Genomic DNA, 114,102 nt, shown 5'->3' with positions numbered 1-114,102 from the left:
ATGCGGCAGGTCCGTCGGGAGCTGCTGCCCCTGCTCGACTGGACGGTCGAGGCCGGCGGACCGATGCTGCTGGTAGAGCCGAGCGCCGGTGGCGGCCGTTCCCTCGCCTCGCGGGTCGAGCACCTCGGGCCCTACCTCGACGCGGTGGACCGGCATCCGATGCTCGGCGTCTGCTTCGACACCTGCCACGCCTGGGCGGCGGGGCATGATCTGGCCGCCGAGGGCGGCATGACCGCGACCCTCGACACGCTGGTGGCCACCGTGGGAGCCGACCGGCTGCGGCTGGTGCACGCCAACGATTCCAAGGATCTGTGCGGTTCCACCCGGGACCGGCACGAGAACATCGGCAAGGGCACCATCGGCGAGCCGGCGTTCGCCGAGCTGATGGTCCATCCGGCCACCGTCGGCGTCCCCGTGGTGGTGGAGACCCCGAGCGAGAAGCAGCTGGGCCACGCCGCCGACATCGCCATCCTCAGCCGCCTGGCCGGTCATCCTTCCTGAGGTTCACCCACGGGTACGGCCGGTCGCCCTCACCGACGCGCCGGTGTGGAGAGGGCGAAGAACTCGTCGATGAGCCGGGCCGTCTGCACGTCCTGGTTGGTCCTGCCCAGCACGGCAGGCGCTTTGGCCGGCCCTGGGATGGTGTGCCCGCCACCGCGCACGGTGTAGAGCGCCACCGACGGGTGCCCGGGCTGCCGGTACTCGGTGCGTTCGATCGAGGTCGCGGCGTTCGCGGCCGGCAGTTTCGTGCTGGTGGGTTGTGCGGTGATGCCGTTATGGGCGGCGAAATAGGCTGCGGACTCGGGCGCGGACAGGTTGCGGCCGCCGACCTTGAAGGCCAAGCGCGCCCACCAGCTGTACGCACCACCGGCGTACGGGACGATCCGGTCCTTCGTGCCGTTGATCAGCAGGACCGGCATGGGCGCGGGTGACGCGTCGCCGAGCAGGAAGTTCTCGGGTGCCGGCATGGTCGCGGCGATCACCGCCGCACCGGCGATCAGCACCGGAGTTTCGTGGGCCAGGCGGATCACCATCTGCCCGCCGTTGGAGTAGCCGATCGCGTACACCCGCGCCGGGTCGATGTCGTGGCTGAGGGCCACCTTCTCGATCAGCGCCCGAACAAAACCGACGTCGTCGCTGTTGTCGGTGCGGGCCGGGAAGGAGCTCTCCCGCCGGGCGTCGTTCCAGTTGCCCTTGTGGCCGTCGAGGTAGATCACCACCGCCGCGCCGGTCTCGGCGAGCGCGTCGTAGGCCCGGCCGATGAACTTCCGGTGCTTGGCCCCGGTCTGTTTCGATCCGTGGAAGACGAGCACGAGACTGCGTCCGGGGTTGCCGTCCGCGGACCCGATGATCTCGTACGTCCGCCGGGTGCCGTTCACCGTGATGCTGTCGCGCATGCGGAGCCCCCTGAAGTGGATGGGTCATCCGCTCCAACGTAGCATAAGCGGATTAGTTATCCGTTACGCTCGTGACGGTCGGTGAGACTCCGGACCTCTCGATCACGGCCTCAGGCTGCTGCCAGGATGCGGGGTAGGGCCCGCAGCGCGCGGTCCAGGCCCTCGTCGTCCAGGCCCAGGTGGGTGACCAGGCGAGCGGTCCGGGGGCCGAGCACCGAGATCAGTACGCCCTCCTGGCGCGCGGCGGCGGCCAGGGCGCGGGCGTCCAGCGCGTGCTTGGTCAGGTCCAGCGGAACGAGGTTGGTGCGGACCGTGGTGGCGAGCAGCCCGAACGGCGCGACCGCCTCGGCGAGCCGGGCCGCCCTCGCGTGGTCCTCGGCGAGCCGGTCGACGTGGTGCGCGAGCGCGTACCGGCCGGCGGCGGCGAGGATGCCGGCCTGACGCATGCCGCCACCCATCCGCTTGCGGATCGTCCGGGCCCGAGCGATCTTCTCCGCGCTGCCCACCACCAGCGAGCCGACCGGCGCGCCGAGCCCCTTGGAAAGGCAGACGGACAGCGTGTCGAACAGCCCGCCGTACTCGCTCAGCGACACCCCGTCGGCGACGTGCGCGTGCCAGATCCGGGCGCCGTCGCAGTGCAGCGCCACCCCCGCGTCGTCGGCGACGCCGCGCAGCTCTCGCAGGGTGTCCAGCGGGATCACTCCGCCGCCACCCCGGTTGTGGGTCTGCTCGACGGCGATCGCACGGGTGGGCACGGCGAAGAAGCCGTCCGGACGGATCATCCGGGCGACCACCTCCGGGTCGATGTCCGCGCCGACGGTCGGCCAGGTCCGCGAGGAGATTCCGCCGTACGCGGCGGCGGCCCCGATCTCGTACGTGACGACGTGCGCGTCCGCGTCGCACAACAGCTCCTCGCCGGGCGGCACGAGCAGTTGCAGGGCGATCTGGTTGGCCATCGTCCCGCTCGGCGCAAACAGCGCCGCCTCGTGGCCGAACAGCGCGGCGACCTCCGCCTCCAGCGCGTTGACGGTGGGGTCCTCGCCGTAGACGTCGTCACCGACCTCGGCGGCGGCCATCGCCTCGCGCATCCCGGCGGTCGGCCGGGTCACCGTGTCGGAACGCAGGTCAACAAGCTCAGCCACAGTCATCCTTTCGGCGGCCGGTCGCGGGTCGCGCGCACCTGGCCACGGTCATTCCTGTTCGACAGAGAGCGGCGGCCTCGGAGCCGGCCTTTCGGCTGCCGACCGCGGGGCTCGCGGCCTCAGCCTCGGAGCATCTCCGCCACGAGGAAGGCCAGCTCCAGCGACTGCTGGGTGTTCAGCCGCGGGTCGCAGGCGGTCTCGTACCGGTCGGGCAGGTCGAGGTCCTCGATGCCCTGCGCGCCGCCGAGGCACTCGGTGACGTCCTCACCGGTCAACTCGACGTGGATGCCACCGGGGTGGGTGTCCAGGCTCCGGTGCACCTCGAAGTAGCCGAGCACCTCGTCGACGATCCGGTCGAAGTGCCGGGTCTTGTAGCCGTTGGACGACTCGTGGGTGTTGCCGTGCATCGGGTCGCACTGCCAGACCACCTTGGCGCCGGAGGCGGTGACCTTGGACACGATCGGCGGCAGGGCGTCGCGGACCCGGTGGTTGCCCATCCGGCTGATCAGCGTGAGCCGGCCGGGGACATTGTCCGGGTTGAGCTTCTCGCACAGCTCGATCGCCTCGTCCGGCGAGGTCGTCGGGCCGAGCTTGACGCCGATCGGGTTGGCGATCCGGGAGATGAAGTCGATGTGCGCGCCGGTGATCTGCCGGGTGCGTTCGCCGACCCAGAGGAAGTGCCCGGACAGCCCGTACGCCCGGCGGTCGGAGACCCGGGTGAGCGCCCGGTCGTACTCCAGGGCCAGGGCCTCGTGGGAGCAGTAGAGGGTGACGGTCCGCAGCGCTTCGTCGTCGGTCATCCCGCAGGCCCGGATGAAGGCCAACGCCCGGTCGATCTCCCGGGCGATCGCCTCGTAGCGCTCCCCCGCCGGGGAGGTCCGGACGAAGCCCTTGTTCCAGTCGTGCACGGCGTGCAGGTCGGCGAGCCCACCGGCGAGGTACGCCCGCAGCATGTTCATCGCGGCGGCCGAGTTGGCGTACGCCCGGATCATGCGCTGCGGGTCGGCCACGCGGGCGGCCGGATCGGCCTCCAGCGAGTTGATCATGTCGCCGCGGTACGCGGGCAGACCCCGCGCGTCGGTCGGAAGTGAGCGGGGCTTGGTGTACTGGCCGGCGACCCGGGCGACCTTGACCACCGGCAGCGACGCGCCGTAGGTGAGCACGATCGCCATCTGCAACAGGGTGCGGGCGTTGGCCAGCAGGTGGCTCTCGGTGTTGTCGGCGAAGGTCTCGGCGCAGTCACCGCCCTGGAGCAGGAACGCCTTGCCCTCGCAGACCAGCGCCAGCTTCTGCCGGAGCTGGTCCACCTCGTAGGGCGCGACGACCGACGGCACGGTGTCGAGCACCTTGCAGACCTCGGCGACGGCGGCCGGGTCGGACCACGGTGGGACCTGCTCGCGGGGCAGCTCCCGCCAGCGGTCCAGGCCGAGGGCGGCGTCCTCGGCGGAGTCGACGGTCGGACGGCTGGTCTGCAGGCCCGGGCTACCCACAGCGGGATGGCTCAGCTGATGCCACTCATGGCGCATGAGAGAAAGCGTACGGCGACCGTGCGTGTGACCGGGCGGCGAGGGTGACGGTTCCGGCAAGTGGGAGGTCGATCCCACCCACCTCGGTCAGGACGCGGGTGAGGGAGACGCGGGTGAAGGGCTGGTGGCCGGGTTGCCGCCCGGCGCCTCACTCGCGATGCACCAGTCGCCGCCGTCCCGCGTGACGGTGAACACCAGCGGGCGGGTGACCTTGCTCTTGCCGGCGGTGACCGAGACCGAGACGCTGACCTCCTGGCCGCGCTGACCGGACCGGACGTCGGTGATGGTCGCCTGGGGCACCTTGAAGTGGTCGGCGAAGTCGCCGTTGGGACCCGTGGCCGCGGCGTCGAACCCGGCCTGCAACACCGCGCAGAGCTGGCTGCGGCCGGCGGCGACGTCCTTGGCGGTCATCGCGTCGAGGTACGCCTGCACGCGCTCGCGGGACCGGTTGGCGGCCTCCTCGGCGGGCGCCCGCTGGGGCGCGGCGGTCTGCTTGTCGGCGTCGTCGCCGCCGCTCCCGCAGCCGGCAAGGGCGGCCGGGAGCAGCACGAACGCGGCGGCGGTCATCGCCAGCCCACGGTGGGTCGCGCGCATGACCACCTCCGTCGAACGGGAAATCGGGACCTGCCGAGCCGCGAGTCTGCCATATCGGACCCGACCCGCCCAAGGCCGGCGGCCCGGCCGACGCGTGGCGTCGACCGGGCCGCTACGGCACGGGCGGGAAGGGGCGGTGCGGGCCCCTTCCCGCCGTGTGGGTGGTGCGTCGGCCCTCGGCTCAGCCGAGACCGCCCTTGATGGCGCCGATGAGCTCACCGTTGCTGGTGTCGCCGGAGAGTTCCCAGAAGAACGCGCCACCGAGGCCCTGGTTCTTCGCGTACGTCATCTTGCCGTTGATGGTCGACGGGGTGTCGTAGCTCCACCAGTTGCTGCCGCACTTGGCGTACGCGGTGCCGGCGATCGTGCCGGTAGCCGGGCAGGTGTTCTTGAGGACCTTGTAGTCCTCGATGCCCGCCTCGTAGGTGCCCGGCGCGGCACCGGTGGCGCTGCCGCCCGGCGCGGCCTGGGTGACGCCCGTCCAGCCCCGGCCATAGAAGCCGATGCCGAGCAGCAGCTTGTTGGACGGGACGCCCTTGCTCTTGAGCTTCTGGATGGCCGCGTCGGAGTTGAAGCCCTGCTGCGGGATCCCGGTGTACGACGTCAGCGGCGAGTGCGGGGCGGTGGGGCCCTGGGCGTTGAACGCGCCGAAGTAGTCGTACGTCATCGGCATGAGCCAGTTGAGGTTGCCGATCGCGCCGGCGTAGTCGGTGGCGTCGATCTTGCCGCCGTTGCTGCCGTCCGCGGTGATGGCGGCCGTGACCAGGGCGTTGGACCCAAACTTCGACCGCAGCGCGCCGATCACGTTCTTGAACGCGTTCGGACCGCTGGTGTCACAGCTCAGACCGCAGGCGTTGGGGTACTCCCAGTCCACGTCGATGCCGTCGAACACGTCCGCCCAGCGCGGGTCCTCGACCAGGTTGTAGCAGCTCTCGGCGAACGCGGCCGGGTTCTGCGCGGCCTGGGTGAAGCCGCCGGACCACGTCCAGCCACCGAACGACCAGATCACCTTGAGGTGCGGGTTGAGCGCCTTGAGCTTGCGCAGCTGGTTGAAGCTGCCACGCAGCGGCTGGTCCCAGGTGTCGGCGACGCCGTCCACGCTCTCCGCCGCCGTGTACGCCTTGTCATAGTCGGCGTACGGGTCGCCGATGGTGCAGCGACCGCCGGTGGTGTTGCCGAAGGCGTACAGGATGTGGGTCAGCTTGGCGGCCGAGCCGCTGGTCTGGATGTTCTTGACGTGGTAGTTGCGCCCGTAGACGCCCCACTCGGCGAAGTAGCCGACGACCTTCTTACCGCCCGTGTTGGGCGGCGGGGTGGTGGTCGGCGGCGCGGTGGTCGGCGGCGCCGTGGTGGGCGGCGCGGTGGTCGGCGGCGCCGTGGTCGGCGGCGCGGTCGTGGTCGGCGGGGTCGTCGGGGTGCCGCCGCCGCAGGGAGCGCCGTTGACGGTGCAGTTCAGTGGCGCCTTGTACGCGCCGGTGCCGTTGTAGCCCCAACTGAACGAGGCGCCGGGCGCGAGCCCGCCGGCCCAGCTCTTCTTGACCGCGACGTAGTGGTTGCCGCTGCTGGTGACGTCGGCGTCCCACGCGCTGCTGATTGTGGTGCCCGACGGCAGGTCGAACTCGATGCGCCAGGTGGCGACCGTGGCGCTGGTGCCGTTGGTCACGGTCACCTTCGTCTCGTGACCGGTCCCCCAGTCCTGCGCCTTGGCGAACGTGGTGGTGACCGTGCCGGCGCCGAACGCGGTCGTCATCGGCACCGCCGCGACGGTCACGGCGACCACGGCGCCGGCCCAGAGGGCCCGGCGGAGCGATCTTTTCATGAGGCGTCTCCCGCACTGTTAGGAAACTTTCCAAAAGAGATGGTGAGACGGTACTCACACCGTCATCACTCCGTCAAGATGTCCATGTTTCGATTTCCCCTGGTGCGCGGAACGGGCCGGCCACGCCCTACCCGGGCGACCCCACACCCGGCGCGTAGCCTCGGGCCATGACCGTCTTCGACATCCCGATCGGCGCCCTCAACGGCGGCCCCGCGGACCTCGCCCGCTACCGCGGAAAGGCGCTGCTGGTCGTCAACGTCGCCTCCCGCTGCGGCCTCACCCCGCAGTACGCCGACCTCCAGCGCCTCGCCGACACGTACGCCGAGCGCGGCCTCGTCGTGCTGGGCGTGCCGTGCAACCAGTTCGCCGGGCAGGAGCCGGGCAGCGCCGCCGAGATCAGCGACTTCTGCCAGGTCAACTACGGCGTGACGTTCCCGCTCACCGAGAAGGTCGACGTCAACGGGCCCGACCGGCACCCGCTCTACGCGGCGCTGGTGGACACCCCGGACGCCGACGGGCACAGCGGGGACGTCCGCTGGAACTTCGAGAAGTTCCTGGTGGCACCGGACGGCACGGTCGCCGGCCGCTTCGCCCCGACGGTCGAGCCCGACGACCTCCGCACCCCCATCGAAAAGATCCTCCCCGCCTAAGGGCTTGCTCCCACCCGGATCCCACCCGGCTCCCGCCCGGATCCCGCCCGGGTCCGGCCCGGTCCCGCCCGGGTCCCGCCCGGTCCCACCCGGGTCCCGCCCGGGTCCCGCCCCGGTGATCAAGAGGTTCGCGTCAGGAATCGGCCGATCGGTGACGCGAACCTCTTGATCACCGAGGCAGCGCGGCCACCCGGGGCAGCGCGGCCACCGAGGCGGCGCGGCCACGGGGCAGCGCGGCTACCGAGGCAGCGCGGCCACCGGAGGGTGGTACGTGGGTGGGAGCCGATCGGGCGACGACCGTCCGCAGTACGTTGTGCCGTAACCGGGATAACTCCGCGCATCGGCCGGAATGCGTCGTGGGTGGACGGAGTTGGGAAGAAACATGACAACTGTGGGACTGATCGGCAGTGGCAATATCGGCGGCACCGTGGCCCGGCTGGCCGTGGCCGCCGGCTACGACGTGGTGCTGAGCAACTCGCGCGGGCCGGAGACGCTCACCGATCTGGTCGACGAGCTGGGCGAGCGGGCCAGCGCCGGCACGTCGCAGGACGCGGCGCAGATCGCCGACCTGGTGGTGGTCACGGTGCCGCTCAAGGCGTACCGGGCGGTACCCGTCCAGCCGCTGGCCGGCAAGGTCGTCATCGACACCAACAACTATTACCCGCAGCGGGACGGGAACTTCCCTGAGCTGGACTCGGGCGAGACCACCAGCAGCGAACTCCTGCAGCGGCACCTGCCGGAGTCGCGGGTGGTCAAGGTCTTCAACAACATCTACTTCACGGGCCTGGCCGCGCTCGCCCGGCCGTCCGGGGCCGCCGACCGCAGCGCTCTCGCCATCGCCGGCGACGACGCTGCCGCGAAGGCCGAGGTCACGGCCTTCCTCGACCGGATCGGGTACGACGCGGTCGACGTCGGCCCGCTCGCGGAGGGCTGGCGCTACCAGCCGGACACCCCGGCGTACGGCACGCTCTACTCCGCCACCCCCACCGACTGGGAGCACCCGGCGCCGGGCGACGCCGAGAAGCTGCGCACGGCCTTGGCCGCCGCCACCCGCTGAGCACCCGTCGCCCTCCGGTGACCGCCTACCGGGTGGCCCTCCGGAGGGCGACGGCCAGTTCGTCGTCGTAACTGGCGACCGGCTGACCGTCGACGTCGTACGCCACCAGCCGACCCTGCGCCATGCTGGCCGACCGGAACGAGAACGTCCGGGTACCGGGGTAGGCCGCCAGCAGGGGGATGCTGCGGGGTGCGCCGCCCGGGGCGGAGTAGTACTCCAGTCGGGCCACCCGAGGGGAGACCACGCCGTTGACCCGTACCTTGGTCTTCTCCGCCCGGGTGCCGAACGTGACCGGCGCGTCGGTGGCGTAGGCCGCACACTCGGCCGGACCCCGGCAGACGAAGAAGTATCGCGGGTTAGCCACGTCGTCGAGGGCGTACGCCTTGAATGTCGGGTCCGCCCCGGCGGGCAGCGGTTGTACGGCGAAGAAGGCGAGAGCCACGCCGGTCGTGACGCCCACCCGCAGCCAGGCCCGCCGTGCGGCGGGGCGACGGCTGCCCCGGGCGGCGGCGACCGCGACACCGCCGAAGCCGGCCAGGCACAGCAGGCACGTGCCGACGGTGCGGGCGTTCTCGAACAGGAACTGCACGCCCGGACGCGCCGACACCGGTCCGAGAACCGCCCCCAGCGAGACGACCATGGCGGCGAGCAGCGCCGCGCCGGCCACCCGCTGGGTGATGCCGGACGCGCCGACCAGCAGCATCGCGGCGAGCACCGGCCACACCTGGTGGTGGGTCCAGGACACCGGGGACGCGGCCACCGTGGCGCAGCCCACGAGCACGGCGGCGTGGCCAGGGCGGGCCCCCGCCGCCAACTGGCGGGCGCGAAGGAGCGCCACCCCGCAGATCACCGCGACCAGAGCGGCCCACAGCACGGGCAGGGTCGCCTCGTCTACCCCGAGGCGTAACAGCATCCCGTGCACCGACTGGTTGCCCAGCGAGGCCAGGTTGCCGATCCGTGAGGTCTGCCGGACGGCCTCGGTCCAGTAGATCCAACTCTCGCCGGGCAGCACGAGCGCCGCCAGCCCGGCGCATGCCACGAAGGTCGCCGCGGCACGCCCGGCGTCGCGGTAGCGCCCGGTGGCGAGGAAGTAGACGACGAACAGCAGCGGCGTCAGCTTGATCGCCGCCGCCACCCCGACGAGCACTCCCCGCAGCCGTGGCGGAACGACGCCCATGCCGTCCAGCAGCGCCAACAGCACGACGAAGATGCTGACCTGCCCGAACCGCAGGTTGCTCTGCACCGGCGCCGAGAGCATCAAAACCGTGGCGGCCACCGCGACGACCAACGGGCGGCGGGACCGATCGGCGCTCAGCGCGACACCGACCATCGCGGCGACGGCGACGACCGCCGCGCACGTCGCGACCAGCCAGATCCCCTGGAGTACGCCCTCACCCACGAGAGTGATCGGCCCCAGCACGAGAGCGGCGAACGGCGGGTAGGTGAACGGCCCGCCGTTGGTGGCGCGGTACTCGTACAGCGGCCGGCCGGCGTGCAGATCGGACAGTGCGCCGTAGTAGATGTGCAGGTCGGAGAGTCGGTCATCGCGGGTCGACACGAGCACACAGGACACCGTCGCGACGACGACGAACGCCGCCCACACCAACGCCACGCGTCGATCCCGCATCGCCCGAGAATAGGCGGACGCGAGACGAGCGACGACCCCGCCGACCCAGACGCTGACGAGCACGGACCCGATCGGCGGGCGAAGGCACTACTTCTGAAAGAGCACAGACGCAACGTCCGCCACGATCTCGAGAGCCCAATCCAACTGCGGACAATCGTGATGCCCTGACACTCCAGGCAGCCGCCCGGCTGCCAGGGTCGATCTGGCCCTCGGCCCCAGTGAGCGTCGAGGACCCGCTTTGCCATAAAGAGTTCGGTCGCCCTGGACACCGGCTCGTCGATCGCCATCGTCCGCACCTTTCCAAGGTCACGAGCTGCACACCCTGGAGGGCGGAGGCCATGCGTCGCGCCCTCCAGGGTGGGTGGATCGAAAACCTCGGGGTGCTGAAGTCCAGAAGCATCCGACCGCTGTCTCACTGTATCCACTGTCTCAGTGTAGTCAAGTTCTCACTGTGTTCAGTCGAGTCGCGTCGTCACTTGTCCTGCCCCGGTCCCGACTGGAAGCATGATCTGCGCTGAAGTCCAGGAGAGCCGATCATGCCTACCAGGCCACCGCACTACCTCCGCGTCGCCGACGACATCGCGCGCAGAATCAAGTCCGGGGAGTACCCGCCCGGCCATCAACTGCCGTCGGTCTCGGACCTCGGCGAGATCTACAACGTGGCACGGTCGACCGCCTACCGAGCCGTGCGCGAACTGCACCAGCGGAACCTGGTCTACGGCCAACAGGGACAGGGCGTTTTCGTCGCCGAATCGGAGTAGCCTGCCGCGAAGCTCGGCCGCTTCTGCCCTCGGAAGATCTGGGGCCGCGCGGCAGACCCTCGTCCATAGCATCGGCGGATGGGAGCGACGAGCACACCGGCGTACGACACTCACGCGGAGTGGTACGAGGACTTCATCTCCGGCGGCCGTGACTATCGCCAGCGGGTGCACGCCAGCGTGGCGGACCTGCTCGGCCCGGGCGACGGACCCTGCCTCGACATCTGCTGTGGCACCGGCGCGCACGCGTCCGTGCCCGCCGCCCTGGGTTGGACGCCACTGGGTGTGGACCTGTCCGGTGGGCAGTTGCGGCACGCGCGCGACAGGTTGCCGGCAGCCCGGGGCGACGCAACCGCACTGCCGATCGCCGACGCGTCGCTGCCGGCGGCGATGTGCGTCCTGGCCAGCACCGATGTGCCCGACTACTCGCTCGTGCTGCGCGAGGTCGCGCGCGTGCTGCGGCCGGGCGGGCGGTTCGTGCACGTGGGTGTGCACCCCTGCTTCGTGGGCGCGTTCGCCGACCGGGGTGGGCACCCGGCCGTCGTGGTGGACGAGCGCTACGCGGATCGGGCCCGCAGCTTCGACAGTTGGAACACCAGCGGCGTCCGGGCGCGGGTCGGGGCGTGGCACGTTCCGCTCGCCGATCTCCTCAACGCGACCCTGTCCGCCGGCCTCCGACCGGTTCGATTCGCGGAGTCGGGTCCCGGCGGCGTACCGGACCTGTTCGGCTTCCTAGCGGTGCGCTAGCAGCACCCGCCTCGCTCGCAGACCCCTCGCCGAGCGGCAAGATCGCGCTCGATCATGGATCCAGTGGCATCCTCCCGACGCCGGGGCCACTACATCCTGGATCGAGCACGATCTTGCGGCCCACAGCACGGCCCGCAGCACGGGCAGCATCCGGCACGGGCCGCAGCCGACGACGCGGCGGGGAGAAACATCGCGTGTACAACTTGCGCGCGAGTCTCACGCACGGGACTCTGTCGGTGGGTTGCCGCCCGCTCACCGAACGTGCCTCGGAGGCGACATGCACACGCTTCGTACCGCGTCCCGCCGGCTGCTGGCCGGTGCCGGCGCGCTCCTGCTCGGCACCTCCCTCGCTGCCGCGATCCCGGCGTCGGCCGGCGCGGCCAGCGTCGGGTACGTCCGACTGGCCCACCTCTCCCCCGACACACCGGCGGTGGACGTCTACCTCGCCGCCCCCGACGCCGCGAAGCCGAGGGTCTTTCCCGGCGTCGGCTACGGCGTGGTCTCCGACTATCTCCAGTTGCCTCCGGGCCGGTACGCGGTGGCGATGCGCGAGGCCGGCACGCCCGCCAGCGAGCCGCCGGTGCTCACCACCGAGGTCGCGGTGCAAAGTGGCGGCGCGTACACGGTGGCCGGTGTCGGGCGGCACGCCGACCTGGGGCTGCGGGTGCTCACCGACGACCTGAGCGCTCCCACGCAGGGCCGGGCCAAGGTGCGCGTCGTGCAGGCGTCGGTGCGCACGCCCGTCCTCGACGTGGCCGACCCCGACGGCCCGAGGATCGCCGACGGCGTGCAGTTCGCCACCACCACCGACTACCAACAGGTCGAGCCGGGCACCTGGAAGCTGCGGCTGACCGGCGCGGGCGGTCCGAGCACCGACACCGAGGTACGGCTCGCCGGCGGCGCGGTCTACTCGCTGCTGGTCCTCGACGACAAGCAGGGTGGGCTCAGCGCCGAACTGCGTCAGGACGCCGAGGGCGGCACCGTCGTACCGGCGGGTGGAGTGGAGACCGGCGCGGGTGGCACGGCCGGGCGCGGGCTCGGGGCGTACCCCCTGATGGCCGGCGCGGTGGCCGCGGCGGCCGTGGTGGCGAGCCTGCTGCTCTGGCGTCGGCGGCGGCGCACCACCTGGTGAGCATCGGGCCCGCCATCCGACGGCACCGCGACCGTCGGGCGCCGCTGGCCGCGCTGGTCGCGGCCGGCGCGGCGGTCTGCCTGGCCGCCGGCAGCGGCGTCGGGCTCGCGACGACCGGGCCGCCGCCGGTCGCGACCTGGCACCCCGGCTGCGCCGACGGCTGCCCGTCGGTGGCCGCGTCGCCGCGACCACAGGGTCCACCCACCCGGGTACGGGTGCCGCGCATCGGCGTCGACTCCGCTCTCACGGTGCTGGGCCTGGACCGCGCCGGCGCGCTCGTCCCGCCGGCCGACTTCGACACGGCCGGCTGGTACGGGGGCGGCCCCGCCCCCGGCGACACCGGTCCGGCCGTGCTCGCCGGGCACCTGGACTCGCGCCGCGGCCCGGCGGTCTTCGCCCGGCTCGACGAGCTGCGCTCCGGCGACCGCGTTCAGGTGTGGCGCGACGGGCAGTGGCTGTCGTTCCGGGTGACCGGGTCGCTGCGCACCCGCAAGGACCGGTTCCCGACGGCCACGGTCTACGGTCCGACACCCGGGCCCGAGCTGCGCCTCGTCACCTGCGGGGGCGACTTCGACCGGCGGCGTGGGCACTACCGGGACAACGTGGTGGTGTTCGCGGTCCTCGACGGGTGACCAGCCCGGTCAGAGCGGAAGACGGCCGGCTCAGAGCGGGCAACGGCCAGCTCGGAGCGGACGACGGCCCGGTCAGAGCGGGCGACGGCCGGCGAAGCCGCACTCGGCGCGGTGGTACCACCGCACATCGGAGTCGCCCTCCAGCCAGCACCAGAGCACGGCGCGGCCCTCGCGCTCGCCCGGGAAGTCGAGCAGCACCGGCGCGATGCCCTTGACCTGGATCTCGTGCTGGTGCAGCTCGTCGACGATGCCGTGCAGCCGGGCCTCCAGCCCCTTGACCTCGGCCAGCCCACCGAGCGCGCTGACCCCGTGGTCGGCCAGGTCGACGCGCAGCTCGGCCAGGTCGGCGCGGACACGGATCAGCTCGTCGACACGCGGCTGCAGGGTGGCCACCAGGTGCCGGGCCTGGGCGAGAGTGAACACGCCGCCAGTATGCGCCACGGCGGCCCCGTCGAGCTGCCCGTGGTTCGACCATCAGTTGGACGGCGTATCGCCGACCGATCGACCATGATCACGTCCCAGAGATCACGCCGGCCGATGTCCGTCCTACGCACTGCGCAAGTCAGCCTGTTCGGCCCGGACCCGATCATGGCGACGGTGGGAAAAGTGGGCATCCGCATGGAATCGTGGGCGACTGGCAGCCGGAGGCGTACAGTCCCTTGGCGTACCGATGATTCGCTCGTCGGGTTGATCGACGGGAGTCAAAGAGCCCTCCGGGCAACCAGCCTTCAGCGTTCGTTAACGCTCAGATCCCGTCCCGACATGTATATGCGGGCATTACCCTCTGCGCGGGCTCGCTGGTTTACCGTGGCCACTCCGGCGTTGCGCGCTGCCGGCACAAGCTGCTCGTCCAGGAGCCGCTTGAGCTCGTCCGCCAAACCAGGATCAGCGGCGAGCAACCGTCGCAGACGCCCCCTCCACTCTCCGGCCAACTCTTCCTCGACAGTCGGACCATCTGACCGTCGGCCCGCCAGGAGCGCGGCGCGCGCATCGTCGAGCTCACCGGAGATCACCTCGACCCGCTGTGGGTGAGCAACACCCCAGAGCGACACCATGGCCGACTTTGCCGTCTGCCACACGTCGGTCGCCAGCAGGGTGACTACGGCGTTACCCGCAGTTGTTGCCAATTCGAACAACTGCTCGTCCATTCACTCTCCCCGATCATGTACGTCCGCTGAGGCCGCGTCCAGATCATTGCGCTTCAGCGCATGCAAGCTCGGACGCCCCGACGGCTCTCGGCTGTCATCCGGCGCATCACCTCAGCCGACCTGCCGTAAGGTTGCATCACTTCAAGAGCGTCGGCGGCCTGGCGGGCCGGCATCGCCTCCGCCACGACCGCCGCAAGGTCAAGCGAGATCCGCGACAGGACCCGCGATGCTTTCCGGATCGGCATCCGACCAACAGCGGTGCCGAGAAGATCCACCGGCAGGCTGCCCAACACATCACAGACGAGGGTGATGGGCAGATGGGTCACAGTCTCGATCACCATTTCGTCGGACATGGCGTCGAGGGCCCGCGAGACTGTCGCGGCCGGAAGCTCTGCCAGCACCCCAGCGGCGGTCTCGCCCGACAACACCGCGGTCGCCTGAATCAGCGAACTCTTTGGCAGCCGGGTCACCATCTCCACAGCGCGTGCCACCGGTGATAGCGGTGCCACCTCGATAACTTGCGCCTCGCTCAGGAGCGACATCACTCGCTGAATCGGCAACGGCGCCAGGAGTTCAGCGCAGCGCCGACCCGGCAGAGCGGCCAGCAACGAACGCACCGTGGAGTCCGGCAGCACGGAAAAGATGGCGACTGCGCGATCAGGGCGAAGTCGGCCGAGGACAGCGACGAGCATGCTGTTCGGCACAATTGCCGTCAGGCCAACGAGTGCACCGACGTCGCCCACGGACTCCAGGATCTGGGCTGCGTGGTGTGCCGGAAGCGCAGTCAGCATTGCGGCTGCGGTCTCACCGGGCACGGCCAGCAACAGATCTGCGGCCCGTGACACGGGCAGAATCGCCAACACGGCAGAGGAGTTAGCCGCCGGTAAGGCGGTGAACTGAGCCGCCGCCAGCCGCAACGGCATCGCCGTGACCAGCATCGCCAGGTGGGACTGGGGGATCTCGGCGAGCATGCCGCCGACGTGCGTGGCGGGGATGCAGGCGAGCACAGACGCTCCGTGGTCGACGGACAATTTGGAAAGCCGCCTAGCGGAGAGCCGCTCGTCCATCGACACCAGCAGACGGGCGGCCCGGGCGGCGGGCAGCAACTCAAGGCGACGCACTGCCGCCGACTCATCCATCTCGGCGACGATCGCTGCCGCCTCGGCGTCGTCCATGGCCAAGAGCGCCTCTGCTGCCGCCTGCGCCGGCATTCCCATCAGCGCCTGCGCCTCGGTCCGATCCTTGCCGAAGGTGACGTAGGCATCACGGAAAGCTTGCACCACCTGGGCAGAGCCGCTGGCTTCGACGCTCATATGGACAGGGCCGCCAGACCTGAGACCGACGTCGTCCGCTAGTGGCTGGCCGGGTACCGCCGGCGACCCGCCGTCAAGCCCTGGGCGGGGCAGCAGCAGCCCATCCCCAACTTGATTTGCCTGCTCTTCGCTCGTCACTGAGGTCTCCATTAGCTGGAAGATTCAGATTCAACGCCGCCATCGAAGCCATTCTCGGAGACACAATGCCGCCTCCGTGGCCGGCTTCTCTTGAGGTCGACTGAGGTTCGGCCTTCACAGAAGGTCGATCCATCATTTTGCCTGCTTGCCCACACGTGTGAGTCGCTCATGTCTGTCGGTGACGCGACACTTGGCCCCGCAGGGCAGTCGGTGATGGCGAAACTGCCCAGATGGAGCGATGGGAGTACGGCAAGCTGCTCACGGTTTATCCGCAGTTTTTCGGCGGGGAGAGGATAGATCCTGTCTGCGTTTTCCAAACCCGTTTGGGAGACCGCGTCATGCAGGGTTCTGGACTTGCCACGTTCGACGAGCTCGGCTCAGAAGGGTGGATCCTCGACCCGCCCGGACCTCTCATGGCAAATCCGCCAGGCTGGCTGACGGAAATGGCGTATACCGCAGCGGATCGAGTGCGCAGCGCCCAGTGGACCGTCCAACACTCGCGTCGGCGGGTCGGCTAGTGAGACACGGACGGGGCGCGTCAGGACTTGGGGGTCAACTTCGTCACTCCGAGAAATCCTGCCCGAGCGCAAGGGCCATTTCGTCGGGCATGGAGTGAACGGAAGCTCAGCTACGCTCCGACTGGGCGGCCAGCTCGCGGGCGCGGTCCCGGGCCGCCTCCAGCGCGGCGAGCAGCGCCGCGCGGACCCCGTGCTTCTCCAGCTCACGGATCGCCGAGATGGTGGTGCCGGCGGGCGAGGTGACCGCCTCACGCAGCTTGACCGGGTGCTCGCCGGAGTCGCGCAGCATCACGGCGGACCCGATGGCGGTCTGCACGATCAGCTCGTGCGCCACCTGGCGCGGCAGACCGAGCAGGATCCCGGCGTCGATCATGGCTTCCACCAGCAGGTAGAAGTAGGCCGGTCCGGAGCCGGAGAGCGCGGTGACCGCGTCCTGCTGCGACTCGGGCACCCGGATGGTCTGACCCAGAGGCTTGAACATCTCCTCGGCGAGGCTCAGATGCGCCCCGGTGGCGTACGCGCCGGCGGAGATGGCCGTCATCGCCTGGTCGACCAGCGCCGGCGTGTTGGTCATGACCCGGACCACGGGGGTGCCGTCGGGCAGCCGACGGTTGAAGAAGCTGGTGGGCAGCCCGGCGCAGAGCGAGATGACCAGCTTGTCGGCGGGCACCTTCGGGCCGATCTCGTCCAGCAGCGCTGCGGCGTCCTGGGGCTTGACCGAGACGGCGAGCACGTCGGCCTCTTCCACCGCGGTGAGGTTGTCCACCACCCGGACGCCGTAGCGGTCGGACAGCTCCTGCGCGCGGTCCGGTCGGCGCGCCGTGGCGAGCAGCCGCTCCACCGGCCATCCGGAGCGCAGCAGCCCGGAGAGCATCAGCTCGCCGATCTTGCCCGCGCCGATCACCGCAACCGTGTGCCCGCTCACCACGCCTCCTCGTCGGTCGACTGCTAGGGGTCGACTGTTAGCAAGGGCCCCCTGCTATACGCCACGCGTTAAGAGGGGGCCCTTCCTTACACCTCAGCTGCCGAAGAAGACCTCGGCCTCCTGGTACCGCTCCAGCGGCACGGTCTTCAGCTCGCGGGTGGCCTCGGCGAGGGGCACCCGGACGATGTCGGTGCTCTGCATCGCGACCATCTTGCCCCAGTCGCCGTCGTTGGCGGCGTCGATGGCCTGCAGGCCGAGGCGGGTGGCGAGGACCCGGTCGAAGGCGGTCGGGGTGCCACCGCGCTGGATGTGACCCAGCACCACGGTGCGGGCCTCCTTGCCGGTCTTGGCCTCCAGCTGCTCGGCGAGCCACTGGCCGATGCCGCCGAGGCGGACGTGGCCGAACGAGTCGAGCTCCTGGTTGGCGAGCACCATCTGGCCGTCGAGCGGCTGGGCGCCCTCGGCGACCACGACGATCGGGGCGTACTGGTGCTGGAAGCGCTTCTCGACGTAGCCGGCCACCTGGTCGACGTCGAACTGCCGCTCGGGCAGCAGGATCACGTTGGCGCCACCGGCCAGGCCGGCGTGCAGGGCGATCCAGCCGGCGTGCCGGCCCATGACCTCGACGACCAGGGTGCGGTGGTGGCTCTCCGCGGTGGTGTGCAGGCGGTCGATGGCCTCCATCGCGATGTTGACCGCGGTGTCGAAGCCGAAGGTGTAGTCGGTGGCGCCGAGGTCGTTGTCGATCGTCTTCGGCACGCCGATGACGTTCACGCCCAGCTCGTGCAGCTTGGTGGCCACGCCGAGGGTGTCCTCGCCGCCGATCGCGATCAGCGCGTCCACGCCCTGCTCGGCGAGGTTGTCCTTGATCCGCTCGACGCCGTTCTCGATCTTGAACGGGTTGGTCCGGGACGAGCCGAGGATGGTGCCGCCCCGGGGCAGGATGCCGCGCACGTCGGCGATGCCCAGTGGGCGGGACAGACCCTCCAGCGGGCCCTTCCAGCCGTCCCGGAAGCCCACGAACTCGTGACTGTAAGTGGCGACGCCCTTGCGGACCACCGCCCGGATGACCGCGTTGAGACCCGGGCAGTCGCCGCCGCCGGTGAGCACGCCGATACGCATGATCCGCTCATCCTCCTGGAGCATCAGGTAAAGCCCGATATGCCCCAGGGTATGTGTCAGGTCAGACCATCGGCGCCGTTGCCGGCCCGGGGCGGGCCGTCACTGCGCACTGTAGTCGGCCTGCGCGCGCGACGACAGCGCGCCCCGGGGGCGGCGGCTCAGTAGGTCACCTCACGGTTCTCGCCGGGTGACGGCGGACGGCCGGTGACGGCGGCCTTGGCGAAGCCGAGAAGGTTGACCACGGTGCTGCTCGGCGAGTCCCAGTACTCGGCGGAGCTGGCGTGCACCTTGATCAGGGTCAGGCCGGGAGTGTCCAGCCCGTCCGGGAACCAGGTCTTGAGCAGCGGGTTCCAGAGCCGCTTCGCGCGCTCGGTGTCGGAACTCTCACTGGCCGTCCCCGAGACCGAGACCCAGGAGTTGTGCCTCTGGTCGGAGAAGGCGACGTTGACCTCCGGATTCACCCTGATCTGGCGCAGTTTGGCCGAGTCGGTGTAGGCGAAGAACCAGAGGTCCCCGTCGAACTCGGCCTCCTGCAGCCCCATCGGCCGGCTCACCTGCCGCCCGTCCAGCGCGATGGTGGTGAGCATGCAGATCCGTGCGGCGCGGATCAGTTCGGTGACCCGCGCCCGGGCGTCGGCGACGCTGGTCGGATCGTTGCTCATGGCAATCTCCCTCGGCTCGGCTGACGAACCGTTGCCCGGGACAGAACCGGTCAAACCTACAGACGTATGACCATCGCTCAGCGCGCCGTCATCGCCCGCCAGCGGGCCAGGTTGTGCCGGGCGTCGACCAGGGCGTCGTGCCGGGCCGCGTCCGCGTCCGGCAGCGCCGGCCGGCCCCGGTCGTCCCAGAGCTGCCGCAGATCCTTCGTGAACCGGGGAATCTCCCGGGGCAGCGCCGGCATCGCACCCCAGAGCTGGGCGAGGACCACATGGTCGTACGCCGCGTACCAGGCCCACAGCTCCAACTGCTCGGCCGGCCGGTCCCGGACGGGCTCCATGAGGAAGTCGTACAGGTCGTCGCGGATGCGCTCCCGCGAGCGCCAGGCCCGGTCGGCCGGCGACGGCAGCCGGTCCAGCACGTTACGTCGGACCCAGGGCACGGCTCGGGAGTCGTCGAACTCGGTGGAGACCGCGTAGAACTCGCGGCCGTTCTCGTCGACGACACCGATCGAGACGAGGTCGACGATCCGGCCGTCCTCGATGAACTCGCAGTCGTAGAAGTAGCGGTAGACCATTCCGGACATCCTCACCCACCGCCGTCCGTCGGCGCGCGGCGGGGCCGGGTCCGAGCCCGGCCGGCCCGCCGTGGGCCGGCCGCGACCCGGGCCGCCGACGCCGCTCCGGCGACGCCCCAGGGGGTACGCCGCAGCTCGCGACGGTCACGGAAGTGCTTCGAGGGGTGTACAGCAAGCGACCGGACCGTCATGATCTGATGTGTACCGCTACCGGATGCCGAACCGGTGTCAGTTCACCTCGTCAGGGCCATCAGGTTCACCCGGTGAGCGATTGTGTGGTCCATGACCGGGGAGGGGTTGGGCCGTGGAGATGCGCCTGCCGGAGCCGGGTGACGCGCTCACGGGTGTCGAGATGTTCGCTGGCCTGGAGCCCGAGGTGCGGCAGCGGGTCATCGCGGCCGCCGTTCCGCGCACCTACCGCAAGGGTCAGCTGCTGTTCGTCGAGAACGACCCGGGCGAGTCGCTCATCGTGCTGCGCCGGGGCGCGGTCGCCGTGTTCCGCACCGCGCCGACCGGCGAGCGGGCGGTGCTGTCGGTGATCCGTCCGCCGGACGTGCTGGGCGAGGTCTCCCTGCTGGACGCCTCCACGCGCTCCGCGTCGGCCGAGGCCATCGAGGACTGCGCGGCGCTCGCGCTCTCCCGGGGCGCGTTCATGGAGCTGGTGCACTCCAACCCACGCATCCTGGACGCGGTGATGCGGTCGCTGGGCGGGTTGATCCGCCGACTCACCGAGCAGAACGCCGACCACGTCTTCCTCGACCTGCCGGGTCGGGTCGCCAAGACACTGGTCCGGTTGGCCGGCGAGAGCCAGGCCCCGATGATCACCATCGAGTTGAACCAGAGCCAGTTGGCCGAGATGGCCGGCGGTTCCCGGCAGAGCGTCAACCAGGCCATCGGTTCCTTCGCCAGCCGCGGCTGGCTGCGGACCGAGGGGCGCCGGATCGTCGTCACCGACGTCGCCGCGCTGCGCCGCCGGGCGGGCATGAACGACCGCTGAGCTGCCCCACCGCCCCCGAACGCGGGGTCGTACATCCGCAACGGCCGGGCCGCCCGTGGGCGGCCCGGCCGTTGCGCTGTGTCACCGAAGGGCGGTTCAGACTCCGGGGCTGCCCGGGCCGGCCCACTTGTTCGGGCCCTTGCTGTCGCCGCCCGAGCCGGTGGACTGCTCGCTGACGATCCCCTCGGCCTGCAGCGTGGCGAGCGTGGCGGCGTCGACGTCCACGGACTCGCCCGCCGAGTGACTGACGCCCTTGCCGTCGGTCCAGTCACTCTCCAGCTTTACGTACACCATTGACCTGTCCCCCTCTGGTCGCTGATCGAAGATGTGGCGGACTGAATGTAGTCGCTCAAGCCGTTGGTGGACTGTCCACAAACCAACAGGCCGGTACCCGACAGCCCTTTCGGCAGCGATACTCCTTGCGGGCGGCGGCGCTGGGGGCGTGGCCGGTATCGCCAGTGGAGGGTGTGTCATCGCCGCGCAGTGTGGGCGCTGTGGACGCACGGCCGCCGACGGTGACCGCTTCTGCGGTGGCTGCGGCGCCGAGCTGGGTGCTGTCTGCCCGCACTGCCTTCGTCCGCTCGCCTCGGACGTCGCGTTCTGCACCTCGTGCGGGTCGCCCCGGCCGGGCACCGACCGGACCGCCACGGTCACCCCGCAGGAGGACCGCCGGCGGGTGAGCGTGCTCTTCGTCGACCTCATCGACTTCACCCCGTACGTCGAGCGCGCCGATCCGGAGCAGGTCCGCGGCATGCAGACGGGCTTCTTCTCGGCGGCCCGCCGGGTGGTCGGCCAGTACGGCGGGGTGGTGGAGAAGTACATCGGCGACGCCGTGATGGCGCTCTTCGGCGCGCCGATCGCCACCGAGACCGACGCGCTGCGCTGCGTACGGGCGGGGCTGGAGCTGCAACGGGTGCTCACCCGGTTCGCGCCGACGGGCAGCACCGAGATGCGCTTCCGGGTGGGGGTGGCCACCGGTGAGGCCCTCGTCGACGTGGCCGCCGCCCGCGACGGTGGGCAGGCCATCGTGGCCGGTGACGTGGTGAACACCGCCTCGCGGATGCAGTCGGTCGCGCCGCCCGGCGGGGTGCTGGTCTGCGGCACCACGCACGCCCTGACCAAGGACGCGATCCGCTACGAGGAGCAGCCCCCGGTCACCCTGCGCGGGCGCTCCTCACCCACCGAGGTGTGGCTCGCCCTGTCCCCGCTGCGCCGTCAGCCCACCGACCGGGAGCCGGACACCACGCCCCTGGTGGACCGCGAGCACGAGCTGGGGATGCTGGTCAACGCCCTGCACCGGTCGCTGCGCGACCGGCTGCCCCAGGTGGTGACGATCTTCGGCCGGGCCGGAATCGGCAAGAGCCGGCTGCTGCGCGAGCTGTACCGGCACACCGGCCGGCTGGTGGACGAGCCGCTGACGTGGCGGACGGGACGCTGCCCGCCGTTCGGCGAGAACGTCACGTTCGCCGCGCTCGCCGACATCGTCAAGTCCGAGGCCGGCATCCTGGACACCGACCCGGCCGCCAGCGCGGCCCAGCGGCTGGGCACCGCGGTCGGGGAGCTGATCGGGCCGGGTGAGCGCGACCGGGTCGTCGACGCGCTGCGTCCGCTGGTCGGACTGCCCGGCACGCCGCTGCCGGCGGAGGAGGCGGAGTCGGCGTGGCGGCGGTTCCTGCTGGCGTTGGCGGCCCGCCGCCCCACCGTGCTGGTCTTCGAGGACCTGCACTGGGCCGACGACGCGATGCTGCGCTTCGTGGAACTGCTCGGGGCGGCGGCTCGTGAGGTGCCCCTCCTGCTGCTGTGCACCGCCCGTCCGGAGCTGGTCGACCGGGACCCGAGCTGGGCCGGGACGATCACGGGTTCGGTGACCATCACCCTGCCGCCGCTGCGCGACACCGGCATCGCCGCCCTGTACGCGCACCTCTTCGGCCAGGCGGCGTTCTCCGCCGAGATGCTGACGCCGCTCATCGAGGTGGCCGGCGGCAACCCCCTCTACGCGCACGAGTACGTCCGGATGCTGATCGAGCAGGGCGCGCTGCGCCAGTCGGGGCGGGGCTGGTCGCTGGACAAGCAGCTCGAACTGACCATGCCGGAGAGCGTGCACTCGGTCATCGCCAACCGGGTGGACCTGCTGGACGCCAAGGACCGGGCGGTGCTGCTCGCCGCCTCGGTGGTCGGGGTGCAGTTCTGGCCGGGCGCGGTGGCCGCCGCGCTGGGGCAGCCGGTCGAGTCGGTCGAGCGCGCGTTGCGCCGCCTCGAACAGCGCGACTTCGTGCACGAGCAGGCCGCGTCGACAATGGCCGGGCAGGCCGAGTTCCGGTTCCGGCACGTGCTGGTACGCGACGTCTGCTACCAGCGGCTGCCCCGAACCGAGCGGGTGGCACGGCACGAGCGGGCCGCGGACTGGCTCGACGCGCTGTCGCAGAGCCGCGACACCGACCTGGCCGAGGTCCTCGCCCACCACCGCTGGGCGGCCCACGAGATCGCGCGGTCCCTCGGCATGCAGATGCAGCGGTACGCGGGGCCCGCGCGACAGGCGCTGCACCGGGCGGCCCGCCGGGCGTACGCCCTGCACGGGCTGGAGGCGGCGGCGAGCCACGCCGGCCGGGCGCTCGGCCTGGCCGACGACAGCGACCCGGTGGGCCGGCTGCAACTGGAGCTGCTGAGCACGGAGATCTCGTTCTACCGGGACGGCAACGCGTTCCTCTCCGGCGGCGGGCCGGAGCAGGTGCACGCGCTGGCCGACCGGCTGGCGGCGCACGGTGACGACGCGTGCGCCGCGCGGGCGTGGACGCTGCTCGGCCAGGCGGCGTGGCTGCGCGCCGACCGGGGTGAGGCGTTGGCCTGCCTGGATCGCGCGGTCCAACTGTTCGAACAGCTACCGGACAGCCCGCAGAAGGCCGACGCGTACGCCGAGCTGGGCCGCCTGCACATGCTCAACTACGAGCGCGACCCGGCGGTGTCCGCGGCGGACACCGCGGCGGAGATCGCGGAGCGGCTGGGCCTGACCGAGGCGCGGACCAACGCGCGGATCACCGCGGCCACCGCCCGCTACCAGGCCGGCGACCGGATCGGCCTGGACGAGTTGCACGCCATCGTCGAGTTCAGCCGGGCCGGTCAGCTGCTCGCGCTGCCCCGGGCCACCCAGAACCTGGCCTGGGCCATCCGCGAGGAGGGCGACTGGCTGCGCTCGAACGCCCTGCTCTCGGCCGCTCCGGCGCGTACGGCCAGCGGGCAGACGCTGACCACCAGCTATTCGGCCGAGGCGATGCGGGCCTGGTTCGAGGGTGACTTCGGCCGGCTGCTGGCCGCGGCGGAGGCGTTCGTGGACACGCCGACCGGTAGCTGGGACATGCAGGTGCGGGGGCTGCGGTGCTGCCTGCTCGTGCTGCGCGACGACGAGGACCCGGCCGACCTGGGGCAGGCGCTGGCCACCGCCCGGCGCAGCGGCTTCCACCGGCTGCGCTGGACGATGCTGGGCATGGCCGCGCTGTGTCGGGCGTTGCAGGAGCGCCACGCCGAGGCTGCGGAGCTGATCGACGAGCTGGAACGGTCCTGGTCGGCGGTGCCGGCGCTGGCCAGCGGGGAGTGGATCGCCGCGGCCGCGTACGCCGGCGCCCTGGCCGGCCGGGACGCCGCGGTGCGGGTCCGGGCGATGCTGGACCGGGTCGGACATCGGACGCCGTGGTCGGAGGCGGCGTTGCGGACGGTGACGGCGGCGGTGGCGGCGGCCGACGGCGACCACCGGCGCGCGGCCGAGCTGCACCTGGCCGCCGCCGAGACGTACGGGCGGATCCCGGACGCGAGCGACCGGGTGCTGGCGCTGGCGCTGGCGGCCGCGGAGCTGACCCGGGCGGGTGACCCGGCCGGCGCGCGGGCGCCCCGCGCCGAGGTGCGCACCTTCGCCCTACGCAACGACGCGCCGGGCCTGCTGGCGCTGACCGGCCGGCCGATCAGCCCGACCGGACCGGCGGTCGCCTGCTGAGAGTCAGGCGGCCACCGGCGTCTTGAGCTTCTGCGCGTAGATGTCGACGTACTCGCGGCCGGAGAGCTCCATCACCTCGTACATGATCTCGTCGGTGACCGCGCGCTCGACGAACCGGTCGCCGGCCAGGCCCGCGTAGCGGGAGAAGTCCAGGGGCGCGCCGAAGCGGACCCGCACCTGGCCGATCCGGGGCAGCAACCGGCCGGGCGGCTGGAGCTCGTCGGCGTTGAGCATCGCCACCGGGACCACCACCGCGCCGCTCTCCAGGGCCAGCCGGGCCACCCCGGTCTTTCCCCGATAGAGCCGCCCGTCCGGGGAGCGGGTGCCCTCGGGGTAGATGCCGGCCACTCCCTGGGCGCGCAGCACCCGCAACTGGGTGTCCAGCGCGGCGCGGGCGGCTTGGCCGCCGGAGCGGTCCACCGGGATGGTGCCGGTGCCGACGAAGAACATCTTCGTCAACCAGCCCTTGATCCCCTTGCCGGTGAAGTACTCGGCCTTGGCCACGAAGGTGACCCTCCGCGAGACGATCAACGGGATGAAGATCGAGTCGAAGAAGGAGAGGTGATTGCTGGCCAGGATCACCGGGCCGGTCGCCGGCACGTGGCGCAGCCCCTCCACCCGCGGGCGGAAGATCAACTTGAGCAGCGGACCGAGGATCACGTGCTTCAACAGCCAGTAGAGCACCGGCGTCCTTTCCGAGGGGGGCGCGACAGCGCTGGCCGTCATCCCCGTGGAGCCTACGAAGCGAGCGCTCTCACCACAACGGACGGACGCTCACCACCACGACGCGGCGGACGCGCTCCCCCACGACGGTCTCCAAGGCCGGATCCATGTCGACCTCTACTCGCCGCGCTCCGTCTTCCACTGCAGGAACTCCTGGTACAGCTGCTCCTCCCGACGTCGCGTGCGCCGGTGCAGCACCCGCGAGACGACGAGGAGCACGACACCGCTGCCCAGCATCAGATAGCCGAGGGCCCGGTCGCCGGTGACCTTCGGGGCGGTGCTGAACAGCAACCCCAGCAGGGCCGAACCCAGGCCCAGGTAGAGCGCGATCCCGGGCGGCGTCTGCCGGTAGTCAAGGTGATGACGCTGCGCGAAGGTCTGAAGGTGCGGCGGGATGTTCAGCTCCTCGTGGTCGTCAGTAGCCACGTGCGCCTCTCGTTCCCGGTCGGTGGCAGGTCGCAGGGCGGTGGTCGGGACCGCGGGTCGCCCTGGCGTCAACGATCACCGAGATCGCACGTCTCGCGCAAGAACGGACAAAGAACCCCCGCCGCGACCTGCGACGGCAGCCCCGACTTTCCAAGACGCGACACAACGCACTCCCGGAACCGGCCCCTGACGTGTCACGATTCAGAGCACGACGTGCGCACGGGCGTCGAGGGGGCAGCGGTGGCCGCGCCGCAGGGCGCGTTGAGGAGGATGTCCGGGTGTCAGCGGGTGGGGCCCGCCGGGGACGGCGGGACAACGGGCTCGACGCGAGCGAGTACGCCGTCGTCGGCGATGTCGATCCGCGCGTCGGCGAGCACCTGCTCGACGTGCTGGCCGCCGGCGGGATCGCCGCCTACCTGCAACCGTCGGCCGACCTCAATCCGGTCACCCGTACCACCACCGTCCCGGCCCGTCCGGTCGACCGGCTCTACGTCGACCGTTCGCACCTGCGGACCGCCCGTGACTACCTGACGCAGCTCGCCGACGAGAGCGCCCCGGAGCAGCCCCCGGCCCGCGACGAGCCGGACATCGACGCGGAGTGGGCCCGGATCGTGGCCGGCTTCCACAGCACCCCCTCGACGACCGACGAGCGGCCCTGGCCGGCTGCGGAGGACGTGGACGAACGTGACGACCGGGACACCCGGGACGAGCCGACGGCCGGTCCGCTCGCCCGCTCCGGCGTCGACGAGGCCGGGCCCACCGCGACCGACGTCCGTCGACTGCCGTCGGCGACCGACTTCTCCGGGATCTCGGTCGGCCGCAACAGCCGGGACGATGAGCCCTCACTGCTGGACGGTCTGGACACCTTCGGCGCCGACCTGCCGGACGACGACGAGGACACCTACCACCCGCCCCCGCCGCCGCCGCTGCCCCGCGTCTCCAAGTACGCGGTGGTCGGCGCGCTCGCCGTGGTCGTCGGGTTCGTGCTCTTCCTCTTCCCGTCGCTGCTCCCGATCGACCGCTCGGCGGTCACCCTGTTCGGGTTCACGGGCATCCTGGCCGGCTTCGTCACGCTGATCTGGCGGCTGCGCCCCGGTGACGAGGAGGACGACGACCCGGACAACGGCGCCGTCGTCTAGCGCCTGTTTCATCAGCAAGAAACTGGCCGGCCGCCCTTATGAAGCTGGCCCTACCCGGCCCGCATCGCGGGACACGACCGCCCTCACTCGGGGCGTAACAGTGGTGTAACTTACTGTCAGTAGGAATACCGCTGTACGTCACTTCCCCCGCTGACTGACCGGTTTTCCCTTGCTCGTGGCGGTCAGTCCTCTGCTGATCGGAATGCCCGAGATGCGACAGAGTTCCCTCGTGGTGGTGGCCAACCGCCTCCCCATCGACGACAGCCAGGCCCCGGACGGCGCCTGCGAGTGGCGACGCAGCCCCGGAGGGCTGGTCAGCGCGCTACACCCGCTGCTGCGACACACCCCGGCGATCTGGGTCGGCTGGGCCGGCGGCACCGGCCCGGCGCCCGCCCTGCCGGACGTGGACGGCGTCCACATGCACACCGTCGCTCTCAGCCACGAGGACCTGCGCGATCACTACGAAGGCTTCGCCAACGCGACCCTCTGGCCGCTCTACCACGACGCCGTCGAGCAACCCGAGCACCACCGGCGCTGGTGGGAGGCGTACCAGCGGGTCAACCAGCGGTTCGCGGAGGCGACCGCCGAGGTGGCCGAGCCGGGAGGCGTGGTCTGGATACAGGACTACCACCTGCAACTCGTACCCGGGCTGTTGCGCGCGCTCCGCCCCGACCTGCGCATCGGCTTCTTCCTGCACGTGCCGTTCCCGCCGCCGGAGCTGTTCATGCAGTTGCCGCGCCGCGCCGAGCTGCTGCGCGGCATGCTCGGGGCCGACCTGGTGGGCTTCCAGCGGGCGCAGGCGGCACACAACTTCGCCCAGCTGGTGACCCGGGTGCTGGAGCTGCCGGCCACCGACCGTCGGATCGGGATCGACGACCGGGTGGTCCGCATCGGCGCGTTCCCCGTCTCGATCGACACGGCCGAGATGGCCGCCCTCGCCGCCCGCCCCGACGTGGCCGCCCGGGCCCGCCGCCTGCGGCAGGATCTCGGCGATCCCCGGCAGGTCATCCTCAGCGTGGACCGGATGGACTACACCAAGGGCATCGAACAGCGACTCAAGGCGTACAGCGAGCTGCTGGCCAGCGGCGACGTCAAGGTCCGCGACACGGTGCTCGTCCAGGTCGCCATGCCGAGCCGGGAACGCGTCGGTCAGTACCAGATCCTGCGCGAACGCATCGAGCGCGAGGTGGGCCGGATCAACGGCGAGTTCGGGCGGGTCGGCGAGCCCGCCATCCACTACCTCACCCAGCCCTTCGACCGGGCCGAGCTGGCGGCGCTCTACCGGGTCGCCGACGTGATGGCGGTGACCCCGCTGCGCGACGGGATGAACCTGGTCGCCAAGGAGTACGTCGCCGCCCGGGTGGACGACACCGGAACGTTGCTGCTCAGCGAGTTCGCCGGCACCGCCGCGGAGCTGTCCCAGGCGTACCTGGTGAACCCGCACGACCTGGAAGGGCTCAAGCAGGCGCTGCGCACGGCGCTGCGGGCCGACCCCGCCGACGTCATCGCCCGCATGCGGGCGATGCGCGCCCACCTGCACGAGCACGACATCCGGGCCTGGGCCCGCTCCTACCTGAGCGCCCTCGACGAGACGGGCGCGCTGGTCAGCCGCCTCACCAGCACCGACGGCACCGCCCGGGTGCCACGGCCGGCGACCCGGGCGACCCAGCACGCCGGCGGCTGACCGGGCCGCGTGATCAGCGGCCGGCGGGCTCCTTCTCCAACCAGTCCAGGATCGCGTCGATCGGCTCGGCCCAGCGCGCGTCGAGCATCAGGTCGTGCCCCATGCCGGGGAACAACAGCGGCGCCGACCCGTACCGGCGGGCGACCCGCGTCAACGTCGCCGCCGGCACCACCCGGTCGTCCGGGCTGCCCAGCACCAGGACCGGGGGCTCGCCCACGGCCGCCTCGGCCTGCGGCTCGCCCAACAGCGCCCACTGCGCGCGCCGACCGGCCCGGCCCAGCCGCGCCACGTACCGTCGGGCGTCCTCGTCGGGCAACTCCCGGCTGAACAGCTGCGCGCGGCTGAGCCGCAGCGGTCCGCCGAACACCGCCGGCAGCGTCCCGGCCGGGTTGCGGCGCACCGCCGTACCGAAGACGCCCCAGCCGCCGAAGACCGGCGCCACCAGCACCGCGCCGCGCGCCGGATAGCGCGCCATCGCGTGGGCCACCACGAGCGCCCCGGCGCCGTGCCCCACCAGGACCGCCTGGCGCGGCAGGCTCGCGGCCACCTGGGTCACATCATGGGTGTACGCGCGCAGCGTCGCCTCCGGCGCCGGCTCGCTGCCGCCGTGCCCCCGCAGGCTCAGCGCGTACGCCGGGAAGCCCCGCGACGCGGCATGGCCCAGCCAGTGCTCGGCGAACGCCCACGCCCCGTGCCCGAACCCGGGTACGAACAGCAGCGGCGGACGCCCCTGTTCCAACTCGGGTACGGCGCTGAGCACCTCACGGCGCGCCGGCCGGACCGGACGAGCCCACTCCCGGCCCCGCATGATCCGCACCTCGGTCACTGATCCAGCCTTTCGTTCGCGACTGCGGGGCTCGCAAGCTCACTCCTCGCGCTCACTTGCCCTCCAGGTCGTGCAGGGCGCGCTGGACGGCGCGCAGGTAGTCGGCGTGCCCGACCTCGAACCAGTGCCGGCTGCTGTCCTTGACCTGGCCCGCGTAGCGCTCCCCGGCCCGGTCCCGGACCCGCTGCGCGAACGCGGCGGCCCGCTCGGGTCGGTCCCGTCGGGCCAGCAGCAGCCGCGCGAAGAGCACCGTCTGCCAGTGGGACAGGGTGAACAGGCCGGAGTCCGGCTGCACCAGGCCGGCGACGGCCAGCGTGGGGTGCCCCGGCGTGAAGGCGTTGAGCCAGAGCGTGGGACGGCCGGTGCCGGCGCTGTCGCCGAACACCGACGCGTCGAGGAACTCGAAGCGCGGCAGGTAGCCGGTGGCGAAGATGACCAGCTCGGGGTCGATCTCGCGGCCGTCGGCCAGCTCCACGGCGTACGGCTGGAACCGGGCGATGTCGGGCACCGGGCCGATCCCGCCGTGGCCCACGTAGTAGACGAGCTGGCTGTTGGCGATCGGGTGCGTCTCGTACACCCGGTGGTCGGGCTTGGGCAGCCCGAAGCGGGTCAGGTTGCCGACGGTCAACCGCATCGTCCAGTGGTAGAGCCACTGGCGGACCCGCAGCGGCACCCGCAGTGACAGCAGCGCGTCGTTGATCTGGTCGGCCGGTCGGCCCAGCACGTACTTCGGGGCGTACCAGTAGCCACGCCGGGTGGAGTGCCAGCAGCGCGACGCCTGCTGGGCGGCCTCGACGGCGATGTCACAACCGGTGTTGCCGGCACCGACCACGAGCACCCGCTTGCCGCGCAACTGCGCCGGGTCCTTGTAGGACGACGCGTGCATGATCTCGCCCCGGAACTCCTCCAGGCCCTCGTAGCGGGGCAGCTTCGGCGACCAGTTGTGCCCGTTGGCGATCACCACGGCGGCGTAGCGGGAGGTGCGCTCCGGGCCGTACCCGCCGGTGGAGCGGGTCGTCACGTCCCACCGCTCCCCCGGCGCGGGCTCGACCCGGACGACCTCGGTGCCGAACCAGATGTGCGAGCGCAGGTCGAAGTGGTCGGCGTACCGCTCGAAGTACGACAGGAGCTGGCCGTGGTGGGGGTAGTCCGGCCAGGAGTCCGGCATCGGGAAGTCGGGGAACTGGGTGAACGGCTTCGACGAGATCAGGTGGGTGCTGGCGTACACCGGGCTGCGGTCGTGCCGCCAGTTCCAGGCCCCGCCGACGCCGGTCTCGCGTTCGTAGCAGTCCACCCCGAACCCGTGCTCGCGCAGGTTCTTGATGGCCGTCAGGCCGCTGGCCCCGGCGCCGATGACGCAGACCGTGTCGCCCCGGTCGGAGAGCGAGCGGCCGTCGCGGCTCTGCGCGGACGGGATCGCATCCGGGTCGGGCCGGCCCTGGTCGGTGGAGGTGGACACCGGGACATCTCCTTTTGTGCGGCACGGGTGCCGGTTCGCCGCGAAATCCTCTCCACATCGGAGCCGGATGTCCAGCCCCGGCGCGGACCGATCGGCGGGTCCGGACCGGTGGGGGTCAGGCCGTGGCGGGCAGCAGCAGGTCGACGAGCACCGGGAAGTGGTCACTGGCCCGGCGGGTCTGCGGAGTGTCCACCACGTCGTAGTCGACCACGGTGATCCGGGGGTCGACGAAGAGCGCGTCGATGCGCCGGCGCGGGTCGGCGCACGAGTAGGTGAGCCGTTCCGCGCGGTCGGCCGCGACCGCCGCGTCGGTCAGGCCGCGCGCCACCGTCGCCCAGGCCGGCCCGTCCGGGCCCTCGTTCAGGTCGGCGCCCGCCACCACCGGAGCATTCGCGGCGTCCAGGCCGCGTCGGAACTCGGCGGCCTGCGCGGGCCGCTCCGCCGGGTCGGTGGACAGGTGCGAGCCGGCGAGGGTGAAGCGGGCGTCGCCGACCCGGCAGTCGGCGTACGCCGCGCCGCGCAGGTGCCGGCCCGGGGTCAGCGGGAACCGCTGGCACCGGGCGCCGCGCACCTGCACCCGCAGGCTGGTCAGCAGCAGGTTGCCCAGGGCGGGCAGCCCTCCGGCGGCCACCACCAGGCCGAACGACTCGGCCAGCGTGGCCGACTTCTGCCGCCACCGGAACCGGCGCGGACCCTCCTGCACGATCACGACGTCCGGCTTCGCGGCCCGGACGACCGCCGCCAGCGCGGCGGTGTCGTCGCGCTGGCTGTGGATGTTGTACGACACCACGCGCAGCGGTACGCCCATCTCCTGGCCGCCCTCAGATCCGGCGGGCCAGGTCGGCCGCGCCGATCACCCCGGCGCTGTTGCCCAGCTCGGCGGGGAGGACCTCGGCCACCGGCAGGCGTCCCCGCTGGGCCAGCGCGTCGAGGTACGAGCGACGCGTCGGGCCGAGCAGCAGGTCACCGGCGTCGATCACGCCGCCGCCGACGACCAGGGCCTGCGGGTCGAGGATCTGCGCCATGTCGGCGAGGCTGGTGCCCAGCCACCGGCCGATCTGCGCGAACGCCTCGGCGGAGACCGGGTCGCCGCCCTGCGCGGCGGCGGTCACCATGTGACCGGTGATCGCCTCGGGCTCGCCGCCGGCCAGCTCCAGCAGGGCGGTGGCCCGCTGCGGCTCCTGTCGAGCGCCGGCACGGGCGAAGCGGACCAGGGCGCTGCCGCTGGCGTACTGCTCGATGCAGCCGAGCCGCCCGCAGCCGCACTGGTGCCCGTCCGGCACGGCCAGCATGTGGCCCAGCTCCGCGGCGATGCCGTGCGCGCCGCGCATCAGCTCGCCGCCGAGGACGATGCCGCCGCCGACGCCGGTGCCGATCGTGAACATGATCATTGAGTCGTCGGCGGCGCGGGCCGCGCCGTAGCGGAACTCGGCCCACGCGGCCACGTTGGCGTCGTTCTCCACGATCACCGGCAGGCCGACGGCGGCGCTCACGTACTCGCGCAGCGGCTCGTCGCGCCAGGCCAGGTTGGGGGCGAAGAGCACGGTCGAGCGGGTGGCGTCGATCCAGCCGGCCGCGCCGACGCCGACCGCCTCGATCGTTCGCCCGGCGGCCAGCTCGTCGACCAGCTCGATGATGACGTCGCGGGTCTTGGCGACGTCGTCGGCGGGGGTGTCCCGTCGGCTCTGCACGAGGACCGTGCCGGTGTCGTCCACGACACCGCCGGCCACCTTCGTGCCACCCACGTCGACTCCGATGGTCAGCGTCACCGCCGCCGCTCCCCTCTGCTGTGCTGTCCGGCTCGCGCGCGCCGCGGGGCACGCCGGTCCGGATCGCGATGTCCCGCGCTCAGGCGCCGCCGCCCGGCGCGTCCGCGCCGGTGTCGTCGGACGCCCGCGAAGCGGGCACCACGGGTCGGCTGGTCGGCACCGGCGCGGCCACCGCCCCGGCGTCGTCGACGGGTGCCGCGGTGGCCGGGGCGGGTGTGTCCGCCGACCGGGTGGCGACCGACCAGACATCCCGCTCCGGCGCCGGTTGGGAATCATGCCCGGTGCGGGTGGCATCGCGCCACACGTGCTCGTCGAAGGCCTCGGCCGACCGCGCGGTCGAGGCCGGCCGCGCCGGCTCGCCGTCGCCGCCCGCACCGGCCGCCGCCTGCGACGACGCGGCCCACTCCGGCCCGGTCGTCGGGGACGGCTCCGGCGGCGCGAACGCGCGGAGCAGGCTGGCCACGCCGGCGGCGAGGTCGCCCGCGCCGGTGGCGAGGCGTTCGGCGAATTCCGGACTCGGATCGCGCAACGCGGCGATGCCACGACAGACCGGGCAGACGCAGCATTCGGCCGAACCGGTGGCGAAACCACCACGGGCGCGATCGCCGCCGCCCGGAGCGGCACTGTGACCGAGGACACCGGCCAACATCCCGCCCAACGGGCCGAACGCGCCGCCCGTCGACCCGCTGGAGGCCAGCCGCGCCCCCGCGAGCAGGGCCGCCACCAGACGCTCCGCCTCTTCCCGGGCCGAACCCGGGTCCGTTCCGCCCACCCTCGGCTCCTCTACCCCGCTGCCGGACGCGTCACTGCGCCGCACCGGGTGCTTCTACCCGGCGCTTGAGCTGCTTCAACGCCGTATCCATGATCATTTTCTCGGCCTTGCGCCGAAACATGCCGAGCATCCCCACGGACAGCTCGACCTCCAGCGTGTACGTCACCGTGGTGGTCCCGTCCGGGTTGCCCACCAGGTCGTACGAGCCACGCTGGCTCTTCTGCATCTTCGAGGGGGCGACCAGATGCCACTCGACGCGGGACAGGTCCTCGGCGTACTCGTAGGCGAGCACGTACTCGTCGGCCATCACCCCGGCGTCGATGGTGAACCGCACCTGGCTGGCGTAGCCGTCCTCGTACTCCTCGATCACCTCGGCACGGCGGACCGCCTCGGTCCACTCGGGGTAACTCGGGAAGTCGCAGATGACCGTCGCCACCCGGTCGGGTGACGCGCCGATGATGATCGACTGGGTGGAGGAGTCCGCCATGGGGGGAGGCTACCCGGCTGACGCCGCCCACACCCCCCGCCGCCCCCGCCGCGCCCTGCCTACCCCACCCGAACCGCCCGCCGGGTAGGTTTCGACAGAGCCGATGCTCTCGGGCAGAGTCCGGCCCAGGCCAGTGCGAGCACGAAGGAGTGCAAGTGCGCGAGTTCTCCGTTCCACCGATCGTCACCGTTGGCGAGGCGGCCAACCTCACCGATCCGGTCTGGGACAACGCCGAGATCGCGCCGGACACCGTGCAGTTCGCCCGCGCCACCCGCTCCGCCGACGGCGGCGACACCACCACCTGGGCCGAAGTGACCTGCCTGCAGTTCCGCGACGAGGTGGCGGCCGTGGCCCGGGGCCTGATCGCCGCCGGCATCCAGCCGGGCGCGCGGGTCGCCCTGATGAGCCGGACGCGCTACGAGTGGACCCTGCTCGACTACGCCATCTGGGCGGCCGGCGGGGTCACCGTACCGATCTACGAGACCTCCAGCGCCGAGCAGGCCGCCTGGATCATCGCCGACTCCGGCGCGGTCGCCGCGCTTGTCGAAACGGGCGCCCACACCGAGCTGATCGCCGGTGTCCGCGACCGCCTCCCCGAGCTGACGAACGTCTGGCAGATCGACCGGGGCGCGGTCGACGAGCTGGTCGCCGTCGGCGCGACGGTCGAGCTGGCCCAGGTGGAGCAGCGGCGCAAGGCGGTCCGCGCCGACGACCTGGCCACCATCATCTACACCAGCGGCACCACCGGCCGCCCCAAGGGCTGCGTGCTGACCCACCGCAACATGTACGCCGACATCGCCAACGCGGTGCCCGTGCTGCCGAACCTGTTCAACGCCGGCGCGAGCACCCTGCTCTTCCTGCCGCTGGCGCACGCGTTCGCCCGGCTCATCCAGATCGGCGTGGTGCAGGCACGGGCCACCCTCGCCCACTGCGCGGACACCAAGAACCTGGTCGGCGAGTTGCAGGAGTTCCGGCCGACCTTCGTGCTGTCCGTACCCCGGGTGTTCGAGAAGGTCTACAACGCGGCCAAGCAGAAGGCCGAGGCCGACGGCAAGGGCGGCGTCTTCGCCCGCGCCGAGCAGGTCGCCATCTCGTACAGCGAGGCGCTGGAGACCTCGCGCGGGCCGGGCCTGGCGCTGCGCGCGCAGCACGCGGTCTTCGACCGGCTCGTCTACCGCAAGCTGCGCGCCGCGCTCGGCGGGCGGTGCCGCGACGCCATCTCCGGCGGCGCGCCCCTGGGCGCGCGGCTCGGCCACTTCTTCCGCGGCGTCGGCGTGACGGTCCTGGAGGGGTACGGGTTGACCGAGACGTCCCCCGCCGCCGCCGCGAACCTGCCCACCGGCACCCGGATCGGGACCGTCGGCCGGCCGCTGCCCGGCGTGACCGTCCGGATCGAGGACGACGGCGAGATCCTGATCTCCGGCGAGCTGGTCTTCCAGGGTTACTGGCACAACGAGGCGGCGACCACGGAGGCGCTCAGCCCCGACGGCTGGTTCCGCACCGGTGACCTGGGCCAGCTCGACGCCGACGGCTACCTGAGCATCACCGGCCGCAAGAAGGAGCTGATCGTGACCGCCGGCGGCAAGAACGTCGCCCCGGCGGTGCTGGAGGACCAGGTCCGGGCGCACCCGTTGATCAGTCAGTGCGTCGTCGTCGGAGACGCGAAGCCGTTCATCGCGGCGCTGGTCACCATCGACGAGGAGGCGCTGCCGACCTTCCTGGCGAACGCCGGGCTCCCACCGGAGACCTCGGTCGAGACGCTGCGCGAGCACGAGGGCCTGCGCGCCGAGGTGCAGTCCGCCATCGACGCCGCGAACCAGGCCGTGTCGAAGGCCGAGGCGATCAAGGTCTTCCGGATCCTGCCCCGCGACTTCACCGAGGTCACCGGCGAGCTGACCCCGTCGCTCAAGGTCAAACGCCAGGTCGTCCACAAGACGTACGCGGCGGAGATCGCCGACATCTACCGCGGCTGACTACGATCCGTCACGTGCCCGCATCCACAACCGCCGTCCCACACCCGCATCCTCTCGCCGCGGCCGCCCGCGTGGTGATGCTGGCGCTGGTCGCGATCCTGACCCTGTTCGCCACCCGCGACGTCACCCAGCTGTGGTGGATCGCGCTGCTGGCGGTCGCCGGGCTGCCCTCCCTGCTCGCGCCGCAGCACCGGCTGGTCGGGCCGCTGAGCCGGGTCGCCGAGGTGGTGGTGCTGGGGCTGGCCGCGAGCCAGGTCGCCGCGGTCGCGTCGATCGGCGGCACGGTCGACGGGCTCGGCGCCTCCGCCGTGCTGCCCTACCTGGCGGTGCCGGTGACCGTCACCGCGCTGCGCCGCCGCTTCCGCGAGGGCGCGGCGCTGCTCGCGGTGACCGCCGGCACGCTGCTGGTCAGCGGGGCGCTGACCGAGGTCGACGGGGAACGTCAACTCGGCCAGGTGGGCTACCTCGCGGTCTGCGCGCAGTGGTTGATCCTGGCCGCGCTCGGGCTCTACGCCGCCGGCACCCTGCACCGGGTGATGGCCGTACGCGCCGACAGCAAGCCCCAGCCGTACGCCGAGGCCACCCGGCTGTTGACCCAACTGCGGACGGTGGCCCGGCAGCTGCCCGGGGCGACCCTGGACCCGGGGGGCATCTCCGAGCACCTGATCGACGAGCTGCGCACGGTGGCCCGGGCGGACCGCGGCGCGGTGCTGTCCGCCAGCGGCGGCGGCCGGCTCGTGGTCCTCGCCCAGGCCGGGGCGGACCGCGTGGACTGGGAGACGACGCTGGACGCGGACTCGGCCATCGCCGACGCCTGGGCCAGTCAGCAGGCCACCACCGCCGCCCGCTCGCAGTCCCGCTCGCACCGGGGTCCGGACGTGTCCGCGCTGATCGTCCCGCTGGTCGCGGGGGTACGCACGGTGGGGCTGGTGGTGCTGGAGGCCGATGTCGCGCAGGCGTACCCGCCGCCGGTGGTGTCCCGGGTGACCGGGCTGACCCGGCCCGCCGCGCTGCGGCTGGAGGCGGCGCTGCTGTTCGACGAGGTCCGGTCGCTGGCCACCAACGAGGAGCGCCAGCGGCTGGCCCGGGAGATCCACGACGGGGTGGCGCAGGAGCTGGTGATGGTCGGCTACGGCATCGACAACGCCCTGGCCACCGTCTTCGACGACGCGGACGAGACGGCCGAGGCCCTGCGGACGCTGCGCGCCGAGGTGACCCGGGTGATCCAGGAGCTGCGGCTGAGCCTCTTCGAGCTGCGCAGCGAGGTGGACCGGCAGGGCGGCCTGGCCGCGGCGATCGCCGAGTACGCCCGCACCGTCGGCGCGTCGGGCGGGTTGCGGGTGCACCTGTCGCTGGACGAGTCCACGGCCCGCCTGCCGGCGGCCACCGAGGCCGAGTTGCTGCGCATCGCGCAGGAGGCCGTGACCAACGCCCGCAAGCACGCCGGAGCGTCCAATTTGTGGGTCACGTGTGAGGTCGACCCCCCGTACGCGCAAATAGAAGTGTCGGATGACGGTCAGGGGATGGCTGACCAGCGCCCCGACGGGCGGTACGGTCTTGCGATCATGGCCGAGAGGGCGGAACGTATCCGGGGCCGGTTGGAGATCAGGCCGCGGCAACCCAGCGGCACGACCGTGGCGGTGGTTCTCGGCACCTCGTCCCGGCGCGATAACGTGCGTGACAGCGCAGCACCAGAAGGGGAGTAACCCGAGGATGACCACAAGTCCGACACCGGCCACCCGCACCAAGGTCCTCCTTGTTGACGATCATGACCTGATTCGTAAGGGCCTGCGGCACGCCTTCGAGCGCGACCGTCAGTTCGAGGTCGTCGGCGAGGCCGCGACCGCGGCAGAGGGGGTACGCCAGGCCGGCGCCCTCCAGCCGGACGTGGTGATCATGGATCTGCGGCTGCCCGACGGCAGCGGCCTGGAGGCCACCCGCGCGCTGCGCAAGTCCAGCGCGTCGATGGGCATCGTGGTGCTGACCATGTACGCCGGCGACGACCAGCTCTTCGGCGCCCTGGAGGCCGGGGCGAGCGCCTTCGTGCCCAAGACCGCCCCGGCCGACGAGGTCGTGGCCGCCGCGCGGCACGCCGCCTCGTCCCCGAGCGCGTTCACCGCCGCCGACCTGGCCGAGGCGATGAAGCGTCGGCTCGCCCCCTCCGGCCCGCAGCTCTCCCCCCGCGAGGGGCAGGTGCTGCGGCTGCTCGCCGACGGGATGAGCGTGGCGGGCATCGCCAAGCAGCTGTTCGTCAGCGAGTCCACGGCGAAGACGCACATCTCCAAGCTCTACGAGAAGCTCGGCGCCGCCAACCGGGCACAGGCCCTGATGACCGCGCTGCGACTCGGCCTGCTCGAAGCGCCGGACGCGCCGAAGTTCTGACCCGCGCCCGTTCGTCGAGCGTAATTCCGTAACCGAAGGTCCGCGCCGGCTCGCCGCCGTCGCGGACCTTCGCGTATCGACCGACGTCCGCGACGGGTGGACGGGCACGCTATGGTCTGGCGGGTACCGCGGGGGCAGAATACCCGCGCGGGCGATGACGTCCGCGTCGTGGACTCAAGGGGTGAGCGCATGCAGCGGCCGGACTGGGCGCCCGACACCATCGACATCGAGCGCCCGAGCGTCGCCCGGATGTACGACTACTACCTCGGCGGATCGCACAACTTCGCCGCCGACCGGGCCGCCGCGCAGGCGATGGTGGCGGCCGTACCGGAGGCGCCGCTGGCCGCGCAGGCCAACCGCGCGTTCCTGCGCCGGGCGGTCCACCACCTCGCCGAGGCCGGCGTCCGCCAGTTCCTGGACATCGGCTCGGGCATCCCCACGGTCGGCAACGTGCACGAGATCGCCCAGCGGATCGACCCGGCGTCGCGGGTGGTCTACGTGGACGTCGACCCGGTCGCGGTGGCGCACAGCCGGGAGATCCTGGCCGACAACGACCGGGCGACGATCGTCCAGGAGGACCTGCGGCACCCGGAGGAGATCCTGGCGCACCCCGACACGCGCCGGCTGCTCGACCTCGGCCAGCCGGTGGCGGTGATGATCGTGGCGGTCCTGCACTTCGTCCCCGACGACGACCGGCCGGCGGAGTTGCTGGCGACGCTTCGGGACGCGGTGGCACCCGGCAGCTACCTGGTGTTGTCGCAGGCCAGCGACGACGGCCGCGCCGGGGAGGAGCGCGCCGAGGCCGAACGCGTCTACCGGCGTACCGACAGCCCGCTCACGATTCGCAACCGGGCCGAGGTGACCGCCCTCTTCGACGGGTTCGAGCTGGTCGATCCGGGCGTCGTCTGGGTGCCACAGTGGCGACCGGACACCCCCGAGAGCGCGGAGGACGCCGAGCGGGCGGTCTTCATGGGCGGCGTCGGGCGACTCGGTGACTGAGTCGCCCTCGGCGGTCACCCGCCCCGGCACCTTCGCCCGCGCCTGGGCCAAGGCGGTCTCCGGTACGAGCTACCTACCGATGACACAGGCCCAGCTCGAGGCCCTGTTGCAGAGGCTCGCCGGCCAGTTGGCCCAGGCGCTGCTCGCCGAGCCGTTCGACCTGCGGGCCGGGCACCGGGTCGGTGCGGAGTTGGTCGCCGCGCACATCGCGTCCGCCGAGGGACTGGGCCGTACCGTCGAGGTGATCCAGCTCCGGCTCGTGCGGGACCTGGGACTGGTGGCCGAGGACGTCGAGGACCGGATGGCCCGGCTCCTGGCCGCCGTGGCGACCGGTTACGCCCGCGCGCTGCGGGACCGCACACTCGATGAGCAGGAGTCCATCCGCCGGGCCGCCATGATGGCGCGCACCCAGGCCGAACGGGCGCTGCGGGCCAGCGAGGCGCGGTTCCGCCACCAGGCCACCCACGACCCGCTCACCGGTCTGCCCAACCGGACGCTGTTCACCGAGCGGCTCACCGCCGCGCTCAACGAGCCGGGCCGGGGCGCCCAACGCGTCGGGGTGTGCTTCCTCGACCTGGACCGCTTCAAGGTGGTCAACGACACGCTGGGACACCAGGTCGGCGACCGGTTGCTGACCACGGTGGCCGACCGGCTGCGCCAGTGCCTCGGTGAGCATCTGGTGGCCCGCCTCGGTGGGGACGAGTTCGTCATCCTGGTGGAGGGCGCGGGCGGCACCGACGCGGTCGTGGAGGTCGCCGAGAGCGCTCTGGCCGCGGTCCGGACACCCGCGGTGGTCGACGGGCACGAGCTCCAGGTCACGGCGAGCATCGGCATCGTCGAGCGGCAGGTGGCCGGCTCCAACCCGAGTGACCTGATGCGGGCCGCCGACAGCACCCTGCACTGGGCGAAGTCGGCCGGAGGGGCGCGCTGGGCGCTCTACGACGCCGAGCGCAACCGTCGCGAGCTGGCCCGGTACGCCCTGTCGGCGGCCATCCCGGCCGCGCTGGAGCGGGGCGAGTTCTATCTCGACTACCAGCCCCTGACCTCGCTGCGCGACGGCCGACTGCTCGGTGTGGAGGCGCTGGTCCGCTGGCGACACCCGGAGCTGGGCGTCCTGCGGCCGGACAGCTTCATCGCGCTGGCCGAGGAGACCGGTCTGATCGTGCAACTGGGCGGGTGGGTGCTCGCCGAGGCGTGCCGGGAGGCGGAGGCGTGGTCGACCGATGGCGCGCAGGCGCCGTTCGTGAGCGTCAACCTGGCCGTCCGGCAGGTGCACCGGCCCGGTCTGGTGCGGGAGGTCCGTACGCTGCTGCGCCAGACCGGCCTGCCGCCCGAACGACTCCAGTTGGAGATCACCGAGAGCACGATGATGAGCAGCGCCAAGGAGCCCGTCCGGGCGCTGCGGCTGCTGGCCGACCTGGGCGTACGGATCGCCATCGACGACTTCGGCACCGGCTACAGCAACCTGGCGTACCTGCGGGATCTGCCCGTCACCGAGCTGAAGGTGGCCGGCGAGTTCGTGGCTGGCCTGCGGTCGCCGACGGTGGGGCGTACCGACGAGCGGATCCTCGCCTCGCTGGTGTCGCTGGCGCACGCCCTCGACCTCACGGTGACCGCCGAGGGGGTGGAGACCGCCGGGCAGGCCGAGCGGCTGCGGGCGATCGGCTGCGACGCCGCCCAGGGCTGGCACTTCGGCCGCCCGGCCCCTGCCGACCGCATCCTGGCCCGCATCCGCTGAGCCGGCACGGGCACCCGCACCGTCGCCCACGGCCGTAGACAACGTCTACGGCGAACTGGTAGACAGTGTCTATGACCGTGGAGGAGGCCGGAGTCCGGGCCCGGCTGGTGGCGGCCGGAGTCGACCTCGTGTTGCGTGAGGGCCAGTCCGCCGTGTCCCTGCGGGAGATCGCCCGTCGGGCGGGCGTGTCGCACGGCGCCCCGCGCCGCTACTTCCCCACCCACGTCGACCTGCTCTCGGCCATCGCCCGGGAGGGCTTCGCCGACCTCACCGCCCGGGTGGAGCGGACGATCCACGCGGCCGGTACGGAGCCGCGTACCCGACTGGTCGCGCTGGCCCGGACGTACCTGGACTTCGCCGCCGGGCACCGCGGCATGTTCGAGCTGATGTTCCGCCACGACCTGCTGGCCAGCAGTCGTCTGCGGCTGCGCGAGACGAGCCTGCCGCTGTTCACCCTCCTGACCGACCTGGTTGCCCAGACACGCCAGCCGACCGCCCCGCCCGCGCCGGTGGTGGCCGGCGCGCTCTGGGCCAACCTGCACGGCATCGCCCAGCTCTGGGCCTGGGGCAGCCTGCCGCTGGCCACCGGCGACCGCGACGACGACACCGTGCTGCGGGCCGCGCTCGACGCGTACCTCGGCCCCGCGCGGAACTGAACGGGAGAAGACGTGCCCCTGCTGTACGACCTCAGCAAACTGACCGTCGGCTCAGCCCTGCGACTGGGCTGGCGACCCCGCGTCCAAGGCCTGGAGCACCTGCCCCGCCGAGGCGGGGCGATCCTCGCCAGCAACCACCTGTCCGTCGCCGACCAGGTGGTCCTCGCCTGCCTGACACCCCGACACGTGACGTTCTGGGCCAAGGCCGAGTACTTCACCGGCAGCTGGCTCAGCCGGCACGTCGTGGCCGGCATGGGCGCCATCCGCGTCGAGCGCGCCGGCGGCCGGGCCGCCCTCACGGCCTTCGACGCGGCCGTGCCGGTGTTGCGCGCCGGCGGTCTCGTCGCCATCTTCCCGGAGGGCACCCGGTCCCCCGACGGGCGGCTCTACCGCGGCCGCACCGGAATGACCCGGTTGGCCCGCGACGCCGAGGTCCCGATCATCCCGGTCGGCGTACTCGGCACCGCCGAGGTGTTGCCGGTCGACGCGCGAATCCCCCGCCGACACCCGGTCGCCCTGCGCTTCGGCCCGGCGATCCCGGTCGCCGACCGCATCACCGGGCCGCGCGACATCCGGGCCATCACGGACGAGGTGATGGCCGCGATCCAAGGGCTCACCGACCAGGAGTACGTCCCCCGCTACGCCCCGCCCCGGCAACCCCGCGCCTGAGCGGCGGCGGCGGTCAGCCGGCCAGCAGAGCCGCCATCCGCTGCGCCTGCGCCTCCCAGCGCCACTCCCGCTCCACCCACGCCCGGCCGGCCGCCCCGAGTTGGCGGGCCAGGTCCCGGTCGCCGAGCAGCCGGGCGACCCGGTCGGCGAGCTGGGCGACGTCCCGGCCACGGACCACGTACCCGGTCTCGCCCTCCCGGACCGCGTCGGGCGCGCCGCCGGAGTCGCCGGCCACCACCGGCAGGCCGGTCGCGGACGCCTCCAGGTAGACGATGCCCAGCCCCTCCACGTCCAGGCCGCGGTTGCGGGTACGGCAGGGCATGGCGTAGACGTCGCCGGCCGCGTAGTGCGCGGGTAGGTCGGCCGCCGGCACCGAGCCGGTGAAGACGACGTCCCGCTCGACGCCGGTCTGGCGGGCCAGCTTCTCCAGGGTGGCCCGGTACGGCCCGCCGCCGACGATCAGCAGCGCCGCGTCGGGCACCCGGCGGCGGATCTCCGGCAGTGCCCGGATCAGCATGTCCTGGCCCTTGCGCGGCACGAGACGCGACACGCAGACCACCACCGGCCGGTCGGTCAGCCCCAACCGGGCCCGGACCGGCTCGCCGTCCACCGACGGGTGGTAGGCGTCCACGTCCACGCCCGGCGCGAGCCGCCGCAGGTCGGTCACCCCGGCCAGCACCCGGGCGAGCCGGGCTCGCGTGTACTCGCCGAGGTAGGTGGTCACGTCGACGCCACGCCCGATGCGCCGCAGCGCCGGCCGCGCGGCCGGCAGCGCCGCCCAGCCGACCTCGTGGCCGTGGGTCTGCGCCACCACCCGGCGTACGCCCGCGCGCCTGCGCAGACCGGCCGCGAGCAACCCCAGCGGGGCCGCCGCGCCGAACCACACCGTGTCGCAGTCGTACGTGCGGGCGAGCCGGGCCGCGCGCCGGGCGATCAGCGGGGTGGGCAGGAGCACCCGGGTGCGTTCCCGGATCACCTCGAACGGCTGGTCGGCGTCGAACTTCTCCGCACCACGCCAGCTCGACGCGTAGACGACCACCGACCCCGCCGGCTGACGCACAGCGAGGTTGTGCACGAAGGACTGGATGCCCCCCGGGCGGGGCGGAAAGTCGTTCGTGATCAGCAACGTGCGGCTCATCGGCGTGCCTCCCGGGCGTACGCGCGGGCGGCGGCCATCCGCTCCACGGTGGACGGATGCGAGGCCGAGTAGAGGTATTCCCACCGCGGCGGGTCGGGGTCGCCCAGGTTGACCGTGCCGAGACGGCGCTGCATCGACTCGAAGGCCGCCGGGTCGCCGGTGAGCGCGAGCGCGTGCGCGTCGGCCCGCGCCTCCACCCGCCGCGACACCAGCGCCTGCACCGGGGTGGCGACCAGACCAGCCACCGTGACCAGGGCAATTACCAGTGGAAACGCGCGTGGATGGGCGATCGAGTCGACGCCGGCCAACCGCAGCAGCAGCCCCCACGAGCCGAGCAGGTAGAGGGCCACCACCGCGGCGGCGACTCCCAGCGCCCCGGTCAGCGTGCCCACCGCCACGTCGGAGTCCTTCGCGTGGCCCAGCTCGTGCGCCACCACGGCCGTCACCTCGGCGGGGTCGGCCTCGCGCAGCAGCGTGTCATAGACGACCACCCGGCGGGTCGGGCCGAGGCCGGAGACGTACGCGTTGACCGCCGTGGTCCGCCGGGAGGCGTCGGCGACGAGCACGTCGCGCACCGGCACCCCGTCGCGGGCGGCCATGCTCATCAGCTCGGTGCGCAGCGCACCCTGCTCCATCGGGGTGAACTTGTTGAACACCGGCTCCACGAGCACCGGCAGCACGAATGACAGCAGCACCACCAGCAGGGCCGCGCCCGCCGCGCCGAGCGCCCACCACCAGCGCGGCGCGAGCCGGATGACCAGGTAGAAGCCGAACAGCGCCACCGCACCGATCACGGCGCTCACCGCGTACGACTTGAGCAGGTCGACGGCCCAGCCACTCCAGGAGTTGGTGCTGAGCCCGTAGCGGGTCAGGACGGTCTGCCGCCAGGCGGAGAACGGGAGGGTGAGCAGGTCGGCGACGAGCACCACGGCGAGGCCGCCGAGCACCGCCTGGGCGATCCAGTGCCCACCGAAGGGCCGGCCCACCAGCTCGACCAGGCGACCGCCCAGCGGGGTGAGCCCCAGCGCGACGGCGATCAGCAGCCCCACGGCGAGCGCGGCGTAGCCGCCGGGGCGCAGCGCGGCGCGGAACTCCCGCCCCCTGGCCACCTGGTCGGCCGGGAGATCCCGCAGAGCGGCGAGCTGGTCGGCACGGGGGGCCGGGGGCCGGTGCCAGGGCACGAACACGGCGACGGTCACCAGCAGGGCCACCGTCAACCCGGCCAACGTCAACAACGCCCAGCCGCGCGGGCTCACCGGCGCACCGCCGTGGCCACCACGCTCAACGCCCGGTCACGATCACCCCGGCACACGGCGGCGTCGGGCCGCCGCGCGTGGCCGCGCCACCGCCACACGGCACCGGCGCGCGGGGCACCGACGGGCCCGTCGTGCTCGCGTCGTACCCCGCTCATCCCGCCGCTCCTCCCGCCGTGACCGCCCATCCTATGGCCCGCGAAAAGCCCGCTTCGGGTGCGGTGACGCACTTCGCCGACGCGGCCCCCGCACGGCTGTGCTCAGCGCCCGCACGGCTGTGCTCAGCGCCCGCACGGCTGTGCTCAGCGCCCGCACGGCTCGTCGACGGCCATCCGGCCGGCCCCGGGGCGAGGGCTCAGGCCACCCGGCGGACCCGACGCGCGCCAGCGCCGGGCCGGGCGGGCGCGTCGGGCCGGGCGGGCGCGGCCAGCACCTCGACGTCGAAGCCGGCCCGGGCGAACACCTCGATCGCCTCAACCTCGGCGGCGACCAGCCCGGCCGCCGGGGACGTGTCGTCGAACAGGGCGGTCAGCGGGCAGCCGGAGCAGCCGTCGGCCCGCTTCGCGCACCCGTCGCAGTCGATGAGCATCACGCCTCCTGATCGCTCGCGATGCGCGGCCGACACCCTGTCGTCGCCACCCGAGCACCGTCGGTCACATCGACGTTATCCACCGGGTACGACAGAACCGCCCGTTGAGGGCTAGATCGACTCCAGATCAGCGAAATCGGGGTATCCCGAACGGCCGGACAGCCCGACATCGCCGACCTCGCGCGGGCGCACCCCGTCGAATCGCCGGTCAACTGCCGGTCAAGCGCCTGTTTCGTCGATCCAGGTCACTGCGATCGTGGTGCTACGTCCGGGCCACGCCGGGCGAGGCCCCAGCCCTGGCCGTCGGTCCGGGCCGAACGGAACGGGTCGCACCACCCTGACTCAACGGAGGCTTCGACATGCGCGGACCATCTTCGACCACACGCTCCCGGCTCACCGCCGTCGCGCTCCTCGCGGGCGTCACGACGGCCGCGGGCGGGCTCGTCGCCACGCCGGCGCAGGCCACCTCGGCACTCGGCTGCAACTACCCCCGCGTCTGCTTCTGGGTGAGCGGCAACCCGTACGACGGCGCGCCGCCGACCGCGTCGTTCCAGGACACCTACTACCAGACCCTCGGGTCCCGCAGTAAGGGCGCGGACTGGGTCTACAACAGCCGCAACGACGACGGCGCGAAGATCTTCTACTCCAACAACGACTGGGTCTGCGTCTCCCCGGGCGAACTGGCCTACCTCGAGCCGTACGGCTACGCGGTCGCCATCGACATCATGGACTCCCCGTACTGCTCCTACTGACCCGCTCACCGGAGGTTGACGACATGAATCCACGACGTCTCCTGGCCGCCTGCGCGGTCGCGGTGACCGCATCGGTCGGCCTGGTCGCCAACCCGGCGTTCGCCGGTGGTTACTTCACGACGAAGACGGACCTGAACCTGCGCTACTGCCAGTGGCTGAACAATTCGCAGTGCTCGGTCATCCTGACGATCCCGAAGGGCCAGTCGGTCTACCTGAACTGCTGGGCGACCGGATCGTCGGTCAACGGCGACACCGTCTGGTACAACGCCTTCTACGGCAACGCGAGCGGCATGCTCGCCGGTGACTACATGTACACCGGCCACGACCCGAACCCCGCCGTCTCCCGCTGCGTCTGACACGCCGATCCGGCCGCTGGCGCTGACGCGCCAACGGCCGGATCCGTACGTCACGGGTAGTAGACCCGAGGGCTGGTGTAGGTGCCGTGAAACGCTCCGCTGCACGTGTAGACCTCGACCACCGCCACGGCGGAGCCCTTGAAGTTGTTCATCACGTTGACGTTGCGGCTGATCGGCCCGAACCGGCCGGTCCGGTTGAGGTCGTAGTAGATCCAGGAGGTGTTGCCGTTGTTGCTGGTCCGCAACTGGAGGTACGCCGTGCACCGGGACCCGTCCGGGGTGGCGTTCATGTAGAAGTCACCCACCACGGTCTGGTTGGAGCCCTGGTACGAGATGCACGAGCTGATCGGGTAGGCCCCGGTGCAGCCGCCACCCGAGGCCGCCTGGGCCGCTGCCGGGGCGACCAGGAGCGCCGCCAGTGTGACCACCGTGCCGAGGATGGTGCCCAGCAGTCTCTTTCCCATGTCGTTCGCCTGCCTTCGTCCGGTGCCCGGCGGTGCCGGGCGGATGCGGACACCGTCGCCGACCGGACCTGCCGGAACCTCGCCAAATTCTTGCCCGCCCCGACAGCCTGCCCGGACGTGCGGTCAGGAGCGGGCGAGGCGGCGCAGCAGCGAGTCGGCCCCCAGCGGGTACGCGCCGTGCCGGCGTACCCCGTCGGCGACCTCGCGGTCGGACGAGACCACGACGACCGGACGGCCCGCCGGCTCGGCGCGGACCAGGCGTCGGATCAGCTCGTCGGCGGTCTCGCCCTTGCGGGAGAAGAGCACCCGTACGCCGCGCGGGGCGGGCGGCAGCCCGTGCATCCGCTCGGCGCCGTCGAACACGACGGTGACCTCGTCGCCGGTCTGCGCGGCGATACCGCCCAGCCCGGTGATGAGGCGCTTGCGCTGCTGCTCCAGCGACATCTCGCCGAAGCCGCGCTTGGTGACGTTGTAGCCGTCCACGACGAGGTGCGCCCGGGGCAGGGCGAGCAGCTGGTCGAGCCGGGCCGGGTCGTCGGTGTCGCGGGCGCGCGCGGCCGGGCCCGCCGGGGCGGTACCGGGCTGCTCGGCGAACGCGTCGGCGACGAAGTCGGCGGGGAGCTTGTCGACCGGGTCGAGCGCCAACTCCCGGCGCAGCCCGACGGCGGCCTGACCGATGGTCTCCAGCAGCAGCCAGAGGCGGGCGTCGTCGACCGAGCGGGCCTCCTTGGCGCTGGCCCGGGCCACGCCGGCGGCGGCCTCCGCCTCGGCGAGCCGGGCGCGGGCGCGGCGCAGCTCGGCGTCGACGTCCGCGCTGGCGCGCGCGGCCCGGCCGCGTTCGGTGGCGAGAAGTTCGCTGGCCTTGCGCTCGCGGGCCTGCGTCTCGCGAAGGGTACGGGCCAGCTGACGGGACTCCTCACGGAGCTGGCCGAGTTCCTCGCGGACCCGGGCCAGCTCGTCGCGGAGCTTGTCGGCCTCGACCCGGGCCACCGCCCGGTCGTGTTCGGCGCGGGTGGCCCGCTGCTCGGCCTCGCGGACCAGTTCGGCGACGACGGCGCTGTCCGCCTCGGCGCGGACCGCCGCGCCGCTGGCGTCGATCAGCTCCCGCCAGCCGCGCGGCCGGACCAGATACGCCAGTGCGGCCACCTCGACCGGGTCGGCGGCGGCCGGCGCGGTGCCCTCGACCACGGCCGCCCCGAGGTCACCGGCATCGGCCAGCACCCGGGCGGTGACCCGCTGCCGGAACAGCGGGTCGGCGGTGAGCTGGGCGGCGATGGCCGGAGCGCCGAGACGGGCGCGCCGGTTGGGGGCGAACTTGGCCACCCGCCGCAACGGCACCGGCACCTCGTCGCCGGGGAGGCTGGGTAGCACGGCGGCGGTCAGCGCCACGATCCGTTGCCGGACCGGCTCGGGCAGCGTCGGCTCCGGCTCGATCGTCGGATCACCGCCCGAATCGGCGGGAGTGTCACTGGCGTCCGGATCGCTCACCGCGCCGTCGCGGGCGACCGGATCCTCCTGCGGGAGGTGGTCGTCGTGCGGCTCGGCGAGGGGCATGTGGCAAGTCTCCCACCGCTGGCGGGCCCACCGCCTGGTGAGTGAGCCGATCTCTCATCCTAGCCCCATGGTGACTGCTGGGACCTCTGCGACGGGAGTGTCGGACCGGGGCGCTAGCGTGCCGCCGATGGCACAGGCGGAGTACGTCCAGGAGTCACTGGCCGGTCTCGACCCGGCGGTGGGCGGGGTGGACCCGGCCCTGCCGCTGTACGCGACGACCTTCGTGGTGGTCGACCTGGAGACCACCGGCGGCGCGCCGGACGGCGGCGGGATCACCGAGATCGGCGCGGTCAAGGTGCGCGGCCGCGAGGAGCTGGGGGTGCTGGCCACCCTGGTCAACCCGGGGCAGCCGATCCCGCCGTTCATCACCGTGCTGACCGGGATCACCCAGGCCATGCTGCTGCCGGCCCCGCCGATCGAGGAGGTGCTGCCCAGCTTCCTGGAGTTCATCGCCGACGCGGTGCTGGTGGCGCACAACGCCCCGTACGACGTGGGTTTCCTCAAGGCCGCCTGCGCCCGGCACGGCTACCGCTGGCCCAACCCCCGCGTGCTGGACACGGCGGCGCTGGCCCGGCGGGTGCTGAGCCGCGACGAGGTGCCCAACCGCAAGCTCGGCACCCTCGCGGCGTACTTCCGCACCGCCACCCAGCCCACCCACCGGGCGTTGGACGACGCCAAGGCCACCGTCGACGTGCTGCACGGTCTGATCGGCCGCCTCGGCGGGCACCGTGTCGACACCGTCGGCGACGCCATCGAGTTCGCCCGCGCGGTCACCCCGACGCAGCGCCGCAAGCGGCATCTGGCCGAAGGGCTGCCCAGGGTCCCGGGGGTCTACATCTTCCGGGCCGCCGACGACCGGCCGCTCTACGTCGGCACCTCGGGCGACATCGCCACCCGGGTGCGCAGCTACTTCACCGCCGGCGAGAAGCGCGCCCGGATCTCCGAGATGCTGGCCGCGGCCGAGCGGGTCGAGGCGGTGGAGTGCGCGCACTCGTTGGAGGCGGAGGTCCGCGAGCTGCGGCTGATCGCCGCGCACGCGCCTCCGTACAACAGGCGGTCGAAGTACCCGGAGCGGATGGTCTGGCTCAAGCTGACCGACGGGCCGTACCCCCGGTTGTCGATCGTGCGCGACATCTCCCCCACCGACACCGCCTACCTCGGGCCGTTCACCTCCCGGCGGGCCGCGGAGCTGGCCGCCGCCGCCTTCCACGACGCGGTCCCGCTGCGCCAGTGCACGCACCGGCTCTCGCTGCGCACCGTCACGCCGGCCTGCGCGCTGGCCGAGCTGGGTCGCTGCCCGGCGCCCTGCGAGCACCGGATCACCCCCGAGGAGTACGACGACAGAGCCGTCGAGCCATTCCGGACGGCCACCACGAGCGACCCGCGGCCGGTGGTGGACGCGCTGCTGGCCCGGATCGACGTGCTCGCGGCCGACCAGCGCTACGAGGAGGCCGCCGTGGTGCGGTACCGGCTGGCCGCGGTGCTGCGCGCCACGGTGCGGATGCAGCGGTTGGCGGCGCTGACCGGGATCGCCGAGCTGGCGGCGGCCCGACCGGCCGCCCGGGGCGGCTGGGAGCTGGCCCTGGTACGCCACGGTCGGCTGGCCGGCGCCGGGGTGTCCCCGCCGGGCGTCCACCCGCGACCCACGCTGAACGCCATCCGGGCCACCGCCGAGACGGTGTCGGGTGGGCACGGGCCGGTGCCGTCGGCCACCGCCGAGGAGTCCGAGCGCATCCTGTCCTGGTTGGAGCGGCCGGAGACCCGGTTGGTCGAGATGTCGTCCGGTTGGTCCTCACCGGCGGGCGGCGCGGGGCGCTTCCGTGACCTGCTGGCGAAGGCCGAGAGCGGGGCGTCGCACCAACTCTCGACCGAACGCTCATGACCAACTGACCGATCGGACTACGTCGACTCGCTTAGGCTGTTAAGGAAGTGCAGTCCTGCCCGTTTCGTGGGCCTGCTCCGTTCACCGGGTCCGGTGACCGCGGAGCCGGGGTGAGGAGGTGTCCCTCGTGGACGTCGACGCCGGACACGGCGCCGCCCTGGGGGGCGCCCTGCCAACCCAGTCGGGCGAGCTGCCCCTGACCCGCCGACTGCGGTCGTTGCTCACCTGGCCGACCACCGACTCCGACCCGGTCACCCACCTGGTCCGCACCCATCGGGGCATCCACGCCGGCACCGATCCGGCGGTGCTGCGCCGGGCGTACACGATCGCGGAAAATATGCACCGCGGGCAGTTCCGCAAGAGCGGCGAGCCGTACATCACCCATCCTCTCGCGGTGGCGCAGATCTGCGCCGAGCTGGGCATGGACACCACCACCCTGGTCGCGGCGCTGCTGCACGACACGGTCGAGGACACCCGCTACACGCTCCAGGCGCTCTCGGAGGACTTCGGCCACGAGGTGGCCCACCTCGTCGACGGGGTGACCAAGTTCGACAAGGCGTTCTACGGCAAGGCCGCCGAGGCGGAGACGGTCCGCAAGATGATCGTCGCCGCCGCCAAGGACGTCCGGGTGCTGATCATCAAGCTGGCCGACCGGCTGCACAACATGCGTACGCTCGGGGTGCGCTCGGCGGCGTCCCGGGAGCGGATCGCCCGCAAGACGCAGGAGGTCCTGGTCCCGCTCTGCGACCGGTTGGGCATCCAGACCCTCAAGCGTGAGCTGGACGACGTGGTGCTGCTGCACCTGGAGCCCGACGAGCACGCCCGGCTGGCCCGGCACGTGCACGACCGGCCCGGCTGGGAGGCCTACCTCGACGCCGTGGTCAACCGCGCCCGGGCCGCGCTCAAGCGCAGCCGGGTCGACGCCGAGGTGAGCCCCCGTCCCCGGCATCTCTACTCGATCTGGAAGGACACCGTCGCCGGCGGCCACACCGCGCCGTACGACCTGCCCCGCATCTCGGTGGTGGTCGACGGCCCGGCCACCGACTGTTACGCGGCGCTGGGCGCGATCCACGGCACGTGGCGGCCGGTCGCGGGCCGTTTCAAGGACTTCATCGCCTCGCCGAAGAACAACCTCTACCGCTCGCTGCACACCAGCGTCTGCGGCCCGCAGGACCGTACGGTGGAGGTGCTGATCCGCACCCAGGAGATGCACCGCGCGGCCGAGTACGGCATCGCCGCCGACTTCCGCTTCCCGCGCTCGGGCAGCGGCAGCGCGGCGGCCCGGGCCGAGCAGTTGGACTGGCTGCGCCGCGTGCTCGACTGGGAGCCGGAGGCCGCCGACCCGGCGCAGTTCTACGAGTCGCTGCGCTGCGACCTCGCCGAGGGCCAGATCCAGGTCTTCGCCGACGGCCGTCAGGTGGTGCTGCCGGCCGGCGCCACACCCGTCGACCTGGCGTACGAGCTGGGCAATCATCGCGGTGACCACTGCCTCGCGGCCCGCATCAACGGCCGGCTCGCGCCGCTGAGCTCGGAACTGGACGAGGGCGACGTGGTGGAGATCTTCACCGAGAACGACGCCGACAACGGCTTCGAGGCCGCCGCCGCCCCGCGCGGCCCCCGCAAGGAGTGGCTGGGCTTCGTCAAGTCGCCGCACGCGCAGATGCAGATCAACAGGTGGTTCGCCGAACACACCGAGCCGGGCATCACGATCAGCGACAAGGTACGCCTCGGTCGGGCCACCATCGGTCTCGCCCTGCGCCAGCACAACCGGGGCCTCGCCAGCGACCTGCCGCTGCTGCGGCTCTCCGAGGAGTTGGGCTACCCCGACCTGGAGACCCTGCTCGTCGCGGTCTTCGACCGGGTGATCGAACCGGACGCCGTGGTACGCCAGCTCATCGACCTGGTCGACCATCGACAGTGACTCGGGCGTGCCCCAGCGCGTCCGAGGGACATTCGTGACCACTAGCCTGGGGTCATGATCCCCCGTTCCCGCGCCACCGGTCGGGCCGTCTTCTACCAGGCCTTCTACCGGCTGCCGCTGCCGGTGCGCCGGCGTCTGGTCCGACTCGCCGTACCGAAGTACATCGTCGGCGCGGTCACGTTGGTCCGCGACACCGAGGCGAGCGGCGCGGGTCGGTTGCTGATGCTGCGCCAGCCTCCCGGCAACAAGGGCTGGTCGCTCCCCGCCGGCCTGCTGAACCGGGGTGAGCCCCCGGTCGTGGGCGCGGCCCGCGAACTGTTCGAGGAGTCCGGCGTCCGGCTGCCGCCGTCCCGGCTGCGCCCCGCCGTGCCGAACGCGATCGTGCACGCCAAGGGCTGGGTGGACATGGTCTTCGAGGCGGAGGTGCCGGCGTCCAGCACCGAACTGGTGGTGGACGGCGGGGAGGTCTTCGAGGCCGCCTGGCATCGGTTGGACGACCTGCCCAAGCTCACCTGGCCGACCGCGCGGTTGCTCGCCTACTACGACATCGGGCCGCTGGCCGGGCAGTTCCCGCCGCCGGTGCCCGACACCGCGCCATGACCAGGGCGAGCTGGCCGAGGGACGTCTGCGCGGTCGTGCTCGCCGCGGGCGAGGGCACCCGGCTGCGTCCGCTCACCGAACGGGTGCCCAAGGCGCTCTGCCCGGTCGGTAACGTGCCGCTCCTGGACCGGGCCCTGGATCGGTTGGCCGGTCTGGGCCTGAGGAGTCCGGCCCGGGTCGCGGTGAACGCCTGCTACCTCGCCGACCAGGTGGTCGCGCACGTCGGCGACCGCGCCCACCTGTCGGTGGAGCCCGGCGACCCGCTCGGCACGGCGGGCGGGGTGGCGAACCTGCGGGAGTGGATCGACGGCCGAGGAGTCCTGGTCGGCAACGCCGACGCGTACCTGGCCGAGCCGGCCACCGCGCCGGGCCCCGACATGGCCGCGCTGCTCGACGGTTGGGACCGGGACTCCGTACGCCTGCTCGGGCAGCCCGCCGCCGACCCGCACGCGCCGGGTACCTTCGCCGGGCACTGCTTCACCGGTTTCTCGCTGCTGCCGTGGCGACTGGTCCGCGACCTGCCGGTGGTCATGTCCGACCTGGTGCGCGCGGTGTGGCGGCCGGCGGAGGCGGCCGGGGCGCTCGACGTGGTGCCGTACGCGGGCACCTTCTACGACACCGGGACGCCGGCCGACTACCTGGCGGCCAACCTGCACACGGCGGCCGGCGGCGTGCTCGTCGACGAGTCCGCCACGGTGCCCGGGAACTGCGTCGAATCGGTGGTCGGCGCCCACGCCCGGGTCGACGGCGACGTGCGACGCAGCGTGATCTGGCCGGGCGCGACCGTGCGAGCGGACGAGCGTCTGCGGAACGTGATCCGCTTCGGCGACGGCGGGACGGTGCAGGTCTAGCATGGGCGACGACGCCGACGAACGGAGAAGTGCCCCGTGATCACCGCGATCGTGCTGATCGACTGCGCCACCGACGCGATCCCCGAGGTGGCCGATGCCCTGGCCAACGTCCCCGGCGTCAGCGAGGTCTACTCGGTGGCGGGGCACGTCGACCTCATCGCCATCGTCCGGGTCCGCGAGTTCGACCAGATCGCGCAGGTCATCGCGGGCAGCATCTCCAAGGTGCCGGGTGTGCTGAACACGGAGTCGCACATCGCGTTCCGGGCGTACTCGAAGCTCGACCTTGAGGAGACGTTCGCGATCGGCCTCGCGGACGCCGACTGACCCGCAGCCCGCATGCGCCGCGGCCGGTCCACCCCGCGTGGGGTGGACCGGCCGTCGCGCTACCGCGAGATCAGCTCTCGCTGGGAGCGGGCCGCTCGGTGGTGCCGAGGCCCGGTTCCGGCGACTCGGTGATCCCACCACTCGGAGCCGGCGACTCGGTGACGCCACCCGGAGCCGGCGACGAGGTGCCCGGGCTGGGCGTGCCGCTGGCGCTGGTCTGCGGGACCGGGATGCCCAACTGGTTGGCCAGCTGGACCAGCTCGTCGTAGTGCGCCTGCAGCGTCGGCAGGGCGGTCTGGGCCAACTGGACCACCGACTGCTCGGAGCCCTGTGAGATCTCCGTCTGGGTGGCCTGGATGGCCTGGACGTGACCGGCCAGCTCACTGGTCACCCAGAGCCGGTCGAACTCCGTCCCACTGACGTTGTTCAGCTTGTCGATGACCGCCTGCTGATCGGTCGTGGGCTCGTTCGGCAGCTGGACGTTGAGCTGCGACGCGGTCTGCTGCACCGTCTGGTCCAGCTGGGTGTGGTCGGTCTTGAACATCGCGCCCAGGTCCTTGACCCCCTGGTTCTGGCCCTTCTGCTGAGCCAGGTCACCGGCGGTGATCTCGAAAAGGTTCACCTGGTGCACCGCCTGCAGGTACTGGGTGTCCTGCGTCGACGGCTGTGCCGCCGCCTGGGCGGCTGCTGCCGGCGCGACACCCACCAGCACCAGCGCGGCCAACAGGCCGAGGCGTTTGAGACCCAACATGCTTCCCCCCTAGAGACGTTGGATCGCACGGATACCCGGCTCACGGGGGTTATTCCTGCGATCGCCCGGCGCGCGGGGTCGACCGGTCCCGCCGTGCCCGTCCGACTCCTGCTCGGTTGGGCGACCGGACACCGGAAACGGCGTGACGCCCGCCGGAAGTCCGGCGGGCGTCACGTGACGGTGCTGTCGGGAGGTTAGCGGCGGCTCTCGCCGCTGCCGATCTCCGCACGATCTCCCCGGGGCTCGACCGGCGGGTGACCCGGCGAGACCGGCGCCTCGACCGGCTTCTCGATCGGGTAGAAGAAGCCCCGGACCGCCGGGCCGAGGGCCCCGAGCCGGTTCATCTTCTTCGGTACCACCCAGCCGACGTACTCCAGCTCACCGTGGCCGTCCGCGTGCCCGTTCGACGCGCTGAGCGGCTGGTGGACCTCGATGAACCGACCGTCCGGCAGACGCCGGATGATGCCGGTCTCGACGCCGTGCGCGAGCACCTCCCGGTCGTGCTGCTGCAGACCCAGGCAGAGCCGGTAGGTGACGTAGTACGCCAGCGGCGGAACCACGAGCAGACCGACCCGGCCGGCCCAGGTCATCGCGTTCAGGCTGATCTGGAACTTGTCGGCGATCACGTCGTTGGCACCCGAAAGCGTCAGCACGATGTAGAAGGCGACGGCCATGGCGCCCACGGCCGTACGGGCCGGAACGTCACGGGGCCGCTGGAGCAGGTTGTGGCTCTTGCGGTCCTTGAGGTGCCGGGCCTCCAGGAACGGGTACATCGTCGACAGGCCGACCAGGATGCCGGGCAGCACGACAGTGGGCCAGAACAGCGGCGGGATGACGTACCCGTCGCCGATCGGGATGTTGATCTGCCAGGCCGGCATGAGTCGCGTCGAGCCGTCGAGGAACATGACGTACCAGTCGGGCTGGCTGGCGGCCGAGACCACCCACGCCTCGTACGGCCCGAACAGCCAGATCGGGTTGATCTGGAACAGACCGCCCAGCAGCGCGATGACGCCGAAGACGACCATGAAGAAGCCGCCCTGCTTCAGCGCGTAGCGGGGGAACATCCGCTCGCCGACCACGTTGTTGTTGGTCCGGCCGGGGCCGGGCCACTGGGTGTGCTTCTGCTTGAAGACCAGACCCAGGTGGGCGCTGATCAGCGCGAGCAGCAGGCCCGGGATCAACAGGACGTGGGCGATGAAGAACCGGCTGATGATGATCGTGCCGGGGAACTCGCCACCGAAGACCGACGACGTCACCCACGAGCCCACCACCGGGATGGACAGCATGATCGCGGAGGCGATCCGCAGACCGGTGCCGGACAGGCCGTCGTCCGGCAGCGAGTAGCCGGTGAAGCCGGCCAGGAAGCCGACCCAGAACAGCAGCGAGCCGATGATCCAGTTGGTCTCGCGCGGCTTGCGGAAGGCGCCGGTGAAGAACACCCGCAGCATGTGCACGACGATCGCGGCCATGAACAGCAGCGCCGCCCAGTGGTGCATCTGCCGCATCACCAGACCACCCCGGACGTCGAACGACAGGTCCAGGCTGGAGGCGTACGCGGCGGACATCGGGGTGCCCTGCAACGGCGCGTAGCTGCCGTCGTAGACCACCTCGGTCATCGCCGGCTCGTAGAAGAAGGTCAGGAACACACCGGTCAGCAACAGCACGATGAACGAGAACAGCGCGATCTCGCCCAGCAGGAACGACCAGTGGTCCGGGAAGACCTTGTTCAGCAGCTTGCGCAGCGGCGTGGCCACCGCGAAGCGGTCGTCCACCCCCGCCGCGGCCTTGCCCGGCGTGGCCGCCAGGTCAAACTTTCGACGCTTCATGGCCGCTCCCAGAAATCAGGCCCGACGGTCTCGGTGTAGTCGGACTTCGCCACGAAGAAGCCCTCGGAGTCCAACTCGATCGGCAGCTGCGGCAGCGACCGGCTGGCCGGGCCGAAGACGGGCCGGGCGTTGTCGGTGATCAGGAACTGGGACTGGTGGCACGGGCAGAGCAGCCGGTTGGTCTGCTGCTCGTAGAGGCTGGCGGGGCAGCCGGCGTGCGTGCAGATCTTGGAGAACGCCGCGTAGTTGCCCCACATGTAGTCCTTGTGGTGCTTCTGCGTCTCGCCGGGGCGCGAGTTGGCCTCGCGGGATTTCTGGGCGTCCGCGTCGCGCAGGTGGATCAGCAACGTCGGCGAGTCGGCGTGCCGGTTGCTCACGCCGTGCTCGATGCCGGGGAAGACGGTCAGCTGACCACCGGCGCTGATGTCCGCCGGGCGCACCGGGCGGCCGTCCTCGCGGACCAGGCGGATCTTCTGCCCGTTCTCCGTCGGGGCGAACCCGGTGGTGAACATCTGGTTGTTCTTGTGCGGCTGGGAGATCAGGCCGCCGACCAGCGGCGCCGCCGCGACCGCGGCGACCGGCGCGAGACCGGCCAGCAGCGAGATGCCGAGCAACGGACGACGCTTGATGCCCATCTCGTCGGCCAGGTAGAGCATGGTCTGGCCGGTGATGGTGCGACCCTCGGAGTCGACCTGGCCCTCGTGCCGGTCCTGGATCGAGACCTCCTTGGGCAGCAACTTCTTGCCCCAGGTCAGGATGCCGAAGCCGACGGCGAGCAGGGCCACGCCGAGGGTGGCGCCCAGCAGCGGCGTGTAGAACTTGTCGCCGCCGCGACCCGGCTCGTACTGCCACGGCCACCAGATGTAGATGGCCAGGAAGGCGGTCGCCGCCAGACCGGTGATCAGGAAGAACCCGGCCACCACGCGGGTGAGCCGACGCTCCGCCTTGGTGCCCGGCAGCACCTGCGGCTCGTAGTGGACGATCTCGATGTCGTCCCGACGCGCGCCCTCGCGGACGATGTCGAACCGGCTCAGCCTGGGGTCGTTCACGTCGAGCGGCTCCGGGCCCTGCGAGGCCTGGTGCTCGGTGTGCGTGCTCATGCCGTCACCTCGCTACGGGTGGCGCCGAGCGGCACCACGGCGGTGGAACTGAAGATCCGCTCGGTCACGACTTACCCGCAATCCACAGGCTAGCGAACACGAGCGCCACGATGCCAACCAGGAAGATCGCCAGGCCCTCGGTGGACGGCCCGTACCGACCGAGGTTGAACCCGCCCGGGTCCTGGTCGGTCTTCAGCGTCTCCTGGATGTAGGCGATGATGTCGGCCTTCTGCTCCGGAGTGATCTGGTTGTCGCCGAACACCGGCATGTTCTGCGGACCGCTCAGCATCGCCGCGTAGATCTGCCGGTCCGTCGCGGGGTGCAGGCTCGGGGCGAACTTGCCCGAGGAGAGCGCACCGCCGCCACCGCCGAAGGCGTGGCACTGCGAGCAGTTGATCCGGAACAGCTCGCCGCCGGCCGCGACGTTGCCGCTCTTGTGCAGGTCCTCTTCGGTGCCCGGGACGACCGGACCGCCGCCAAGTTCCTGGATGTACTGGGCGAGCTGCCGGGTCTGCTCGTCGGTGAAGACCGGGGGCTTGCGGTGCGCCTGGGCCTCCTGGCGGGCCAGCGGCATCCGGCCCGAGCTGACCTGGAACTCGACCGAGGCCGCGCCGACGCCGATCAGGCTCGGCCCGCGGCCCTCGACGCCCTGGGCGTTGCGCCCGTGGCAGGTCACACAGCTCACGTCGAACAGCGCCTTGCCCTCGGCTGCGGCGCCGGTGAGCGGCGGATTGTCCTGCGCCTGCGCACCGGGCGCGAAGACGGTGTAGGCGCCGCCGGCGAGCATCAGCGCCGCGATCAGCCGGACCGCGGCGCCCAGCCGGCGGCGGCCCCTGCTGCGCGCGGCGGGCCGCCCGCGCAACCGCGCGAGCAGGCCGCGTCGGCGGTCGTTGTCAGAAGTCATGAGCTGTGTCCTTAACCGGTTGGACCTTGTCTCAGGGGACGGAGCAGCGGCGCGGTTCGTGACGCGCCAAGATCACTGAAGCCAGTAGATCATGGCGTACAGGCCGATCCACACGACGTCGACGAAGTGCCAGTAGTACGACACGACGATCGCCGAGGTCGCCTGCGCCGGGGTGAACCGGCCCATGGTCGTGCGGACCATGAAGATGATGAAGGCGATGAGACCGCCGGTCACGTGCAGGCCGTGGAAACCGGTCGTCAGGTAGAACATCGAGCCGTAGCCGTCGGCGTTGATCCTGACGCCGTCCTCCACCAGGTGGCGGTACTCGTTCACCTGGCCGAGCACGAAGATCAGGCCCATCACGAAGGTGACGGTGAACCAGCGGCGCAGCGCGTGCACGTCACCCTTCTCCGCCGCGAAGACGCCGAGCTGGCAGGTCACCGAGGACAGCACCAGGATCACCGTGAAGGTGGTCGCGTACGGGATGTTCAGCGACTCGGTGTGCTTCTCCCACTGCTCCGGCGCAGCCGCGCGGATCGAGAAGTACATCGCGAAGAGCGCCGCGAAGAACATGAGTTCGCTGGAGAGCCACACGATCGTCCCCACGCTGACCATGTTGGGTCGCGTCAGAGAGTGGATCCGGCTCTTGTCAATGGCTGGGGCCGCAGTCACGCCGTCATTATTGCCCCTGACCGGGGCCGGCGATCAGCGGGGTGGCAAACCTGCGCCTTCCGTGGCCCGGGCGTCAGGGTCCGGTTCGCCTGGCCTAGCCTGAAAAGCGTGCTGCACGTCGATCCCATCCTCGCCGCCACCTCGGCCCTCCCGGCCGATGTGCTCGCGGCCACCTCGGCGGGCCCGTCGACGCTGGCCGCCGGGGCCGAGGCGACCCCGCCACCGTTCACCATCGGCGCGGTGCTGACCGAGACCCGGTTGGACAGCTGGCTGGCCCTCGGCCTGGTGCTCGCCGCCGGCCTCTACCTGTACGGGGTGCACCGGCTGCGCATCCGGGGCGACCGCTGGCCGGTCGCCCGTACCGTCTTCTTCCTCGGCCCCGGCCTCGGCGGCATCGCGCTCGTCACGGTCAGTGGGCTGCACGCCTACGACACCGCGCTGCTGTCGGTGCACATGGTCCAGCACATGGTGCTCTCCATGGTGTCGCCGATCTTCCTGGCGCTGGGCGCGCCGATGACGCTGGCCCTGCGGACCCTGCCGGTCGGGCCGCGCAAACGCCTCCTGGCGATCGTGCACAGCCGGATCGCCCGGGTCTACAGCTTCCCGCTGGTGGCGTTCGCCATCTTCGTGGTCAACCCGTTCGCGCTGTACTTCAGCGACCTGTACCGCTTCACGCTGGAGCACGCCTGGGCGCACGAGCTGGTGCACGCGCACTTCATCATGACCGGCTGCGTGTTCTTCTGGCCGCTGCTCGGCCTCGACCCGCTGCCCGGCCGCTGGCCGTATCCGGCGCGGGCGCTGCTGATGCTGCTCTCCGTGCCGTTCCACACCGTGCTCGGGCTCACCATCATGCAGAGCACCACGCTCTTCGGCGGCGACTGGTACCCGTCGCTCAACCTGAGCTGGTCCGACCCGAAGGCCGACCAGGTGGTCGCCGGCGGCATCCTCTGGGCCGGCGGCGAGTTCGTCAGCGTCACCATGCTCGCGGTGCTGGTCGTGCAGTGGGTCAAGCAGTCCGAGCGGGAGGCCCGCCGCGTCGACCGCGAGCTGGACCGCCAGGAGGCGCGCGAGCGCGCGGCCGAAGCCCCGACGGCCTGAGCTGCGCAGACGGCACGCCCGACGCGCGGGAAGCGGGCGGCGTGTCAGGTACGTCACGTCGGCCGGTACGATCGGCGGGCAGCTACGAGGTTGGAAGCGGAGTGTCGGCATGAGTGAGCGTCTGTGCACCGTCCTGCTCTACAGCGACGACCCGCAGGTCCGTGACCGGATGCGGCTCGCCGTGGGCACCCGGCCCGCGCCCGGCCTGCGGATCGAGTTCGTCGACGCGTCGACCTACGCCGAGACCATCCGGCTGGTCGACGACTACGAGATCGACCTGCTGCTGCTCGACGGCGAGGCCAGCCCCGGCGGCGGCATCGGCATCGCCCGGCAGATCAAGGACGACCGGGACGACGCGCCTCCCACCTGCCTCGTGATCGCCCGCGCCGCGGACCGATGGCTCGCCGCGTACGCCGAGGTCGACGCGACGCTGGTGCACCCGCTCGACCCGGTGACCACCGGCAGCACGGTGGCCGAGTTGCTGCGGACCCACGCACCCGCCTGACGTCCCCGCGCCAACCGGCACCGACACGGCGCCGGCCGAGCCTGCGCCGGTTCCAGCCCACCCGCACTTCGTACGCTCGGGAGGCCCGCCATGGGCGATCGGACCTGGCCGCACCTGCTCAACTCGCTGCTGCGCGGCGAGGAGCTGTCCACCGGCGACACCGCCTGGGCCATGGGCGAGATCATGGCCGGCTCGGCGGGTGCCGCCCAGGTGGCCGGCTTCGCGGTGGCGCTGCGGGCCAAGGGTGAGACCTCGGCCGAGCTGGCCGGCCTGGTGGAGACGATGTTGAGCCGGGCCGTCCCCGTCGACCTGCCCGACGAGCTGCGTTCCACCGCGCTGGACGTCGTGGGCACGGGCGGTGACCTCGCCCACACGGTCAACATCTCCACCATGGCCGCGCTTGTCGTCGCGGGCGCGGGTGTCCGGGTGGTCAAGCACGGTAACCGCGCCGCGTCCTCCTCCTGCGGCACCGCCGACCTGTTGGAGTTCCTCGGCGTCCCGCTCGACCTCGACCCCGACGTCATCGTGCGGTGCGTCACCGAGGCGGGCATTGGATTCTGCTTCGCCGCCCGCTTCCACCCGGGCATGCGGCACACCGGGCCGGTCCGCCGGGAGCTGGGCGTCCCCACCGTGTTCAACTTCCTCGGCCCGCTGACCAACCCGGCCCGACCCCGCGCCGGCGCGGTCGGCTGCTTCGACGCGCGGATGGCCCCGGTGATGGCCGGCGTGTTCGCCGCTCGTGGCGACTCGGTGCTGGTGATGCGCGGCGAGGACGGCTTGGACGAGTTCACCACCGCCGCGCCGACCCGGGTCTGGGCAGCGCAGAACGGCACCGTACGAGAGGCCGTGCTGGACGCGAGCGACCTGGGCGTACCCCGGGCCACCCTGAGTGACCTGCGCGGCGGTGACGCCGCGTACAACGCCGGTGTGGCCCGTCGCCTGCTGGCCGGTGAGACCGGCCCGGTGCGCGACGCGGTCCTGGTCAACGCGGCGGCGGCGCTCGCGACGCAGGGGCCGCTCGACGGCGACCTGACCGAGGCGCTGCGCGCCGGCCTGGACCGCGCCGCCGAGTCGATCGACTCGGGCGCGGCGGCGGGCGTCCTGGAGCGCTGGATCGAGACCGCGACCACCACGGCCGAGGCCGCGACCACCGCCTGATCCGCGCGCCCGTCCCACCGGATCGGCCGGCACGCGCGGCCGCGTCTGACCAGGTAGGGGAGGTGGGGGGCGACAGTACGACGGAATGCCCCCACCTCGGCGACGCGGGGGTGTCGGCGCGGCGGTATACCGCCCCATCGGCGATCTGGCGGCGACAGCACGGCGAGACACCGCCGCATCGGCGACCTGCGGCGACAGCACAGCGAGACACCGCCGCATCGGCGATCTGGGCACGGCGTCGCGTCGGTCGCCGCGATGTCCGGGCGGCCGAGGGCGGCGTGCGTCAGGCGGCGCGGCGGCGGGTGCCGTGCGTCAGGCGGCGCGGCGTCAGGTGCCGTGCGTCAGGCGGCGGTGCCGTGCGTCAGGCGGCGGTGCCGTGCGTCAGGCGGCGTGGCGGCGCGACGGCTGGCGGCGTCGGCGCTCGGCCAGCCGAGTGACGGGCGCGACGAACGTGGTGATCACCACGGCCGCGCCGCAACCGGCGCAGACCAGCTCGGGACAGTCGCTGCCGTGGCCGTCGACGCAGGGCGGCGCCTCGAACGGCGTCACGCCCGCACAGACGTCGCAGTAGAGATCGCGGTGCGACATCGGGCGTCTCCTCTCACTCCAGGCGACCCGCCCCCGGAACGTGACAACGACGCACAACGGAAGCGGAGAACTACTCGCCTGTAGTTTCCCACGCGGGTCCGACAAATCTCCGCGCCCGCCCCCGGACCGCGCCGCCTCGGGTGATCCACCCCGACATCACTGAAGGCGGGGTGTTCGGGCCACCCGGACACCCCGAATTCCGGGAACCCGGGTCGATCAAGCGCGCCTCACGACGAAGGCCCGCTCCCCCGGTCGGGGTGCGGGCCTCCGTGGCGGTACGCGATCTCGTCGATCAGTGCTCGGCGGTGCGCCGGGTGCCGCTGTAGTACTCGAACAGCAGGCCGCAGGCGGCGAAGACGACCGCCACCAGGCCGAGACCGATCAGCCAGAACTGCCAGAACACCAAGCCCAGCGCGGCGATCGCAGCGGCCAGCGCCAGACCGAACGGCCAGTAGCTGCCCGGGCTGAAGAAGCCGACCTCACCGGCGCCGTCGGCGATCTCGGCGTCGGCCCGGTCCTCGGGGCGCAGGTCGATACGGCGGGAGACGAACCAGAAGAAGCCACCGCACATCGAGCAGAGCAGGAACGACAGCGCCAGGGCGACGGTGCCCACCCACTCGATGTTGCCGGACTCACCGTGCGTCCAGGCGCCGTAGAGGATGGTCGCGCCGAAGAGGAACCCGGCGATGATCAGGAAGATACGCCACTCGGTCTTCATGCGGCTGCCTCAGCTTCCCGTGCCGGCCGGAGCGTCGTCCGGGTTGAAGTTGCTCTGCGTCCGTCGGGTGTCGAACGGCTTCGTGGTCTGCGCGTACGGCTCCTCGCCGATCTGGGCCAGCGCCTCCTGGGTGGACTTGCCACCCTGCTTGGCCGCGAGGAACTGGTCGTACTTCTCCGGCGACACGACCCGCAGCTCGAAGTTCATGAACGCGTGGTAGCTGCCGCACAGCTCGGCGCAGCGGCCGACGTACGCGCCCTCCGCGTCCAGGCTGGAGACCTCGAAGACGTTACGGATCTTGCCCGGCATGACGTCCCGCTTGAACAGCAGCTCCGGCACCCAGAAGGAGTGGATGACGTCGCGGCTCGTCTCCTCGAACCGGATGGACCGGTTGGTCGGCAGCACGAGCACCGGGATGACCTCGCTGGTGCCGAGCGTCGACGCGGTGGTCTTGGCCTCCGTGCCCTGACCGTCGCGGTAGTTGAACTGCCAGTTCCACTTGAACGCGACGACCTCGACCGTGACGTCCGGGTTCTTCGACAGCTTGTCGACGTCGGTCTGCACGATCGCCGTGTAGTAGAAGAGCACGGAGACGATCAGGATCGGCGCGATGGTGTAGAGGAACTCCATCGGCAGGTTGTAGCGGGTCTGCACCGGCAGCGCGTTGCCACGCTTGCGGTACCGCACGACACACCAGAAGATCAGGCCCCACACGAAGACGCCGACCGCGAGCGCGGCGACGCAGGAGGCGATCCACAGGTCGTACATCCGGTGCGACTCGGGCGTGATGCCGCCCTGGGGCCAACCGAAGCCGTCGAACGTCTTGCCGACGTCACAGCCCGTGAGCAGAACCAGCAGCGCCACGCCCCCGAGACCGAGCCCGGCCAGCCGACCGGCACCACGTCCCCGGCGTCCACCGACCCGTGGGGCAGCACCGTGCCGTACGGCCGACGGCCGTACCTCCGAACTCCTTGCGACCACCTGGTCCTGCCTCCCTAGCGCGCCGCGGTGCGTCGTTCGTCAGCACCGGCGGCAAAGGCGTCACCGACGGTCGCAGATTACTCGACCATGACGGACTCGGCCGTGGTGGGGTCACTGTCCGCCCCCATCGGGGGGATCCTGGGCATAACGTCGCGATAGCGTGGGGACCCGTGAGTGCGAGGAGTGAGCCGGGGTTGCGAGCCCCGCAGTCGCGAGCAGAAGGCGGCGCCGTGAGCGCCTCTTCGGTCTACCTGGACGCGGCGACGGCCGCGCCGCTGCATCCGGTCGCCCGGCAGGCGCTGCTGGCGGCCCTGGAGGACGGCTGGGCCGACCCGGGGAAGCTCTACGGCCAGGCACGCCGCGCGCGCCAACTGCTCGACGCCGCCCGCGAGGCCGCCGCACAGACGCTCGGCGTCCGCGCCGACGAGCTGTCCTTCACCCCCAGCGGTACGACCGCAGCCCACGGCGCGGTGCTCGGCGCGCTCGCGGGACGGCGTCGGGTCGGGGCGACGCTGGTGCACTCGGCGATCGAGCACTCCGCCGTCCTGCACGCCGCCGAGCGGCACGTCTCGGCCGGCGGCGCCGCCACCGCCGTACCGGTCGACCGGATGGGCCGGCTGGACCTGACCGGCTGGTCGGACGCCGTCGGCGCTCCCGGGGTCGCGCTGGCGGCGCTGATCAGCGCCAGCCACGAGGTGGGCACCGTGCAGCCGGTCGCCGAGGCGGCGGCCGTCTGCGCGGACGCCGGGGTTCCGCTGTACGTCGACGCGGCGCAGTCGGTCGGACGGGTGCCGCTGCCGGCCGGCTGGTCGGTGCTCAGCGCCAGCGCCCACAAGTGGGGCGGGCCACCCGGGGTGGGGTTGCTGGCGGTGCGCAAGGGCACCCGCTGGGAGTCGCCGTGGCCGGCCGACGAGCGGGAGGGTGGTCGTACCCCCGGGGTGGTGAACCTGCCCGCGGTGGTGGCGGCGGCGGCGAGCCTGCGCGCGGCGGCGGCCGACGCGGCCGCCGAGGCGGCCCGGCTGTCCCCGCTGGTGGATCGGATCCGGGCGCGGGTCGCGGCGGAGGTGCCCGACGTGGAGGTGGTCGGCGACCCGGTGCTGCGCCTGCCGCACCTGGTGACGTTCTCCTGCCTGTACGTGGACGGCGAGACGTTGCTGCACGCGCTGGACCGACGGGGGTTCGCGGTGTCGTCCGGTTCGTCCTGCACGTCGTCCACGCTGCGGCCGTCGCACGTGCTGGAGGCGATGGGGGTGCTCTCGCACGGCAACGTGCGGGTCAGTCTGCACCGGGACACCAGCGACGAGGACGTCGAGCGGTTCCTCACCGAGCTGCCCGGGATCGTCGCCGGCCTGCGGGCCGACGCCGGGGTGGTCGGGCTGTGACGATGCCGGACGAGGTGATCGACTGCCGGGGTCAGCGCTGCCCGCTGCCGGTGATCGCGGCGGCCCGGCGGATGCCGCAGGTGCCGGTCGGCACGGTCGTCCGGGTGCTGGCCGACGACCCGGCGGCAGCGGTCGACCTCCCCGCCTGGTGCCGCATGCGCGGCCAGGAGTACCTAGGCGCCCTAACAGGCCCCGAAGGCCCCGCCTACGACATCCGCCGCACCCACTAACCCCCACCCCCCTCCCCCGATCTTGCACTTTCGGTGCCGACAAGAGCGGACACAAGCCGCGAAACGGCGACACAAAGTGCAAGATCGGCGCGGGGTCAGGGTGAGGGTGAGGGTTACGGGAGGAGGTGGGGGCGGATCTCTTCTGCCGCCACGTCGCCGTAGGACTCGGCGAGGCGCTTGACGAACAGGTCGCGGCGTACGTCGTACTCCTGGGTGCCGACCGTCTCCAGGACGAGCGTGGCCAGCAGCGAGCCGACCTGGGCGGCCCGCTCCAGGCCAAGACCCCAGGAGAGCGCGGTGAAGAAACCGGCCCGGAAGCCGTCGCCGACACCCGTGGGGTCGACGGCCCGGATCTCCCGGGCGATGGGTACGTGGATGGGGTCGATGCCCCGACCGGCGATCTCGACGCCGTCCTTGCCCAGCGTGGTGACCCGCACCTTCACCAGGTCCAGCAACTGCTCGTCGCTCAGCTGCGCCTTGCTCTGCAGCAGCGACTTCTCGTAGTCGTTGGTCATGAGGTACTCGGCGCCCTCGATCAGCGCCACCACGTCCTCGCCGGGCATCCGAGCGAGCTGCTGGGAGGGGTCGGCGGCGAACGCGTACCCGCGGGTGCGGCACTCGGCGGAGTGCCGCAGCATCGCCTGCGGGTCGTTGGCGCTGACCAGCACCAGGTCCAGCCCGCCGAGCCGGTCGGCGACCGGGGCCAGTTCGATGTTGCGCGCCTCGCTCATGGCGCCCGCGTAGAACGAGGCGATCTGGCACATGTCGGTGTCGGTGGTGCAGACGAATCGCGAGGTGTGCGCCACCTCGCTGACGTGCACGGAGTCGCAGTCCACGCCGTGCCGCTCCAGCCAGGAGCGGTAGTCGGCGAAGTCCGCGCCGACCGCCCCGAGCAGCACCGGACGCAGCCCGAGCTGCCCCATGCCGAAGGAGATGTTCGCCGCCACCCCACCGCGGCGCAGCACCAGGTCGTCCACCAGGAAGGAGAGCGAAACCTTGTGCAGCTGATCGGCGATGAGCTGGTCGGCGAAGCGACCCGGGAAGCTCATCAGGTGATCGGTGGCGATCGAGCCGGTCACGGCGATCTTCATGTCAACCTCAGGGTCGGGAGCGGGGCGCGGTCAGCCTACCGGCCCGGTAACCGGGGCGTGTCCGGTCCGTCGGGCGACGGCAACCAGCGCGCCACGACGAAGGGGCCGCCCCCGAAGGGACGGCCCCGTCATCGCTGGTGTGGTGCGTGACTCAGTTGAACGAGTCGCCGCAGGCGCAGGAGTTGCCCGCGTTGGGGTTGTCGATGGTGAAGCCCTGGGCGTCGATCCGGTCGGCGAAGTCGATCGTCGCGCCGGACAGGTAGGGGGCGCTCATCCGGTCGACGACGACCTCGACGCCACCGAAGTCGGTGACGACGTCACCGTCGAGCGACCGCTCGTCGAAGAAGAGCTGGTACCGCAGGCCGGAGCAGCCGCCCGGCTGCACCGCGACCCGGAGCCGCAGGTCGTCGCGGCCCTCCTGCTCGATCAGGGCCTTGACCTTCTGCGCCGCGACGTCGGTGAGGACGACGGAAGTAGGGGCCTGGGCCTCGGTCGACTCGGTCTGCGCTGGCGTGGTCACGTGGAAGTCTCCCTGCGCGGTTTTGGGTCCGGACGCACTGGCCAACGTCGTACGCCGTCCAGTGATTCCCGGTTGTGGTCCGGTTCCGATGGTACGCCGCCCCGGCCGGACGTACCCGCGTGGCGGGCACCCGGCCCAGGTGGGACGGGGGCGCGCGCTCAGCGGCTCCACTGCCGGGCCAGCCGGGCGCCCAGTTCGCGCAGCCCGTCGGCGGGGCGGCTCAGCGCTGCGGCGAGCCCGCCGGTCTCCTCGCCGCCGAAGTGCTCCACCAGGCTGTAGGCGTCGGTCACCCCGGCCGAGGCGGCCTCCCGCCGACCGGTGCTGACCTGGCCAGCGACCACCACGCAGGGCACCCCACGGTCCCGGGCGGCCCCGGCCACCCCGGCGACGACCTTGCCGCGCAGCGACTGGTGGTCGAAGGACCCCTCCCCCGTGATCACCAGGTCGACGGTGTCCAGGGCGGCGTCCAGCCGGTTGGCGCGGGTGACCAGCCCGATACCGGACTCAACGGTGCCGCCGAGCGCGAGGACGGCTGCGCCCAGGCCGCCGGCCGACCCACCGCCGGGCAGCGCGCCCAGGCCCGCCGGGCAGCCGGGCAGGTCCCGTTCCAGCACCGCCGCGAAGCGTTCCAAGGCGGCGTCGAGCAGCAGCACGTCGGCCCGGTCGGCGCCCTTCTGCGGACCGAAGACGTTGCTCGCGCCGTGCAGGCCGAGCAGCGGGTTGTCCACGTCGGTGGCGGCGACCAGCAGGGCGTCCCGCAACCGGGGTACGCCGTCCAGCGCGTCGACCGCGGCCAGCGCGGCTCCGCCGTACGGCAACGCCGCGCCGGTCCCGTCCAGCGGAGTCGCGCCCAGCGCGGCGAGCATGCCCGCGCCGGCGTCGTTGGTGGCGGAACCGCCCAGCCCGATCACCACCGTCCGGGCCCCGCTCTCCACGGCGGCGGCCACCAGCAGGCCCAGCCCGTACGACGTGGCGGCCTTCGGGTCGCGCTCGTCGGCGGCGAGCAGGTGCAGTCCGCACGCCTGGGCGCTCTCCAGGTAGGCGGTCGTGCCGTCGGCGGTGAGCAGGATCTCACCCGCCGCCGGGCGGCCCAGCGGATCGACCGTCGACACCGGCAGCCGCCGGCCGCCGAGCGCTTCGGCGAGCACCTGGACAAAGCCCGGCCCGCCGTCGGCGAGGGGCCGGATCAGCAGGTCATCCGTGTCGGTGACGGTGCGCCAACCGGCGGCGACCGCGGCGGCCACCTCCGGTGCGGACAGGGTGCCGGCGAACTTGTCCGGGCAGAGCAGCACGCGCATGGCGAGCAGTGTGGCAGCACACACCGAGCGGAGCTGCGGCGCGCTCGTGCTGTGGGACCATGGGCTACGTGACTTCGACCTGGGTGGAACCCTCCAACACGGCGACGGCTCTGCTGCTGCTCGGCCGGGGCAGCGACCCCGACACCGAGCGCGGCGTCGAGTGTCCGGGCGACCTGCCGGCGCCCAGCGATCCCGACCTGGTGGCCCGCGCCACGGCGGCGAAGGCGAAGCTGGGCAGCAAGGTCTTCGTGCTGGGGCACCACTACCAGCGCGACGAGGTGATCCAGTTCGCCGACGTGACCGGTGACTCGTTCAAGCTGGCCCGGGAGGCGGCGGCCCGTCCGGAGGCGGAGTACATCGTCTTCTGCGGCGTGCACTTCATGGCCGAGAGCGCCGACATCCTCACCACCGGCACCCAGCGGGTGATCCTTCCCGACCTGGCGGCCGGCTGCTCGATGGCGGACATGGCCGTGCTGGGTCAGGTCGAGGCCGCCTGGGACACGCTGACCGAGCTGGGCATCGCGGGCGACACCGTGCCGGTGACGTACATGAACTCGTCGGCGGACATCAAGGGCTTCGTGGGGCGCAACGGCGGCGTGGTCTGCACCTCGTCCAACGCCAAGCGCGCCCTGGACTGGGCGTTCGAGCAGGGTCAGAAGGTGCTCTTCCTTCCGGACCAGCACCTGGGCCGCAACACGGCGGTGCTGGAGATGGGCCTGTCGCTGGACGACTGCGTGCTCTACGACCCGCACAAGCCCGGTGGCGGGCTCACGCCGGAGCAGCTGCGCGACGCCAAGATGATCCTCTGGCGGGGGCACTGCTCGGTGCACGGCCGGTTCACGCTGGACAGCGTCAACGACGTACGGGGGCGGGTGCCGGGCGTCAACGTGCTGGTCCACCCGGAGTGCCGGCACGAGGTGGTCACCGCCGCCGATCACGTCGGCTCGACCGAGTACATCATCAAGACCATCGAGGCGGCGCCGGCCGGCTCGGCGTGGGCGCTGGGCACCGAGCTGAACCTGGTCCGCCGGCTGGCCCTGGCCCACCCGGACAAGCAGATCATGTTCCTCGACAAGGCGGTCTGCTACTGCTCGACGATGAACCGGATCGACCTGCCGCACCTGGTGTGGGCGCTGGAGGAGCTGGTCGCGGGCCGGGTGGTCAACCAGATCACGGTGGACGCCGACACCGCCCACCACGCGCGGGTGGCGCTGGACCAGATGCTCGCTCTGCCCGGCGCATGACCACGATCCGTGACGTCCCTGGTACACAAAAGTGCCGGATCACCGATTAATGCCACACACGCCGGTCTGACCGAGTCCTTTTTCGTCACCGAGGGCTATGCTGCCGGAGCGACGACGCGAGCGGGCCGTTTCGATATGGCCGCATCCGGGGTAGCGACAAGGTTCACGCTCCCCACCATCAACACAGCAGCACCGAAGCGCTGGAGGTTGCGTTGACCGACGACGTCCTGGTCGTGCATGGAGGCACTCCGCTCGAAGGGCGGATCCGCGTGCGCGGCGCGAAGAACCTGGTTTCGAAGGCGATGGTCGCCGCACTGCTGGGCGACAGCCCGAGCCGGCTGTTCGACGTGCCGAAGATCCGCGACGTCGAGGTGGTCCGGGGTCTGCTCGGTCTGCACGGCGTCAAGGTGACCGACGGCGCCGAGGACGGTGAACTCGTCTTCGACCCCGCGAACGTGGAGAGCGCCAGCACCGACCAGATCAACGTGCACGCCGGTTCGAGCCGGATCCCGATCCTGTTCTGCGGGCCGCTGCTGCACCGTCTCGGCCACGCGTTCATCCCGGACCTGGGCGGCTGCCACATCGGCCCGCGACCGATCGACTTCCACCTGCAGGCGCTGCGGGAGTTCGGCGCGACCGTCGACAAGCGGCCCGAGGGGCTGCACCTGTCCGCGCCGAACGGGCTGCACGGCACCAAGTTCGCCCTGCCGTACCCGAGCGTCGGCGCCACCGAGCAGGTGCTGCTGACCGCGGTCATGGCCGAGGGCGTCACCGAGCTGCGCAACGCCGCCGTCGAGCCGGAGATCATCGACCTGATCTGCATCCTGCAGAAGATGGGCGCGATCATCAAGGTCCACACCGACCGGGTGATCGAGATCCAGGGCGTGCCGAAGCTGCACGGGTACACCCACCGGCCGATCCCGGACCGGATCGAGGCCGCGAGCTGGGCCGCCGCCGCGTTGGCCACCCGTGGTCACGTCGAGGTCCTCGGTGCCCAGCAGGCCGACATGATGACCTTCCTGAACATCTTCCGGTCCGTCGGTGGCGAGTACGAGGTCACCGACGCCCGCGCGCCGAAGCTGGGCGACCCGGGCCAGGAGGGCGGCATCCGCTTCTGGCACCCGGGCGGCGAGCTGAACGCCGTGGCGCTGGAGACCGACGTGCACCCGGGCTTCATGACCGACTGGCAGCAGCCGCTGGTCGTGGCGCTGACCCAGGCCCGTGGCCTGTCGATCGTGCACGAGACGGTCTACGAGCAGCGGCTCGGCTACACCGAGGCGCTGAACTCGATGGGCGCCAACATCCAGGTCTACCGGGACTGCCTCGGCGGCACCCCGTGCCGCTTCGGCCGGCGCAACTTCAAGCACTCCGCGGTGATCGCCGGGCCGAGCAAGCTGCACGCCGCCGACCTGGTCATCCCGGACCTGCGGGCCGGGTTCAGCCACCTGATCGCGGCGCTCGCGGCCGAAGGCACCTCCCGGGTGTACGGCGTCGACCTGATCAACCGGGGCTACGAGGACTTCGAGGCGAAGCTCGCCGACCTGGGCGCGCACGCCGAGCGCCCGTAACCTCCCGCACCAATCGTTCGATCCCGACGGCTCCAGGTCGCGCTGCGACCTGGAGCCGTCGGCCCGTTGCACCGCGATGTGCACCGGGCACGGACCGTTGGCTACCCTTGCCGCGTGCCGTCGCTCTTTCGCCGCAAGTCCACCGACCTCGTCGACGAGGCCGTCACCTCGGTGACCCCCGAGGAGACCGCCGACCGTTCCCGGGGCTACACCCCGGCCAAGGGTCGGGAGACGCCGAAGCGGCCCACGGTCGGCCGGCGTCCGGCCGGCCCGAGCCGCCCCCTCACCAAGGAGGAGGAGCGGGAACGGCGTCGTCAACTGCGCGCCGAGGCCGCCGCCGACTTCCGCCGCGAGGGTGGCCCGCGCGACCGGGGCCCGGAGCGGCTGCTGGCGCGCAACGTGGTCGACTCCCGTCGTACCGTCGGCACCTGGTTCTTCGGCGGCGCGCTGATCGTGCTGATCGGCTCGAACGCCGCGATGCCGCCGGTGGTCCGGTTGATCTCCAACGTGCTCTGGGGCGCCCTGGCCCTCGGCGTGGTCGTCGACTCGGTGCTGATCTGCCGCAAGATCAGCAAGTTGGTCCGGCAGCGTTTCCCGAAGACCGACCAGCGGATGGGCTCGCTCTACCTCTACGCCGTGATGCGGTCGATCACCTTCCGGCGGATGCGCACTCCGGCGCCCGCGGTCAAGCTCGGCGACAAGGTCTGATCCCGGCGACCCGTCGCCGGGACACCCGCTCTGGCCGCGTTGGTGGCAAAGGACGTCGGGCGGTTGCCGTTCGTTGTACCGTGCGCGTAGTCCCGCACGGTGAACAGGCCCCCGTTGTTCGTGACCGCGAACGATGATCCAGTGGAGCGAACACGCATGCCCGGAGAACCATCGGCCAGCGTCGCCGCCGCCCTGCGCCGCGAACGCGAGCGGGCCGGTGTATCGCTGACCGAGCTGGCCGCGCGGGCGGGGACGCCCGAGTCCACGCTCTCGGCGCTGGAGTCGGGGACCGGTGACCCGAGCGTGGAGACGCTGTGGGCAATCGGCGTGGCGCTGGGCGTGCCGTTCAGCCGGCTCGTGGAGCCGGTGGCCGACAACCTTCGGGTGATTCGTGCCGGCGAGGGCCCCCGGGTCCGCTCCGAGCGGGCCGACTTCACCGGGACGCTGCTCAGCGCCGGAACGTCGCGGGTACGTCGGGACATCTACCTGATCGAGCTGGAGCCGGGCGCGGTCCGGGAGGCGGACGGACACACGCCGCACAGCGTGGAGCATGTGGTGGTGGCCGCCGGACGGCTGCGGGTGGGCCCCGAGAGCGACGTGGTCGACCTCGGCCCGGGCGACTACGCGACGTTCCCCGGCGACCTGCCACACCGGTACGAGGCGCTGGTCCCCGGGACGTTCGCCGTCCTCGTCATGGAGCATCCCTGACCCGGCGCTCCGGTCCGTTCGGGCGGCGGGTGGGGTATCGTCAAAGGTCAGATTCGGTTATCGACCTAAATGTCCGGAACCATCGGATAACGTTTGCGCTCGTGGGCGCTGCCACAGTGGCGGTGAACGAGCCCGCGCCGTTACCCTCCATCCGCAGCCACGCCCTGCCGGAACGGGCGACCCAACCGGCACGCGAGGCCCCAGCGCGACAATGTGCAACGAGGTGACAACGCCGTGAGCGAGCGGACGCGAGCCGGCCACCGGAGCGTGGCAGGCGGCGACCGGACGCCCAACGGCCAGCGGGACAGGAGCGCCACCTCACCGTCGACGGGGAGCGGCCGAACGGTCGGGTGTGGCGACGGGCTCGACGGATGAACGGCCGGTACACCGACCGGTGGCGGGATCCCAACGAACCGTCCTGGGTGGTCGAACCGACCACCGAATGGCAACCCCAGTTCCCCGGCCAGCGCTACCCCGGTGACATCGGCGCCACCCACCAGTCCCCGCCCCCGCGCGGTCGGGCGAGCGCGGTGGGTCGTGCCGAGGTCCCCCCGCTCGCGCCGACCCGCCCGGACGGCACCTACCTCGGCCGCTCCTGGGCCGACGAACCTCCGGCCGAACCCGAGGGCCGGTGGCGGACGGACGACGAGCCGGACCAGTCCTACGGCTGGCCGCGCGGCGACGAGCGGACGCCCGACTCGTCGCGACACGGCCGCTCCGAGCCCGCGTACTACGACCATGAGCCGTACCGCCGGCCGCTCCCCGAGCCGCCCCGGCGCGAGGAGCGCCGCTCGCCCGAGTCGGACCGCCGTACCGCCTGGTCCGACCGACGCCCCGGCGACGACCGGGCACCCGGCCGGGAGGCCGCGTGGCACCGCGAGCAGCCCGCCTCCGATGGGTACGACAACCGCCGACACCGACCCGAGCCGACCGACCGGGACCGGGCGTACCCGACGTCACCGCCGGTCTCCCCCGGGCCCTACTCCCCGGCCCCCCGTGGTGACTCGGGATGGGTGTCCGAACCCGACGAGCCACCGCGCCGACGCGGCACGTCGGAGCGGCCGGCCGCCGCCCACGACCGGCAGCCCGGCGACGGGTACGGCGTCCGGCCGACCCGGAACCCCGAGAGCCGCCCGACTGACGGCTGGGCCGCCGAAGGCGCCGGCCAGTGGGCGCCCATCGACAGCCGCAACCGCTACCGGGCCGACGGCCAGCCCGACCGTCGCCCCGACGACGCCCGCCGGTCGGATCGCTGGCCGGACGACGAGGTCCGCCGTGCGGAGCGCCGGCCCGACGACGCCCGCCGGCCGGAGCGCGGCGGTGCCGACGAGCGGTCCCGGGTGGAGGCTGGCCCCGGCGGGTCCGGCGAGTGGCAGCGCCGCCCGGACGAGATGTACGGGCCGCCCCAGACCTCCGAGGGCGGACGGCGACGCCGCCCCGAAACGGACGCGCCGCAGCAGCAGCCCCGCCGCGACGACGACCGCCGCCGTCCCGACGTCGAACCGCACCGCCAGCAACCCCGCGAGGCGGCAGCGCGCGCCGAGGCGTACCCGGACCGTCGTCCGCGCGAGACGGCCCGACCGGAGCCGTACCGCGAAGAGACCCGCCGCGACGAGGCCTACCGCGAGCCCCGCTCGGGTGGCGGCCTGCCCTGGCCGGCGCCCGGCCCGGTGCATCCGGACCGTACCCGGGAGCCGGGCTACCGGCCCGAGCCGTACCGCGACACCGAGCCGCGTGTGGGGTCGCGGCCGCCGACCGCCCCCGCACGGCCAGCGACGGAGCCTGGCCGGTACGACGAGCGGCCGGTCCGCCCCGCCGCGAGCGCGTCACCCACCTACAGTCGGGCCACCCCGGTCCCGCCCACACCCGTCTCCCCGGCCGCGCCCGGCACCGACCGGCTGCCGTCGGACCGGCCCGTGTCCCCCGCCGCCCCCGGACGGGACGCGCCCGTCTCCCCCGCCGCCCCCGGACGGGACGCACCTGTGTCCCCCGCCGCTCGCGGGCGGGACCGGCCTGTCTCGCCCGCCGCCGGGTGGGAGGAACCGCTGTCGGCGACGCCCGTCTCCCCCGCGCCCGCCGACCACGAACGGCGACCGCCCACCTCGTCCGGCCGGCCGGAGTACAACCGGCCGGAGTACAACCGGCCGGAGTACGACCGGCCGGTGTCGGGCCTGCCGGTCTCGCCGGCTGTGGACGCTCCGATCTCCGGTCCACCGGCCGCGCGGCTCCGGGTGGAGTTCCTGCCCGCCCCGGTGGAACCCCCGTCGGCGGACGAACAGTCGGCGTCGCCGCCCCGGCCCGAGCAGCGACCTACCGAAGCCGCGCCGACCGCGGACGCCCGGCCCACCACCGCGCCGCGTTACCCCGGCCCGGACAGCCGCCCGCCGGTCGCGCCGCCACCGACCTGGCGGCGACCGGAACCGCCCGCCACCCCAGCGACGCCGAGGTCCTCCACACCCGACGCCGAGCCGTCACTCCCGGTCGCCCCGGGGGTGCCGCGTCGCTACGTGCCTCCGACGCCCACCGAGACGTCCGCGCCAGTTACCCCGGAGCCGGCGGCGGCACCGGTGCGGGGGCCCGATGCCTGGTTCAGCCCAGGCACCCAACCGGTGGAGCCCGATCAGGAGGTGCCGCCGACGACCGACAAGGCGTCGACGGCCGCCGCCACGGCCGAGGACCGAGCCCTCGTCGACGTACCGGCAGGGCCACCACCCGGGACCGGGGACCCGCACGGCACGATCGCGTCGACCGAACCGCTGGTCGACCGCCCGGCCACCGACCAGCGACCCGACGCTGGCGAGGCCGTCGCGGCGTCGGTCTCCGCGCTCCCGGTCTCCGCGCCGCCGGTCTCCGCGCTCCCGGTCTCCGCGCTCCCGGTCTCCGCGCCGCCCGCCGCCGCGCGGCCCGTCTCCGCGCCGCCGATCGGGCCGGTCGACGCCGGGCGTCCATCCTGGTCCGGCGAGCTGGTCGACGACGCGACGCCCGCTGCCGAGCCGACCCCGACCGGGATGGACCCCGTGTCCGGTCCCCCGGCGGAGTCCACTGCGGTCGCGCCGCCCGCCTGGTCGGACGACCTGGGCGACACCAGCAGCCGCGAGCCGCTGACGACCGACGGCGCAGCCGCCAGGGATCGCCGCCCGGTCTCCGGCGAGCCGTCGGAGTGGCAGAGCGAGTCCACCGCGGACGACCCCGACGAGGTGGCCGCCCGCAGAAGCACGCCGCCCGTCGACGGTGCCGCCGGCCCGGAATCGTCGGACCGGCCGTCGTCGTCGCGCGGGCCGAACGCCGCGGACCCGTCGACCGCCACGCCGGGCACCGACGCGGAGCCCGCGCCGTCGACCGAGGCGGATCGCACGACACCCGAGCCCGCAACGAAGTGGCCCGTCGACGCGGACTCCGTCGCGGCAAGCACACCGGCCACACCCGTGTCGGCACCACCGGCCACACCCGTGTCGGCACCACCGGCCACGCCCGTGTCGGCACCGCCGGCCACACCCACGACCGCCTTTGCGGCGCCCACTTCCGCACCACCCGCCGCCGCGCCTGAACCCGTTCCCGTGCCGGAGAGCACGGCAGAGGGCACGGCGGACGGCATGGTGGCGGGCGCCACCACGGCACCCTCCACATCCGATGTCGCACCGGAACCCACCTACGCGTCGCCCGCGCCCGAACCAGCCTTCGCACCGCCCGCCGTCGTCAAGCCCGTCTCCGGACCACCCGCCGCCCCCGAACCCACCACAGCACCGGCCGCCCCCGAGCCCCCTCCCCCGCCACCGGCTGCGGCGGAACCCGTGCCCGCGCCACCCGTCGCCACCGAACCGGTTACCACGCCGGTCGCCCCCGAGCCCGCCTCCGGGCCGCCAGCGGCGTCCCCGACCCCTCCCGCGCCACCCGTCACCGCAGAAGCCGCCCCCGCAGAGATCGCCCCCGCAGAAGCCGCCCCCGCAGAGATCGCCTCCGCAGAAACCGCCTCCGCAGAAGCCGTGTCTGCCGTACCGGCCGTCGTCATTCCCGGGCCGCGTGACCCGTCCGAGGCGGACGCGCCCGTGTCGGCGCCGCCGGGCACGGCGACCGGGCCGGTGCGTCCGTCGCTGTCCGACGAGGGCGACCCGGAGCAGGTCCTGGCCGCCTACCGCTGGCGGCTGGACCCGGTGACCCTGCGCGAGGAGCTGACCGAGCCGGACGGCATGCGGGCCATCCGGCGGCGGCTGACCGAGAAGTTGGGTACGGCCATCGACAACCGGGCCCGCGCGCGGCTGCTCAGCCTCCGGGCGGTGGCCTCGCGGATCCTCGGCGACCTCGACGACGCGTTGGCCGACGGACGCCTCGCCCTCACGTACGCGGAGGCCACCGGTGAGCTGCGCCGGACCGCGCTCGCACAGGCGCGGCTGGCGCACGTGCTGCGGTGGCGGGGTGACTTCGCCGAGGCCGACCAGCTCTTCACCGAGGCCAACTCGGTCGAGCTGCCCGACCGGTTGCGCGCCGCCCTGCACGAGCACGCCGGACGCTGTTGTTACGACCAGGGCCGCCTGATGGAGGCCTGCCACCACTTCGAGCGGGCGCTCGATCTGCGCGGCGCGGCCGACGCCGAACTGCTGGACCGGGTGCGGGTGGCCCTCGACGCGGTCACCGTGCGAGCGGCGGACGGCTTCGGGCCGTACCCCCGGGGTCGGGACGAGGTGCTCGACCGTGACCGGCCCCCGCAGCCGGACCGCGACGGGCCGCTGTGGGGTTACACCGACCAGGCCGGGAACGTTGCCGTTCCCGCCCGGTACGCGGAGGCGCAGCCGTTCCACGACGGGCTCGCCTGGGTCCGGCGGCCGGACACCGACCGGTGGTCGCTGATCAACATGTTGGGTACGACGGTGATCCCGCCGTCGTACCGGGCGGTGCGTCCGTTCAGTGACGGTCTGGCCTGGGTGGTCACCGACGGCGGGTGGACGGCGATCGACCCGACGGGCGCGGTGCAGGTCCCGCCGAACTTCGCCGACGTACGACCGTTCCGCCGCGGACTGGCCCCGGTGAAGCGCGAGGGCTGGGGGGCGGTCGACCGGACCGGACGGATCGTGGTGCCGACCCGCTACCACGCCTTCGTCACCGAGTTGACCGACGCGGGGCCGGTCGACGGCTTCACCGAGGAGGGTCTCGCGGTCTTCGACGTGGCCGGCCGGCGCGGTGTGGTGGATCGCACAGGCACGGTGCTGGTGCCACCGTCGTACCCGGTGGTGGTCATCCACCCGGTGGCGTTCCTCGTCAGCGGCGGCGGTCGGTGGGGCGCGCTGGACCGTCGTGGCGCGTCACTGATCGACCTGGTGCATCCCGATCGCGGGGCGGTGCTGGAGGAGATCGACCGACTGTTGACCGACGCCAATCCCGTGCTCTGAGCCGCCACTCGGCGATCGTGATCCACCGGAGTTAGGGTCGGGACATGGAATTCCGACACCTGGGCCGTTCCGGCCTGATGGTCAGCGAGATCTCGTACGGCAACTGGATCACCCACGGTTCTCAGGTCGAGGAGGACGCGGCGTTCGCGTGTGTGCGGGCCGCCCTCGACGCGGGGATCACCACCTTCGACACCGCCGACGTGTACGCCGGCACCCGGGCCGAGGACGTGCTCGGCCGGGCGCTGGAGAGCGAGCGTCGCGAGGGCCTGGAGATCTTCACCAAGGTCTACTGGCCGACCGGGCCGGGTCGCAACGACCGTGGCCTGTCCCGCAAGCACATCATGGAGTCGATCAACGGCTCGCTGCGCCGGCTGCGTACCGACTACGTGGACCTCTACCAGGCCCACCGGTACGACTACAGCACGCCGCTGGAGGAGACGATGGAGGCGTTCGCCGACGTCGTGCACTCCGGCAAGGCCCACTACATCGGCGTCTCCGAGTGGACCGCCGAGCAGCTGCGCGCCGCCCACCCGCTCGCCCGGGAGCTGCACGTTCCGCTGGTCTCCAACCAACCCCAGTACTCGATGCTGTGGCGGGTCATCGAGGCCGAGGTCGTACCGGCCAGCGAGGAGCTGGGCATCGGTCAGATCGTCTGGTCGCCGATGGCGCAGGGTGTGCTCTCCGGCAAGTACCTGCCGGGGCAGCCGCCGCCCGCCGGCTCCCGCGCCACGGACGAGAAGTCGGGCGCGAACTTCATCGCCCGGTTCATGAACGACGACGTGCTCACCCGGGTGCAGCAGCTCAAGCCGCTCGCCGAGCAGGCCGGGCTGAGCATGGCCCAGCTCGCCGTGGCGTGGGTGCTGCAGAACCCGAACGTCTCGTCGGCGATCATCGGCGCGTCCCGCCCCGAGCAGGTGCACGACAACGTGAAGGCGGCCGGGGTCACGCTCGACGCCGAGCTGCTCAAGGCCATCGACGACATCGTCGAACCGGTCGTGGAGCGAGACGCGGCGAAGACCGAGTCTCCCGCACAGCGGCCCTGACGTGGGTCCGGTCCGGTCGGCGCGACAGGTTCGCGCCGACCGGACCGGTCAGCCGCACGGGCCGGGTCAGCTCAGCCGCCTCGGGCCGGGCCGGACAGCTCAGCTCTGCCAGAAACGGATCAGGTCGAGCCCGGTGGCGTACAGCCAGGACGGCAGGCCGAGCAGGTCACCGACCGCGAAGACCGCGTCGAAGAACCAGCCGCCGATGCGCGGGTTCCACAGCAGCGCGAAGAGCAGGATGAAGCCGTACGGGGCGAACAGGTCGTACATCCTGCGCCACTGTGGATTCAGCCACGGCTGGATCATGTTGCCGCCGTCCAGGCCGGGCACCGGCAGCAGGTTGAGCACGCTCGCGGTGAGTTGCAGGAACGCCAGCAGCGCCACCCCGGCCCAGAACTCGACCGGGCCGCCCGAGGTCGCGCCGAGTCGTACCGCGAGCACCAGCAGCAACGTGAACAGCACGTTTGTCGCCGGGCCGGCGAGGCTCACCAGAGTGTGCCGCAGCCGCCCCGGAATGGCGTGCCGGTCCACCCACACCGCGCCGCCGGGCAGGCCGATGCCGCCGAGCAGCACCACCACCACCGGCAGCACGATCGACAGCAGCGGGTGGGTGTACTTGAACGGGTTGAGCGTCAGGTAGCCACGGTGGGCGATGTCCCGGTCACCGGCCCGGTAGGCGACGACCGCGTGGGCGTACTCGTGCAGGCACAGCGACACCAGCCAGCCGGAGACCACGAACAGGAACACGTCGAAGCGGACGCTGCCGTAGCCGTTCCAGGCCAGCGCCCCGCTCGCCACGAAGAGCGCGACCAGGCCGAGGAAGACCGGGCTGGGCCGGAACGCCGCGCTGGGCACGCCGAGCACCAGCTTGTCGCCCGGCCGGTCGTACGCCATCACTCGGCCGTGGGCAGCAGGCTCATCCGGTACTCCACCCGGTCGTCCTCCACGAGCGCGACCGAGGTGACGCCGGACGCCGCGAGTTCACGCCAGGTCTGACCGATCCAGGATTCGGCGTCGGCCTGGCTGCCGAACGACTCCGCCGGTCCCTCGACCGTCTGGCCGTCCGTGCCCTCGTACCGCCAGCTCCACGCCATGCCGCGTCTCCCCTCGCCGCTGAAGTCCCGGTGGGACGAACCCCCGCCAGCGTAGTCGGCCCGACGCGCGACGGCCCCTCACCCGTCGCGCGAGCGCCGGGCCGGCAGGCAGAGCGACCCCGGGCGGCCTTAAGGTACGGGCATGTCCGTTGACGGGTGGAACACGGTCCTGGTGCTCGGCGGCATCCGGTCCGGCAAGTCCGAGTTCGCCGAGTCCCTGGTCGCCGACGCGCCGGTGGTCCGCTACGTCGCCACCGCGCCCGAGGGCGACCCGGAGGACACCGAGTGGGCCACCCGACTGGCGACGCACCGCGCCCGACGCCCGGGTAGCTGGACCACCGAGGAGACCGCCGGGGAGCCGCGACGGTTGGCGGACGTGCTCGCGTCCGCCGAGCCGAACGAGACGCTGCTCGTCGACGACCTGGGCGGCTGGGTGACCGTGCTGCTCGACCCGGAGCACCAGCCCGCCGACGACGTGGCCACGATCGCCGAGCTGGCCGAGGCGATCCGGGCCTGCACGGCGCGGGTGGTGCTGGTCAGCCCCGAGGTGGGACTGTCGCTGGTGCCGACGACCCCGCTGGGGCGGGCGTTCGCCGACGCGCTCGGCGCGGCGAACCGCGCGGTCGCGGACGCCTGCGACGCCGTGGTGCTGGTGCTCGCCGGCCAGCCCGCCTGGTTGAAGCCGGCAGCGGTCGTCACCTCGGCGCCGTCCACGCCGGTGGCCGCGACCGGGAGGCACGCCGTCGCCAGCGAGCTGGGCACCCCGGGCCCGGCCACTCCCAGCCTGGGTGACACCGAGCCCACGCCCGAGGTGCAGCTCCCCGAGGTGCTGACCCACACCCCACCGGTCGCGCCGAACCAGGAGCCCGGCAACCCCTGGGCCGCGCCGACGATGGCGCTGCCGATGGTGGCCACCGGACTGGTCATCCAGCCGGGCATGGAGCTGCCGATGCCCGACGAGTACGCGGGCCCGCAGGCGGTGGACCGGCTGGCCAGCCTCGACGTGCCGGGCGCCGGGCTGGGCGTCCTGGACCGGGTGGTCGGCTTCGCGGCCGCCACGCAGGGCACGTCGACCCCGTCCGCCTGGGGTTCGGTACGGGTGCTGCTGCTCAACGGCGACCACGCGGGCGGCGCGTCCGCCGGCACCGTCGCCGGCGAGTCGGCACGCCGCGCCGCGCAGGCCCGCGCCGGCCGGGGCGCGCTGGCCCGGCTGGCCGCCGAGGCGGGCGCGAGCCTCCAGGTCGTGGACACGCCGGCCGCCGCCCCGATGGAGACCCAGCCGGCGCTGGCCGGCGAGCAGGTCGAGTCGGCGCTGCGCTACGGCTGGCGGCTGGCCGAGCAGGCGGCCGACGCGGGCGTACAACTGCTGGTCCTGGGCGCCTGCGGCGCCGGCACCGAAGCGGCGGCGGCGGCCGTGCTGGCGGCCACCGCGGGCGCGGAACCGCCGTCGGTGCTGGGTCGGGTGATCACCGATTCCGGTGAGATCGACGACGCGGCCTGGATGGTCCGCTGCGCTGCCGTGCGGGACGCCCTGCACCGCACCCGCCGCTCGCCGCGCTCCGCCAAGGACGTGCTGGCCGAGTTGGGTGGCGGCGACGTGGCGGTGGCCACCGGCGTGCTGCTGGGCGCGACCGCCCGCCGGGTGCCCGTGCTGCTGGACGGGCCGGTCGGCCTGGCGGCCGGGATGATCAGCCGCGACCTGGCCGGGCAGGCCCGGCACTGGTGCCTGCTGGCCGACCACGGCCAGCACCCCGCGGTGCGGCTGGCGGCCGACGTGCTCGGCCTCACCCCCCTGCTCGACCTCCGCCTGGACCTCGGCGAGGGCGCGAACGCCCTGGTCGCGCTGCCGATGCTGCGCTCGGTGCTGGCGCTGGCCGCCGCCCTGCCGGTCCATCCGTCGCTCGGCGGCGACGCCGACCCGGACGGCACCGACGAGCCGGAGCCCGACTACGCCGACGACGAGCCGGCCTACACCGGGCCCGACTACACCGACCCGGAGTTCGTCGAGCCGGAGCCGGCCGGGCCGGGCCCCACCCGCACGGGCGGCGACGAGCAGCCGGCGTCGGGCTGGCGTGCCGGCTGAGTCGCGGTTCGTCGCGGGCGTCCGGCTCGCCGTCACCACCTTCAGCACGCTGCCGGTACGCGCCGGACGGATCGACCGCCCGGTGGCGGGTACGGCGATGGCGCTCGCCCCGGCCGTCGGCGCGCTGCTCGGCGTACTCCTGGGGGGTGTCCTGCTCCTGGCCGGCCTGCTCGCACCCCCGCTGGTCGCGGCGGGCGTGACGGTGGGGGTCGCCGCCCTGCTCACCCGGGGGCTGCACCTGGACGGGCTGGCCGACACGATGGACGCGCTCGGCTCGTACCACCGGGGCGCCGCCGCGCTGGAGATCATGAAGAAGCCGGACGTCGGACCGTTCGGTGTCGTGGCGCTGGTGGTCGTACTCCTGGTGCAGGCCGCGGCGCTCGCCGACCTGGCCGGGCGGTCGTGGCCGGCGTGCCTCGCGGCGGTGGTCGCGGCGACGGCGGCCGGCCGACTGGGCGTCACGGTGGCGTGCCGGCGGGGTGTGCCCGCCGCCCGGCCGGACGGCCTGGGCGCGCTGGTGGCCGGCACGGTCGGCCCGGCGGCCCTGACCGTGGGCGCGGTCGCCGTCGTGCTGCTGGCGGCGCCCGCGGTGCCGGGCCGCCCGTGGCAGGGGCCACTCGCCGTCGTCGCCGCGCTGGCCGTCGCCGGGGCGCTGCTGACCCACGTGGTACGCCGGCTCGGCGGGATCACCGGCGACGTGCTCGGCGCGACCGTCGAGGTGGTCACCACGCTGGTCTACCTGGGTGTGGTGCTGTCCGGCTGAAGCCGGCGCGCGCGGCCGGGTAGCGTTCGGCTCGACAGCACCGGCACGGCCACCGGGGGAACCCACATGCTCATCACGGACGACTTCCTGCCCGTACCGGTGCCGGAGTCGCTCAGCGCGACCTACCTGGTGCCGATGGCGGGGCTGCCGAAGGTCAGCGCGAAGACGGCGGTGGCGTCACTGGCCGGGCGGCTGGCCGAACCGGTGCACGGGCTCGCCACCCAGATGCTGGACAGCCCGCTGATGAGCGTGGACACCCGGCCGATCGCCGAGTTCCCCGCGCTTCCGCCGGATCTGCTCACCGCGTTCGGCGCCACGCCGGAACAGTTGGCCCGGCTGGCGGCGGCGACGCACCTGGTGGTGGTGCAGGCCGAGTACCGACCCGGTTGGCCGCCGGCACACGAGTGGGCGGCTCGGGCGGTGGCGGCGGCGGTCGCCGAGTCCGTCGACGGCGACGTGGTGGACGTCTTCGGCCTCCAGTTCCTCGACCCGGCGACCGCGCTGCGTTCCCTCCCCGACGAGCAGGGCCGGATCCGGCTCGTCGACTGGGTGCTGGTGCCGTACTCGTCGGACGCCGAGGGGTTGTGGTTCACCACGAAGGGGCTGCGTCGCTTCGGGCTGCTGGAATTGCAGACCCAGGGGGTGCCCGACCACCTCACCCGCGCCTGGGGCGCGGTGATGACCGGCGCGGCCCGTCGGCTGCTGCGGGACTGGACCGACGGCCTCAACGGCGCGGAGGTGCCCGCCTTCGTGCAGCTACCGGTGCTCGCCACGGTCACCGGGCACGACATCGCCGTCGCGTACGGCAACCCGGAGCAGCACGGCGCGACCGCCCCGGTGCTGCTGCGCCTCGAGCTGGACCCGGCGACCGACCCGGAGGCCGACTCGTTCCTGAGCCTGCGCCCACCGGCCGGGCACCCCGGCCCGGACGGTCGCTACTACGCCGCCGCCTGCGCGACCCTGTTCTCCGGCATCCAGCCGGACGTGCGCTACGCCCGCTCCGGTGACGCCATGAGCCGTGCGGTGGCCACCGCCCGCGCCGCGCTGGGTGACGCGCGGGCCCGCTTCGTCGCCGGCCGGCTGCCGACCGAGTCGCAGCTCGTCGTGAAGTACGGCCTGCCGGGCGACGACGGCCCGGAGTACGTCTGGGCGGGCGTCACCTCGTGGGAGACCCCGGAGCGGATCGTCGGCGTCAGCGCCAGCGACGCGAACACCGACGAGAGCGTCCGGATCGGCGCCCCGGTGGTCGTGGAGTCCACCGACGTCGTCGACTGGGCGGTCCTGGACGCGACCGGGGTCATCGAAGGAGGCTGGACCCAAGCCGTCCTGGACTCCGGCGAACCCCCCACCCCAACCCGCTGACCCCGGCCCCACCCTGCCCCCCCCCACCCCCACCGCCGCTCGACCTCGTTGATCAAGAGATTCGCGTCATTTTCCGGCGGGATTTTGACGCGAACCTCTTGATCAACGAGTGCGGGTGGGGCTCGTGCAGCGCGGTGGGGTGGGGGTGGGGGTTAGTGGGTTGAGGGGGTTACGAAGGGGGGTTTGGTTACGGTCAGGGGGGCGCGGCGGCCGCGGATGTCGATCTCGACCTCGGCGCCTTCGGGGAGGTTGGCGTCCGTGTCGACCAGGGCCAGGGCGATGCCCTGCTTCCTGGTGGGGCTGAAGGTGCCGCTCGTCACCACGCCGACCTGCTGGTCGCCGACGTGCAGGGTCATCCCGGGGCGCGGGATGGCGCGGTCGACGGCCACCAGGCCACGCAGCGTACGACGAGGGCCGGCGGCCTTCTCGGCACGCAGCGCGTCACGGCCCCAGAACGCCGGCTTGTCCCAGCCGACGGCCCAACCGGAGCGGGCCTGCACCGGGGTGATGTCCAACGAGAGGTCCTGCCCGTGCAGCGGGTACCCCATCTCGGTGCGCAACGTGTCCCGGGCGGCGAGGCCGCAGGCGCGCAGCTCGAACGCCTCGCCGGCGGCGAAGAGCGCGTCCCACACGGTCACCGCCTGCTCCGCCGGCACCACCAGCTCGTAGCCCAGCTCGCCGGTGTAGCCGGTACGGCAGACGGTCAGCTCCACGGCGGCGAGGCTGGCAGCGTCGAAGCTCATGTAGCCGTGCTCGGTGGGCAGGTCGAGGGCGGCGAGCAGGTCGGCGGAGCGGGGGCCCTGCACGGCCAGCACCGCGTACGCCTCGTGCTCGTCGGTGACGGTGATCCGCTCCGGCGCGGCGGCGCGCAACCGGCGTACGACCTCGGTGGTGTTCGCGGCGTTCGGGATGAGGAAGACGTGGTCGTCGGCGTACAGGTAGGCGATGATGTCGTCGACCACGCCGCCGGTGGCGTCGTCGCAGCACAGCGTGTACTGGGCGCGGCCCGGCCCGATGCGGCCCAGGTCGTTGCTGAGGCACGAGTTGACGAACTCGGCCGCTCCGGGACCGGTCACCCGGACCTTGCCCAGGTGCGACACGTCGAAGACCCCCACCGCCGTCCGCACCGCCGTGTGCTCCTTGAGCACCCCGCCGCCGGCGTACTCCAGCGGCATCTCCCAGCCCCCGAAGGGGGCGAACTTGGCGCCGGCGGCGGTGTGCCGCTCGTGCAGCGGGGAACGTCGCAGCCGGGTCGCGGCGGCGGCGGAGGTCACGTCGGTCATGGGTGGCAACTTACCGGGGGTTACGCCGCTGGTTAGCATCGGCGGGACCCCGTTGCGTGATCGACGGGACAGCCCTGACGTCCGGCGGGTAGGTTCCGCCGGAGACCTTCACCGCTGGTACGCGACGACGCGACCGGCCCGGCCCGCCCGGAGTAGCTTCAGTGACAACCCCCCGCACGACCACCCTGAGCCTGGTCGACACCGACCCGGCGGAGCTCGCCGTCGACGCGATCGTGATCGGCGTGCACAGCCAGACCGGAGAGCAGGACGCCACCAGCGGCCTCGCCGGCACCCTGCTGCTCGGCAGCGGCGCGGAGAGCATCGCCGTCGCGTTCGACGGCAAGCTGACCGAGACGCTGGCGCTGCTCGGCGCGACCGGTGGCCCGGGCGAGGTGATCAAGCTGGCCACACTGGGTACCGTCACGGCCCCACTGGTCGTCGCGGTCGGGCTCGGCCCCGAGCCGACGGGCGCCGCCCCGGCGCCGGAGACGCTGCGCCGCGCGGCTGGCGCCGCGGTGCGGGCCCTGGCGGGCGCGCCGAAGGTGGCGCTCAGCCTGCCGTTGCCCGACGACGCGGACGCGCTGGCGGCGCTGCGCGCGGTCGCCGAGGGCGCGCTGCTCGGCGGCTATCGCTTCGCCGGTTACAAGACCCGGCCGCAGCCGGCCCGGCGGGAGCCGGTGGCCGAGGTGCTCATCGCTGTTCCGGACGCCGCCGACACGGGCGCCCAGGCGGAGATCACCCGCGCGCAGGCGGTCGCCGGCGCGGTCCGGACCAGCCGGGACTGGGTGAACACCGCCCCGAACGAGCTGCGTCCCCCGTCGTTCGCCGACGCCGTGGCCGCCGCCGCCCGGGACGCCGGCCTCGGCGTCGAGGTGCTGGACGAGGCGGCGCTGGCCGCCGGCGGGTACGGCGGCATCATCGCGGTCGGGCAGGGTTCGGAGGCCCCGCCGCGGCTGGTGAAGCTCACCTACACGCCGCAGGACGCCGGCAACGGCAAGCGGGTCGCGCTGGTCGGCAAGGGCATCACCTTCGACACCGGCGGCATCTCGATCAAGCCGGCGCAGGGCATGTGGGAGATGAAGTCCGACATGGCGGGCGCCGCCGCGGTGGGTGCGGCGATGCTGGCGATCGCCGCGTTGAAGCCGAACGTGGCGGTCAGCGCGTACCTGCCGATGGCCGAGAACATGCCGTCCGGCACCAGCTACCGGCCGGGCGACGTGATCAGCATGTTCAGCGGCAAGAAGGTGGAGGTGCTCAACACCGACGCCGAGGGCCGGATGGTGCTGGCCGACGCCATCGCCCGCGCCTGCGCCGACGGCACGGACTACCTGTTCGAGACGTCCACCCTGACCGGCGGTCAGGTGATCGCGTTGGGTAAGCGGGTCGCCGGCGTCATGGGTACTCCCGAGCTGTGCGAGCGGGTCCGCACGGTCGGCGACTCGGTCGGCGAGCCGGCCTGGCCGATGCCGCTGCCGGACGACGTACGCAAGGGCATGGACTCCGACGTGGCGGACATCTCGCAGGTCAACGCGGGGATGGACCGGGCCGGGCACATGCTGCAGGGTGGCGTGTTCCTGCGCGAGTTCGTGACCGACGACGTGGCGTGGGCGCACATCGACATCGCCGGCCCGGGCTACCACTCGGGCGAGCCGACCGGCTACTGGACCAAGGGCGGCACCGGCGTGCCGGTCCGCACCCTGGTGCAGCTCGTCGAGGACGTCGCCGCCAACGGCTGAGGTGTAAGGAAGGGCCCCCTGTTAACGCCTAGCGTCTAACAGGGGGCCCTTCCTTACATGTGCTGCTCGGGGCGGCGCTTGCGGCGCTCGTTGAAGTCGCGCATCCGCTGCGGATAGCCCATCAGCCGGACGTCGTACACCGGGATGCCCATCCGGTACGCGAAGCGACGCGCGCCGTCCGGACCGTCGATGCGCCGGCGGGTCCACTCCCCGTCGTCGGCGATCAGGATGACGGTGGTCTCGGTGACCGTCGTCCGGGGCTCGATGAACGCCTCGACACCTCGCCGGCTCCGGATGAAGTTCTCCAGATGGGCCAGATCACCACGATCGGCCGCACGGTCGTGGCTCGCCACACGCGTCTGTTTGCGACGCCGGAACAACCCCACCGGACTTCTCCCCCACCTGACGTCATCGACAACGGTGCCAAGGGTACGTGTCGATGACGTGTCGTTGGGCACCTCACTACGCACCCTGTGCCCAGTGGTGACAAGATGACCGAGGTGGGGTGTGTCCGTGTTACACCTCCGTGACCCCCGATGCAGTGACGCGACCTGGGAGTTGGACGTGAGCGAGCCGAACGAAGCGACCTTCGACATTGTCATCCTCGGAGGTGGCAGCGGCGGCTACGCGACCGCGCTGCGCGCCGTCCAGCTGGGCCTGAAGGTCGCGCTGGTCGAGAAGGGCAAGCTCGGCGGGACCTGCCTGCACAACGGCTGCATCCCGACGAAGGCGCTGCTGCACGCGGCCGAGATCGCCGACCAGACCCGCGAGTCGGAGCAGTTCGGTGTGAAGGCCGAGCTGGTCGGTATCGACATGGCGGGGGTCAACTCGTACAAGGACGGCGTGATCGCCCGCCTTTACAAGGGCCTCCAGGGCATGTTGAAGGGCAACAAGTCGATCACCATCGTCGAGGGCCACGGCAAGCTCGTCGACAAGAACGTGGTCGAGGTCGACGGCAAGCGCTACACCGGCCGCAACATCGTGCTGGCCTCCGGCTCGTACGCGAAGAGCCTGCCCGGCCTCGAGGTCGACGGCGAGCGGATCATCACGAGCGACCACGCGCTGACCCTGGACCGGATCCCCTCGTCGGTGATCGTCCTCGGCGGTGGCGTGATCGGCGTCGAGTTCGCCAGCGTGTGGAAGTCCTTCGGTGTGGACGTGACGATCGTCGAGGCGCTGCCCCGGCTGGTCGCCGCCGAGGACGAGGAGTCGTCGAAGGCGTTGGAGCGGGCGTTCCGCAAGCGCAAGATCAACTTTAAGGTCGGCAAGCCGTTCGAGAAGGTCGAGAAGACCGACAACGGCGTCAAGCTGACCATTTCCGGCGGCGACACCGTCGAGGCCGAGCTGCTGCTGGTCGCGGTGGGTCGCGGTCCGAACACCGCGAACCTCGGGTACGAGGAGCAGGGCGTCAAGATGGACCGCGGCTACGTGCTGACCGACGAGCGGCTGCGCACCAGCGTGCCGAACGTCTACGCGGTCGGCGACATCGTGCCCGGCCTCCAGCTCGCGCACCGGGGCTTCCAGCAGGGCATCTTCGTCGCCGAGGAGATCGCCGGCCAGACCCCGGCCGTCATCGACGAGGTGGGCATCCCGCGCGTCACCTACTGCGACCCCGAGCTGGCGTCGGTGGGCCTGACCGAGGCGAAGGCCAAGGAGCAGTACGGCGCCGACAAGATCCAGTCGTACAACTACCCGCTCGGTGGCAACGGCAAGAGCCAGATCCTCAAGACCACCGGCTTCGTAAAGCTGGTCCGGGTCAACGACGGCCCCGTGGTCGGCGTCCACATGGTCGGCGCCCGGGTGGGTGAGCTGATCGGCGAGGCTCAGCTCATCTACAACTGGGAGGCCTACCCGGCGGAGGTCGCCCAGCTCGTGCACGCCCACCCGACCCAGAACGAGGCCCTGGGCGAGGCGCACCTGGCCCTCGCCGGCAAGCCGCTGCACGCGCACGCCTGACAAATCAACCGCGGCGTCCGGCGACGGGCGAAGATCCCACCAGGGGAATGAAGGAGTCTCAGAAAATGCCGGTATCGGTCACCATGCCCCGGCTCGGCGAGAGCGTCACCGAGGGCACCGTCACTCGCTGGCTCAAGCAGGAGGGCGACACGGTCGAGGTCGACGAGCCCCTGCTCGAGGTCTCGACCGACAAGGTCGACACCGAGATCCCGTCGCCCGCGGCGGGTGTGCTGAGCCGCATCGTGGTCGGCGAGGACGAGACCGCCGAGGTCGGCAGCGAGCTGGCCGTCATCGCCGGTGAGGGCGAGTCGACCGGCGGTGGCGAGGCCGCCCCGCAGGAGCAGCAGCAGGCGCCGGCCGAGTCGGTCGAGCCCGCCGCCGAGCCGACCGCCGCCGCCGAGGGCACCGCCGACCAGGTGGCGCAGGACGAGGCCCCGGCCGAGGCGCCGGCTCCGGCCGCCGCGTCGTCGGGCGAGGGCACCGCGGTCAAGATGCCGGCCCTGGGCGAGAGCGTCACCGAGGGTACGGTCACCCGCTGGCTCAAGCAGGTCGGCGACACCGTCGAGGTGGACGAGCCGCTGCTGGAGGTCTCCACCGACAAGGTCGACACGGAGATCCCGTCGCCGGTCGCCGGCACCGTGCTGGAGATCAAGGTCGCCGAGGACGAGACCGCCGCGGTCGGCGCCGACCTCGTGGTCATCGGCGTCGCCGGTGGGGCCCCGGCCCAGGCGAAGACCGAGCCGAAGCCCGAGCCGAAGGCGGAGGCCGCGCCGGCCCCCAAGGCCGAGCCGAAGCCGGCGCCGAAGGTCGAGGAGCCCACCCCGGGCATGTCGTACAACGAGCCGGCCGCCGAGGCGGAGGCGTCGGCGCAGCCGGCGAAGGCCGAGCAGGCCGCCCAGCCGTCCGCGCCGACCGCCGCGCCGCAGCGCCCGTCCGCGCCGGCTCAGGGTGGCGAGGAGGCGGCCGGGTACGTCACGCCGCTGGTCCGCAAGCTGGCCAACGAGCACGGCGTGGACCTGGCCGCGCTCAACGGCACCGGTGTGGGTGGCCGGATCCGTAAGCAGGACGTCCTCGACGCGGCCGAGAAGGCCAAGGCCGCGGCGGCCACGCCGGCTCCGGCGGCACAGCCCGCCGCCAGTGCGGCGACCCCGGCCAAGCCGGCCGCGAAGCCGCAGCCGAGCGGCAAGCGGGGCACCACCGAGAAGCTCCCCCGGATCCGCAAGGCGATCGCCAACCGGATGCAGGAGTCGCTGCACGAGATGGCGCAGCTCACCACGGTGGTCGAGGTGGACGTCACCCGGGTCGCGAAGTTGCGGGCGCAGGCGAAGGACTCGTTCGTGCAGCGGCACGGCGTCAAGCTGTCCTTCCTGCCGTTCTTCGCTCTCGCCGCCGTCGAGGCGCTGCAGACCTACCCGATCGTCAACGCCCAGTTGGACCTGGACGGCGGCACGATCACCTACCCGGCCGCGGAGCACCTCGGCATCGCCGTGGACACCGAGCGGGGCCTCGTGGTGCCGGTCATCCACAACGCCGGTGACCTCAACCTCGGTGGCATCGCGAAGCGGGTCGCCGACCTGGCCGAGCGGACCCGGACCAACAAGATCAGCCCGGACGAGATCGCCGGGGCGACCTTCACGCTCACCAACACGGGCAGCCGGGGCGCGCTCTTCGACACCCCCATCGTGCCGAAGCCGCAGTCGGCGATGCTCGGCACGGGTGCCGTGGTCAAGCGGCCGGTCGTGGTCAACGACCCGGACCTGGGCGAGGTCGTCGCGGTCCGGTCGATGGTCTACCTGGCCATGTCGTACGACCACCGACTGATCGACGGCGCCGACGCGGCCCGCTTCCTGAGCGCGGTGAAGGAGCGGCTGGAGGCCGGCAACTTCGAGTCGGAGCTGGGCCTGGCCTGATCCGTCGTAACGCCGAAAGGGGCGCCCCGGTCATCGACCGGGGCGCCCCTTCGTCTGTGCCGCTCAGCCCTTGAGCAGGTCGGTTGAGACCTTCCACAGCCGCTCGGCCGCCTCCGGGTCCAGCGCGTAGTCCGCGACGCCCGTCCGCGTGTCGGGTCGGGCCGGCGCGGCCTGCTGGCAGTCCTCGAAGTAGCGTCCGCCGACCTCGTCGAGCAACGGGGACGCGGCCACCAGCACCGACGTGGCGGCGCCCTGCTCGACGGTCTTCCAGGCCGCCGCGTTGCCGGCGCGCAGGCGGTTCAGCTCCTCCTCGCTGACGTAGCGCTGGAGGTTGGTGCGGATCGCGCCGGGCATCAGCGAGTTGGTGTAGATGCCGTCGTCGGCCCAGCGGCGGGTCGCCTCCACGGCGAAGAGCACGTTGGCCGTCTTCGACTGCCCGTACGCCTGCCAGGGCTCGTACTCGCGGCGGTCGTACTGGATGTCCTCGAAGACGACGGGCGAGCGCAGGTGGGCGGCGGAGCTGACCGAGACGATGCGGGCCCCGTCGGCGGCGGCGAGCGCCGGGCGCAGCCCGGTGGCGAGCGCGAAGTGCCCGAGGTGGTTGGTGGCGAACTGCATCTCCCAGCCCTGCGGGGTGCGGCTCAGGGGCGCGGCCATGATGCCGGCGTTGTTGACCAGGATGTGCAGCGGGCCGTCCCAGTTGGCGACGAAGTCGGCGACCGAATTCTGGTCGGCTAGGTCGAGCGGGGCGACCAGGACGCGGTCGTTGCCGGTGGTGCCGGTGATGTCGTCGGCGGCCTTCTGGCCGGCGTCGGGGTTGCGGACGGCCAGGGTGACCTCCGCGCCGGCGCTGGCCAGGGCACGGGCGGTCTCCACACCGATGCCGGACGACCCGCCGGTGACGATCGCCCGTCGGCCGACCAGGTCCACGCCCCGGATCACGTCCATGGCGGTGGAGTCGTGGGCGAACGACGTGGTGATCGGGTTGCTCGTCGTCATGATCCATCCTTGTCCGAGCTGGGGGCGGGCCGGTCGGCCCGCCGGTACGATGGAAGCGGAGGATCCTCCGCTGCGGTCGAGACTAACCGGAGTTGCCTCCGCTTGCCATGGCCGGTGCGTTACACCCACTCAGCGAGGAGGAGACGGTGCCGGAGTCCAGCCCCCGCCCACTGCGGGCGGACGCGCTGCGCAACCGTGAACGCCTGCTTCGGGTCGCGGTCCAGGCTCTTTCCCGCCCCGGGCCGGAGGTAACGCTCGACGCCATCGCCCGCGAGGCAGGGGTGGGCATCGGCACCCTGTACCGCCACTTCCCCACCCGCGAGGCGCTGATCGAGGCGGCGTACCGCAACGAGCTGGCCCGGCTCTGCGACGCCGCGCCGCGGCTACTTGACCAGTTGCCGCCCGACCGGGCGCTGCGAGACTGGATGTCCCGTTTCACCGACTACCTCGCCACCAAGCGGGGCATGGCCGACGCGCTGCGCCTCGTCATCGCGTCCGGCGCCAACCCGTACGCGCAGAGCCGCGACCTGCTGCTGGCGGCGCTCGACCAATTGCTCGCCGCAGGGGTCGCGGCGGGCACCGTCCGAGCCGATGTCGCCGCCGGTGACGTGCTGGCGGGCCTCAGTGGCATCTCCCTGGCCGCCGGCGAGCGCGCCCAGGCCGACCGGCTGCTGGACCTACTGATGGACGGACTGCGCTCCCGCGACGCGGGCTGACCCGTTCCGTCCTCCGACCAGGCCGGACGCTGCCAGAGTGGGACCGTGGGCGGTAACCGGCGGCGCGGACAACTGGGACCCGCCGTCCCCATCGCCCCCGGGGCCCGGGTGGACAAGTTCGAGGTCTTCTTCGACCTGGTCTTCGTCTTCTCGTTCTTCATCATCACCCGCGCGACGGCCGCGAACATCTCCGGTCGCCAACTGCTGCACGCCGCCCTGGTTCTCGCCGTGCTCTGGTGGATCTGGGTGGTGCACAGCCTGGTCGCCACCCGGGTCCGGCTCGGCGAGGGCTACGTACCGGCGCTCATGGTGATCTCGATGGTCGCGCTGTTCGCGTTCGCGCTGGGGCTGCCGCAGGCGTTCAGCGAACCGGGAGGCAGCGCCGCCGGGCCGATGCTGGTGGCCATCAGTTACGTCGTGGTGCGAGGCATCCACTGGATCCTGTACCAGCACGTGGTGCGGGACAGCCCGCAGGAGCGACGCCAGCTCCGACGCTTCGCCCCGGAGCTGGCGGTGAGCATCCTGCTGCTGCTCGCCGCCGCGTTGATCCCGCCGCAGATCACCGACCCCGACCGGGCCGCCCTGGTCCGGGACGGGCTGTGGATCGCCGTGGTGGTGGTGCAGTACGCCACCGGCTTCATCGTCGGCACCTGGGGTTGGGGGGTGACCAGCGCGGAGCACTGGACCGAGCGCTACGACCTCATTCTGATCATCGCGCTCGGCGAGTCGATCATCTCCACCGGAGTGGGCGGCAACCTGCTCGGCAAGCCGGTCACCTGGCCGGCGGTGGCCGCCGCCGCGCTCGGCATCGTGATCACCGCCGCGCTCTGGTGGGCGCACTTCGACTTCGTCGGGCCCGCCGCCCGGATCGCCCTGCACGCGGCGGAGGGCGCTCCCCGGGTGGCGATGGCCCGCGACGCGTACGCGTACCTCTACCTGCCGATGATCGCCGGGGTGATCCTCTTCTCGATCGGCAACGAGGAGATCCTGCACAAGATCACCGACCCGGCCGGCGGTATCGCGGAGAAGGTCGAGGGGCCGGCCGTGCCGATGCTCTTCGGCGGGTTGATCACCTACTTCGCCGTCAACATGCTGTTCCAACTACGCACGCTGCACACCGCCACCTGGAGCCGAGTGGGCGTCATCGTGGCGCTCACGGTGGCCCTGCCAATCGGCCTGCACCTGCCGGCGCTGGGCGCGCTCACCCTGGCGACCGTGATCTGCGTCGGGCTGGTGGCCGTCGAGGTGCTGGTGATGGCGGACTCCCGGCACGCGCTGCGGTCCGCCGTGTTCCAGGAACGGACGACGCACGAGGCGCACGAGGCGGCGTGGCGTGCCCGCTGGCACGACGTCCGGGAGCCCGACGAGCCGACCACGCCCTGACGATTCCGGTCTAGAGTGTCGGACAGCGTCGCGGTGTACCCGGCACGATGGCCGCCGAGGGCATGGAGGCGCGGGGACGCAGCATGAGGACGAACGTGCACCCAACGGGTTCACCGACCGATCGGCTCGCCGCCGTCGGCAACCAGATGATCGAGATCCACCTCTGGCTCCGCACGGAGCTGGCCCGCCTCCGGGCCAACCTGGACACTCCCTCGCGGGACCTACGGGCCCACTGCCTGACCTTCTGCGCCGCGCTCGGCCGCCACCACAGCGGCGAGGACGCGGGCGCGTTCCGGGTCCTGGCCGACGAGGTGCCCGAGCTGCGCCCGGTCCTGGCCAACCTGATCGTCGACCACGAGGTGGTGGCGGGGATCCTCGCCCGGGTCGAGGAGCTGCTGGGCGACGACCGTCCGCTGCCGACCGCTCAGGTACGCGCCGAGCTGGACGGGTTGGCCGCCCTGCTGGAGACACACTTCCGCTACGAGGAGAAGCGGCTGGTCAGCGCGTTGAACGCGCTCGCCGGCCGGCCCGGGACAGCCGAGCAGTTGCTCGGCCTGACCGCGCCGGGCTGAGCCGCACGTCGGCGGCGCGCGCCGGGCTGAGCCGCACGTCGGCCGCGCGCGCCAGGCTGGCCCCCCGCGATCACCGGCCCCCGTCGGGGGCGGGCGGGCCGGGCAGCCGCTCGTAGAAGCGGATCTTCTCCCGCAGATGGTCGTACTGACGCCGCAGCAGGCGCATCTGCTCCTCCACCTGCGCCGCGTGCTGTTGCAGCAGCTCACGCCGCTCGTCGACGGTGTGCTCGCCCGCACGGGCCAGCGACGCGTACCGGCACATCTGGGCGATCGGCATCCCGGTGTCCCGCAGGCAGCGGAACAGCAGCAGCCAGCTCAGGTCGTCGTCGGTGAAGACGCGCTGGCCACCCGGCGTACGACCCACGTCGGCCAGCAGGCCGATCTTCTCGTAGTACCGCAGGGTGTCCAGGCTGAAGCCGCTGCGCCGGGCGGCCTCGGCGGGGGCGTAACCGGTCATGCCCCGGATGCTAGCCAGCCCTTGACCTGGAGCGCACTCCAGATTGGAGGCTGTTCCGCATGACGACGACACGCACGCTGGGACGCAGCGGCATCGAGGTGAGCGCGATCGGGATGGGATGCTGGGCGATCGGCGGTCCGCTCTGGGGAGACGGCGGGCAGCCGTTCGGTTGGGGCGAGGTCGACGACGACGAGTCGATCCGTACCATTCACCGGGCTCTCGACCTCGGCGTCACCCTCTTCGACACGGCCAGCAACTACGGCGCCGGGCACAGCGAGCGCGTCCTCGGCCGGGCCCTCGCGGGCCGCCGGTCCGAGGCGGTGATCGCCACCAAGTTCGGCAACGTCAGCGACGAGGACACCCGACGGTGGCTCGGCACCGACGCCAGCGGAACGTTCGCCGTCCGCAGCCTGGAGGACTCGCTGCGCCGCCTCGGCACCGACCACGTCGACCTCTACCAACTGCACATCAACGAACTGCCGACGTCCGCCGCGCTCGACCTGGTCGACACCCTCGAGGGCCTCGTCGACCAGGGCAAGATCCGGGCGTACGGCTGGAGCACCGACAACGCGGCCTCGGCGGCGGCGTTCGCGGCCGGCGGACCGCACTGTGCCGCCATCCAGCACGACGAGTCGGTGCTGAACGACAACGCGGCGGTCCTGGCCGTCTGCGACCGCCACGACCTGGCGAGCCTCAACCGGGGGCCACTGGCGATGGGGCTGCTCACCGGCTCGACCCGGGCGCCCGGCGCGGACGACGTACGCGGCCGGGCGCCCGGGTGGTTGCGGTGGTACACCGACGGCCGTCCGACGCCGGAGTGGGCGGCCCGGGTCGAGCAGGTCCGCGCGGCGCTCACCGCCGACGGACGGACCCTCGCCCAGGGCGCGCTCGGCTGGCTGTTGGCCCGCAGCCCACGGACGGTGCCGATCCCCGGTCTGCGCACCGTCGCCCAAGCCGACGAGAACCTGACAACCCTGAAGCTGGGCCCCCTCCCCCCAGAGGCATACGCCGAGGTAGAACGCCTCCTGTCCGACCTACGCCCCTGACCCGACCTCGTCGATCTTGCGCTTGCTGTCCCGACAGAACGGACCTTCCCGGGCAGAACGGCGACACTAAGTGCAAGATCGGCGAGGAGTGGGGCCGGGGCGCGTCCGGGAGTGGGGTTTTCGACGAAGATAACGGCATGCGGATCCTCATGGCCGGCGCGTCCGGCTTCCTCGGCACCCGACTGGGCGACCGGCTCGTCGCCGACGGGCACCAGGTCACCCGACTCGTGCGACGCGCGCCGCGCGAGCCGCACGAGCGGCAGTGGGACCCGGCGGCCGGCCAGCTCGACCCGGCCGTGGTCGCCGAGTCGGACGCGGTCATCAACCTGGCCGGCGCGGGCGTCGGCGACAAGCGCTGGAACGACGACTACCGGCGGTTGATCCGTACCAGCCGGGTGGACAGCACCACCACGCTCGCGACGACGATCGCCGGCCTCCCCGACAGCGACCGACCCCGGGCGCTGCTCAACTCGTCCGCCGTCGGCTGGTACGGCAACACCGGCGACCGGGTGGTCGAGGAGGACGCCCCCGCTGGCGACGGTTTCCTGGCCGACGTCTGCCGGGTGTGGGAGGCCGCGACCCGACCGGCCGAGGACGCCGGGGTACGCGTGGTCCGACTCCGCACCGGCCTGCCGCTGCACCGCGACGGCGGTCTGCTCAAGCCACAGTTGCTCCCGTTCAAGCTGGGCATCGCCGGGCGGCTGGGCAGTGGGCGGCAGTGGCTGCCGTGGATCTCCATGCGGGACTGGCTGGACGCGACCCTCTTCCTGCTGGCGCACGACGAGATCGCCGGCCCGGTCAACGTGGTGGGCCCGAACCCGGTGACGAACGCCGAGTTCACCCGCGAGCTGGCCCGTCAACTGCACCGCCCGGCGATCATCCCGATCCCCGCCCTGGCGCTCAAGGTGGCCCTGGGCGGCTTCGCCCACGAGGCCCTCACCAGCACGAGAGTCCACCCCAAAGTCCTGACGGAAGCCGCCTACCCCTACCGCCACCCCACCCTCCCCGAGGCCCTGAAGACGGCCCTCCAGGACTGACCAGCCCCGCCGCCATTCGCGTTGATCAAGAGGTTTGCGTCATCCGGGTGCCGGAATCTGACGCAAACCTCTTGATCAACGGGGTCTAGCCTCGGCGTCGCGGGGTCAGCAGCCGATCACCCAGTAGTTGGGGGCGGTCTGCTTGAGGGTGCTCGTGTAGAAGGTGTTGTAGAGGCCCATGCGCTGGTTCGAGCCGTTGGCGTAGGCGTAGCCGCCGGACTGGTACGCGCGGCCGGCCGTCACGTGGGCGTAGTTGGTCGCCGTCACACAGGTTGGCGGCGTGGTCGGGGTCGGGCTCGCCGTGGGCGACGCGGTGGGGGTGGGCGACGCGGTGGGGGTTGCGCTGGCCGTGGGGGTGGGAGACGCGGTGGGGGTGGTGCCGCCGTTGTTCAGGCCGAAGAAGAGCGCGTCGCGGTACGTCGAGCAGATGGTGTCCAGGAAGTACGCGGCGGCGGTGCCGCACTGGTCCGCCCCGGAGCCCGGGTCGACCGGCGTTCCGTGGCCCATGCCGGAGACGCGGTAGAGGCGTACCTCGTCGTTGCCGTACACCTCGAGGCTGGTGTTGCCCGGCAGCGACGACGTGCTGGTCGGCGTCTGCGAGATCCCCCGCACGTTGGTCCACTGGTCGCGTGACTCAGTGCCGTTCAGCGGGGTCACGGTGGTGTCCGACGTGCCGTGCCAGATGGCCACCCGGGGGCGGGGGCCGGTGTAGCCGGAGTAGGCGCCCCGGACCAGGTCGCCCCAGGCCGCCGGCGTCTTGTCCGTGCCCGGGTTCATGCAGCTGAACGCGTTGACCATGCTGGTGGCGCAGCGGTACGGGATGCCCGCGATGATCGATCCGGCGGCGAAGACGTCCGGGTAGGTGGCCAGCATGACGGCGCTCATCGCCCCGCCCGCGGAGAGCCCGCTGACGAAGACCCGCGAGCCGTCGACGGCGTAGTTCGCCTTGGCGTGGTCGACCATCTGCTTGATGGACAACGCCTCGCCCTGGCCCCGGGCGGTGTCGCCGGCCTCGAAGAAGTTGAAGCAGGAGTTGGCGTTGTTGCCGGCGGGCTGCTGGGCGACGATCAGCGCGAATTTCCACTGGTCGGCGTACTTCTGCCAGCCCGAGTTGGCGAAGTAACCGGAGGCGTTCTGGACGCACCCGTGCAGCAGCACCACGGCGGGGGAGTTGGCCGGCAGGTTGTCCGGCCGGTAGGCGTACATGGCGAGGTTGCCCGGGTTGGAACCGAACCCGGTGACCTGGGTGAGGCTGGCGGCCTGGGCGGGCGTGGCGAGGGTGAACGCGCCCGCCACGGCGAGGACGAGCCCGGCGACCGCACCGGTCAGCCGGGTGAGGAGGGACGAGGAGCGGCGCACGGAGGCCTCCTGACGGGGCAGACTGTGAACTGGGTCACGGTCAAGTTGCCGAGACGTTACGACGGTGTGTCCCCGGCCCGATATGGGGCGCGTTCACACATTTACGACAGCCGTTGTGTACGCCGAACTCCCCCCACCACGGCAACACCCGGAGCCGACAACAACCGCCGGTCTGACCGGCTCGTCCAGATCCGATTGGTAACGTCCGCTGCGTGCCGTCCTCCCCGTCGCTGGCCACCGGGCCCGCACCAGCGTCGTCACCGCGTACCCATCGGGACCTCCGGGCCGACCTGATCGTCGTGCTCGTGGCGCTCGCGCTCGCCGTCTGGGTGACCAGTGGGCTGTGGCGGGACCCGAACGTCCGCACGATCACCGTCAACTCCAGCGACCAGGCGCTCTTCGAGTGGCTGCTGGCCTTCGGTGGGCACGCGGTCACCCACGGGGAGAACCCCTTCTTCACCTACCTGATCAACGTCCCGGACGGCGTGAACCTCGCGGTCAACACCTCGATCACGGTGTACGCGGTGGTCTTCGCCCCGCTCACGTACCTCGTCGGGCCACCGGTGACGTTCCTCGTGATCCTCACCCTGAACCTGTTCGCCACCGCGCTGGCCTGGTACTGGCTGCTCTCGCGGCACCTCGTCCGCAGCCGCCTCGCCGCCGCCGTGGGCGGCCTCTTCATCGCCTACTCCCCCGGCATGGTCTCGCACGCCAACGCGCACCTGAACTGGACCGCGGGCTGGCTGGTCCCGCTGTTGATCTGGCGGCTGTTCGCGCTGCGGCGGCCCGGGAACTGGCTGCGCGACGGGGTGATCCTCGGCGTGCTCGTCGCGGTGGCCTTCTCGATCGCCGCCGAGGGCCTGTTCTTCGCCGCTCTGGCGCTCGGCGTGTTCGTCGCCGTCTGGGCGTTGCACCCGGCCCACCGGGCCGAAGCGCGCGCCGCGCTACCCACGTTCCTGCGCGGGCTCGGTGTGACCGCCGTGGTGGCCGGCGTGCTGCTGGCGTACCCGCTGTGGTTGCACTTCGCGGGGCCGCAGCGGTTCCACGGCACCGGCTTCGACCCGGTGATCCACTCCGAGGACATCGCCGCCTTCGCCGCGTTCCCGCGCCGGTCGCTGGCCGGGGAGGTCGGACTGGGGACCGCGCTGGCGCCGAACCCCACCGAGGAGAACTCGTTCTTCGGGGTTCCTCTGCTCGTCCTCGCCGTGGTCTGCTTCGTCGCGCTGTGGCGACGCGCCGACCCCGGCCGCCGGGCGGTTCTCTGGGCGCTGGGCGTCGTCGCGGTGATCTTCTCGGTGCTGTCCTTCGGGCCGGTCGCGAAGGTCGACGGGCGGCGTACCGACCTGCCGATGCCGTTCGACATCCTCGGCCAGTTCCCGGTGGTGAACGCCGCGTTGCCCGCCCGGCTGGCGCTGGTGGTGGCCCCGGTGATCGGGGTGCTGCTGGCGTACACCGTCGAGCAGTTGCGCACCTCCCCACCCCGGCACCGCTCGACGGAGCTGGCCTGGGCGATCGGCTTCGCGGTGGCCCTGCTGCCGCTGCTGCCCACCCCACTGCTGACCGACGAGCGGGAGCCGATCCCGGCGTTCATCACCTCCGGCAACTGGCGGCAGTACGTCTCCGACGGCAACACGTTGACCCCCGTGCCGCTGACCGTGGACATCTATCCGGACGGCCAGCGCTGGCAGGCGTACGCCCTGTCGCACCGCCAGGGCGAGTTCGCCATTCCGGGCGGCTTCTTCCTCGGACCCGGCGGGCCGGACGGGCGCGGCCGGATCGGTCCGGTGCCACGCACCCTGAGCGCGCTCATGGACCAGGCCGGCCGCACCGGGCTGGTGCCGATCATCACCGACGGCACCCGGTCGGAGGTCCAGTCCGACCTGCGGCACTGGCGGATCGAGACGCTGGTCCTCGCCGACGCGGTGCACGGCGCGAAGTTCGAGGTGGACGAGGCGGCGGTCCGACGTACCGCCACGGCGCTGTTCGGCGAAGCGCAGCGGGTCGACGACGTCTGGCTCTGGCGCATTCCCCCGGCCGGTCGGTAGGAACGGCGCAACCGGACGGGACACCCGCACAGACTTTCATCGCGTCTAATGGCCCGATGGGAATGATGGGCCGCCAACTGGGGCGCGGGGTCGCGGCGGCTGGCGCGCTGGCCCTCGTGGCTCTCAGCGCGCCAGGCGTTACGCCCACGGCCAGCGCTGCCGTCGACCCCACAGCCAACGTGGTGCCGACCCGGGTGCACAACCCCTGGCTGTGGCAGGCCACCGTGGGGCAACGGCCCGCCGGTCCGGCGGCGCTGGTGTTCTTCACCGACCGCACCCGCTACTTCGAGTCGACCGGGGTGGTGGTGGCCCGGGACGGCGCGTACCGGCTGATCCCGATCGGCATCGGCGAAGGGCACGGGCTGCTCTCCCCGGACGGACGGCACTATCTGCGGCCACAGTCCGGCGAGTTGCTCGACCTCACCACCGGCCGGCAGAGCCGCCCCATGACCGTCGGGGTGGACGCGCTGGCCTGGTCGCCGGACGGGCGGCGCGTATTGGGCACCCGCAGCAACGACGACGGCGTGATCACCTACGGGCCGGAGAACCAGCAGCTCAACGATCCGGAAAAGTCCGACGACCTGCTCGTCGTCGACCCGTTCCAGGGCGCCGAGCGGGTGGTCGACATCGGCACCTTCACCCAGCACACCGCGGCGGCCTGGTCACCCGGTGGCGACCTGATCGCGGCCACCGGCTGGCCGGACGTGCCAGCCCGATTCGCCGAACGCCAACGACTGGTAGTCGTCGACCCGACCGGCGGCGCCCCTCGTTGGCAGGTCGACCTGGGCGACAGGCGGATACTTGCCGGGCCGGCCGCCTGGCATCCCGACGGCCGGCGGCTCGCGCTGCTCGCCTTCGACGGCTGCGCCGGGCCCAGGTGCACGTCCGAGCAGATCGCGGCGCGCACCTGGCGAGTCGAATTTCTGGACGCGGCCACCGGCCAAGCTGTCGGAACGGCCCTGCCGGCGGGCACCTCGGTGAGCGGCATCCTCGGCTGGCGTGGTGCCGACCCCGTCGTGCGCTACCTCAGCGACACGGAGCAGGACACCGACCGGCGTGCCACCCTCGCCGCGCTGTCGCCCGACGGTCGTCGCGAGGTGCTGGTGACCACGCCGGGCGGGTCGACCGACCTGATAGTGCCGGGCGACCTGCTGATAAGAGCCGCGTTCGGCGGGCCGGAGCCACGGCCGTCACCGTTCGCCGCCTCGCTCTGGGTGTACCTGACACTGGCCGCGCCGACGCTGTTGGCGTTCGTCCTCGTCATGCGGCGCATGCGTCGTCGCCGCATTGCGAGCGGTCCCGCTTCGGCGTGACAACGACCTCCCGAGTGGTTCAGCGTGGGCCCTGGTGAGACGTCTCACCAGGGATTCGAACCGTGCGCGGGACTAGGCTGGATGCCGTGACGACGACGACCCCCGGCCTGACGGCCGTCCGCGCCGGCCTGCTCGACTACCAGGCTGCCTGGGACGAGCAGCGGCGCCTGCACGAGTCGGTGGTGGCCGGCGAGCGCGGCGACACCGTGCTGCTCCTGGAGCACCCGAGCGTCTACACCGCCGGAAAGCGCACCGAGCCGTGGGACCGTCCCATGGACGGCACCCCCGTCGTCGACGTCGACCGTGGCGGCAAGATCACTTGGCACGGCCCGGGTCAGCTCGTCGGCTACCCGATCCTGCGGCTGCCCGACCCGGTGGACGTCGTCGCCTACGTCCGCCGGACGGAAGACCTGCTCATCGGCGTGTGCGACGAGTTCGGGCTGACCGCCGGCCGGGTCGAGGGGCGCAGCGGCGTCTGGGTGCCCGAGGACGACCGGGGGCCGGCCCGCAAGGTCGCCGCCATCGGCATCCGCGTCGCCCGAGGCGTCACCCTGCACGGCTTCTCGATCAACTGCGACTGCGACCTGGCGTACTTCGACCGGATCGTGCCCTGCGGCATCCGCGACGCCGGCGTCACGTCGCTCACCGCCGAACTGGGCCGTCCGATCACCGTCGCCGACGTGCTCCCCGTGGTCGAGCGCCGCCTCGCCACCCTCGTCGAGGTCTGAGCCCGCACGGGCCGACGTCACCGGACGCCGACCCGTGCCCCCGCTCACGGCGTCAGGCGGTGCAGGTCCCGTGGGAACGCGGTGACCTCCCGGACGTTGGCCGCGCCGACCAGCCGGGCCACGAACCGTTCCAGACCGATGGCGAACCCGCCGTGCGGCGGCATGCCGTGCCGGAACGCGTCCAGGTAGCCGGCGTAGGGCTCGACCGGCTCACCCCGGGCCGCCAGCGCCGCCAGGTAGTCGGCGTGCCGGTGCAGCCGCTGTCCCCCGGTGACCAACTCCACGCCGCGAAAAAGCAGGTCGAAACCGTTCGAGTACGCGGGCTGCGCCGGGTCCGGATGGGTGTAGAAGGGCCGTTTCGCCATCGGGTAGCCGGTGACGAAGAGGAAGTCGGACCCGTGTTCGCGCAGCGCCCACTCGCCGAGTGCCCGTTCGTGGGCGGGCGCGAGATCCGGCTCGTCGGCGGGCGCGCCGGCGATCGTCAACGCCTCGGTGAAGTGCACGGCCGGGATCTCCGCCGGCACCTGCGGCGGCGTGACGCCGAGCGCGGCCAGCGCGCCGCCGGCCCGCTCGCCCGTCGTGCCCAGCATCTGCGCCACGGTGTCACGCAGTACGCGCATCACGTCCCGGTGGTCGGTCACGAAGCCCAGCTCCGCGTCGAGCGACGTGTACTGCGCGAGGTGCCGCACGGTGTCGTGCGGCTCAGCCCGGAAGACCGGCCCCACCTCGTAGACGCGCTCGAAGACGCCGACCATCAGTTGCTTGTAGAACTGCGGCGACTGGGCCAGGTACGCGGGCCGGCCGAACCAGTCCAGCGCGAACACGTTCGCCCCGCTCTCCGTGCTGGAGCTGACCACCTTCGGAGTGTGGATCTCCACGAAGTCGCGCGCGTCGAGCGCGGCACGGAAACCGGCCACCGCCGCCGCCGAGATCCGCAACGCGGCCGACCGGGTGGGGTGCCGCAGCGCGGTCGGCGCGTTGTCCAGCTGGGTGGGCAGGCTCGCGGTGAGCGCCGGCCGGTACAGGTCGAACGGTGGCGGCACGGCGGGCGGTCCGAGGGGACGTACCGTCGGGTCGGTCAGCTCGACCCCGGCGGGCGCCGTGGTGTTCGACGTGGCCGTGCCGACGACCTCGACGACCGTCTCCTCGGTCAGTTTCTCCAGCTCGGCGCGGACGGCCGGGTCGGTGACGACCACCTGGGCCAGGCCGGCCGCGTCGCGCACGATCAGGAAGGCCACCGACTTGAGCAGTCGGCGTCGGTGCACCCAGCCGGCGATCCGCACGGTCGAGCCGATCTCGGCGGCCAGGTGGTGGGACAGGGTTCGTCGCATGGCGGACTCCTCGGTCGTTCGCCACGCCGTCGCCGCCCGGGGGAAGCGATGCGTCGCGTCAGCCCCAGGGAGGTGTGGGCGAGCGGGAACCTCGCGGTGCCACCACACCTTCACCCCCGCCGAAGCGGAGGCCTCGTTCGTCGCCTGGTGACCGGGGCCAGCCGGGCGGGCTCTACTAGGCGTTAGGAAGGTGCCCTTCCTCTACCGCAGGCGTTAAGAAGGGGCCCTTCCTTACCGTTCTTCCCGCAGCTCGGGAGGGTCTTCACGCCCCGGCGCCAGACCGCCTCTCAGCACCGGCGGCTCTCTGCGCTGGCGGGGTCGGGGTGCTACTCGGCTCCGTCGTCGCTGTTGCCGGCGACGCTAACATCCCGACCGGGAGCGTGTGACGCCATTTTTCGGCTTACCGGTGTCCGGCGTCACAACGTCAGCGGCGTGATGCCGGTCGCCTGACGCACATAGACGGCCACCATCCGGCGTAGGCTCGTTTTCGTGACGATCGAGCACTCCGCGCCGACGACCGGCCAGGCAGCGCGTACCGCAACGGCCGCCCCCGAGGGGCGTCGCCTGCTGCGTATCGAGGCGCGCAACGCCGAGACGCCGATCGAGCGCAAACCACCGTGGATCAAGGTCAAGGCCAAGATGGGCCCGGAGTACACCCAGCTGCGCGGGCTCGTCTCGCGCGAGGGTCTGCACACCGTCTGCCAGGAGGCCGGCTGCCCCAACATCTACGAGTGTTGGGAGGACCGGGAGGCCACCTTCCTCATCGGTGGCGACCAGTGCACCCGGCGCTGTGACTTCTGCCAGATCGACACCGGCAAGCCGGCCGAGTTCGACGCCGACGAGCCGCGTCGGGTCGCCGAGTCGGTCGTCTCGATGGGCCTGCGCTACGCCACCATCACCGGCGTCGCCCGCGACGACCTGCCGGACGGCGGCGCGTGGCTCTACGCCGAGACGGTCCGGCAGATCCACGCCCTCCAGCCGGGCTGCGGCGTCGAGCTGCTGATCCCGGACTTCAACGCCGTCCCCGAGCAGTTGGCCGAGGTGTTCGGCTCCCGCCCGGAGGTGCTGGCGCACAATGTGGAGACCGTGCCGCGCATCTTCAAGCGCATCCGGCCCGCGTTCCGCTACGACCGCTCCCTGGACGTGATCCGGCAGGCCCGCGCCGACGGCCTGGTCACCAAGAGCAACCTCATCCTGGGCATGGGCGAGGAGCGGGCCGAGGTGTCGCAGGCGCTGCGCGACCTGCACGAGGCCGGCTGTGAGCTGATCACCATCACGCAGTACCTGCGCCCCTCCCCCCGGCACCACCCGGTGACCCGCTGGGTCAAGCCGGAGGAGTTCGTGGAGCTGCGCGAGGAGGCCGAGGAGATCGGCTTCGCCGGGGTGATGAGCGGGCCGCTGGTGCGCTCGTCGTACCGCGCCGGCCGGCTCTACCAGCAGGCGATCGACGCCCGCGCCGCCGCCACGGTCGCCACCGCGGGCTGACCCGCCGACAGCGCCGCACGGACCGTGCGGCGCCCGAGTGTCATGATCGTGCGATGACCGCCGGGGTACGCGACCAGCCGCGCGGCGCGGATCGACCGCGTCCGCGGCCCGGCGCGCGCCTCGGCCCGGTCGGCTGGCTCACCGGGCTGGCCCTGCTCGCCGGGGTCGGCTACCGGCTCTGGCTGCTGGGCCACGCCACTCCGCCGACGAACAGCGACGAGGCCACCATGGGGTTGGCCGCGCTGCACATCGCCCGGGGCGAGGACTTCCCGGTCTGGTTCTACGGCCAGCAGTACATGGGCACGCTGGAGGCGTACCTGGCCGCACCGGTGTTCGCGCTCGCCGGCCCGTCGCTGGTCGCTCTGCGGCTGCCCACGCTGGCGCTGTACGCGCTGTTCCTGCTACTGGCCTGGCGGCTGACGCTGCGGTTGACCGGGGACCGCTGGTTCGGCCTGCTGGTGGTTGTCCTGCTCGCCCTCGGGGCCGACCGGGTCGTCAAGAACCAGTTGATCGCCGGCGGCGGCTATCCCGAGATGAACGCCGTCGGCGTGGCGCTCGCCCTGCTCGCCGTGGACCTGGCCGCCGGCCGACCCGGTTGGCGGCTGACGCGCTGGGCGACCTGGGGATTCCTGGCCGGCCTGATGCTCTGGGTCGATCCGCTGGTGCTGCCGTACGTCGTGGCGACCGGAGCGGTGCTCGTCGGGTTCTGCCACCGCGAGCTGCGCGGTCGGGCCGGCGCGCTGGTCGGGGTGGGCGTCCTGCTGGGGGCCGCCCCGCTGCTCACGGACAGCCTGTTGACCGGCCGGAATCCGGTGCACGCGGTGCTCGCCGCGGGTGGTGCCGACGCCACCGCCGGGTGGGCCGCCCGGCTGCACGGCGGGTTGCTGGTCGGGCCGCCGCTCGGGATGGGCTTCTGCGACCCGGGCGCCTGCGCCACCTGGCAACTGTGGTGGGCGTACGCGCTGCCGGTGTTGCTCATCGTCGCGGCCGGCACGGCCTGGCGCGCCCTGCGCCGCCCAGCGGCTCCGGCCGACCCGGGCCGGGTGTCATCCCGCGTCGCGGGGGCGGTGCGACTGGCTCTCGTGTTGGCCGCGGTGGCGACGCTCGTCGCGTACACCGTGAGTAGTTCCTCCGGCCTGACCCCGGCGGAGAGCGCCCGGTACCTGTCCACCCTGCTCATCGCCGTGCCGGCGCTGCTCTGGCCGGTCTGGACGCTGGCCCGGTCGGGGTCGACGGCGGCCCGGCCGGTCGCGCTCGCCGTCCTGGCCGCCACGCTGCTCACCACCGCCTGGGCCACCGCGCAGGCGGCGCGGACGGCCCCGGCGACCCGGGCCGCCGAGACCCGGCACGCCGCGCTGGTGACCACGCTGCGTGACCTCGGTGTACGGTACGTGCGCGCCGGCTACTGGACCTGCAACCGTCTCACCTTCGCCAGCGCGGAGCGGGTGGTCTGCGCGGTCGTCAACGACGACCTGCGCCCCGGCTTCGACCGCTACCCCGCGTACCGCCGCGAGGTGGAGCGCGCGGCGGCGCCCGCCTGGGTGGCGCCGACCGGGTCGCCGCTGGCGGCCCGGCTCGACGCGCGACTCGGCGCGGGCCCGGACGCCCTCGACCTGGTCACCCTCGACGGCTGGCGGATCTACCTGCCGCGCGGCTGACGGTGGCCGCTGACGGTAGCCGCTGCCGTCAACGCTGGGTGGCGGGCTCGGCCAGCAGGCCGAGGCGGTGGGCCAGCGCGGCGGCCTCCCCCCGGTTGGTGACGTCCAGTTTGGCGATGATGCGGGAGACGTGCACGCTTGCCGTCTTCGGTGAGATGAACAAGCGCTCGGCGATGCGGCTGTTGCTGTGCCCCTCGGCGACCAGCCGCAGTACCTCCCGTTCCCGGGACGTCAGCACATCCGGGCCGGCCCCGCCCGCGCCCGCCCCGCGCAGACCGACCCGCCGCGCCAGGGTGGCGGCGGCCCCGGCCAGCGGCGTCGCGCCGAGCCGCCGGGCGATCTCGGCCGCCTCGGTGATCGCCGCCGACACCTCGTCCCGCTCGCCGGCCAGGGCGGCGGCCTCGGCCAGCGCCAGCAACGCCCGGCCCAGCGGGTACGGCTGCCCGTCGGCCCGCCACGCCCGCACCGCCGTCCGCCACGCAGGCAACGTCTCATCGTCGGCCGCCAGCAGCGCGTTGACCTGGTCGGAGTGCGCCCGAGCGGCCGGGTGCCGCGCCGGCAGGTCGGCCGCGAGCGCGGCCACGGCGGCGGCCAGCTCGACGTCACCCGTGCGGGCGGCGGTACGCGCGGCAGCGCTCAGCACCGGCCAGCCCTCGCGGGGTAGCTGCGGCAGGCTCCCGTCGGCCACCGCGACGCGAGCCGCGCGTACCGCCTCGGACACGTCGTCGGCGGCCAGCGCGGCCTCGATCCCCAGCTCGTGCAGGGGCAGTCGGTGGTTCGGCCACAGGTAGGGCCGGCCGAGGAAGGCCAGCGCGCGCTCGACCAGTTCGTCGGCGCCCGGGTGCGCCCGGGCCAGCCGCAGACCGGCGCACACCTGGAGCCAGTGCAGGCCGGTCACGCCGGACAGGTCGATCCGGGCCGCCTCGGCGCACACCGTCTCCGCCTCGTCCCAGCGGCCCAAGGCGATCAGCGCCTCCGCCCGGTTGGACAGCAGGTACGCCCCGGTCGAGCGGCTGATCCCCACCCGCCGCGCCTCGGCCATCCCGGCCTCGGCCGCCTCGGCGGACTCGGCGTAGCGGCCCGCCTCGCAGAGCAGGTCCGACTGGAACACCTTGGCGAGCACCAAAGCCGGCACGTCACCGGACGCGCGCGCCGCCGCCTCGGCGCGGTCCAGCTCCGCGAGCCCTCGTCCGTCGTCCCGTTCGCCCTGGCAGAGCAGCGCGATCCGGGTCGCGAGCAGGGCCGGTTCCGCGCCCAGCGCCTGGGCGTCGGTGGCAGCCTCGGCCGCCACCCGCGCGGCCTGCGCCGCATCGATCTTGACCAGGTGGGTGGCGATGTCGGCGAGCAGCCGGACCCGCTCGACACCGGGCGGACCGCCGGCCGCCAGGCGGTACGCCTCGTCCAACTCCCGCCTGCCGTCGCTCTTGCCCAGCAGGGCCATCAGTCGGCCCCGCTGGTTGAGCAGGCGGGCGGCGCGCAACGGCGCGGCGTCGGCGTCCACCTCGGCCAGTCCGGCGCGGGTCAACGTGATGGCCCGGCTGAAGTCGCCGGCCGTCACCGCCGCGTCCAGCGTCTGCTCCAGCAACGCCAGATGGTCCATGCCCAGCAGGTCGGCCGCGTCCGGCACCAACTCCCACAACTCCAACGCCCGCTCCAGCAGGCGGCGCTGCTCGGCGTAGGCGTACCGGTCGGCGGCGGCGCAGGCCGCGACCCGTGCGGCGACGAGGGCCCGGGGGTGGTCGTGCGCCGCGTACCAGTGGTGGGCGATCTCGGCCGGGGCGCGGCCGGCGACGACCAGGTGCGGCTGCGCCTCGATCGCGGCGGCGAACCGCGCGTGCAGCCGGGCGTGCTCGCCGGGCAGCAACTCGTCGTGCACGGCCTCACGGACCAGAGCGTGCCGGAACTCGTAGTCGCCGTCCCGGTCGGCCACCACCAGTTGGGCCGCGACGGCGGCGCGCAGCGCCTCCTCCAACTCGGCCTCGGGCAGGCCGGCGACCTCGGCGAGCAGATCGTGGGCGAAGCGCGTGCCGCCGGCCGCAGCGATCCGCAGCACCCGCTGGGTCGGCTCGGGCAGCCGGTCCACCCGGGCCAGCAGCAGGTCACGCAGCGTCTCGGGGATCGCCGCGCAGCCGATCGGGTCGCCGGCCACCGCCAACTCCTCGATGAAGAACGGGTTGCCCTGCGTACGCTTGTGCACGTCGTCGACGGCACGCGGTGCCGGCTCGCCGCCGAGCAGGTCGGCGAGGATCGCGGCGGTGCCGTCGCGGTCCAGCCGGCCCAGCTCGACCCGTTCGACACCGCGGGCCCGGTCCAGCTCGGCGAGGAACGGGCGCAGCGGATGCCCCCGCTGCAGCTCGTCGGTGCGGTACGTGCAGACCAGCAGCAGCCGGCCCGGCCGCGCGGCCCGGACCAGGAAACCGATCAGATCCCGGGTGGACCGGTCCGCCCAGTGCAGGTCCTCGATTACCAGCAGCAGCGGCCGAACGTCGGCGAGCCGCTGGAACAGCTCGGCGACCAGGTCGAACAGGTATCCACGCGGGGCGTCGGTCAGCGGTCCCGTTCGCGACAGGGTCGACGCCGTCGGCGTCCGGCCCAGCTCCGGCAGCAGACGGGCGAACTCCGCCTCGAAACCGGCGAAGACCTCCGGGCCGTCGGCCCGCAGCACCGCGCGCAGCGCGGCGGCGAACGGGGCGAACGGAAATCCCGCCTCCCCCAGTTCCAGGCACTGGCCGACCAGCACCCGGGTGCCGGAGGCGGTGGCCAGGGCCGCGAAGTCCTCCAACAGCCGGGTCTTGCCCACCCCCGCCTCACCACCCACCAGCACGGTGGCCGGCTCGCCCTTGCCGGCCCGACCCAGCGCGTCGTGCAGGGCCGCGATCTCGCGCTGGCGGCCGACAAGGACGGAACTCGCGGCACGGAGGGTCACGCGACCGAGCATGCCATGACCGGACGACACCGCGACCCCGCCGGCCGGCCCGCGCCATGGCGGCCCGGCCGGCGGTCGCGGCCCCGTCCCGCCGCCCCCGTTTGGCGACGGGACGGGCCGGTCGGCCGTGTCGGGTGGCGCGGTCGCGGTCACCGGCGGTCGTCGCCCGTGCGGCGGACCGGCTGGCGGCGGCCGGTCCAGGTACGGCCGCCCCGGCGCGTCATCGAGCGGGCCAGTCGCTCCGCGGCGGCCTCGGCCCGCAGCTCGGCGGCCTGGGTACGGTGCAGGGAGAGCAGGAAGTCCACGTCGTTGCCGAACATGTCAGGCTCCTTCGTCGCGTCGTCGTTCGCTGCCGACAACTCTTCGCGTGAAGGCCCCAACCCGGCATGGGCACACCGCCTCATCTCTCCCAGCGGCACCCTCCTTACTCGCCCGATCCGGGCCGCTGAGGGGACGTAAGGTACTCAGCCGGGCGGCACCCGGACGCGGATCAACCCGGGCGACGGGGACCACTAGACTCTGCGGCATGGCAAAGCCCCAGGAGAAGGTCTCGTTCGGCCAGCGGCTGAAGCAGATCGGGATGGTGTTCCAGTTCACCGCCAAGCAGGACCGGTGGTTCGCGCCGCTGGTCGCCGCAGCGGTGCTCATCCCGCTCGCGCTCACCGTGGTCGCGGTGATCCTCTGGGGCTGGATCTGGCTGCCGCTGGGCATCCTGTTCGCCCTGCTCGCGGTGCTGATCGTGCTGAACCTGCGGTCCAATGCGGCGATGATGAACGCCGCCGAGGGGCAGCCCGGCGCGGCGGCGCAGATCATGGACAACATGCGCGGCGACTGGCGGGTCACGCCGGCCGTCAGCTCCACCACCCAGATGGACATGGTCCACCTGGTGATCGGCCGGCCGGGCGTGATCCTGCTGGCCGAGGGCAACCCCCAGCGCGTACGCGGCCTGCTCGGGCAGGAGAAGCGTCGACTGGCCAAGGTCATCGGCTCCGCCCCGCTGCACGACTACGTGATCGGCCAGCAGGAGGGCGAGCTGCCGATCCGCAAGCTGCGCAACACCCTGCTGCGGCTGCCCCGCGCGCTCAGCGGCAAGGACGTCAACGCGCTGGACAGGCGCCTCAAGGCGCTCACCGCCCGTCCGCAGATGCCCAAGGGCGCGATCCCGAAGAACATGCGCCCGCCGGGCGGCGCCCGTCAGCCGCGACGCTGACCTCGTACCCGAAGAGAGCCGGACCCCCACGGGTCCGGCTCTTTTTCGCACGCCCTCGGGCCCCGGGCCCAAGATCTGCGCACCTTCCCCGATGTTGCTGCCTCCGACGCGCGGGAAGCAGCAACATCGGGGAAGCTGTGCGGATCTTGCGGGGCCCGGCCGAGCCGCGTCGGTCCCGGGAGGCGGGCAGTGCTCGGGCGTCAGGCGCGGGGGGCGTCGACGACGACCGAGTCGACGAGCCGGTCGTGTACGCCCCGGCGGTGCTGGTCCATGATCAGCGCGGGGACGACGAGCGCCAGCAGCACGCCCCGGGCCAGCGCGCGGAGCACGCCGATCCGACCCCCGTCGTGCCAGTTCACGCAGCGGACCTTGGTGATGTACATGCCCGGCGTCTGGGCGAACAGGCCGAGGAAGAGGCCGTACTCCAGGATCAGCACGAGCACCGGCGCCCAACCGTCGCGTACCGGGTCGGCGAAGATGTTGGCCACCAGCAGGCAGAGCACCCAGTCCACGATCAGCGCGCCGAAGCGCCGGCCCAGGCTCGGCGGGGTGAAGGTCGGGTCGGTGGCCGGCGCTGCCGGGACGTGCGGATTGGTCACAGCGATCAAGGGTATCCGCGTCCGAATCGAGGCCACCGAGGAGCCATCGGGGAGCCGTCGAGGAGCCGTCACCACAGCGTGCCGATTCGGGCCAATGACCTCAAGTGTCATTACACTGGCACAGCCGGTACGACGTTCGCGCAGGCTGAGTGCGTGGACAGGAGCATCCCTGACGCTCCGCGAGGGACGTAACACGGCAGAAACACTGAAGACATGGCCGGGCAACTCCCCGGCCATAGCGTCCCCAGGACGCTAGCCACCCGTGGACGTGCCAGGAGGATGTGTGTTCGCCAATCCCGAGGAACTGCTGCGATACCTCAAGAACGAGGACGTGAAGTTCGTCGACGTGCGTTTCTGTGACCTGCCCGGTGTGATGCAGCACTTCAACCTGCCGGTCGAGTCCGTCAACGACGACCTCTTCACCGACGGCCTCGCGTTCGACGGTTCGTCGATCCGCGGTTTCCAGGCGATCCACGAGTCGGACATGCTCCTGCTCCCGGATGTCGCCACCGCGTTCATCGACCCGTTCCGCGCGCAGAAGACGCTCGCGCTGAACTTCTTCATCCACGACCCGTTCACCCGCGAGGCCTACAGCCGCGACCCGCGCAACGTCGCGAAGAAGGCCGAGGCGTACCTGGCGGCCAGCGGCATCGCCGACACCGCCTACTTCGGCGCCGAGGCGGAGTTCTACATCTTCGACTCGATCCGCCACGAGACCTCGGCGCACCAGTCGTTCTACTACATCGACTCGATCGAGGGCGCCTGGAACACCGGCCGCGATGAGGCGGGCGGCAACCTCGGCTACAAGACCGCCTACAAGGGCGGCTACTTCCCGGTGCCGCCGGTCGACCACTACGCCGACCTGCGCGACTCGATCGTGCGCCGCCTGGTCGACACCGGCTTCACCGTGGAGCGCTCGCACCACGAGGTCGGCACCGCCGGCCAGTCCGAGATCAACTACAAGTTCTCGACGCTGCTGCACGCCGGCGACCAGCTCCAGCTCTTCAAGTACATCGTGAAGAACGAGGCCTGGGCCAACGGCAAGACCGCCACGTTCATGCCCAAGCCGCTCTTTGGTGACAACGGCTCCGGCATGCACACCCACCAGAGCCTCTGGCTCAACGGTGAGCCGCTGTTCTACGACGAGACCGGCTACGCCGGCCTGTCCGACACCGCTCGCTGGTACATCGGCGGTCTGCTGCACCACGCGCCGTCGCTGCTGGCGTTCACCAACCCGACGGTCAACTCGTACCGTCGCCTCGTGCCCGGCTACGAGGCCCCGGTCAACCTGGTCTACTCGCAGCGCAACCGCTCCGCCTGCACCCGCATCCCGGTCACCGGCGCCAACCCGAAGGCCAAGCGCGTCGAGTTCCGCGTGCCGGACCCGTCGGCTAACGTCTACCTGGCCTTCTCGGCCATGATGATGGCCGGCCTGGACGGCATCAAGAGCAAGATCGAGCCGCCGACGCCGATCGACAAGGACCTCTACGACCTCCCGCCGGAGGAGTGGGGCGACGTCAAGCAGGTTCCGGGCTCGCTGCCGGCCGTGCTCGACTCGCTCGAGGCCGACCACGACTACCTGCTCGAGGGTGGCGTCTTCACCCCCGACCTGATCTCCACCTGGGTCGACTACCCGGTCACCCGAAGCCGACTGCAGCAGTGCTTGCTCAGCGATCAGATCGGCGTCGACGGCGACGGCCGCCTTGACCTAGTCGAGAACGGCG

At 72.4% G+C, this 114,102-nt stretch carries 104 protein-coding genes (1 of these 104 only partly in view); 54 read left to right on the top strand and 50 right to left on the bottom strand.

Annotated elements, in window-relative coordinates; translation table 11 throughout:
* Positions 1-501: the 3' portion of a deoxyribonuclease IV gene (locus AB0I89_RS16765; RefSeq protein WP_357126863.1), read on the top strand. It extends 375 nt beyond the left edge of the window; the window shows 501 of its 876 coding nt (coding positions 376-876); the start codon falls outside the window, past its left edge; the stop codon is at positions 499-501.
* 29 nt (positions 502-530) lie between these two features.
* Here the strand turns inward: AB0I89_RS16765 and AB0I89_RS16760 are convergent, their stop codons facing one another.
* The 5 genes from AB0I89_RS16760 to AB0I89_RS16740 all read right to left on the bottom strand — a co-directional run bounded on the left by AB0I89_RS16760 (position 531) and on the right by AB0I89_RS16740 (position 6,478).
* Positions 531-1,397: a PHB depolymerase family esterase gene (locus AB0I89_RS16760; protein ID WP_357126860.1), complete on the bottom strand. Its 867-nt coding sequence runs from the start codon at positions 1,395-1,397 to the stop codon at positions 531-533.
* A gap of 110 nt (positions 1,398-1,507) precedes the next feature.
* Positions 1,508-2,545 carry a GntG family PLP-dependent aldolase gene (locus AB0I89_RS16755; RefSeq protein ID WP_357126857.1) on the bottom strand — a complete coding sequence of 346 codons (1,038 nt, stop codon included), beginning with the start codon at positions 2,543-2,545 and terminating at the stop codon, positions 1,508-1,510.
* A gap of 113 nt (positions 2,546-2,658) precedes the next feature.
* A complete protein-coding gene (locus AB0I89_RS16750) occupies positions 2,659-4,065 on the bottom strand; it encodes a class II 3-deoxy-7-phosphoheptulonate synthase (protein WP_355049430.1) in 1,407 nt (468 codons plus the stop codon).
* 87 nt (positions 4,066-4,152) lie between these two features.
* On the bottom strand, positions 4,153-4,659 hold the full coding sequence (locus AB0I89_RS16745; RefSeq protein WP_357126853.1) for a hypothetical protein: 507 nt from the start codon (positions 4,657-4,659) through the stop codon (positions 4,153-4,155).
* Between the two features lie 181 nt (positions 4,660-4,840).
* A complete protein-coding gene (locus AB0I89_RS16740; protein ID WP_357126850.1) occupies positions 4,841-6,478 on the bottom strand; it encodes a glycosyl hydrolase family 18 protein in 1,638 nt (545 codons plus the stop codon).
* Positions 6,479-6,645: 167 nt separating this feature from the next.
* Between AB0I89_RS16740 and AB0I89_RS16735 the strand changes: the two genes are divergently transcribed.
* Positions 6,646-7,128, top strand: coding sequence for a glutathione peroxidase (locus AB0I89_RS16735; protein WP_357126847.1), 483 nt, complete (start codon positions 6,646-6,648; stop codon positions 7,126-7,128).
* Between the two features lie 382 nt (positions 7,129-7,510).
* Positions 7,511-8,185, top strand: coding sequence for an NADPH-dependent F420 reductase (locus AB0I89_RS16730; protein WP_357126844.1), 675 nt, complete (start codon positions 7,511-7,513; stop codon positions 8,183-8,185).
* Between the two features lie 25 nt (positions 8,186-8,210).
* On the opposite strand, the gene AB0I89_RS16725 is transcribed toward AB0I89_RS16730, so the two are convergent.
* Positions 8,211-9,812 carry a glycosyltransferase 87 family protein gene (locus AB0I89_RS16725; protein ID WP_357126842.1) on the bottom strand — a complete coding sequence of 534 codons (1,602 nt, stop codon included), beginning with the start codon at positions 9,810-9,812 and terminating at the stop codon, positions 8,211-8,213.
* Positions 9,813-10,348: 536 nt separating this feature from the next.
* On the opposite strand from AB0I89_RS16725, the gene AB0I89_RS16720 reads away from it, so the two are divergent.
* The 4 genes from AB0I89_RS16720 (at position 10,349) to AB0I89_RS16705 (ending at position 13,081) form a co-directional block, all read left to right on the top strand.
* A complete protein-coding gene (locus tag AB0I89_RS16720) occupies positions 10,349-10,573 on the top strand; it encodes a GntR family transcriptional regulator (protein ID WP_357126839.1) in 225 nt (74 codons plus the stop codon).
* Positions 10,574-10,651: 78 nt separating this feature from the next.
* Positions 10,652-11,317, top strand: a complete 666-nt coding sequence (locus AB0I89_RS16715; protein ID WP_357126836.1) for a methyltransferase domain-containing protein — start codon at positions 10,652-10,654, stop codon at positions 11,315-11,317.
* 277 nt (positions 11,318-11,594) lie between these two features.
* Entirely contained in the window at positions 11,595-12,449 is an 855-nt protein-coding gene (locus tag AB0I89_RS16710) for a DUF4397 domain-containing protein (protein ID WP_357126833.1), read from the top strand.
* Positions 12,446-13,081 (top strand): class F sortase, encoded by a 636-nt coding sequence (locus AB0I89_RS16705; RefSeq protein ID WP_357126830.1) that lies wholly within the window; start codon positions 12,446-12,448, stop codon positions 13,079-13,081. The genes AB0I89_RS16710 and AB0I89_RS16705 overlap by 4 nt, the downstream gene beginning before the upstream one ends.
* A 72-nt stretch (positions 13,082-13,153) precedes the next feature.
* On the opposite strand, the gene AB0I89_RS16700 is transcribed toward AB0I89_RS16705, so the two are convergent.
* The 7 genes from AB0I89_RS16700 to AB0I89_RS16670 all read right to left on the bottom strand — a co-directional run bounded on the left by AB0I89_RS16700 (position 13,154) and on the right by AB0I89_RS16670 (position 19,482).
* Positions 13,154-13,504 (bottom strand): DUF2203 domain-containing protein, encoded by a 351-nt coding sequence (locus AB0I89_RS16700; RefSeq protein WP_357126827.1) that lies wholly within the window; start codon positions 13,502-13,504, stop codon positions 13,154-13,156.
* Between the two features lie 305 nt (positions 13,505-13,809).
* Positions 13,810-14,229 (bottom strand): hypothetical protein, encoded by a 420-nt coding sequence (locus AB0I89_RS16695; RefSeq protein WP_357126824.1) that lies wholly within the window; start codon positions 14,227-14,229, stop codon positions 13,810-13,812.
* Positions 14,230-14,282: 53 nt separating this feature from the next.
* Positions 14,283-15,542, bottom strand: a complete 1,260-nt coding sequence (locus AB0I89_RS16690; RefSeq protein ID WP_357126821.1) for a hypothetical protein — start codon at positions 15,540-15,542, stop codon at positions 14,283-14,285.
* A 762-nt stretch (positions 15,543-16,304) separates the two neighbouring features.
* The gene (gene proC, locus AB0I89_RS16685; RefSeq protein WP_357126817.1) at positions 16,305-17,123 is read right to left on the bottom strand and encodes a pyrroline-5-carboxylate reductase; all 819 of its coding nucleotides are present in this window, start codon (positions 17,121-17,123) and stop codon (positions 16,305-16,307) included.
* Between the two features lie 93 nt (positions 17,124-17,216).
* Complete coding sequence (locus AB0I89_RS16680) at positions 17,217-18,245, bottom strand: 6-phosphofructokinase (RefSeq protein WP_357127318.1); 1,029 nt, start codon at positions 18,243-18,245, stop codon at positions 17,217-17,219.
* A gap of 158 nt (positions 18,246-18,403) precedes the next feature.
* Positions 18,404-18,907: a pyridoxamine 5'-phosphate oxidase family protein gene (locus AB0I89_RS16675; RefSeq protein WP_357126814.1), complete on the bottom strand. Its 504-nt coding sequence runs from the start codon at positions 18,905-18,907 to the stop codon at positions 18,404-18,406.
* A 77-nt stretch (positions 18,908-18,984) separates the two neighbouring features.
* Positions 18,985-19,482, bottom strand: a complete 498-nt coding sequence (locus tag AB0I89_RS16670; RefSeq protein ID WP_357127315.1) for a polyadenylate-specific 3'-exoribonuclease AS — start codon at positions 19,480-19,482, stop codon at positions 18,985-18,987.
* A gap of 304 nt (positions 19,483-19,786) precedes the next feature.
* Between AB0I89_RS16670 and AB0I89_RS16665 the strand changes: the two genes are divergently transcribed.
* Complete coding sequence (locus AB0I89_RS16665; protein ID WP_007463121.1) at positions 19,787-20,479, top strand: Crp/Fnr family transcriptional regulator; 693 nt, start codon at positions 19,787-19,789, stop codon at positions 20,477-20,479.
* A 96-nt stretch (positions 20,480-20,575) separates the two neighbouring features.
* Here the strand turns inward: AB0I89_RS16665 and AB0I89_RS16660 are convergent, their stop codons facing one another.
* Complete coding sequence (locus AB0I89_RS16660) at positions 20,576-20,773, bottom strand: hypothetical protein (RefSeq protein ID WP_357126810.1); 198 nt, start codon at positions 20,771-20,773, stop codon at positions 20,576-20,578.
* A 148-nt stretch (positions 20,774-20,921) separates the two neighbouring features.
* Between AB0I89_RS16660 and AB0I89_RS16655 the strand changes: the two genes are divergently transcribed.
* Positions 20,922-24,464 (top strand): adenylate/guanylate cyclase domain-containing protein, encoded by a 3,543-nt coding sequence (locus tag AB0I89_RS16655; RefSeq protein ID WP_357126807.1) that lies wholly within the window; start codon positions 20,922-20,924, stop codon positions 24,462-24,464.
* Positions 24,465-24,467: 3 nt separating this feature from the next.
* Here AB0I89_RS16655 and AB0I89_RS16650 read toward each other — a convergent pair whose 3' ends face one another.
* The gene (locus tag AB0I89_RS16650) at positions 24,468-25,148 is read right to left on the bottom strand and encodes a lysophospholipid acyltransferase family protein (RefSeq protein WP_357127312.1); all 681 of its coding nucleotides are present in this window, start codon (positions 25,146-25,148) and stop codon (positions 24,468-24,470) included.
* A gap of 156 nt (positions 25,149-25,304) precedes the next feature.
* Entirely contained in the window at positions 25,305-25,613 is a 309-nt protein-coding gene (locus AB0I89_RS16645; RefSeq protein WP_357126804.1) for a hypothetical protein, read from the bottom strand.
* A gap of 278 nt (positions 25,614-25,891) precedes the next feature.
* On the opposite strand from AB0I89_RS16645, the gene AB0I89_RS16640 reads away from it, so the two are divergent.
* Positions 25,892-26,752, top strand: a complete 861-nt coding sequence (locus tag AB0I89_RS16640) for a DUF308 domain-containing protein (protein ID WP_357126801.1) — start codon at positions 25,892-25,894, stop codon at positions 26,750-26,752.
* A gap of 211 nt (positions 26,753-26,963) precedes the next feature.
* A complete protein-coding gene (locus AB0I89_RS16635) occupies positions 26,964-28,436 on the top strand; it encodes a trehalose-6-phosphate synthase (protein WP_357126798.1) in 1,473 nt (490 codons plus the stop codon).
* Positions 28,437-28,449: 13 nt separating this feature from the next.
* Here AB0I89_RS16635 and AB0I89_RS16630 read toward each other — a convergent pair whose 3' ends face one another.
* From AB0I89_RS16630 to AB0I89_RS16605, 6 genes are all read right to left on the bottom strand, one after another.
* A complete protein-coding gene (locus tag AB0I89_RS16630) occupies positions 28,450-29,244 on the bottom strand; it encodes an alpha/beta fold hydrolase (protein WP_357127310.1) in 795 nt (264 codons plus the stop codon).
* A 70-nt stretch (positions 29,245-29,314) separates the two neighbouring features.
* A complete protein-coding gene (locus AB0I89_RS16625) occupies positions 29,315-30,721 on the bottom strand; it encodes an NAD(P)-binding domain-containing protein (RefSeq protein ID WP_357126795.1) in 1,407 nt (468 codons plus the stop codon).
* Positions 30,722-30,836: 115 nt separating this feature from the next.
* A complete protein-coding gene (locus AB0I89_RS16620) occupies positions 30,837-31,529 on the bottom strand; it encodes an endonuclease/exonuclease/phosphatase family protein (RefSeq protein WP_357126792.1) in 693 nt (230 codons plus the stop codon).
* Positions 31,530-31,542: 13 nt separating this feature from the next.
* A complete protein-coding gene (locus AB0I89_RS16615; RefSeq protein WP_357126789.1) occupies positions 31,543-32,490 on the bottom strand; it encodes an ROK family glucokinase in 948 nt (315 codons plus the stop codon).
* 79 nt (positions 32,491-32,569) lie between these two features.
* Positions 32,570-33,262 (bottom strand): hypothetical protein, encoded by a 693-nt coding sequence (locus tag AB0I89_RS16610; RefSeq protein WP_357126786.1) that lies wholly within the window; start codon positions 33,260-33,262, stop codon positions 32,570-32,572.
* A 31-nt stretch (positions 33,263-33,293) separates the two neighbouring features.
* Positions 33,294-33,749, bottom strand: coding sequence for an SRPBCC family protein (locus AB0I89_RS16605; RefSeq protein WP_357126783.1), 456 nt, complete (start codon positions 33,747-33,749; stop codon positions 33,294-33,296).
* Positions 33,750-33,904: 155 nt separating this feature from the next.
* Between AB0I89_RS16605 and AB0I89_RS16600 the strand changes: the two genes are divergently transcribed.
* From AB0I89_RS16600 to AB0I89_RS16570, 7 genes are all read left to right on the top strand, one after another.
* The gene (locus tag AB0I89_RS16600) at positions 33,905-35,722 is read left to right on the top strand and encodes a long-chain fatty acid--CoA ligase (RefSeq protein ID WP_357126780.1); all 1,818 of its coding nucleotides are present in this window, start codon (positions 33,905-33,907) and stop codon (positions 35,720-35,722) included.
* A 14-nt stretch (positions 35,723-35,736) separates the two neighbouring features.
* Entirely contained in the window at positions 35,737-37,428 is a 1,692-nt protein-coding gene (locus tag AB0I89_RS16595; RefSeq protein ID WP_357126777.1) for a GAF domain-containing sensor histidine kinase, read from the top strand.
* A gap of 7 nt (positions 37,429-37,435) precedes the next feature.
* Entirely contained in the window at positions 37,436-38,104 is a 669-nt protein-coding gene (locus tag AB0I89_RS16590; protein ID WP_007072219.1) for a response regulator transcription factor, read from the top strand.
* A 189-nt stretch (positions 38,105-38,293) separates the two neighbouring features.
* On the top strand, positions 38,294-39,103 hold the full coding sequence (locus tag AB0I89_RS16585; RefSeq protein ID WP_357126774.1) for an SAM-dependent methyltransferase: 810 nt from the start codon (positions 38,294-38,296) through the stop codon (positions 39,101-39,103).
* Between the two features lie 79 nt (positions 39,104-39,182).
* Positions 39,183-40,841: an EAL domain-containing protein gene (locus tag AB0I89_RS16580; RefSeq protein WP_357127307.1), complete on the top strand. Its 1,659-nt coding sequence runs from the start codon at positions 39,183-39,185 to the stop codon at positions 40,839-40,841.
* A 71-nt stretch (positions 40,842-40,912) separates the two neighbouring features.
* Positions 40,913-41,497: a TetR/AcrR family transcriptional regulator gene (locus AB0I89_RS16575; protein WP_357126771.1), complete on the top strand. Its 585-nt coding sequence runs from the start codon at positions 40,913-40,915 to the stop codon at positions 41,495-41,497.
* Between the two features lie 12 nt (positions 41,498-41,509).
* Positions 41,510-42,166 carry a lysophospholipid acyltransferase family protein gene (locus AB0I89_RS16570; RefSeq protein ID WP_357126768.1) on the top strand — a complete coding sequence of 219 codons (657 nt, stop codon included), beginning with the start codon at positions 41,510-41,512 and terminating at the stop codon, positions 42,164-42,166.
* Positions 42,167-42,179: 13 nt separating this feature from the next.
* Here AB0I89_RS16570 and AB0I89_RS16565 read toward each other — a convergent pair whose 3' ends face one another.
* The 4 genes from AB0I89_RS16565 to AB0I89_RS16550 all read right to left on the bottom strand — a co-directional run bounded on the left by AB0I89_RS16565 (position 42,180) and on the right by AB0I89_RS16550 (position 45,146).
* On the bottom strand, positions 42,180-43,304 hold the full coding sequence (locus AB0I89_RS16565) for a glycosyltransferase family 4 protein (protein WP_357126765.1): 1,125 nt from the start codon (positions 43,302-43,304) through the stop codon (positions 42,180-42,182).
* Positions 43,301-44,560, bottom strand: coding sequence for a M48 family metallopeptidase (locus tag AB0I89_RS16560; RefSeq protein WP_357126762.1), 1,260 nt, complete (start codon positions 44,558-44,560; stop codon positions 43,301-43,303). The genes AB0I89_RS16565 and AB0I89_RS16560 overlap by 4 nt, the downstream gene beginning before the upstream one ends.
* Positions 44,557-44,715 (bottom strand): hypothetical protein, encoded by a 159-nt coding sequence (locus tag AB0I89_RS16555; RefSeq protein ID WP_357126759.1) that lies wholly within the window; start codon positions 44,713-44,715, stop codon positions 44,557-44,559. The genes AB0I89_RS16560 and AB0I89_RS16555 overlap by 4 nt, the downstream gene beginning before the upstream one ends.
* A 197-nt stretch (positions 44,716-44,912) precedes the next feature.
* The gene (locus AB0I89_RS16550; RefSeq protein ID WP_357126756.1) at positions 44,913-45,146 is read right to left on the bottom strand and encodes a hypothetical protein; all 234 of its coding nucleotides are present in this window, start codon (positions 45,144-45,146) and stop codon (positions 44,913-44,915) included.
* Positions 45,147-45,505: 359 nt separating this feature from the next.
* Here AB0I89_RS16550 and AB0I89_RS16545 point away from each other — a divergent pair, with 359 nt between their 5' ends.
* Entirely contained in the window at positions 45,506-45,898 is a 393-nt protein-coding gene (locus AB0I89_RS16545) for a hypothetical protein (RefSeq protein WP_357126753.1), read from the top strand.
* Between the two features lie 23 nt (positions 45,899-45,921).
* Positions 45,922-46,254: a hypothetical protein gene (locus AB0I89_RS16540; RefSeq protein WP_357126750.1), complete on the top strand. Its 333-nt coding sequence runs from the start codon at positions 45,922-45,924 to the stop codon at positions 46,252-46,254.
* Positions 46,255-46,304: 50 nt separating this feature from the next.
* Here AB0I89_RS16540 and AB0I89_RS16535 read toward each other — a convergent pair whose 3' ends face one another.
* Entirely contained in the window at positions 46,305-46,718 is a 414-nt protein-coding gene (locus tag AB0I89_RS16535) for a hypothetical protein (protein ID WP_355049393.1), read from the bottom strand.
* A gap of 123 nt (positions 46,719-46,841) precedes the next feature.
* Positions 46,842-48,272 carry an NYN domain-containing protein gene (locus AB0I89_RS16530; protein WP_357126746.1) on the bottom strand — a complete coding sequence of 477 codons (1,431 nt, stop codon included), beginning with the start codon at positions 48,270-48,272 and terminating at the stop codon, positions 46,842-46,844.
* A gap of 127 nt (positions 48,273-48,399) precedes the next feature.
* Between AB0I89_RS16530 and AB0I89_RS16525 the strand changes: the two genes are divergently transcribed.
* The 5 genes from AB0I89_RS16525 (at position 48,400) to AB0I89_RS16505 (ending at position 53,850) form a co-directional block, all read left to right on the top strand.
* Positions 48,400-50,154 (top strand): DEDD exonuclease domain-containing protein, encoded by a 1,755-nt coding sequence (locus AB0I89_RS16525; protein ID WP_357126743.1) that lies wholly within the window; start codon positions 48,400-48,402, stop codon positions 50,152-50,154.
* Positions 50,155-50,281: 127 nt separating this feature from the next.
* A complete protein-coding gene (locus AB0I89_RS16520) occupies positions 50,282-52,075 on the top strand; it encodes an HD domain-containing protein (RefSeq protein ID WP_357127304.1) in 1,794 nt (597 codons plus the stop codon).
* A gap of 54 nt (positions 52,076-52,129) precedes the next feature.
* A complete protein-coding gene (locus AB0I89_RS16515) occupies positions 52,130-52,675 on the top strand; it encodes an NUDIX hydrolase (RefSeq protein ID WP_357126740.1) in 546 nt (181 codons plus the stop codon).
* On the top strand, positions 52,672-53,526 hold the full coding sequence (locus AB0I89_RS16510) for a sugar phosphate nucleotidyltransferase (RefSeq protein ID WP_357126738.1): 855 nt from the start codon (positions 52,672-52,674) through the stop codon (positions 53,524-53,526). The genes AB0I89_RS16515 and AB0I89_RS16510 overlap by 4 nt, the downstream gene beginning before the upstream one ends.
* A gap of 36 nt (positions 53,527-53,562) precedes the next feature.
* Complete coding sequence (locus tag AB0I89_RS16505) at positions 53,563-53,850, top strand: Lrp/AsnC ligand binding domain-containing protein (RefSeq protein ID WP_355049387.1); 288 nt, start codon at positions 53,563-53,565, stop codon at positions 53,848-53,850.
* Between the two features lie 70 nt (positions 53,851-53,920).
* Here the strand turns inward: AB0I89_RS16505 and AB0I89_RS16500 are convergent, their stop codons facing one another.
* The 5 genes from AB0I89_RS16500 to AB0I89_RS16480 all read right to left on the bottom strand — a co-directional run bounded on the left by AB0I89_RS16500 (position 53,921) and on the right by AB0I89_RS16480 (position 59,103).
* A complete protein-coding gene (locus AB0I89_RS16500) occupies positions 53,921-54,601 on the bottom strand; it encodes a DUF4142 domain-containing protein (RefSeq protein WP_357126735.1) in 681 nt (226 codons plus the stop codon).
* Positions 54,602-54,795: 194 nt separating this feature from the next.
* Complete coding sequence (locus AB0I89_RS16495; RefSeq protein ID WP_355049385.1) at positions 54,796-56,427, bottom strand: cytochrome b N-terminal domain-containing protein; 1,632 nt, start codon at positions 56,425-56,427, stop codon at positions 54,796-54,798.
* Complete coding sequence (locus AB0I89_RS16490) at positions 56,424-57,527, bottom strand: Rieske 2Fe-2S domain-containing protein (protein ID WP_355049384.1); 1,104 nt, start codon at positions 57,525-57,527, stop codon at positions 56,424-56,426. The genes AB0I89_RS16495 and AB0I89_RS16490 overlap by 4 nt, the downstream gene beginning before the upstream one ends.
* Positions 57,528-57,591: 64 nt before the next feature.
* Positions 57,592-58,431, bottom strand: a complete 840-nt coding sequence (locus AB0I89_RS16485; RefSeq protein ID WP_357126730.1) for a cytochrome c — start codon at positions 58,429-58,431, stop codon at positions 57,592-57,594.
* Positions 58,432-58,503: 72 nt separating this feature from the next.
* Complete coding sequence (locus AB0I89_RS16480; RefSeq protein ID WP_357126727.1) at positions 58,504-59,103, bottom strand: heme-copper oxidase subunit III; 600 nt, start codon at positions 59,101-59,103, stop codon at positions 58,504-58,506.
* 159 nt (positions 59,104-59,262) lie between these two features.
* Between AB0I89_RS16480 and AB0I89_RS16475 the strand changes: the two genes are divergently transcribed.
* From AB0I89_RS16475 to trpD, 3 genes are all read left to right on the top strand, one after another.
* Entirely contained in the window at positions 59,263-60,201 is a 939-nt protein-coding gene (locus AB0I89_RS16475; RefSeq protein ID WP_357127301.1) for a cytochrome c oxidase assembly protein, read from the top strand.
* 109 nt (positions 60,202-60,310) lie between these two features.
* The gene (locus AB0I89_RS16470) at positions 60,311-60,706 is read left to right on the top strand and encodes a hypothetical protein (RefSeq protein ID WP_355049380.1); all 396 of its coding nucleotides are present in this window, start codon (positions 60,311-60,313) and stop codon (positions 60,704-60,706) included.
* A 90-nt stretch (positions 60,707-60,796) separates the two neighbouring features.
* Positions 60,797-61,864 carry an anthranilate phosphoribosyltransferase gene (gene trpD / locus AB0I89_RS16465; protein WP_357126724.1) on the top strand — a complete coding sequence of 356 codons (1,068 nt, stop codon included), beginning with the start codon at positions 60,797-60,799 and terminating at the stop codon, positions 61,862-61,864.
* A gap of 381 nt (positions 61,865-62,245) precedes the next feature.
* Here the strand turns inward: trpD and AB0I89_RS16460 are convergent, their stop codons facing one another.
* The 3 genes from AB0I89_RS16460 to coxB all read right to left on the bottom strand — a co-directional run bounded on the left by AB0I89_RS16460 (position 62,246) and on the right by coxB (position 64,151).
* Positions 62,246-62,452 carry a hypothetical protein gene (locus AB0I89_RS16460; protein WP_357126721.1) on the bottom strand — a complete coding sequence of 69 codons (207 nt, stop codon included), beginning with the start codon at positions 62,450-62,452 and terminating at the stop codon, positions 62,246-62,248.
* A 292-nt stretch (positions 62,453-62,744) separates the two neighbouring features.
* Positions 62,745-63,170, bottom strand: a complete 426-nt coding sequence (locus AB0I89_RS16455) for a cytochrome c oxidase subunit 4 (RefSeq protein WP_357126718.1) — start codon at positions 63,168-63,170, stop codon at positions 62,745-62,747.
* 9 nt (positions 63,171-63,179) lie between these two features.
* Entirely contained in the window at positions 63,180-64,151 is a 972-nt protein-coding gene (gene coxB, locus AB0I89_RS16450) for a cytochrome c oxidase subunit II (protein WP_357126715.1), read from the bottom strand.
* Between the two features lie 230 nt (positions 64,152-64,381).
* On the opposite strand from coxB, the gene AB0I89_RS16445 reads away from it, so the two are divergent.
* A complete protein-coding gene (locus AB0I89_RS16445) occupies positions 64,382-65,533 on the top strand; it encodes an aminotransferase class V-fold PLP-dependent enzyme (protein ID WP_357126712.1) in 1,152 nt (383 codons plus the stop codon).
* Entirely contained in the window at positions 65,530-65,763 is a 234-nt protein-coding gene (locus AB0I89_RS16440; protein ID WP_355049374.1) for a sulfurtransferase TusA family protein, read from the top strand. The genes AB0I89_RS16445 and AB0I89_RS16440 overlap by 4 nt, the downstream gene beginning before the upstream one ends.
* 113 nt (positions 65,764-65,876) lie before the next feature.
* Here the strand turns inward: AB0I89_RS16440 and AB0I89_RS16435 are convergent, their stop codons facing one another.
* The 3 genes from AB0I89_RS16435 to AB0I89_RS16425 form a co-directional block, all read right to left on the bottom strand.
* Positions 65,877-66,854: a carbohydrate kinase family protein gene (locus tag AB0I89_RS16435; RefSeq protein WP_357126708.1), complete on the bottom strand. Its 978-nt coding sequence runs from the start codon at positions 66,852-66,854 to the stop codon at positions 65,877-65,879.
* A gap of 151 nt (positions 66,855-67,005) precedes the next feature.
* Entirely contained in the window at positions 67,006-67,374 is a 369-nt protein-coding gene (gene erpA / locus AB0I89_RS16430; protein ID WP_007463211.1) for an iron-sulfur cluster insertion protein ErpA, read from the bottom strand.
* Positions 67,375-67,532: 158 nt separating this feature from the next.
* Positions 67,533-68,672, bottom strand: coding sequence for a glycerate kinase (locus AB0I89_RS16425; protein WP_357126705.1), 1,140 nt, complete (start codon positions 68,670-68,672; stop codon positions 67,533-67,535).
* Positions 68,673-68,740: 68 nt separating this feature from the next.
* On the opposite strand from AB0I89_RS16425, the gene nadA reads away from it, so the two are divergent.
* From nadA to AB0I89_RS16395, 6 genes are all read left to right on the top strand, one after another.
* Positions 68,741-69,916 (top strand): quinolinate synthase NadA, encoded by a 1,176-nt coding sequence (gene nadA / locus AB0I89_RS16420; RefSeq protein ID WP_357126702.1) that lies wholly within the window; start codon positions 68,741-68,743, stop codon positions 69,914-69,916.
* Positions 69,917-70,128: 212 nt separating this feature from the next.
* Positions 70,129-71,484: a UDP-N-acetylglucosamine 1-carboxyvinyltransferase gene (murA, locus tag AB0I89_RS16415; RefSeq protein ID WP_203177790.1), complete on the top strand. Its 1,356-nt coding sequence runs from the start codon at positions 70,129-70,131 to the stop codon at positions 71,482-71,484.
* Between the two features lie 114 nt (positions 71,485-71,598).
* Positions 71,599-72,192: a DUF3043 domain-containing protein gene (locus AB0I89_RS16410; protein ID WP_357126698.1), complete on the top strand. Its 594-nt coding sequence runs from the start codon at positions 71,599-71,601 to the stop codon at positions 72,190-72,192.
* A 156-nt stretch (positions 72,193-72,348) separates the two neighbouring features.
* Positions 72,349-72,900: an XRE family transcriptional regulator gene (locus AB0I89_RS16405; protein ID WP_357126696.1), complete on the top strand. Its 552-nt coding sequence runs from the start codon at positions 72,349-72,351 to the stop codon at positions 72,898-72,900.
* Between the two features lie 371 nt (positions 72,901-73,271).
* Complete coding sequence (locus AB0I89_RS16400; RefSeq protein WP_357126693.1) at positions 73,272-78,284, top strand: WG repeat-containing protein; 5,013 nt, start codon at positions 73,272-73,274, stop codon at positions 78,282-78,284.
* Between the two features lie 44 nt (positions 78,285-78,328).
* Complete coding sequence (locus tag AB0I89_RS16395; protein ID WP_357126690.1) at positions 78,329-79,327, top strand: aldo/keto reductase family protein; 999 nt, start codon at positions 78,329-78,331, stop codon at positions 79,325-79,327.
* A gap of 99 nt (positions 79,328-79,426) precedes the next feature.
* Here AB0I89_RS16395 and AB0I89_RS16390 read toward each other — a convergent pair whose 3' ends face one another.
* Positions 79,427-80,221, bottom strand: a complete 795-nt coding sequence (locus AB0I89_RS16390) for a site-2 protease family protein (protein WP_357126687.1) — start codon at positions 80,219-80,221, stop codon at positions 79,427-79,429.
* Entirely contained in the window at positions 80,221-80,421 is a 201-nt protein-coding gene (locus tag AB0I89_RS16385) for a hypothetical protein (protein ID WP_030337978.1), read from the bottom strand. The genes AB0I89_RS16390 and AB0I89_RS16385 overlap by 1 nt, the downstream gene beginning before the upstream one ends.
* Before the next feature lie 142 nt (positions 80,422-80,563).
* Between AB0I89_RS16385 and AB0I89_RS16380 the strand changes: the two genes are divergently transcribed.
* From AB0I89_RS16380 to AB0I89_RS16370, 3 genes are all read left to right on the top strand, one after another.
* The gene (locus tag AB0I89_RS16380) at positions 80,564-82,504 is read left to right on the top strand and encodes a bifunctional adenosylcobinamide kinase/adenosylcobinamide-phosphate guanylyltransferase (protein WP_357126684.1); all 1,941 of its coding nucleotides are present in this window, start codon (positions 80,564-80,566) and stop codon (positions 82,502-82,504) included.
* Positions 82,494-83,267 (top strand): adenosylcobinamide-GDP ribazoletransferase, encoded by a 774-nt coding sequence (locus AB0I89_RS16375; RefSeq protein WP_357126681.1) that lies wholly within the window; start codon positions 82,494-82,496, stop codon positions 83,265-83,267. Before AB0I89_RS16380 ends, AB0I89_RS16375 begins: the two co-directional genes overlap by 11 nt.
* Positions 83,268-83,333: 66 nt before the next feature.
* Positions 83,334-84,629: a DUF2314 domain-containing protein gene (locus AB0I89_RS16370; RefSeq protein ID WP_357126678.1), complete on the top strand. Its 1,296-nt coding sequence runs from the start codon at positions 83,334-83,336 to the stop codon at positions 84,627-84,629.
* Positions 84,630-84,781: 152 nt separating this feature from the next.
* Here the strand turns inward: AB0I89_RS16370 and gcvT are convergent, their stop codons facing one another.
* Positions 84,782-85,912, bottom strand: coding sequence for a glycine cleavage system aminomethyltransferase GcvT (gene gcvT, locus AB0I89_RS16365; RefSeq protein ID WP_357126675.1), 1,131 nt, complete (start codon positions 85,910-85,912; stop codon positions 84,782-84,784).
* A 161-nt stretch (positions 85,913-86,073) separates the two neighbouring features.
* Here gcvT and AB0I89_RS16360 point away from each other — a divergent pair, with 161 nt between their 5' ends.
* Positions 86,074-87,648 (top strand): leucyl aminopeptidase, encoded by a 1,575-nt coding sequence (locus AB0I89_RS16360; protein WP_357126672.1) that lies wholly within the window; start codon positions 86,074-86,076, stop codon positions 87,646-87,648.
* Between the two features lie 53 nt (positions 87,649-87,701).
* Here the strand turns inward: AB0I89_RS16360 and AB0I89_RS16355 are convergent, their stop codons facing one another.
* Positions 87,702-88,034, bottom strand: coding sequence for a hypothetical protein (locus tag AB0I89_RS16355; protein WP_357126669.1), 333 nt, complete (start codon positions 88,032-88,034; stop codon positions 87,702-87,704).
* A 178-nt stretch (positions 88,035-88,212) separates the two neighbouring features.
* Here AB0I89_RS16355 and lpdA point away from each other — a divergent pair, with 178 nt between their 5' ends.
* Entirely contained in the window at positions 88,213-89,604 is a 1,392-nt protein-coding gene (gene lpdA / locus AB0I89_RS16350; RefSeq protein ID WP_357126666.1) for a dihydrolipoyl dehydrogenase, read from the top strand.
* A gap of 65 nt (positions 89,605-89,669) precedes the next feature.
* Complete coding sequence (gene sucB / locus AB0I89_RS16345; RefSeq protein WP_357126663.1) at positions 89,670-91,514, top strand: 2-oxoglutarate dehydrogenase, E2 component, dihydrolipoamide succinyltransferase; 1,845 nt, start codon at positions 89,670-89,672, stop codon at positions 91,512-91,514.
* Positions 91,515-91,577: 63 nt separating this feature from the next.
* Here sucB and AB0I89_RS16340 read toward each other — a convergent pair whose 3' ends face one another.
* The gene (locus AB0I89_RS16340; protein WP_357126660.1) at positions 91,578-92,513 is read right to left on the bottom strand and encodes an SDR family NAD(P)-dependent oxidoreductase; all 936 of its coding nucleotides are present in this window, start codon (positions 92,511-92,513) and stop codon (positions 91,578-91,580) included.
* A gap of 146 nt (positions 92,514-92,659) precedes the next feature.
* Between AB0I89_RS16340 and AB0I89_RS16335 the strand changes: the two genes are divergently transcribed.
* The 3 genes from AB0I89_RS16335 (at position 92,660) to AB0I89_RS16325 (ending at position 95,184) form a co-directional block, all read left to right on the top strand.
* A complete protein-coding gene (locus AB0I89_RS16335) occupies positions 92,660-93,229 on the top strand; it encodes a helix-turn-helix domain-containing protein (protein ID WP_357126657.1) in 570 nt (189 codons plus the stop codon).
* A 45-nt stretch (positions 93,230-93,274) separates the two neighbouring features.
* Positions 93,275-94,612 (top strand): low temperature requirement protein A, encoded by a 1,338-nt coding sequence (locus AB0I89_RS16330; protein WP_357126653.1) that lies wholly within the window; start codon positions 93,275-93,277, stop codon positions 94,610-94,612.
* Positions 94,613-94,695: 83 nt separating this feature from the next.
* A complete protein-coding gene (locus tag AB0I89_RS16325) occupies positions 94,696-95,184 on the top strand; it encodes a hemerythrin domain-containing protein (protein ID WP_357126650.1) in 489 nt (162 codons plus the stop codon).
* 70 nt (positions 95,185-95,254) lie between these two features.
* Here AB0I89_RS16325 and AB0I89_RS16320 read toward each other — a convergent pair whose 3' ends face one another.
* Positions 95,255-95,641 (bottom strand): MerR family transcriptional regulator, encoded by a 387-nt coding sequence (locus tag AB0I89_RS16320; protein WP_357126647.1) that lies wholly within the window; start codon positions 95,639-95,641, stop codon positions 95,255-95,257.
* Between the two features lie 59 nt (positions 95,642-95,700).
* On the opposite strand from AB0I89_RS16320, the gene AB0I89_RS16315 reads away from it, so the two are divergent.
* Together AB0I89_RS16315 and AB0I89_RS16310 are read left to right on the top strand one after the other, a co-directional pair.
* Positions 95,701-96,687, top strand: coding sequence for an aldo/keto reductase (locus AB0I89_RS16315; protein ID WP_357126644.1), 987 nt, complete (start codon positions 95,701-95,703; stop codon positions 96,685-96,687).
* A 137-nt stretch (positions 96,688-96,824) separates the two neighbouring features.
* On the top strand, positions 96,825-97,724 hold the full coding sequence (locus AB0I89_RS16310; RefSeq protein ID WP_357126641.1) for a TIGR01777 family oxidoreductase: 900 nt from the start codon (positions 96,825-96,827) through the stop codon (positions 97,722-97,724).
* Positions 97,725-97,829: 105 nt separating this feature from the next.
* Here the strand turns inward: AB0I89_RS16310 and AB0I89_RS16305 are convergent, their stop codons facing one another.
* Entirely contained in the window at positions 97,830-99,083 is a 1,254-nt protein-coding gene (locus AB0I89_RS16305; protein WP_357126638.1) for a PHB depolymerase family esterase, read from the bottom strand.
* A gap of 212 nt (positions 99,084-99,295) precedes the next feature.
* On the opposite strand from AB0I89_RS16305, the gene AB0I89_RS16300 reads away from it, so the two are divergent.
* The 3 genes from AB0I89_RS16300 (at position 99,296) to lipB (ending at position 103,169) form a co-directional block, all read left to right on the top strand.
* Positions 99,296-101,128 (top strand): DUF2079 domain-containing protein, encoded by a 1,833-nt coding sequence (locus AB0I89_RS16300; protein WP_357126635.1) that lies wholly within the window; start codon positions 99,296-99,298, stop codon positions 101,126-101,128.
* A gap of 56 nt (positions 101,129-101,184) precedes the next feature.
* Entirely contained in the window at positions 101,185-102,441 is a 1,257-nt protein-coding gene (locus AB0I89_RS16295; protein ID WP_357126632.1) for a hypothetical protein, read from the top strand.
* An 86-nt stretch (positions 102,442-102,527) separates the two neighbouring features.
* Positions 102,528-103,169 carry a lipoyl(octanoyl) transferase LipB gene (gene lipB / locus AB0I89_RS16290; protein ID WP_355241494.1) on the top strand — a complete coding sequence of 214 codons (642 nt, stop codon included), beginning with the start codon at positions 102,528-102,530 and terminating at the stop codon, positions 103,167-103,169.
* 44 nt (positions 103,170-103,213) lie between these two features.
* Here the strand turns inward: lipB and aspS are convergent, their stop codons facing one another.
* Complete coding sequence (gene aspS / locus AB0I89_RS16285) at positions 103,214-104,500, bottom strand: aspartate--tRNA(Asn) ligase (protein WP_357126629.1); 1,287 nt, start codon at positions 104,498-104,500, stop codon at positions 103,214-103,216.
* A gap of 489 nt (positions 104,501-104,989) precedes the next feature.
* On the opposite strand from aspS, the gene lipA reads away from it, so the two are divergent.
* Positions 104,990-105,985 (top strand): lipoyl synthase, encoded by a 996-nt coding sequence (gene lipA, locus AB0I89_RS16280; protein WP_357126626.1) that lies wholly within the window; start codon positions 104,990-104,992, stop codon positions 105,983-105,985.
* A 53-nt stretch (positions 105,986-106,038) separates the two neighbouring features.
* Positions 106,039-107,643, top strand: a complete 1,605-nt coding sequence (locus AB0I89_RS16275; RefSeq protein ID WP_357126623.1) for a hypothetical protein — start codon at positions 106,039-106,041, stop codon at positions 107,641-107,643.
* A 28-nt stretch (positions 107,644-107,671) separates the two neighbouring features.
* Here the strand turns inward: AB0I89_RS16275 and AB0I89_RS16270 are convergent, their stop codons facing one another.
* Together AB0I89_RS16270 and AB0I89_RS16265 are read right to left on the bottom strand one after the other, a co-directional pair.
* The gene (locus tag AB0I89_RS16270; protein ID WP_357126620.1) at positions 107,672-110,569 is read right to left on the bottom strand and encodes an AAA family ATPase; all 2,898 of its coding nucleotides are present in this window, start codon (positions 110,567-110,569) and stop codon (positions 107,672-107,674) included.
* 149 nt (positions 110,570-110,718) lie between these two features.
* The gene (locus AB0I89_RS16265; RefSeq protein ID WP_357126617.1) at positions 110,719-110,889 is read right to left on the bottom strand and encodes a hypothetical protein; all 171 of its coding nucleotides are present in this window, start codon (positions 110,887-110,889) and stop codon (positions 110,719-110,721) included.
* A 206-nt stretch (positions 110,890-111,095) separates the two neighbouring features.
* On the opposite strand from AB0I89_RS16265, the gene AB0I89_RS16260 reads away from it, so the two are divergent.
* The gene (locus AB0I89_RS16260; RefSeq protein WP_355049339.1) at positions 111,096-111,779 is read left to right on the top strand and encodes a DUF4191 domain-containing protein; all 684 of its coding nucleotides are present in this window, start codon (positions 111,096-111,098) and stop codon (positions 111,777-111,779) included.
* Between the two features lie 200 nt (positions 111,780-111,979).
* Here AB0I89_RS16260 and AB0I89_RS16255 read toward each other — a convergent pair whose 3' ends face one another.
* The gene (locus tag AB0I89_RS16255; protein WP_357127298.1) at positions 111,980-112,318 is read right to left on the bottom strand and encodes an RDD family protein; all 339 of its coding nucleotides are present in this window, start codon (positions 112,316-112,318) and stop codon (positions 111,980-111,982) included.
* 343 nt (positions 112,319-112,661) lie between these two features.
* Between AB0I89_RS16255 and glnA the strand changes: the two genes are divergently transcribed.
* The coding region (gene glnA / locus AB0I89_RS16250) for a type I glutamate--ammonia ligase (protein ID WP_357126613.1) at positions 112,662-114,102 on the top strand (1,441 nt) is incomplete at its 3' end.

The organism is Micromonospora sp. NPDC049801 (assembly GCF_040656575.1).
GTDB lineage: Bacteria > Actinomycetota > Actinomycetes > Mycobacteriales > Micromonosporaceae > Micromonospora.
This window is presented reverse-complemented; position numbering and strand designations above follow the sequence as displayed.

Excerpts from the sequence above, each read along its gene's own strand:
- AB0I89_RS16760 (WP_357126860.1), bottom strand. The coding sequence starts at position 1,397 with ATGCGCGACAGCATCACGGTGAACGGCACCCGGCGGACGTACGAGATC.
- AB0I89_RS16755 (WP_357126857.1), bottom strand. The coding sequence starts at position 2,545 with ATGACTGTGGCTGAGCTTGTTGACCTGCGTTCCGACACGGTGACCCGG.
- AB0I89_RS16750 (WP_355049430.1), bottom strand. The coding sequence starts at position 4,065 with ATGCGCCATGAGTGGCATCAGCTGAGCCATCCCGCTGTGGGTAGCCCG.
- AB0I89_RS16745 (WP_357126853.1), bottom strand. The coding sequence starts at position 4,659 with ATGCGCGCGACCCACCGTGGGCTGGCGATGACCGCCGCCGCGTTCGTG.
- AB0I89_RS16740 (WP_357126850.1), bottom strand. The coding sequence starts at position 6,478 with ATGAAAAGATCGCTCCGCCGGGCCCTCTGGGCCGGCGCCGTGGTCGCC.
- AB0I89_RS16735 (WP_357126847.1), top strand. The coding sequence starts at position 6,646 with ATGACCGTCTTCGACATCCCGATCGGCGCCCTCAACGGCGGCCCCGCG.
- AB0I89_RS16730 (WP_357126844.1), top strand. The coding sequence starts at position 7,511 with ATGACAACTGTGGGACTGATCGGCAGTGGCAATATCGGCGGCACCGTG.
- AB0I89_RS16725 (WP_357126842.1), bottom strand. The coding sequence starts at position 9,812 with ATGCGGGATCGACGCGTGGCGTTGGTGTGGGCGGCGTTCGTCGTCGTC.
- AB0I89_RS16720 (WP_357126839.1), top strand. The coding sequence starts at position 10,349 with ATGCCTACCAGGCCACCGCACTACCTCCGCGTCGCCGACGACATCGCG.
- AB0I89_RS16715 (WP_357126836.1), top strand. The coding sequence starts at position 10,652 with ATGGGAGCGACGAGCACACCGGCGTACGACACTCACGCGGAGTGGTAC.
- AB0I89_RS16710 (WP_357126833.1), top strand. The coding sequence starts at position 11,595 with ATGCACACGCTTCGTACCGCGTCCCGCCGGCTGCTGGCCGGTGCCGGC.
- AB0I89_RS16695 (WP_357126824.1), bottom strand. The coding sequence starts at position 14,229 with ATGGACGAGCAGTTGTTCGAATTGGCAACAACTGCGGGTAACGCCGTA.
- AB0I89_RS16690 (WP_357126821.1), bottom strand. The coding sequence starts at position 15,542 with ATGAGCGTCGAAGCCAGCGGCTCTGCCCAGGTGGTGCAAGCTTTCCGT.
- AB0I89_RS16680 (WP_357127318.1), bottom strand. The coding sequence starts at position 18,245 with ATGCGTATCGGCGTGCTCACCGGCGGCGGCGACTGCCCGGGTCTCAAC.
- AB0I89_RS16675 (WP_357126814.1), bottom strand. The coding sequence starts at position 18,907 with ATGAGCAACGATCCGACCAGCGTCGCCGACGCCCGGGCGCGGGTCACC.
- AB0I89_RS16670 (WP_357127315.1), bottom strand. The coding sequence starts at position 19,482 with ATGGTCTACCGCTACTTCTACGACTGCGAGTTCATCGAGGACGGCCGG.
- AB0I89_RS16660 (WP_357126810.1), bottom strand. The coding sequence starts at position 20,773 with ATGGTGTACGTAAAGCTGGAGAGTGACTGGACCGACGGCAAGGGCGTC.
- AB0I89_RS16635 (WP_357126798.1), top strand. The coding sequence starts at position 26,964 with ATGCGACAGAGTTCCCTCGTGGTGGTGGCCAACCGCCTCCCCATCGAC.
- AB0I89_RS16630 (WP_357127310.1), bottom strand. The coding sequence starts at position 29,244 with ATGCGGGGCCGGGAGTGGGCTCGTCCGGTCCGGCCGGCGCGCCGTGAG.
- AB0I89_RS16620 (WP_357126792.1), bottom strand. The coding sequence starts at position 31,529 with ATGGGCGTACCGCTGCGCGTGGTGTCGTACAACATCCACAGCCAGCGC.
- AB0I89_RS16605 (WP_357126783.1), bottom strand. The coding sequence starts at position 33,749 with ATGGCGGACTCCTCCACCCAGTCGATCATCATCGGCGCGTCACCCGAC.
- AB0I89_RS16590 (WP_007072219.1), top strand. The coding sequence starts at position 37,436 with ATGACCACAAGTCCGACACCGGCCACCCGCACCAAGGTCCTCCTTGTT.
- AB0I89_RS16585 (WP_357126774.1), top strand. The coding sequence starts at position 38,294 with ATGCAGCGGCCGGACTGGGCGCCCGACACCATCGACATCGAGCGCCCG.
- AB0I89_RS16580 (WP_357127307.1), top strand. The coding sequence starts at position 39,183 with ATGACACAGGCCCAGCTCGAGGCCCTGTTGCAGAGGCTCGCCGGCCAG.
- AB0I89_RS16575 (WP_357126771.1), top strand. The coding sequence starts at position 40,913 with ATGACCGTGGAGGAGGCCGGAGTCCGGGCCCGGCTGGTGGCGGCCGGA.
- AB0I89_RS16565 (WP_357126765.1), bottom strand. The coding sequence starts at position 43,304 with ATGAGCCGCACGTTGCTGATCACGAACGACTTTCCGCCCCGCCCGGGG.
- AB0I89_RS16555 (WP_357126759.1), bottom strand. The coding sequence starts at position 44,715 with ATGAGCGGGGTACGACGCGAGCACGACGGGCCCGTCGGTGCCCCGCGC.
- AB0I89_RS16550 (WP_357126756.1), bottom strand. The coding sequence starts at position 45,146 with ATGCTCATCGACTGCGACGGGTGCGCGAAGCGGGCCGACGGCTGCTCC.
- AB0I89_RS16545 (WP_357126753.1), top strand. The coding sequence starts at position 45,506 with ATGCGCGGACCATCTTCGACCACACGCTCCCGGCTCACCGCCGTCGCG.
- AB0I89_RS16540 (WP_357126750.1), top strand. The coding sequence starts at position 45,922 with ATGAATCCACGACGTCTCCTGGCCGCCTGCGCGGTCGCGGTGACCGCA.
- AB0I89_RS16535 (WP_355049393.1), bottom strand. The coding sequence starts at position 46,718 with ATGGGAAAGAGACTGCTGGGCACCATCCTCGGCACGGTGGTCACACTG.
- AB0I89_RS16530 (WP_357126746.1), bottom strand. The coding sequence starts at position 48,272 with ATGCCCCTCGCCGAGCCGCACGACGACCACCTCCCGCAGGAGGATCCG.
- AB0I89_RS16525 (WP_357126743.1), top strand. The coding sequence starts at position 48,400 with ATGGCACAGGCGGAGTACGTCCAGGAGTCACTGGCCGGTCTCGACCCG.
- AB0I89_RS16515 (WP_357126740.1), top strand. The coding sequence starts at position 52,130 with ATGATCCCCCGTTCCCGCGCCACCGGTCGGGCCGTCTTCTACCAGGCC.
- AB0I89_RS16510 (WP_357126738.1), top strand. The coding sequence starts at position 52,672 with ATGACCAGGGCGAGCTGGCCGAGGGACGTCTGCGCGGTCGTGCTCGCC.
- AB0I89_RS16500 (WP_357126735.1), bottom strand. The coding sequence starts at position 54,601 with ATGTTGGGTCTCAAACGCCTCGGCCTGTTGGCCGCGCTGGTGCTGGTG.
- AB0I89_RS16495 (WP_355049385.1), bottom strand. The coding sequence starts at position 56,427 with ATGAAGCGTCGAAAGTTTGACCTGGCGGCCACGCCGGGCAAGGCCGCG.
- AB0I89_RS16490 (WP_355049384.1), bottom strand. The coding sequence starts at position 57,527 with ATGAGCACGCACACCGAGCACCAGGCCTCGCAGGGCCCGGAGCCGCTC.
- AB0I89_RS16485 (WP_357126730.1), bottom strand. The coding sequence starts at position 58,431 with ATGACTTCTGACAACGACCGCCGACGCGGCCTGCTCGCGCGGTTGCGC.
- AB0I89_RS16470 (WP_355049380.1), top strand. The coding sequence starts at position 60,311 with ATGAGTGAGCGTCTGTGCACCGTCCTGCTCTACAGCGACGACCCGCAG.
- trpD (WP_357126724.1), top strand. The coding sequence starts at position 60,797 with ATGGGCGATCGGACCTGGCCGCACCTGCTCAACTCGCTGCTGCGCGGC.
- AB0I89_RS16460 (WP_357126721.1), bottom strand. The coding sequence starts at position 62,452 with ATGTCGCACCGCGATCTCTACTGCGACGTCTGTGCGGGCGTGACGCCG.
- AB0I89_RS16455 (WP_357126718.1), bottom strand. The coding sequence starts at position 63,170 with ATGAAGACCGAGTGGCGTATCTTCCTGATCATCGCCGGGTTCCTCTTC.
- AB0I89_RS16435 (WP_357126708.1), bottom strand. The coding sequence starts at position 66,854 with ATGAAGATCGCCGTGACCGGCTCGATCGCCACCGATCACCTGATGAGC.
- AB0I89_RS16425 (WP_357126705.1), bottom strand. The coding sequence starts at position 68,672 with ATGCGCGTGCTGCTCTGCCCGGACAAGTTCGCCGGCACCCTGTCCGCA.
- AB0I89_RS16405 (WP_357126696.1), top strand. The coding sequence starts at position 72,349 with ATGCCCGGAGAACCATCGGCCAGCGTCGCCGCCGCCCTGCGCCGCGAA.
- AB0I89_RS16400 (WP_357126693.1), top strand. The coding sequence starts at position 73,272 with ATGAACGGCCGGTACACCGACCGGTGGCGGGATCCCAACGAACCGTCC.
- AB0I89_RS16395 (WP_357126690.1), top strand. The coding sequence starts at position 78,329 with ATGGAATTCCGACACCTGGGCCGTTCCGGCCTGATGGTCAGCGAGATC.
- AB0I89_RS16390 (WP_357126687.1), bottom strand. The coding sequence starts at position 80,221 with ATGGCGTACGACCGGCCGGGCGACAAGCTGGTGCTCGGCGTGCCCAGC.
- AB0I89_RS16385 (WP_030337978.1), bottom strand. The coding sequence starts at position 80,421 with ATGGCGTGGAGCTGGCGGTACGAGGGCACGGACGGCCAGACGGTCGAG.
- AB0I89_RS16380 (WP_357126684.1), top strand. The coding sequence starts at position 80,564 with ATGTCCGTTGACGGGTGGAACACGGTCCTGGTGCTCGGCGGCATCCGG.
- AB0I89_RS16370 (WP_357126678.1), top strand. The coding sequence starts at position 83,334 with ATGCTCATCACGGACGACTTCCTGCCCGTACCGGTGCCGGAGTCGCTC.
- gcvT (WP_357126675.1), bottom strand. The coding sequence starts at position 85,912 with ATGACCGACGTGACCTCCGCCGCCGCCGCGACCCGGCTGCGACGTTCC.
- sucB (WP_357126663.1), top strand. The coding sequence starts at position 89,670 with ATGCCGGTATCGGTCACCATGCCCCGGCTCGGCGAGAGCGTCACCGAG.
- AB0I89_RS16340 (WP_357126660.1), bottom strand. The coding sequence starts at position 92,513 with ATGACGACGAGCAACCCGATCACCACGTCGTTCGCCCACGACTCCACC.
- AB0I89_RS16325 (WP_357126650.1), top strand. The coding sequence starts at position 94,696 with ATGAGGACGAACGTGCACCCAACGGGTTCACCGACCGATCGGCTCGCC.
- AB0I89_RS16320 (WP_357126647.1), bottom strand. The coding sequence starts at position 95,641 with ATGACCGGTTACGCCCCCGCCGAGGCCGCCCGGCGCAGCGGCTTCAGC.
- AB0I89_RS16315 (WP_357126644.1), top strand. The coding sequence starts at position 95,701 with ATGACGACGACACGCACGCTGGGACGCAGCGGCATCGAGGTGAGCGCG.
- AB0I89_RS16310 (WP_357126641.1), top strand. The coding sequence starts at position 96,825 with ATGCGGATCCTCATGGCCGGCGCGTCCGGCTTCCTCGGCACCCGACTG.
- AB0I89_RS16295 (WP_357126632.1), top strand. The coding sequence starts at position 101,185 with ATGGGAATGATGGGCCGCCAACTGGGGCGCGGGGTCGCGGCGGCTGGC.
- aspS (WP_357126629.1), bottom strand. The coding sequence starts at position 104,500 with ATGCGACGAACCCTGTCCCACCACCTGGCCGCCGAGATCGGCTCGACC.
- AB0I89_RS16275 (WP_357126623.1), top strand. The coding sequence starts at position 106,039 with ATGACCGCCGGGGTACGCGACCAGCCGCGCGGCGCGGATCGACCGCGT.
- AB0I89_RS16265 (WP_357126617.1), bottom strand. The coding sequence starts at position 110,889 with ATGTTCGGCAACGACGTGGACTTCCTGCTCTCCCTGCACCGTACCCAG.
- AB0I89_RS16260 (WP_355049339.1), top strand. The coding sequence starts at position 111,096 with ATGGCAAAGCCCCAGGAGAAGGTCTCGTTCGGCCAGCGGCTGAAGCAG.